A 115343-nucleotide genomic window follows, 5' to 3' on the forward strand; every position below is an offset into this window, starting at 1 on the left:
ACTGCAAGATGGTTAGGGAAGCATCTGGCAAAAGAATTGGGAATTGAGATGAGCGATCGCTACATCAGTATGCTGCTGAAGAAAATGGGACTTTCTACGCGTTCGCGAAGTGAAACAAACGCAACTAATATTTCTGAAATACATGATTCTGTGATTGCGATTCGCGATCTCCCTTCATCAGTTGAACCTTCATCAGGTGAATATTTTGCTTACCGCTCAATATTATCAAAACAAGACAGTCATACCACTTTAAATATATTGGAAATCCATGGTTAAACAGCCATCAGAATTTTCAAGTCAGAATATTGCCCAACACATCGCCCAAATCCTAGGTCAAGCACTTACAGAATCAGAACTGTCAAAATGTTTAGAACAAATTCAATTTTTGGAGCCAGAACCAGGAAAACAATTTTGGCAAGCAGCAAATGCGACAGCAGGAATTTACATCATTCTTGCAGGTAAAGTCAGGTTGTTTGATAGCAACAACAACTTGATTGCTTCACAAGACGCAGGGAAATCATTTGGTGAATTGACGCTGTTTTCAGAAGAGTCTTTTCAGCCTTATGCAGCGAGAGCTGCTTTCAAGCTGAAGCTTTGTTATCTTCCCGATCGATGCTTGCAAACCCTAATCCGCAACCATCCTAATATTCGAGAACACCTTTATCACCAAGCAGCACTTTGGGATTTGCTACTGTTATGCAAACAGACAGATCCCTTGCGGGATGCAGCTCCAGAGAAGTTGGGACAAGTCTTATTACTCTTAGAATCGCACCATCTTAAACCTGGGAAACTGCCAGCATCCTTGCTCAACAATCAGAAGTTGTGGTTGATCCGTCAGGGAGAGATCTTACATCCATCGGGTCGAAGGCTTACGGTTGGAAGCGTTTATACTCCCTTGCAGTCTACTGGGGAACGTGCTTGGCAAGTCACTCAACCCACAGAACTTTATAGCCTCAGCTATTCTAATTGGGAAACAGCGCTGCATAACTTGCCACAACTGAGCGAATCACAACTAAGCGAACAGAGTTTATCAAATACTCAGCCATCAGGAGCAAACAGCAGGGAGCGATCTGTGGTCGTGCAGCAGACAATTCGCCCCTCCCCTCCCTCTGGTGAGCCAAAAACTTGGAAAAAGATCGACAAAGCTTACTTCCCCAATCCGAGTGTAGAAGCCGGACAATGGTGGCAGCGATTGACTCTGCGCTACCCAGTTTTTCTCCAGCAAAGTGCCTCTGACTGCGGTGTTGCTTGCCTGGTAATGATTGGACAATATTGGGGTAAGCGCTTTAGCGTCAATCGCGTGCGAGACATTGCCAACGTTGACCGCAATGGGGCTTCACTTCGAGGTTTAGCCGCCGCCGCAGAAAGTATTGGGTTTTCTACTCGTCCCGTCAGAGCAACCCTTGACAAGCTAGCACAACAAAATTTGCCTGCGATCGCCCATTGGCAGGGCAAACACTACATTGTTGTTTATCAAGTGACTCGCAATCGGGCGATCGTTGCCGATCCTGCTATGGGGCTACGTAAACTCAGCCATGCCGAATTTAAAGAGCATTGGACTGGTTTTGCGTTGTTATTGCAGCCTACATCTGTGCTGAAAGAAGTGAAGGAGTTTAATGAACCCTTCTGGCGTTTCTTTGAGTTAGTGAAACCTCACTGGGTCGTGCTCATAGAAGTGTTGGTTGCGTCCATCCTGATCCAACTGTTTGGACTGGTCGTACCACTGTTTACTCAGTTGCTTTTGGACAGGGTAGTCGTGCAGCGCAGTGCTCTGACCTTAAACGCTGTGGGGTTAGGATTGCTCATCTTTAGCCTCTTTCGAGTTGCAATGACCGGACTGCGGCAATACCTGCTCGATCATACGGCTAACCGAATCGATTTAGCACTGATTGTTGGTTTTGTTACCCATACCTTCCGGCTGCCCCTAAGGTTCTTTGAGTTTCGCTACGTTGGAGACATTATTTCCCGCGTACAGGAAAATCGCAAGATTCAGAGCTTTCTTACAGGTGAAGCACTGTCAATTTTTCTCGATTTACTGACAGTATTTGTCTATGTGGGATTGATGTTCTGGTACAGTTGGAAACTGGCTCTGCTTGTGTTAGTCGCCGTGCCTCCATTTGTGTTAATGGCGTTAATTGCTACGCCCTTGTTGCAAAGGGTTTCACGCCAGATCTTTCACGCTTTTGCCGCTGAAAGTAGTTACTTGATAGAAGCGCTTACAGGAATTCGCACAATCAAGTCAATGGCGATCGAGCAGACTGTACGCTGGCATTGGGAAGATCTGCATAATAAATCCATTAAAACACTCTTTTCCGGTCGGGTCATTAATAATGTCCTTTCAACGTTCAGCTCTACGGTTGAAGCTGTAGCAACAACAGCCCTGTTGTGGTACGGAGCTTGGCTGGTGATTCAAAATCAGCTAACCATTGGGCAATTAGTCGCGTTTAATATGTTGCTCGGTAACGTCATTCGTCCATTCCAACGACTGATTGTCCTGTGGAATCAATTGCAGGAAACGATCGTTGCTGTTGAGCGCATCGAGGATGTCATTGAAGCTGAACCTGAAGAAGATCTGGAATACCAGCCTCGTCAATCGTTACCGCAAATTCGCGGTCACATTAGCTTTGAGCACGTCACATTCCGCTATCACCCGGAGAGTGAGGTCAATACGCTAGAGAACATTAGCTTTGAAGTGCTGCCAGGACAAACTGTAGCTCTGGTGGGTCGCAGTGGTTCTGGAAAAACAACTATTTCTAAGTTAGTATTGGGTCTTTATCCTCCTACAGAGGGGAAAATTCTTATAGATGGCTATGATATCACCAGCATTGCGCTATCATCGCTCCGGCAACAGATCGGTGTAGTCGATCAAGATACATTTTTGTTTGGTGGCACGATTCGCGAAAACATTAGTGTCGGTAACCCAGAAGCCACACTGGAAGATTTGATTGTAGCTGCTCAACTGGCAGGAGCACATCAATTTATTAAAGAATTACCCTTAGGCTACGAAACACAAATTGGGGAAGGTGGAGGAATGCTGTCTGGGGGGCAAAGACAGCGTTTGGCGATCGCCCGTGCTTTATTAGGAAATCCACCAGTGTTGATTCTTGATGAAGCGACAAGTAGCCTTGATGCGGAGTCTGAACGAATTATTCAAACGAATCTCAGCACCATTGTCCTTGGTCGTACTATCCTAGTTATTGCCCATCGACTTTCCACAATTCGCAATGCGGATCTGATTTTGGTGCTCGATCGCGGCATATTGATTGAGCAGGGTACTCATGAGGAACTCATGGCAAAACGAGGGCACTACTTTTACCTCAACCAGCAGCAGTTTGCTACAGCCAACTGAGTTGGTGGGAAAGAGCTGAGAATATTCTACTCAACATTCAAGCGGTTAAATAAAAGAGTACAAAGTAACCTTATGCCAAATTTACCCCGTACCCCCGATAGGCTCGCTCGAAATGGACACTATCGTAATGGCTCTCACTCACCCCAGGATGTTTTGGACTCAACCAACACCAATGGTGTTCGACCTTCGCCTCTGTCAACCTCATTCTCTGCCGGAAACGAGTGGTCTTCGGTAACAAAGGATACGATTGACACTGTACCACGGGTTTGGACACGAGGGTTACTGTACTTTTTAGCTGTATTTACTGGGGTCGTCTTACCCTGGGCAATGCTGTCTAAGGTGGATGAAGTAGGCACCGCCAGGGGGCGTCTGGAACCTAAGGGTAATACGTATAAGATAGATGCACCCGTGGAGGGACAAGTTGCTGAGATTAAAGTCAAGGAAGGTCAAACCCTAAAAGCTGGGCAGGTTCTACTAGAACTAGGATCGGAGTTAATGCTGGCTGAGTTGCGTCAAGCCCAGGCTGAGCTTGAGGGGCATTTGGAGCGCCTATCTCGATTGGAAATGATGAAAAATCAACTCCTTGAGGTAACGGTTCGGACTCAGCAACAGCAGGGTAGAGCGGATGCAGCCGTACAGCTAGCAGGAATTGATGAAATTCAACAACGGCTTGAACACAGCCGAGTTGCGCGTGGACTGGCTAGCGATCGTCTTGCCAGAGATATAAAGGAAGTGAAACGTTATCAAGCTTTAGTGAAACAGGGAGTTATTGCAGAAGTTCAGCTTGTGCAAGCACAACGTGCAGTGGATGAGGAGAAATGGAAATTAAACCAAGCGAATTTAGAGATGCGACAGGCTGAATACCAGCTTAAAGCTCAGCAAAATCAGTATCAAAGTACCCTTCAAACAACGAAGTTAACACTCCTTGAAACAGAAAGACGAACAAAAGAACTTGAAACGCAAATAACAGGCGAGCAAACAGCAATAATTCGCGCCCGAAAGCAGGTTGACAAACTAAAATTTCAATTGCATCGGCGCGACATTCGGACTCCAATTAGTGGTGTTCTATTTCAACTACCGATTGAGCGACCTGGAGCAGTTGTTCACCCCGGTCAAATGATTGCTCGGATTGCACCCAAAGGAGCGCCCTTGGTACTTAAGGCGAATATGAACAGCAGCGAAAGTGGGTTCTTAAAAGTAGGTATGCCAGTCAAGATTAAGTTCGATGCCTATCCTTTCCAAGACTATGGCATTGTTGAAGGTCATGTCATACGAATCTCACCTGACTCTAAAATCACCGAAACTCCTCAAGGTCCTGTAGAAAGTTTTGAATTAGAAATCAGTCTCGCTCAACCCTACATTCAAACAGCAAGTCAACGCATTGTTCTAACTCCAGGTCAAGCCGCGACAGCAGAGGTTATTGTCCGGCAGCGTCGCATTATTGACTTTCTCCTCGATCCATTTAAGAAGTTGCAAGAAGGGGGGCTAGAGCTTTGAGGTCTGGAGTGTTGCACAGCTAACATTGGGCGAGTGATGAAGATAGCAATAGCGATCGCCAGGAAATTCTCAGCATACCAATTGAATAGGTTAACTATAGCTGAGAGCGCAACCGGAGTACAACATTATTTTTACTTATTTGAAACATTTAGTTAAATGACAGAGTATATTAGGTAACTGATACTGGAAATTTATGATGTCAGACGCGATCGCGGTTTCCTTTGAGGAAATCATTTACCAAATCAAACTTACTTGCCAAATTCCCTCTAAAATTGAGGATGTTGTTCAGCGCAAAATTATCATATCTAAAGCCGAGGAGATAGGCATTCAACTAGAGACTAAAGAACTGCAACAAGCAGCAGATGATTTCCGGCAAATGAACAAGCTCTGGAACGCCAACGATACATGGTTGTGGTTGCAAAAACATTGTCTATCTCTAGATGAATTTGAAGAATTAGTTCGCATCCGTCTCCTCTCCTCAAAGTTAGCCCAACATCTGTTTGCGAATCAAGTCGAGTCCTTCTTTATTGGACATCTACTTGATTATGCTCAAGTTATAATGTACGAAGTCGTCTTAGATGATGAAGACCTGGCAATGGAACTTTTCTATGCCATTCAAGAAGGAGACATGAATTTTCACGAGGTTGCTCATCAATATATCCAAGACCCAGAACTTCGTCGTTGTGGGGGTTATCAAGGGCGATTGTCCCGTCAAGATTTGAAACCAGAGATTTCTGCTGCTGTTTTTGCAGCCACTCCGCCCCAACTCCTCCAGCCTATTGTAACTTCTAAAGGAATACACCTGATTTTGGTTGAGGAACTTATTCAACCAGAGTTAACTGAATCGCTGCGTCAAAAGATTCTATCAAGTTTGTTTTTTGAATGGCTGAACAAACAAGTAAAGCAGGCTAACATCGTGACACAATTTCATCCGCAAGTGTCAGGACTGGCAGTTTAAGCTTGTCGTCATTTCTGAAAGTTACAGCATTTTCTTGTGGAACGGGCGTCCTCGCCTGTTTGTATCGGAGAGGGCGGGCGAGGACGCCCACCCCACGAGCAGCGATTGCCATCCGCTATAAATGAAAGAAACACTCCTTTCCCTACTCCCCACTCCCCACTCCCCATGTTTCTGCAGAGATTTTAACAAAAACACCGTAATTCCCCATCTTCGCGTCTGTGGGGATATAAGGTGGAGAAAATATTAACGTTCCCCCTATGGGAACAGTTGATATTTTCCCAATTATCTTTTTGGCTTATCTTGAGATTGAATGTATTGCTTGACTATCTCCAGCGGAGTACCTCCACAAGAAACAGCACAGTAGGAATCGCTCCAAAATTTATCTTGACAGTAATATTTATCGATTATTTCTTTGAACTCACTCCTGACAATACGACTCGAAGCGGATTTCATAGAACCGATGAGAGAGGAGAGATTGTTGTCAGGGTGAAAGTCTAACAGCAAATGAACGTGGTCTGATTCACCATTAAATTCTTTGAGCATACACTTATTTTTTTCACAAACTCTGGTCAGTGTGTTGCGGATTGATGCGAGCATTGCTTCATTAATAATTTTGTTTCGATACTTAGTAACAAAAATTATGTGTAACTGAATGTTAAAAATAGCGTGTGAACCTTTACGCATAAAGATTAAGCCGTGGTAGACTGACTGTAGTTTAACCTAAATATAGGAGTTCGGCGCTTGCCTAGAGAATATGGATCGCAAAAAGTAAGATTGTCTCTACCCTTAATGGAAAAGCAACTTCTTTTATTCTTATTGGAGCAAGCTAATAAATTAGCGAATTGTGCAATTTACGCTTTACGTCAGTCGGTTATTTGGTTTGGTCGGTCAAACTTTAACTTAGAGATGGTTAAAAACGAGCTACAAACCGAACTCAAAGAAAACGTGCATTACACTATTTTGTACTCGCAAGCAGGTCAGAGCGTATTGCATAAAATGGCGGAAAACTTTAATGCTTATCAAGAAAGTCTACAAGCTTTTTACGTAGGGGAGAATCCTTTACGTCCATCGCTTCCTGGTTACAGAAAAAAAGGAGGAATGCACGAAATAACCTATCCCGAACAAGCTCTCAAGAAAAAATATGACGAAAATGGATGTCCGTTATTAGGATTCCCCAAGGGAAATGGATATCAAGAAATTGTACGCTGAGGATATGCATCAACTTGATTATATTTGGCTACCATATCCGACCAACATCAAAAATTCTCAAGACATAGTTGAAGTTACTATTTCACCACAAAACGGAGACTTGTATGCGATTTTTGTGTATAAAGTTTCTACTAGCACTAAACTAGAACTCAATAAGGAATTGGCGCTAGGTATTGACCACGGTGTAAATAATTGGCTGACTTGCCTGCCGAATACTGGCGAAAAAGGATTTATCATTGATGGCAAACAACTCAAAAGTTTGAATCAATTTTATCACAAACAAGTTGCTAACTATAAGGAAGGGAAATCAGAGGGATTTTGGAACGGTCACTTAGATAGATTAACTGGTAAGCGCAATCGGCAAATGCACGATGCTACCAATAAAGCAGCTAAATACATAATTAACTATTGCCTATCGAGAGGCATTGGCAACATCGTATTTGGTTGGAATAAAGGACAGTCTCAAAATATGTCCATGGGACGCAAAAATAATCAAAGTTTTGCTAGCATCCCTACAGGTAAACTTAAAGAACGACTCAAACAATTATGCGATTTTTACGGGATTGTTTTCCATGAAACTGAGGAAAGTTACACCTCAGTGAGTTCATTTTTTGATAACGACGACCTTCACGTATTTGGTGAAAGACCCGAAAGTTGGAAGGCTAGTGGTAAAAGAATAACTAGGGGGACATACATCACTGCTAAAAAGCATTTTATCTCAGCTGACGCAAATGGAGCTTGTAATATTCTCAAAAAAATTGCTTTAAAAATTGAAATTAGCCTAGATAAAATTACCATAAACTGCTGTCAGTTTTTGGACAGAGTTTATTTGTGGAAACGTTCCAAAGAACAAAAACATAACGTAAAGGTACAGCAGCTCGCTGCCAAGGCAATAGGAGCGCATTGAACACGCTCACTAATACAGAATCCCTGTCTTCAGTCGAAGGTAAGACAGGGTTGTTCAAGCAGCCCGGTCAAAAAACGGATAATCCGTGTAACCTACTTCAGGTTGATGACTACCTTGACCGTAAAACGTTTTAGAATTGGGTGAGTTCAACGGAGCATCTAACTCAAAACGTTTGGGCAAATCTGGATTTGCTAGAAAGGATTTGCCAAAAGAGACAAGATCTGCATTACCTTCTGCTAAAATTTTATTTCCCGATTCTTTGGTAAAACCACCATTAGCAATCAATGTACCATTATAAATGGGGCGGAAAATTGAAGCAACAGGATGCAAAACTTCACGGGTTGCCAAATCCTTTGCTTCAGGTTCCATCAGATGAATATAGGCTAAATCAAATCGGTTAAGTGCATCAATAGTGTAGCTAAATGTGGTTTTAGGGTCGGAGTCAACCATGCTGTAATACGTGTTGCTGGGTGAAAACTTAATTCCCACTCGATTTCCTCCCCAAACACTTGCAACAGCCTCAACAACTTCTAAAAGAAATTTGGCACGATTCTCAATTGAGCCACCATACTCATCAGTGCGATGGTTACTACCATCTTGGAGAAACTGGTCAATGAGATAGCCAAAAGCGCCATGTAACTCCACACCATCAAATTCGGCAGTACGAGCATTCTCTGCAGCTTTATGGAAATCTTGAATAATTTCTTGGATTTCTTTGATTTCTAAAGCATGGGGTGCAATCATTGATTGTTTGCCATTGGGAGTATGCAGTTGTCCTTCAGCTGGTATTGCACTTGGACTAACAGGTAATTCTCCATGAGCTTGCAATGCAGGATGGGAAATACGCCCGCAGTGCCAAAGTTGTAAGAATATCCGTCCTCCCTTTTCGTGTACAGCATTTGTGACCACTCGCCATCCTTCTACCTGTTGTGGAGAATAAATACCCGGACAGTTCAGATACCCTTGACTCTGGGGCGAAATCATGGTGCATTCGGTAATGATTAATCCCGCAGATGCTCGCTGGCTGTAATAGGTGGCGTTTGCTGAAATTGGAACTCCCCCATCTCCAGCACGCAAGCGAGTCATGGGTGCCATTACAATGCGATTGGGCAGTGTTAAAGATCCTAGTTGAAAGGATGAAAAGAGATTGGTATCAGAACTCACAAAAAAAATCTCCTGTTAGAGCAATGTTACTCGGAATACCTGGTTGCAGTCACACGATGGGCAAGTGCTTGTGTCGCAAAAAACAGCCCATATTATTTTAAACAACTTCCCTGTATGAGTCTTTCCTGTTTTTGCGACAAATAACCTAATTTTGCAACTTTTTTACAAGAACTATTTTCTTAACAGTCAATCATGAGCCAATACTTGTACGTTCGCTGATTTTGAGAGTCGAAGAGGAATCAATACTACTCGGTTAAGAGTTGTTCTCATTGTGAGAAGAGAAACCGGGTTTCTGTTCGGAATTACTCCCTTTCCGCCATAAGATTACCGATCTTCTTCTCCTCTTTCTTCGTGCTCTTTGCGTCTTTGCGGTTCATTTAATTAAGTAATCTTCAAGCGGTTGGGGAGTAATGCCTTGAGGGGAAAGGAATAGGGGTTCACTAGATATGTCAAGGACACGCAAATTTACGACGAGCGATCGCGTTCGCGAAGCGTATACTTGCTCACAACGCTCTTTATAAAAATCCCTCTTCCCTACTCTCTACTCCCTACTCCCAATTTTCAGCTTTGGCTTACGAGTAATGCTACAGGGAAATGTTTTAGCGTTTCGCCAACAAGTACTGTATCATGAGCTTGAACTGTTTGACCTGTAATCGCATCTTTCCATACTGATGGCGTTCCTGAAGGTAATTTTAGCGAAGTATCTTGCCAAACTTGTTGCCCAAGTGGATGCTCTCCTGGTTGAATTAAGCTGGTGAAGAAGCGGGGCGCAATGGTGATAATTGTTTTGTTACCGTGACTTCTTGCAAAAGCAACTATATGCTCTTGGAATTGACCGCTCACTTCTAAAGGTAAATAATTACCTGCATTGAAAACTTCTATATTCTCTGTTCTTGCTTTTAAAGCTTGAACAATCAAGAATAGCTTGATTCTGGCATCTTCTTTTGTTGATAGTAGTTGTTCTATTAATTTCAGAATATCTGTCTTGGTTTGTTCCTGAATTGTTTTGAGATAAGATTGTCGAGTTTCAAAGTCCACTGGACGGCGGTTATCAGGATCGACAAGACTAAAATCCCATAGTTCAGTTCCTTGATAAAAGTCTGGGATTCCGGGAGAAGTGATTTTTAACAAGACTTGAGAGAGTGAGTTGAAAATGCCATAGAAAGCAACTCGCTGTTGAAAAGAAAGAAACTCTTTTAAGAAAGGATTATTTTCAGATAGTTCTAAAACAGATTTGACGAAATCAACGAATGCATCTTCATAAGTGCTATTTTGTCGCAACCATGCCGTGTAAACTTTTGCTTCTCTAATGGCTTTGAGTACATAATCTTTTACTCGCTCAACAAAGTCTCCATATTCATTCTCTAAAAATGGAAAAGCCCCTACAAGTGTTTGATAGAAAAGGTATTCATCGTTCTTATCTGGCATAGCAAAACGCTTGATAGTTTTTTTATGCGAACGATTGATTTCACTCCAAGTTTGAACTTGCTTTTGCCATTCTTCTGGAATTTCTGAGAGGACATTTAATCTGGCTCTCACATCTTCACCTCGCTTGGTATCGTGAGTTGAGGTAGTACTCATTGCAAGAGGCCAACGAGTTTGTCGGTGCTGATTAAATTCATTGAATTCTGAAAGAGTAATGCCAAATTTACCTGGTTCGCCACCAACTTCATTGAGGGATAAGAAGCGATTGTAGACGTATAAAGCTGTATCCTCTACACCTTTTGCCATTAAAGGTCCTGTATATTGTTGCACTCTCATCACAAAGTAAAGCCATTGGTCTTTCTCTTCTTGAGTGAGAAAATCGTCGTATTCCAGTAACAGTAATTTCTGAATAAAGTTTAATTCATTGTGCAAGAATGGTGTATGTGGTTTGGCAGCTTCAATGACTTCTTGGATATAAGAGCGATCGATGTCAGAAATCCCTTCCTGAGTGATATAAGTCCGATAGACGGGAAAGCGAGATAAAACTTCTGCAAGTGCTCGTTTTAAACCGTTGATTGTAAAGTCACTGCCATAGCGATAGTTACCTGCTATTGTTTTTAAAAGAAAAGCCAGGTTATCAATATCACCCGCTAAATTTCTATCTATAATTAGGTGTTTTTTCTCTGGGATAAGTTGCTCGTATTCGATTTTAACTCCTGTAAATTCCCAATAGATTTGAGTAAACTTATCTTCGTTTTCACTTTGGCAGAAAATACCATTGAGGTAATTTAAGTAATCATAGCCAGATGTACCTTGCACTGACCAGTTACTGGGCAAATCTTCTCCCGGTTGTAAGATTTTTTCAACATTAATGTATGTATCGCCTGTTTTTTCCCTTAATCGCTCTAAATATTGCGCTGGATCGTACAGACCATCAATATGGTCTATTCGCAAACCAGTAAACTTTCCTTCATAAACTAACTTGCAAATCAAATCATGAGTATTTTTAAATACTTTTAAATCTTCAACCCTGATTGATATCAATTCATTGACTGTGAAAAACCTTCTGTAGTTCATTTCTTCAGCCCCTACTTTCCAATAAGAGAGGCGGAAGAACTGCTCAGAAAGCAAACTTTCTAAAAGGTTAAAACTTTCTGGTTTTCCTGGTTCACCGTTAAAAAGTTGTAAATTTTCGTCAATAAATGTTTTAACTTCTTCATTATCTGTATAAAGTTCCCAAAGAAGCCCTTTAATAAAAGCTGACTGATCTCGTCTTTGTGCTGCTGTGACTTCAGAAGTAATATTTTTGACCATGTAGAGGATACCAAGCAATCTTACAAAGATTGGATGATTTCTACCTAAATTTTTCGCTAATTTTCCTAAGTTTTGAGTTAAAAAACTGGCATAAGATTCAAGTTTTAGAGGTAGTTTTAAGCTATAGTAGTTAACATTTAATCCGCGCTCCTCATATTTCAACTGAATTTCGCCATTTTCTAAGCTAGTTGCAAAAAAGTTACCTAACAATGGAGCTAAGATAGGTTCGTTACTACTAGCAAAAGGAGAATTCCAAGCAATATCAAAGTAATCAACGTAAGTTGAATCAGGACCGTTTTCCAGAATATTCATCAAATACTGATTTTGGCTATCATAAGCCATGTGATTGGGGACAATATCCTGTAACCAACCCATGTTGTGTTGTTGTAATTCCTTGACTAAGGCTTCAAAAGCTTCCTCTGTTCCTAACTCTGGATTTAGTTGAGTTGGATCGACGACATCATATCCGTGGCTACTTCCTGCTCTTGCTTTGAAAACGGGAGAAGCATAAAGATCGGAGATTCCCAAGTTTGATATATAGTTGGTAATCGTTTTTGCTGAGTCAAAACCAAAGGCAGAATTAAATTGGATTCGATAAGTTACTGTTGGAATTTTCATATCAGTTGTTAGTTGTTAGTGGTTGGTAGGGGTGCAATGCCTTGCGCCCGTACATGGTTAGTGGTTGTTAGGGGTGCAATGCCTTGCGCTCGTAAATGGTTAGCGGTTGGTAGGGGTGCAATGCCTTGCGCCCGTACATGGTTAGTGGTTGTTAGGGGTGCAATGCCTTGCGCCCGTACATGGTTAGTGGTTGTTAGGGGTGCAATGCCTTGCGCCACATGGTTAGTGATTAGTGGTGAAAACTACCAACCACTGACAATGACAGGCGAGACGCCTGTCCTACGCCACTAACAACTAACCATTACTTTGATAAACTGCAAAACTTTGCGGGCGCAAAATCAATTTTTTTCCATTACTAAGTTCTTCTGGTAGTTGAGAGCCAGAACCGTGCCATTTTTCATCAGCAGAATCTAAAATCTTACTCCAACCATCTCCTAGCATGGCAGAGCCAAGATTAACATCACTTTGATTAAAGTTCATTAAGCAAAGTATTTGATTATTTTGACTCCATCTCCGCCACCAAAGAACTTTTTTATCTTCCAGAAAGTCAACTTCCATATTTTGACGTTCTCGCTCTACTAAAGCTGGAACTGTATTTCGCAATTGAATGAGGTACTGGTATAATGACCACAGAGCTTGATGTTTTCCCTCTTTGCGTTTTTCCCAATTCAGCTTGCATTTGAGAAATGTTTCTGCCGATTCTGGATCGGGTGGTTCGCCTTCAGCGTGAAAGGCGGCAAACTCTTGTTTTCGCCCTTGTCTGACTGCTCTAATTAAATCTGGATCTGAGTGGCTGACAAAGTAGAGGAAAGGTGCTTCTTCTCCATACTCTTCTCCCATAAATAAAAGGGGAATGTTTGGCGAGAGTAAAAGAGCACCAGCCGCTAATTTCAAAGCTTCAAATGACACAAGATGGGAAAGTCGCTCACCTAACATTCTATTCCCGACTTGGTCGTGATTTTGAATGCAAACGACAAATTGATTGGGAGAGCGATCGCGTACAGAGTTACCATGAAAGCGTTTCCGATGGGGCGAGTACTTCCAGTCATACACGAAAGTGTCTCGGTAAGCTTTTGCTAAGTGTTCGCACTTGCCAAAGTCTTCGTAATATCCAGTTTGTTCTCCTGTCAGTAAAGCATGTAAGGCATGATGGAAGTCATCGCTCCATTGCGCGTCCAGTCCGTATCCGCCATTTTCCACGGGACGAACAACTCGAGGATCGTTTAAATCGCTTTCTGCAATCAGATAAAGTTTTCGATTCTGTTGTTTTGAAAGAGCAGCAACATTTTCTGCCAGTTCTTCTAAAAAATGTTTAGCACCTAAATCGTAGATAGCATGAACGGCATCTAGACGCAGTATATCAATGTGATAGTCTCGCAACCAGTACAAAGCATTTTGAATAAAATAGTTACGCACGTTATGGCTGTGACCATCATCAAAATTCATTGCATCGCCCCAAGGGGTGCGGTAGGCGTGTGTAAAGTAAGGACCGAAGTGGCTCATGTAATTGCCTTCTGGTCCGAAGTGGTTGTAAACTACATCAAGCACTACTGCCATTCCCTGTTGATGGCAAGCGTCCACCAACCGCTTCAATGCTTCCGGACTCCCATAAGAGTTTTGCACAGCAAATGGATAAACGCCATCATAGCCCCAGTTTCGATACGCACAACTACCATCTGTAGGTTTGTCACCAGGAAATTGTGCGATCGGCATGATTTCAATTGCGTTGACCCCTAGCTCTTTTAAATCTTTGAGTCGGGGAATCATTGCCTCAAAGGTTCCTTCTTGGGTAAAAGTTCCAACATGCAACTCGTAAATAATCAAATTTTCTAAAGGAATGCCCGACCATTTGGTGTCATTCCAAGTAAAGTTGTGGTCAATGACCTCTGAAGCTGCATGTACACCCAACGGTTGGTAATTTGATGCCGGATCGGGTCTGCTTTCGCCGTTATTTAGTTGATAAAAGTATTGTGTACCTGGGTGAACGTCTGTAGCAGTCAACTGCCAATAGCCTCCTTCCTCTTGTTGCATAGGAAGTATGCGTTCTTGAGGTGAAACTATTTTTACGGTTACAGCTTCCGCATTCGGTGACCAAACTCTAAATTCACAATGACCGTTACCTAAGTAATGAGCGCCAATTTTCATAGTTAAGTGGGGAATGGGGAACTCGGGGCCCCCTCTGGGGAAGGGGTAATGGGGAATGGGGAACTCGGGGCCCCCTCTGGGGATAAGGGGCAATGGGGAGGTGGAGAGTGAGTAAGAAATAAAAATTTTCCATTCCCTACTCCCTACTCCCTAACCTAAACGACGTAGTACAACCATTGACCGCGCTACAACAGGAATATCTTGGTTACCCGTGTAACGCCTTTCGTCTTGGACAAAACGAGGTTCTTTCGTATCAATGACAACAAGCCACTCTCTATGCTCCATTGCAGTCGGTAAGGAGAATTCAATGGTTTCATAGTGAGCATTAAAGAACAGGAGAAAACTATCATCGCTGATGCGTTCACCTTTGGGACCAACACTAGGCAATTGGTTTCCATCTAAGTACACTCCAATTGACTTGGCATAACCAACATCCCACTGTTCTTGAGTCATCTCACTGCCATCAGGGTTAAACCACTCGATATCACTGATACCTTTTCCGTAAATTGGTCTACCCTGAAACCACTTACGCCGTCTAAAAACTGGATGCTGTTTGCGGAAGTAGACAAGTTCGCGGGCAAAATTTACCAAATCTTCATTGCCTTGAGGTAAGTCCCAATCAAACCAGGAAATTTCATTGTCTTGGCAATAAGCGTTGTTGTTGCCTTTTTGAGTTCGTCCCATTTCATCTCCCCCTAGCAACATTGGAATACCTTGAGACAGCATCAAAGTCGCCAAGAAGTTCCGTCTAAGACGTTCTCGCAATTGCAACACTTCTAAATCTTCTGTTTCACCCTCATACCCACAGTTCCAAGAACGGTTGTGGCTTTCCCCGTCATAGTTGCCTTCTCCATTCTCCTCGTTATGTTTGTCGTTGTAGCTAACAAGGTCGTTTAGAGTAAAACCATCATGTGCCGTGATGAAGTTAACGCTTGCATTGGGTCGCCGTCCGTTCAGTGCATATAGGTCAGGGCTACCTGTAAAACAGTAAGCAAATTGCCCTAAGCTTTCATCAATTCCGCGCCAAAAGTCTCGTACTGTATCGCGATATCTGCCATTCCATTCAGACCAAAGAACTGGGAATTGACCAACTTGGTAACCACCAGTTCCCAAATCCCAAGGTTCAGCTATCAGTTTCACACCCGCAAGTACGGGGTCTTGATGAATGATGTCAAAGAAAGCTGCCAGACTGTTGACTTCGTATAGCTCTCGTGCTAAGGCTGAAGCCAAGTCAAAGCGGAAGCCATCTACGTGCATTTCCAAAACCCAATACCGCAAGCTATCCATAATTAGTTTTAGGACTTGCGGTTGCCGCACGTATAAAGAATTACCGCAGCCCGTATAGTCCATGTAGTAGCGCGGGTCGTTCTCTACCAGTCGATAGTAAATAGCATTGTCAATACCTCGTAGCGTTAGTGTGGGACCTAAGTGGTTGCCTTCCCCTGTATGGTTGTAGACGACATCTAGAATCACTTCTATTCCAGCACGATGCAGTGCTTTAACCATCTCCTTGAACTCAGTGACTTGTTCTCCTAAAGTTCCGCTAGAACTGTAGCCTGCATAAGGAGCAAAATAGTTCACGGAGTCGTAACCCCAGTAATTCTTTAGCCCTTTACCCACCAAATGTCCGGGATGTGAAAGAAAGTGATGCACGGGCATAAGCTCAACTGCTGTGATTCCAAGCTTGAGAAGATGCTCGATCGCGGCTGAATGACCCAGACCAGCATAAGTACCGCGCATTTCTTCCGGGATATCTGGATGTCGCTTGGTAAAACCCTTAACATGGGTTTCATAAATTACAGTTTCGTGCCAAGGGGTTCGCAATAGTTGATCGCCTTCCCAGTCAAAAGATTGATCTATAACGACTGATTTCGGCATGAAAGAGGCGCTATCCAAATCGGAGAAAGAGAGGTCTTCTTCTGCGGACTCCCAAGAATAGCCAAAGATTTCTGGCCCATTGCCAACATCACTATCTAAAGCCTTTGTATAGGGATCGATCAGCAGTTTGTTGGGATTGAAGCGATGTCCTTCATGTGGCGCGTAGGGACCGTGTACTCTATACCCGTATCGTTGTCCCGGTCCAATTCCAGGCACATAACCATGCCAAACGAAGTTACTGACTTCTGTTAAAGTCAGACGGGTCTCGCGATCATCTCTATCAAATAGACAAAGCTCAACACCTGTTGCGTTTTCTGAAAATAAGGCGAAATTTGTACCTTTTCCATCCCAGGTTGCTCCTAAGGGGTAAACGTTTCCGGGCCAAAGCGCTAAGTACATACGATGAACCGCAGATATAAATTTATGTGTAAAATGACTTTTGATCTCAACTTTTGTTAATTATTTGCTACGGATGGTTTTTTTCGAGCCTATCTATAGGAGGATGTTTGTGATAAGTAAAGATGGAAATCGCACAATCTCAAGATTCAATATGTCATTTGAGATAGTTCTTCTTGCTATAACTTTCGTTACTGGTGACTAAAATATTTCTTTAGGTGAGTGACTGGTTAGACAAGCTTGTGCAATAAGCGACTTTACTTAGGGTTTTAAGGATGGAAGTAAAACGCTATTCCTAATACGGCATAGGCGATAAGCAACAAAACTCCTTCTAACCAGTTGGTGCGTCCGTCATTGCTAATGGAATTGGTAATAACTACAGCCATAGCTACTGCCACAAGTTCAAAAGGATTAAAGCTTAAATTCATGGGTTGACCCAGTACCCAACCTGCTAAAACTAACACAGGAGCTACAAACAGTGCTATCTGTAGACTTGACCCTATGGCTACAGCAACGGCTAACTCCATTTTGTTCTTAACGGCAAAAGAGATGCAAGTAATATACTCTACAAAACCTCCAAAGAGGGGAATAAGAATGACACCTGTAAAGAGACTGGTCAACCCTAGAGTAGAAATAGCTTTTTCAAGACTTTCAACCAAAATATCAGAAACAAAAACAAGAACTACGGTACAAGTTAAAAGTATAACTACTTGTAATCCTATATTGACTTTGTGTTCGCTAGATTCTAAAGGTTCATCATTTGATCCCTCTACCATATATAAATATTTGTGAGTTTTTATTGAGAACAAGAGCATTAAACAGTAGAAAGTCAGTAGCAATATGGATGCTGCGTAGGAAAAATTATTTAGCGTTGAGGGTTGCAAACCATCTGACGTAAATTGAATGGCTGCTGGTGTCAGTACAACAATGACAGCTAGTGTTAAAGAAGACGAGTTGATGCGAGCAACAGCAGGCTGAAATGTTTGTTCGTTATAACGTAAACCGCCAAAAAGAATCGCTAGCCCTAGTGCTAGGAGCAAATTTGCAACTATGGCCCCAGTTAAACTGGCTTTCACCACATCAACTAAACCAGCCCGGAGCGCGACTATTGCGATAATCATCTCAGTGGCATTGCCAAAGGTAGCATTGAGTAGACCCCCTAAAGCCGAGCCAATGACAGTTGCGATCGCTTCCGTGGAATTGGCTATTAATGCTGCTAAAGGAATAATTGCTAAACCAGAAGTCGCAAAAATAATTAATGGATTTAAATGTAGCTCCTGTGCTGCTATTGAAATTGGCACAAAAACCAGCATCAATAACAGAATGATATTTTTATTGTTCATGACCAGTGCTTGGCTGTCAGTAGGCAACTATAAAATCTTACTGCTTATCGATTTCTTGCGGGTCAATGCCTCAAACCAATATATATAATATAGTCAGGTTGAAAGCGAAAAGTAAAAGCTTTGAAAGCGTTATGCGTTCTGGCTTTGAAGTCATTTTGCAAGAAAGTTTCAAAAAAAGTTAGAGAAAACCCTTGACAAACACAAAACGGGTTGTTACCTTAGATAAAGTGTGAAGCGAGAGGAAACGCCGCTCACACAACCGAACCACGATAAATCAATAGTTTGAAAGCCAAGCAATTTAAAACCTCGTCAAGAAATTAAGTTGCGGGTAAAAACCCAAAACAAAACAAAAATAAGAAGCCAAGATGTCAAGACATACGTGAGTATGGTTTGACCGAAAAGAACACTTCAAAACGGAGAGTTTGATCCTGGCTCAGGATGAACGCTGGCGGTATGCTTAACACATGCAAGTCGAACGGAACCCTTAGGGGTTTAGTGGCGGACGGGTGAGTAACGCGTGAGAATCTGGCTTCAGGTCTGGGACAACAGTTGGAAACGGCTGCTAATACCGGATGTGCCCATGGGTGAAAGGTTAACTGCCTGAAGATGAGCTCGCGTCCGATTAGTTAGTTGGTGTGGTAAGAGCGCACCAAGACGGCGATCGGTAGCTGGTCTGAGAGGACGATCAGCCACACTGGAACTGAGACACGGTCCAGACTCCTACGGGAGGCAGCAGTGGGGAATTTTCCGCAATGGGCGAAAGCCTGACGGAGCAATACCGCGTGAGGGAGGAAGGCTCTTGGGTTGTAAACCTCTTTTCTCAGGGAATAAAAAAATGAAGGTACTTGAGGAATAAGCATCGGCTAACTCCGTGCCAGCAGCCGCGGTAATACGGAGGATGCAAGCGTTATCCGGAATGATTGGGCGTAAAGCGTCCGCAGGTGGTTTATCAAGTCGGCTGTCAAAGCGTCTGGCTCAACTAGATAAGGGCAGTGGAAACTGAGAGACTAGAGTAAGGTAGGGGTAGAGGGAATTCCTGGTGTAGCGGTGAAATGCGTAGAGATCAGGAAGAACACCGGTGGCGAAAGCGCTCTGCTGGACTATTACTGACACTGAGGGACGAAAGCTAGGGGAGCGAATGGGATTAGATACCCCAGTAGTCCTAGCCGTAAACGATGGATACTAGGCGTTACGCGTATCGACCCGCGTAGTGCCGGAGCCAACGCGTTAAGTATCCCGCCTGGGGAGTACGCCGGCAACGGTGAAACTCAAAGGAATTGACGGGGGCCCGCACAAGCGGTGGAGTATGTGGTTTAATTCGATGCAACGCGAAGAACCTTACCAGGGCTTGACATGTCGCGAATCCCGATGAAAGTTGGGAGTGCCTTAGGGAGCGCGAACACAGGTGGTGCATGGCTGTCGTCAGCTCGTGTCGTGAGATGTTGGGTTAAGTCCCGCAACGAGCGCAACCCTCGTACTTAGTTGCCATCATTAAGTTGGGAACTCTAAGGAGACTGCCGGTGACAAACCGGAGGAAGGTGGGGATGACGTCAAGTCAGCATGCCCCTTACGTCCTGGGCTACACACGTACTACAATGCTATGGACAGAGGGCAGCAAGCATGTGAATGCAAGCAAATCTCACAAACCATGGCTCAGTTCAGATCGCAGGCTGCAACTCGCCTGCGTGAAGGTGGAATCGCTAGTAATTGCAGGTCAGCATACTGCAGTGAATTCGTTCCCGGGCCTTGTACACACCGCCCGTCACACCATGGAAGCTGGTAGTGCCCGAAGTCGTTACTCTAACCATTCGTGGAGGAGGATGCCGAAGGCAGGACTGGTGACTGGGGTGAAGTCGTAACAAGGTAGCCGTACCGGAAGGTGTGGCTGGATCACCTCCTTTTAGGGAGACCAACTTTTCAGTGACCAGTGAGCAGTGACCAGTGACCAGAAGAAAAAGGTTGTTGGGAGCGAGTCGAGAGTGAAACTGAAGGGACATCCCAGGTCGTGCGAGGAAAAAAATTGGCTTTCAAACTAGAGATCGGTTCGTTCAGTGACTCCTGACCAGTGACTCCTGACCAGTGACCAGTGAAAAGAACTGGAGCCAGATCACTCAAAAAAACAGGCCTCGCAATCCATGCGATGGTTTGTCAAAGCTAAATCATTAATTCATCCGAGCAAAGTGGAAGATTCAGCAACTTGTCTCCTCAAAGAGCAAGACTGCTGGGTAGAAAACCAGCCAGAACCTTGAAAACTGCATAGAGACGCGAAGAGTCAGTGACCAGTAACCAGTGACCAGTGAGAGATTCTTCTCAAACTGAGAACTGAGAATTGGTCAGTGAACTAGAGAAAGCCAAAAAGTGGTCAAGAGAATCAGGGCTAATGGTGGATACCTAGGCACACAGAGGCGAAGAAGGACGTGGTTACCAACGAAAAGCTCCGGGGAGCTGGAAGCAAGCATCGAGCCGGAGATGTCCGAATGGGGCAACCCAATAAACGAAAGTAGCGAACCCAGTGAATTGAAACATCTTAGTAGCTGGAGGAAAAGAAATCAATAGAGATTCCCTGAGTAGTGGTGAGCGAAAGGGGAAGAGCCTAAACCAAATTGCATGCAGTTTGGGGTCGTGGGAAAGCGATATCGAATCTAGCGGTTAGACGAAGCAGCGAAATACTGCACCAGAGAAGGTGAAAGTCCTGTAGTCAAAAACTCAAGGATAGTAGCTTCATCCCGAGTAGCATGGGGCACGAGGAATCCCATGTGAATCAGCGAGGACCATCTCGTAAGGCTAAATACTACTGTGTGACCGATAGTGAACAAGTACCGCGAGGGAAAGGTGAAAAGAACCCCGTCGAGGGGAGTGAAATAGAACATGAAACCGTTAGCCTACAAGCAGTGGGAGTCCGATTCAACGGATGACCGCGTGCCTGTTGAAGAATGAGCCGGCGAGTTATAGGTACTGGTAGGTTAAGTTGTATGACGTAGCCAAAGCGAAAGCGAGTCTGAACAGGGCGAGATATCAGTATTTATAGACCCGAACCCGGGTGATCTAACCATGTCCAGGATGAAGCTTGGGTAAAACCAAGTGGAGGTCCGAACCGACCGATGTTGAAAAATCGGCGGATGAGGTGTGGTTAGGGGTGAAATGCCAATCGAACTCGGAGCTAGCTGGTTCTCCCCGAAATGTGTTGAGGCGCAGCGGTAACAGAAAAACTGAGGGGTAAAGCACTATTTCGGTGCGGGCTGGGAGACCGGTACCAAATCGAGATAAACTCTGAATACTCAGTGGTAAAGTTACCAGTGAGACGGTGGGGGATAAGCTTCATCGTCAAGAGGGAAACAGCCCAGACCACCAGCTAAGGTCCCAAAATCATCTCTAAGTGGTAAAGGAGGTGGGAGTGCATAGACAACCAGGAGGTTTGCCTAGAAGCAGCCATCCTTGAAAGAGTGCGTAATAGCTCACTGGTCAAGCGCTCCTGCGCCGAAAATGAATGGGACTAAGAGATGTACCGAAGCTGTGGATTTCAGTGACCAGTAACCAGTGAACAGTGACCAGAAAGAAAAAAATGGTCACTGCTCACTGGTCACTGTTGAACTGAACTGGTAGGGGAGCGTTCCGTCTTCGGTAGAAGCAGTAGCGGCAAGCAGCTGTGGACGAGACGGAAGTGAGAATGTCGGCTTGAGTAGCGCAAACTAGGGTAAGAATCCCTAGCCCCGAAACCCCAAGGGTTCCAGAGGCAGGTTCGTCCACTCTGGGTTAGTCGGGACCTAAGGCGAGGCTGAAAAGCGTAGTCGATGGACAGAGGGTGAACAATCCCTCACTTTGAAGTGGGAGTCGGCAGAAGACGCATGAAAGAAAGCAACGCCCTGAATGGATTGGGAGGTGTCTAAGGATGCCGAGTTGTGAAGGATAGTGCCAAGAAAAGCTCTGTCGATGATGAAAGCATCAAACCCGTACTCGAAACCGACACAGGTGGGGAAGTTGAGAAAACTCAGGGGCGCGAGATAACTCTCTCTAAGGAACTCGGCAAAATGGCCCCGTAACTTCGGAAGAAGGGGTGCCAGCGAGAGCTGGCCGCAGTGAAGAGATCCAGGCGACTGTTTACCAAAAACACAGGTCTCCGCAAACAAGCAATTGGAAGTATGGGGGCTGACGCCTGCCCAGTGCCGGAAGGTTAAGGAAGTTGGTCAGGAGGAAACTTTGAAGCTGACGACTGAAGCCCCGGTGAACGGCGGCCGTAACTATAACGGTCCTAAGGTAGCGAAATTCCTTGTCGGGTAAGTTCCGACCCGCACGAAAGGCGTAACGATCTGGATGGTGTCTCAGAGAGAGACTCGGCGAAATAGGAATGTCTGTGAAGATACGGACTACCTGCACCAGGACAGAAAGACCCTATGAAGCTTTACTGTAGTCTGGAATTGGGTCCGGGCTTGGCTTGCGCAGCATAGGTGGGAGGCGTAGAAGTATTCCTTGTGGGGAGTATGGAGCCAACGGTGAGATACCACTCTAGCGAAGCTAGGATTCTAACCCACGATTGTGAATCCAATCGGGAGACAGTTTCAGATGGGCAGTTTGACTGGGGCGGTCGCCTCCTAAAAGGTAACGGAGGCGCACAAAGGTTCCCTCAGCACGCTTGGAAACCGTGCGTTGAGTGTAAAGGCAATAAGGGAGCTTGACTGTAAGAGTTACAACTCGAACAGGGTGGAAACACGGTCTTAGTGATCCGACGGCGCAGAATGGAATGGCCGTCGCTCAACGGATAAAAGTTACTCTAGGGATAACAGGCTGATCTCCCCCAAGAGTCCACATCGACGGGGAGGTTTGGCACCTCGATGTCGGCTCATCGCAACCTGGGGCGGAAGTACGTCCCAAGGGTTGGGCTGTTCGCCCATTAAAGCGGTACGTGAGCTGGGTTCAGAACGTCGTGAGACAGTTCGGTCCATATCCGGTGCAGGCGTTAGAGCATTGAGAGGAGTCCTCCTTAGTACGAGAGGACCGGGAGGAACGCACCGCTGGTGTACCAGTTATCATGCCCATGGTAGACGCTGGGTAGCCATGTGCGGAGCGGATAACCGCTGAAAGCATCTAAGTGGGAAGCCCACCTCAAGATGAGTGCTCTCACTACTATAAGTAGTTAAGGTCACAGGTAGAACACCTGTTCATAGGCAGTCGGTGTACATACAGTAATGTATTTAGCCAAGCTGTCCTAACAGACCGAGGTCTTGACCTCTGTTCAGTGACCAGTGACCAGTGACCAGTGACCAGTGAAGAACTGAGTTATGGTTAATGTTCGCTGTCATGGCTTCAATTCGCGTTTCTGTGCAGTCTTCAGGGTTTTGATTGAGCGATCAGTGATGCGAAATCTTCACAGCGATCTGAGTAAACTTTCTTTACTGGTCACTGCTCACTGGTCACTGCTCACTGTCTTACCTGGTGCCTATGGCTCGGTGGACCCACTCTGACCCCATCCCGAACTCAGTTGTGAAACATTGATGCGGCGACGATAGTTGGCGGGTTGCTGCCCGCGAAAATAGCTCGGTGCCAGGTTTATCAATACAACAAAGCCCTCTCCTTAGAAAAAATTCAGGAGAGGGCTTTGTTATGATCGTTTAGAGCGCCGGTCCAGTAATCCCAAAAACCCGGTTTCTTCGAGTTGAGCATACAAGATATCAAGCTTTGCACTCCTAGAGAAACCGGGTTTTTTGCCCCCATTTTGACTACTGGACTGGTGCTCTAGAGCATCGGGATATCACTCCCTTTCCGCCAGAAAATTACCTATTAAAAAACCGCCAAGACGCCAAGGAAAAGAAAGAATAGGAGCGGTAATCTTACACCGGGAAGGGAGTAATCTCAAAAACCAGGGTAAGAGCATCTCAATTAAGCTTGACACAAGGAATCAGAAGAATCTAAATGTATTGCTTGAGTAAATGTTTTTTTGGTTCGCTCTACTCTTGGGTCTTTAAGCTCTACAAAGTGCTCCAGTAAACTCTGTTGGATCTCCCTAATTTCTGCCACAAATTTTGGTTGTTTCTGATTCAAAGCATTTTTCTTGGCATCGGCAGATTCTCGAACAAAACCCACCAGACATAAAGCTTATTCCTGGAAATTTTCACAGCACCATAGCTTTCATCTCACTTCTCCTGCTTCTAAGTCAAGTAAGACTTATAACCTGGTTAAAATTCTTAGTTTGTCTTAATTGTCAAGTTTTTTTAATACCAAATTAGATGAGCTTACCCGGCTACTTAAGAGAGCCACTGCAACCCCTTACCCTGTAATTTCTGCTCGATGTGCTGCATTTCTTCGATAGTTTCTCCAGTAACGAGCGCATAAATTTCGGTGTAGATTCTTCCGTATTTGGCCTTCTCTAACGCCGACAGAATGATAAAGTCCTTGCGATCAAGTTCTGGTTTTAGAGACACTAGAATTGATTCCAATGTCCCCTCCATTCGGTAGCCACTAGAATATTTAGCCACCTCCTTTCCTATTTCCAGTAGAGTATGGCGCTGCAAGCATAGTGGAGTTGATCCATTAACTCGGAAATTGGCATCGATCGCATACATCTGTCCGTCTTGGTCTTCCAGCACATCGAAGCCAATCACGCCGAAATAACCTTGTTTGTGAGCATACTGACCAATAGCAGCAATCATCTCAAAGAACTTGCTCATGTCAGTGTTGCGGTAGTCAATCAGTCCCCCTAAATAATTACCCTCGGTCGTGACAAGTTGGCTGGTGGTGCCAATGAGCGTTATCTCTCCCGCCTTGTTGACATAGAACTGTACGCAGTAGTTCTGCACCTCATTCTTGACAAACTCCGAGACAATAATCGTAGAGAGCAACTTAATATCGAGATATTTCCTGATTTCTTCAAGGCAGTAGTTTAAATCACTGGTGCTGTTAATGATATAAGTGCCTTCTCCTGAGAGTCCGTGGGAAGTTTTGATTAGGTATGGGAATTGTGGTAACTGAATGTCTTCCAGACTACAGGCGTACAGATTGTAGCTCTCGTATTTTGGACATGACACTCCCAGTTCAGCCAGCATTACTTTGCTGAGTAAGCGGTAATGGGTGTCTGAATCAATAGCGTGTTTCTCAGGTTTTAGACTATCAAAGGGAAATAGAGCGATCAGTTTGTCAAAATTTTCGCTCTGGCTGAGGTCATCCAGATAAGTTGAGCAATCCATGATCGACCTATTGGAGTAGCTGAAGCCGAAATGCTCTTGCCAGTAGTCAATTAGCAACTTTGGCGGCGGAATAATTACAATTCCTGGAATGCGATCGCCTAATACAGCCAAATTTTTCCAAGGTTCTTTTTGGCAAATCTTATCAAAGGAGGTTTTAGTGGCTTCACTACTGCCATCTTGAATAAAATATTTTTTCCGGTTGGGATAAGCAGCCCAACTAGCCGTTGCAGGGTAATTTAAGATAAACCCATAAGATGCATCTGTGATATCTTGAGCAAACAGATCGGAAAGAGAACTCCCTTGAAAGTATTGAAAGTTGTAAGTTGACTTCATTCAGTCCTCCGATAAACCCTACCCCTTGTGGATGCGGTTGTTGACACAAAAATTCCAACTTAAAAACTCAGATAAAATGGGACTTAAGGAGCCTTCCATGATCGCCGCGTCTAGTTCCACCTCTCCGTCGCTGTTGAGAGTTGCACCCAGACTGGCGTTAAACGTCGGGTTAGCTTCCAGAACTCGGATGGCTGCTTCAACCGCTTCTGAGGCAGTACCGGAGCTAATCAGCACTGCCCAACCAGCTTCTGCTGCTGCTGTGCAGCCTGCATGGTTGGCTGCAACTTTGTCTTCTGTGATGGTTTTTGCTCCACCGTGAACAATAATAGTCGGTATCATAGAATTTCCTTTAGTTAGTATGAATTTTGCGGGACTCCAATTGCCTCAACGGGTTTGTCTATTAGTTGAAGCGATCGCATTTTTAATGTCTCTCAACCCAAGCGCTCAGTTGCTGAAATAAAAAGTTGGTTATTAACTGTCTGTTTTATATTTTCCCTTCTTTGATTTTGATTTAATCTCCCAAAAGAAATAAGCACATTAGCTTTTCCATATTGCACCATAAAAGGCGGTAAAATAAGCAGCATGAAAAAATTATATCCACCTATAGAACCTTACAAAGAAAGCACTCTAAGGGTTTCCGACCTGCACACTATCCATTTTGAGGAGTCAGGAAACTCGCAAGGTAAGCCTATTGTTTTGTTGCACGGAGGACCGGGTGGTGGATCACCGCCCTTCTACCGACAATATTTTAATCCAGAAAAATGGCGACTTGTTATGTTTGACCAACGGGGTTGCGGTCAAAGCACACCGCATGCAGAACTACAGGAAAACACAACATGGGATTTGGTCAGTGATATTGAAAAACTACGATCGCATTTGAATATAGAAAAGTGGGTTGTCTTTGGTGGTAGTTGGGGGAGTTCCTTAGCATTAGCCTACTGTCAAACCCATCCCTCTCAGTGCGCGGGGCTGATTCTGCGTGGCATATTTATGCTCAGGCAAAAAGAATTGCAATGGTTCTATCAAGAGGGAGCTAGCTATATTTTTCCTGATGCTTGGGAAGAATATTTAAAACCAATTCCACTAGATGAACGTGATGATTTACTCAAAGCTTATTACAAACGCTTGACCAGCCCAGATTCTAATATTCGATTGGAGGCTGCACGTGCTTGGTCAATTTGGGAAGCCAGTACCAGCCGATTGTTCCCAGACACAGAACTGATGGCAAAGTTTGGTGAGAATGTTTTCGCAGAGGCATTTGCACGAATTGAGTGTCATTACTTTATTAATAAAGGATTTTTTGAAACAGACGATCGCTTGCTTGCAAATGTCCATCACATACGTCATATTCCTGCAGTCATAGTTCAAGGGCGATATGATGTTGTATGTCCAATAGTATCAGCTTGGGAATTACATCGCGCATGGCCGGAAGCAGAATTTATTGTTGTTCCTGATGCTGGACATTCCATGACCGAACCGGGAATTCTCAGTGCTTTGATCGAAGCAACAGATAATTTCGTAGATTTATAGGAGCATGGCGCATAGCGGATGAGGCATGGTAAAAAATCATCTCCTATTTTCTTTTCCCAATGCCCAATGCCCAACTCTTACACTACCCCGTAGCCTATTGCGGAACAAGTTTGCTACACTTTGTGTCATAACAGTCTAGGACGCATTGTACTTATTGAAACAATGTGTTCTTTTAGTACTAGGTGTCCTATGTAAATGTTACAATCCTCTGTTAGGGAAGTTGGGATACCTCAATGCGAGTTACAACTAACTCAATCAAGTTTGGGACGGATGGTTGGCGTGGCGTCATTGCCGATGAGTTCACCTTTGAACGCTTAGCTCTAGTTGCGCCGATAGCCGCAAAAGTTTTATTTGATACATACGGGAAAAAAGTAGGTAGCCGTAAAATCGTTGTGGGGCATGACCGACGTTTTATGGCAGAAGACTTTGCTCGTAAAGTTGCTGAGGTTGTCTCAGTAGCTGGGTATGATGTTCTACTTACAGATACTTATGCTCCAACCCCAGCTTTTAGTTGGGCGGCAAAGCAACAAAATGCTTTAGGGGCATTGGTGATTACTGCAAGTCACAATCCGGGAAAGTATTCGGGCTTAAAAGTCAAAAGCGCCTTTGGTGGCTCTGTACCGCCTGAAGTGACAAAACAAATAGAAGCACTGTTAACTCAAGAATTACCACCAGCATCAACCCCAGGCAAGATAGAACAGTTTAATCCCTGGCAAAGTTACTGTGAAGCATTATTCGGCAAAGTTAATATTACTAAAATTCGTGATGCTCTCTCTTCAGGTAAACTCACAGTATTTGGTGACGTTATGCATGGTGCCGCCGCAGGTGGGTTGGCAATGCTACTTGGCAATGAGGTAAAAGAGATTCACAGTAATCGCGATCCTCTCTTTGGTGGAGGTGCGCCAGAACCCCTGCCTAAATACCTTTCACAGTTGTTTGAGGTGATGCGCCATCATCGAGAAACCACTCCCTCTAGTTTAACAGTCGGTTTGGTATTTGACGGAGACAGCGATCGCATTGCCGCAGTAGATGAATTTGGGAATTTCCTAAGTTCACAAGTATTAGTCCCTATACTAATTGACCATTTGACTTTAAGACGCGGCTTTAAAGGTGAAATCGTCAAAACCGTGAGTGGATCTGATTTGATTCCTCGCTTAGCCGCACTGCATAATTTGTCAGTATTTGAAACACCAGTAGGTTACAAGTACATTGCTGATAGAATGCTAGAAGCAGAGGTGCTGTTGGGTGGAGAAGAGTCGGGAGGAATTGGCTACGGCAGTCACATTCCCGAACGAGATGCACTGCTTTCAGCATTGTATGTACTAGAAGCCATTGTTGAATCCGGACTAGATTTGGGTGACTATTACCGTCACCTACAGGAACAAACTGGTTTTACTTCCGCATACGATCGCATTGATTTACCATTGTCTAGTATGTTCGTGCGATCGCGTCTTTTGCAACAACTACAAACCCAACCTTTGACAGAAATCGCCGGAAAATCAGTTATTGATTGCCAAACCATCGATGGTTACAAATTCCGCTTAGCCGATAACAGTTGGTTAATGATTCGTTTTAGCGGAACCGAACCAGTTTTACGCCTGTACTGCGAAGCCCCTACCCTAGAACAAGTGCATCAAACTCTTGCGTGGGCAAAAGATTGGGCAGAATAAATTATGTTAATAGTTAGTGGTTAGTGGTTAGTGGTTGGTAGTTAATAGTTATTAGTAACAACTAACAACTAACAACTAACAACTAACGACTAACCAATGACATTACTTGTTGTAGCTACAGGCAATCCAGGAAAATTGCGTGAAATGCAAGCTTACCTGGCTCATGCTAATTGGGAATTAACGCTTAAACCCAAAGAAATAGAAGTAGAAGAAACGGGAGAAACATTTGCCGCCAATGCCTGTTTAAAAGCATCCCAAGTTGCACAAGCTACAGGAAACTGGGCAATTGCCGATGATTCTGGCTTGCAAGTGGATGCTCTCAACGGTTCGCCTGGAGTGTATTCTGCTCGTTATGGTACAAGCGATGGCGATCGCATTGCCAGATTATTGAGAGAATTGGGCGATACACCAAATCGGCAAGCCCAATTCGTTTGTGCTGTTGCGATCGCCCGTCCGGATGGTACTATTGCTTTACAAACAGAAGGCATATGTCGCGGCGAAATTCTTCATGAACCTCGTGGTAATGGTGGCTTTGGCTACGATCCAGTTTTTTATGTCCACCAGACGCAATTGACTTATGCAGAGATGACGCCAGAAATGAAGCGTTCAATTAGTCATCGAGGTAAAGCTTTTGATACTTTATTTCAAAAGTTAGAGACAATTGTTCTTTGTTAGTTGTTAGTTGTTAGTTGTTAGTTGAATTTCTTACTCACTACTAACCACTAACCACTAACCACTAACCACTAACTAACTAAACTGCCTCTGTATTCTTTTCGCCAGTACGAATTCGTACCACTTGTTCGACTGGTGAAATAAAGATTTTACCATCACCGATTTCGCCAGTACGAGCAGCAGCAATAATTTTATCGACAACCATGTCAACCTGGTTATCTTCAACAACAATTTCCACTTTAAGTTTTTGCAAAAACTCTACAGTGTACTCAGAACCGCGATATCGTTCAGTTTGACCCTTCTGCCGTCCAAAACCTCGTACTTCGGAAACTGTCATGCCAACTATACCAGCATTGACCAAAGCAATTTTTACCTCATCAAGCTTAAAGGGACGAATAATAGCCTCAACTTTCTTCATTTTTGTCTCCTAACTTGTACGTATTCTATCTAAGCAGATTCTCTGACTTTGACGCTCAATTTTTATTTGTTTGTAGCTTATACCATTTTGGATTTTAGATTTTGGATTGAGAAAGCCTTATCGGGATTAATCTCACCCAACTATCTATGCATTCTGTTTTCAATCTGGTATTATTTAACACAACATAAACATTAGTTAGCGTTATGAAAGCATTCTTAACGAGTATGTTGTACCAGTAAGGGGCGTACAATTAAATAACCAGCACCAAAACCCATAACAATAATGAACAAGATAGCTACTATAAACCACCAGCTATTAAGTTGTGAAGGTTCTGGTTCATCCTGAAGATAATAACTTGGCAACTGCTCTTCTACATAAACGGATTGTGGATTAGGAATATCACTTTCCACTTCATTGGTGACGACGAGAGGGCGCGGGCGGAAAACTTGCTTCTTGGCAGAAGGTTCCGTCATCGGTCTTTTCGCTTGAGGTTGAGAATTATGAGAAGATGGAGGAGGCGCTTGATAATAACTAACTTTAGGCTGAGAATCAATCAGTTTTTGCAAATGCAAGATGGACTCGACAGCTTTAGAAACTTCCTGTCGAAGTAACTCATTCTCTTGCACAAGTTGTTGATTCTGGGTAACAAGAGAATTTAGATTTGCCCGCACAGTTTGCAACTCAGAAGCCAAATCTCGGTACACGGAAAGGGGTACAGAGGGGGAGTAGCTTGGAGTGGTTGTACTTGATGTGGTGTTGTTGAAGGAACCTGTGGTTGCACGCATTAGTGGATTCTTATCACAATTTAATGTAATTGAACAATAAGAGACTGCGATCGAAGATACTCAGCCTCGGAAACTAAGCTTAAGAGTAATGGAAAAATACCCCCAAGGAGAAGAATCTTAATGTACAATTTTGTGACTAAATACACAAGGAGATTGGGCAATGGGCAATGGGCAATGGGCAATGGGCAATTACGTATTGAATTGCTTGTAACAATGCCTAATTCCCAATGACAACAATGCCCCATGCCCAATCCCCAATCCCCTACTTATTTAATAACGGGAAAAAGTGTCCGACAGGACCTTGTCCTTTGCCAATAGCTAGAGAGTATGACAGTGCATTGGTAACATACTCCTTTGCTTGCTTGACTGCTGTTATCAAGTCCGATCCTCGCGCCAAATTTGCGGCGATCGCTGCTGAAAGGGTACAACCAGTACCGTGAGTATTTTTTGTATCAACGTGTTTAGTCGTCAAAGTTTCCGTATGATGCCCATCAAACCAAATGTCTACCCCACGCAGACTCCCTTGCATACCTCCACCCTTCACCAAAACCACCTTTACTCCTGTATTGCGGTGAATGATTTGAGAGGCTGCTCTCATGTCATCTAGGGAATTAATCGGTAAACCACTTAAAATTTGGGCTTCATAGCGATTTGGTGTCACAAGTGCTGCTTTGGGAATTAAAAGATTGCGGAGATTCTTGACTGCATCATCATCTAGTAATTGAAACCCCGTGCGGGATACCATAACTGGATCGACTACCAAGTTAGGAATTTGCAAAGCTTCCACTTGTTCAGCAACAGCAGCAATGATTTCCTTATTCAACAACATTCCCGTTTTTGCCGATTGCACCCCGATATCGTCACATACCGCATTGATTTGCGCGACAACAACCTCTGGCGGTATTGCCTCCACCCCCACGACACCCAAAGTATTTTGTGCTGTAACACAGGTAATAGCACTTGTACCGTGAACGCAATGAAAAGCAAAAGTACGTAAATCAGCTTGAATACCTGCACCTCCACCGCTATCAGAACCAGCGATCGTTAAAACAACAGGTATTTTGGGTGATGTGTCGGTGTTCATGATGAGGGTTAGTGGATAGTAGTTAGTAGTAAAAAGTTACCACTAACCACTAACCACTAACCACTAACCATTGATTGTAAATATTTCCCCCATTCTGCGGCCAGGGGAATTTCTGTAAAGGGAACACGTACCGATTGAGCGGGGTCAGAAAAAATAAATTCCAACTCAATAGTACGACCTTTGTCTGGTGGAGTTGCTGAGTCCACTGGTTTATCATCTACTAAAAGGCGGACTTGCTGGACATCAAGCAAAGAAAATGTTTCTAGTTTAATCGGACCCTTTGGAGTGGGTTTGCCCCAAGTTATTTGGGAACCTTTTTGACCTAAAACTGAATAAATATCGTACTTAGCCTTTTCAAATTGCTGTGCCCAAGTACGGTAGGCTTCAATTTTCTGATACTCTTGCGAGCCTTGCCAAGCCAACCAAAAGAATGCGACTAATAGGGGTAACCACAGAAGACCGCGTTCCATTTTTAAAAAATTCCTGAGGTTTGCTTTAAGGATTTTAATTTTAATACAAAATTCACCAACAACGGTCTTGTTTGAGTTATGTTAGTGAGCAACCTGGCAAGAAGCGGTATGGGTTGAGATGAGAAAGCTTATAATATTTGGCTTGTTTATCATCGGTTTGGTTGCTGCCCTGTTTAGTTTTCAGGGATTGGCAGCCAACGGTGAATTCGATACAATTTTGTTAAATTTTCGCGAAGATATTCCTCAGGAAGTCTTGCAACAGGATTTGCAAGCACTAGCCCAAGAGTACCACGTTACACCCCAACTAGATAACAAATTTTCCGCCAAGGAGAATGTGTATATCATTAAGGGCGATAAACAGCGACTGCAACAACTCCGAAAGTCGCAACTCGCCAAAGCGGTGGAATTTATTGAGCCTAATTATATCTATAGAATTCCACAACCTGGGAAAGCTGATTTGGCTGAAGATTTATCGCTGCTCCAAACTCCAACTGAGAAGACTGCGATCGGACCTAACGATCCAATGTACGGCAAGCAGTGGAATCTTCACAATATCAATATAGAAGGTGCGTGGAGTCAAAATAAAGGTAACGGCGTTACAGTCGCAGTGATTGACAGCGGTGTGAGTCGCGTGCGTGACTTGGAGGAAACAAAATTTGTCCCTGGGTACGATTTTGTTAATGACAAAGCAGAAGCTGATGACGATCACGGACACGGTACCCATGTTGCTGGTACGATCGCTCAAGCGACTAATAATGGTTATGGAGTCGCAGGAATTGCTTATGAAGCAAAACTGATGCCTTTAAAGGTTCTGAGTGCCTATGGTGGTGGAACCGTAGCTGATATAGCTGAAGCGATTAAGTTTGCTGCTGATAACGGTGCAGACGTTATTAACATGAGTTTGGGCGGTGGCGGTGAAAGCCAGTTGATGAAAGATGCAATTGATTACGCCTACAGTAAAGGTGTGGCGATCGTTGCGGCGGCTGGTAATGAAAACGAGAATTCTGCTGCTTATCCAGCACGTTATCTCCATGTAATTGGTGTTTCTGCTCTCGGTCCAGATGGAGAGAAAGCCCCATACTCTAACTACGGTGCTGGAGTAGATATTTCGGCTCCTGGTGGTAGCGATGCTGGTAAGATTGTGCAAGAAACAATCGATCCAGACAATGAAGGCGCACCAGTGTTTAGGGGATATCAAGGAACAAGTATGGCATCCCCTCACGTTGCTGGTGTTGCTGCATTAATTAAAGCAGCTGGAGTGAAAGAACCAGACCAAGTTGCAGAAGTTCTCCAGCAGTCAGTTAGAACTATTGAAGATGACAATTTGAACTACTATGGTGCTGGGCAACTGAATGCAGAAGCAGCAGTGAAACTTGCTACCCACGGACAAATTAGTTTCCAAGATTTCTTCCGTTGGTTGCGCGATAACGGCTATCTCAACCCCCGCTTCTGGATTGATGGCGGTGCGGTAGCGCTGTTACCTAAGGTTTTGATGGTTCTTGGTTCCTATCTCTTGGCTTGGTTTTTACGGGTTTACTTCCCATTCAATTGGGGCTGGAGTCTTTCATTCGGTTTAATTGCTGGTAGTTCTGGGTTGTTCCCCTTTAAGGGATTTTATATCTTTGACCTTCCTCAATGGCCTTTCCGTTTATTGGGAAGTTCTATCCCTGAGTTAGGCAATACCCTCCAAGGAACAAATGCTCTTAACCCGTTGTTTGCCAGTGTATTGATTCCCCTGATTCTAATTGCTTTACTACTAGGACACCGGGACTGGAAGTGGTTTGCCATTGGTTCATCAATTGGTGTCGCTGCTTGCTTGGCAGTGAGTGCAGCATTAGATCCAACAGTTTGGGGAATGGGTAGCGGTGTTGTTGCGCGTCTTTTCCTCACCGTTAACGCCTTGCTATGTTTTGGTTTAGCACGTTTAGCAGTGAAAACTACCTAACTAAGGTTAGTGGTTAGTGGTTAGTCGATAGTAGATAGTAGATAGTGGTTAGTCGATACTAGATACTAACCACCAACAACTAACCACCAACAACTAACAACTAACCAATGAGCATTACAGTTACAGGGACTATTCAACGTCGCGAGATTGGGACTGGCGCTTGGGCGTTAGTTACTAATGAAGGAACCACCTATGAAATCCTCAGAGGTGCTGACAAAAGTTTACTTAAATCAGGACAACAGGCAAAAGTTAAGGGGGAAATTCGCGAAGATGTGATGACTACTGCTATGATTGGCCCTGTTCTTGAGGTTGAATCTTTTGAGCTGATTGACTCCTAATTAGAGTGGCTCGAATCTAGAACTGCTTGCAAACGATTTCTAAATTCTCCTTTGGGATGACCTCCTTTGACTTCTCCAATAATCTGAAATTCCCCTTCCGGTGAATCACAGACAATGTAGGTAGGCCATCCCATTTCTGATTTATCGGGATACTGAGTGAGCAAAATTTTTCGATACTTGCGGTAAGTCGCTGTATCTTGCATTTTCACGCTAATGAACTCGAAACCTAATTCTTCAGCAACTTTTTGGTCGTAAAAAGACATCTTGTGACAAATGCCGCAGTCTTCTGATGAAAACTTGATAACAGCTAAACTCATAAGCCCGCAACTCTATAAATAATTACTGGTATAGACAAACTTTTTGTACTAAAGAGTACCATACCAGCATAAAAAGTCAAGAATTTCAGAAAAATATTAAAAATTGTAAAAGCACACTGGGAATGCAGTCAAGTTTTCTACCACATAAAAACTTTAAAATTTTTGGTTCTTCAGTACTTGTTATGCTAAAATAACAAGTACTGAAGAGGGAACAGGGAACAGGGAACAGGGAACAGTGAAGAAAGGAAAAAGGAAAAAGGAAAAAAGGGAAGAGAGCGTTATTCTAGCTTCTTAATGAGGGCAATAATCATTCGACTCTCTTCTCGTAGCAAAGAAATAATTGGTTCTATATCTTCTTGTTTAGATAGACCTACCCGATGCGATAGAATAACGTGTGTTTCTAATTCATTAACCGAGCCTTGAGCAATATTCAGAAATCTAATGTATTCAAGTGTCGATCTTCTTCCATATCCCTCGGCTATATTGGCTGGAATAGAGACAGCGGATTTCCTAATTTGTTGTACCATGCCATATAACTCGTCTTTGGGAAAAGGTTTAGTCAAAAAATAGCACTTTTCGGCTATATCCATACCTTTTTGCCAGATTTTTAAGTCTTTAAAATCATTAATCTCTGCCATGAAAACCCTCAAGATTATCAAAATTCATCAATGTTTAGTTAGCAATTGAAATGCCAAGTTAATAGGCACCGAATTCGAAAGTTGTCAAAATTTCTAAAACCATAAGCAGCGCGTTTGATGAGCTTGAGTTTGTTATTAATACCTTCTACAACTCCGCTTGTTGTCCTATTATCAAAGTAAGCAACGATCTCATCTAGCCAACGAAGTATTGTGTTATAGCTCTTAGGAAAATGTTTTTTCGCTTTAAATAACCATGTTCCTAGTTTAAATAATCCGGCTTCCCAATTACTTATTGTTTCAAAAATTTGTCGAATTTCCTCTTTTAATTCATGCATGATTTTTAGACTAGGAGAAACTTGTTTGACTTCAATTAATTTCTCTTGTTGGACTTGATTTAGATCTTCTTCATTCTTAAGTAAAATATATTTACTTTTTGTAAGTCCTTGTAAAATTTTTTCACTGTCTGCTTTATCTTGAGGAGATTCCGCTTTTTTTATAACTGATTCTATTTGACTTTTTTCTCTCTTTCTTTGTGTATCTAGTTCCTTGTTTATCTGTACCATTACATGAAATCTGTCAGCCACTACTTGTGCATGAGGCATTAATTCTTTCACTAAACTTTTATAACCTTGCCATAAATCTATACTCACTTCTTCTATTTTATCTAAAACATCATTCCCCCATTCAATTAAGATTTCTCTTATGACTTCTTGTGTGCGCCCATGTAAAATTGTAATTGGTTTAGATGTATCCAAATCTGTTAAGACTGCACAGTAATTTCCATGACCTTTCACCAAAGCTATTTCGTCAATTCCCAGTCTTTTTAATCCGTCATGTTTTGATGAAGATAATCCTGTAGATGCATCTTTTAACATTCTTTCTATTTCTTCTGTCGTCACAATTCCTTTGGATGCAACACTGTGAATATCGTTTTCTAAAACGTCTTGTATTATTTTTTGAGCTAATCTTTTTGTATATGTCCTTTTTCGGCTTACGAAATCTAATTCTTCACTAAAAGGTTTTTTACACACCTCACATTTGAATTGTATAAAAGTTTATTTCTAAAAAAACTGGTTTTTCTCCAAATGGTAAGTCTTTTACTATGTATCGATGATTTTGATGTAATCTATGACTTACGGTTCCACAACGTAGGCAAATACTATAATCAGAAATTGATTCGGTTTGTAGTATAAGTCCAATTCCAGCATGAAGCCGATGGGATATGACTTTTACCCCTTCTATATCCAGAATTTCCGTTAAAGCTTTAATACCTTTTTTCCTTACCATAACTGTTAGATTTACAAAAATGTTATCAGGCAAGGCAAACAGAAAACTTCGTTTCTTTCTTCACTGTTCCCCGTTCCCTGTTCCCTGTTCCCTCTTCAGTACTTGTTATTTTAGCATAACAAGTACTGAAGAGCCAAATTTTTATGCTATTTGTCAGAAATTTGAGAAATTGAGTTATTATGATGAATCTAACCAAGATACTATCTTCTGAGCTTAACCAGAAGATTCCGGAAAATTTACAAAAAATTTTTGTAATTTTGCTGGTTTTTGTGTCAAAAATAATATGTGTCTCCACAAGCTGATAGCAAACCAGGGGAGTCAGAGATCGGGGTTAAAAGGCAGTTCGTCAAAAAGCGTTTCTAGAACTAGGTGAAAAACCTAGCAATAGTATACTGAGGAGTACGTGAACTGGAGTAATCCAGAGTAATTCGGAACAATTCGGTTACTGGCTCCACCATGACTCAACTTGAACTTGTTTCAAGTCGTCCACTTAAGGGTCATGACTTAATGAGATTAGCCAGTCTCAAGCGTCGGGGAAGGAACATGACTGCGTCACACAGTGCAACACCAAAACCTATTAACAAGCTCTTAAGCAGTGTCGAGGCAAACAATACCCCGCAAGGGAGCGCTCAAATGAGCAACAACGTAAATTTGGGGTTCGGTTAAGTCCGATTTACCCCAAATTACTCAAAATAATCCTCATTTTTGGCTACTTAGTTACAAGACGGAACGGGGCTGTCCCTTGTGCCAATTTGAGATATGTTTTAATGAACAGTACATCTACCATTTACTCTGTTCTTGGCTTAACCAGGGTTATCCGGATAAGTTAGAAAAAATTTGGGTATTTTTGCATCTCCAAAAAAATCCCTAGTAGCCGAAAGTCCACTAGGGAGTCAGTTATCAGGGTGCATCTACCACTACTCTGTTCTTAGAATAACCAGGGCATCCGGATAAGTTAGGAAAAATCGAAGTGTTATTTGTCTCCTTAAAAAAAAGACCCCTAGTAGCTAAAAAGCTATCCAGGGGAGTCAGTTATCAGGGTGCATCTACCACTACTCTGTTCTTAGAATAACCAGGGCATCCGGATAAGTTAGGAAAAATCGAAGTGTTATTTGTCTCCTTAAAAAAAAGACCCCTAGTAGCTAAAAAGCTATCCAGGGGAGTCAGTTATCAGGGTGCATCTACCACTACTCTGTTCTTAGAATAACCAGGGCATCCGGATAAGTTAGGAAAAATCGAAGTGTTATTTGTCTCCTTAAAAAAAGAACCCCTAGTAGCTAAAAAGCTATCCAGGGGAGTCAGTTATCAGGGTGCATCTACCACTACTCTGTTCTTAGAATAACCAGGGCATCCGGACAAGTCGCCGAAAATAAAGTGTTATTTGTCTCCTTAAAAAAAAGACCCCTAGTAGCTAAAAAGCTATCCAGGGGAGTCAGTTATCAGGGTGCATCTACCACTACTCTGTTCTTAGAATAACCAGGGCATCCGGATAAGTTAGGAAAATCAAGGTAGTTATTTGTCTCCTTAAAAAAAAGACCCCTAGTAGCTAAAAAGCTATCCAGGGGAGTCAGTTATCAGGGTGCATCTACCACTACTCTGTTCTATTGGTAACCACCCGATCCGGAACCTTTTTTCCAAAATAGGTAAAAATTGTTGACTGGCGTGGAATTAAGCGAAATTAGAATTTCATGCTAGTCATCTATTACCAATACGGTATTTTCATGTACCGTTAAAGAACAGCCTTAAAAAGCGTTGCAGGTCGCTACCACTCTTGTAAGAGAAACAGCAGTCATTTTCATGCACTGCATCAACTACATCTATAAATTTGGAGAATAATACGGTATGCAAAGCACAAAAGAACCCGATGAGGATGTTGGTTTTAGTAAGGGGAGTTAATTATTAGGGTAAACCAATTGTTAGGATGTCTACGGAAAGCTATCCGTAGATTGTAACCTTGCCTTCATCAAATCTCTAAGTTGCATCAACCATCGCATCAACCACTAAACTCTTTGGGCAAGGTAGAGGGCAGAGGGCAGAGGGTAATAAAAAGTTTTAAGGTATTCCCTTCTGTTTTACCTAAAGGGCATCTTTAAATTGGGTAGGGTTTGAATCCCCGCCCAAATGCCTTCTTAACTTCTGCCTTCTTCAACAAAACACAGAAAAACTCCCAAAAGGCTTTGATTACCTTCATGGGAGCTCGCGATCAAGGTGCATCTACCACTATGAATGTTCTGGGCGGAACTCATAAAATCCGGATAAAGTTAAAAAAGGAGGTAGAATTCTGAATTCAAGAGCCAAAACTACTTAGCCTATAGAAATGTAGTCTTGGTCTCGAAGGAAGAATTTTCTCTCCCTGTTACCTTAGATAACATTGCACTTACTCCAAACCCATTTCCTAGTTGCACGGAATACAGTATGAATTCTGCTCTATGAGATATGAGTTTTCGTGGGTTAGATTATGTTAAGCAGAACAACCTGAATCAGAAACATTCAGTGGCGGGATGCATCTAAGGTAACAGAAAGAGCGAAACATCGACTTGAAACTTTCGCGTTCCAAACCAGATTTAGGAGGCAAGCAGGAGAAGTTGTGACCCAGGAATTTCACATTTCCGTAACCCCAGTAGGGCAAAATGACTACTTGGTGCGGACGGAACAAGTCGCGCCTGGGGTGCCATTGGCAGAGGAACTGGTGACTTGGCCTGTAGCTGATTGGTTGACGGCTGCAGGTCATTTGATGAACGACCCATTAAAATTAGTGCTCCAAGGAGATGCGATCGCAAGAAATTCCATTAACTTGGTAGCATTGGGTCAACAACTATACAACGCACTGTTTCAAGGCACTCTCAGAGATAGCTGGATTACCGCCCAAGGAATTGCCCAGAACCACCAACAGGTACTGCGATTGCGCTTGGGATTAAAAGATACCAGGTTAGCTCGCCTGCCATGGGAAGTCATGCATGCAGGCGATCGCCCCATAGCTACTGGTTTATACATAGCATTTTCTCGCTACCAAAATGCGTCTGGCGGTACTTCTCGTCTGCCTACGACAAGTATGCCAGTACCACCATACGAAGAGCGCGGTATCAAAGTGTTGATGGTGATTGCTTCACCTACAGACTTAGTTCGCTTAGATTTACTCAAGCAAGAAGCTATCAAACTGCAAGCAGAACTGCACCGCAGTGCTAATGGAGACATTCCGCGTATTCGAATGAACTTGCTCGAGCAACCGGGGCGAGAGGAGTTAACACAAGCCCTAGAACAAGGAAGATACCACGTTCTACACTACTCCGGTCATAGCAACCCAGGTCCGAATGGTGGAGAAATTTACTTAGTCAGTGGTAGAACTGGCTTAAAAGAAACCCTAAGTGGCGATGACCTAGCAGGCTTACTCGTTAACAATCACATACAAATGGCAGTGTTTAACTCCTGCCTGGGAACATACGCAGCTACCACCGACCCTTCAGGAGATACGGGCGAACGAAATCTTACAGAAAGCTTAGTCAAGCGAGGTATAAAAAGTGTTTTGGCAATGTCAGAACGCATACCTGACGACGTAGCGCTGACACTAACACAATTGTTCTACCGCAATCTCTTACTGGGATATCCCGTAGATTTGTGCGTCAGTCGGATGCGCCAAGGGCTGATTGCAGCCTACAGTTCCCATCAAATGTACTGGGCATTACCAATTCTGTATCTTCAGCCACAATTTAACGGCTATCTCAGTCCGGGAATGCATCCAATTCACAACGATGAGTTAATTGACGAGTACAATTCCACCGCTTTAACGACGACGACAACCTCAATTTACCCAGATCCGGCAACTGATGCCGATATGCCATTACCAATTGAGGAAATCATGCCTCCCCTAGCAAGGGAACCCTCAGAATTGGACTGGCTGGACGATCTTGCCGATGAGATTGAGTATGATGAGCCAAGCTATGAAGAAGACTCTGCCATAGTTTCCGACTTATTCCGCCAAATCGATCGCCAAAGGGCTGAGTCCGAAGACTCGATGACAGCCGAACTCGTGCAAGACTTTGGCGAAGAACGTTTTGATGATACTGAAGTTTCAGGAGAGATAGCATCCTTAGAAAGCGATCTTGGGATGTGGGAAGAAGTAAGAGCCGCCGCCGCATATGGCAGACAACCAGGTGCAGGACGTCGCGAATTACCCCCCTCTAATGAAGCGTCCTCAGAAACACCCCTAAGATTGGAAGGCAATTGGGATCATTTACAACTTCCCCCATCAACTGAAACAACCGTTCCATCACAACAAAATCAGCTAAAACGGCAGAAAAAACGTAACCCGTTGGGTATAGTTGGTATCGCTGCTACCAGTGCGCTTGTAGCGGTTGTGGGTTTTAATTTGTTGTCAAAAACTCCATTGCTCTCACCATTTGCTTCCCAACCTTCACTTCCCCCTGATATTAAAACGGAATCTGTCGAGGTTGTAACTACCTATGCAACCGAGAGGTTAAGCAAAAGTGACTTAGACGAGGGGCTTAAAGCTGTGGAAGAACTCCTCAATCGTAACGAACTTTCTAATGCTGAAAACGCTCTCAGTCTTATTCCCCAAAACAAAGCTAATGACTCATTTGTTAACTTCCTTAAAGGGCGATTGGCATGGCAGTCGCTCCGACGGGGAGACAGCAAGTATAGTTTAGATAATGCTCGGCGTTTCTGGGAAAGTGCCGTTAAAGATGACCCTAATTCGCTAACTTATAAAAACGCTTTAGGATTTGCTTACTATGCTGAAGGTAATCTTATTCGAGCTAATGATGCTTGGTTTAAGGCGTTAGATGTCGCAGTTAAAGAGCAAAAAACGTCTGCGACTCCTCTTGCAGACAACGATAAGAACGTAAAACCAATCCCTAAAGATGCTTTAACAGCTTATGCTGGGTTAGCGCTTGGATTGTATAAAACAGCATACAAGGAAGCGCCTGCAAAACGACAGCAGTATCTCAGTGAAGCTATTAAACTGCGCCAAAAAGTTCTGAGAGACGATTCAGCCCATTTCCAGCCTAAGGAATTGAGTCAAGATTGGATGTGGACTGACAAAGCCATTCAAGATTGGCAAAAACTGCTTCGGCTGAAACTGAAGCGTCCTCCTGTTAGAAGAAGTAGTTAACAACGTCTGACAAAAATGATTTATTCATCTCAATTGCTTCAAGGTAATTACCTTGAAGCAAATTGGTTTTTATGTTGAGTATACTAGTAGTCCACAGCATTTTCGTGTTTGTGGTACGGGCGAGGACGCCCGTACCACAAGAAATCTTCACTACTGAGATTTAAGCAATTCTTCACCACGGCGATAAAGTTCGCCAGCATAGTCAGTCCAAGTGCCTTGTCCCCAGTAACGAAAACAACTTGTCTGTAACAATAAGTTGTACAGCAATGCTCTTTGATACTCAGAACTTTGAGTCAATGAAGGATTTTGTTGTACGAGGGAGTCGTATTTTTCATGAAACAAAATACTCAGCTTCTTCATCGGATCTAAAACATTCTCGTAGCCTTGAATCCAACTTAAATGATTCGTCCAAGATGCACCATCCATATGGAACTGATGGTCTGTTTCTTTAACTAGTGCGATCGCATTTTCTACTGCTTCTGGCGTCACATTATCTGGATTGACACGCTGCCAAATTTTGTGTTGTTGCACGGCTTGACAAGTTGGATAATCATCTGGATTAGCACCATTCGCTTCAATCAATTCTAAATACTCAGTTCCGTTGAGTGCAACTATCCCTGAGTGATTTCCTCCCGAATCGCGAATTTCGTGATACACCCTCAAGAAGTCGCGGGGATATTCATTCATCATGACACCTCCATTTTCCCCATCTGCAATTTGAGTCACTAAAGAGGGAAATGTTCTATTTCCAATTGGCTGCTGATTTCTACCTTTTGCTTCAAAATATGGCTGCATCTGCGCCACTAATTTTGTATCCGAACCTTTGGTTTTAATTAATGCAGTGATACCGATCGTCTCGCCATGAGAATTACGAGCAACTAAACGATTGGGAATATATTTATCATCATGGTTTAGCCCCGAACCATCCAAACGCTCTACGGAATGCTCTTGCACCATCAACCAGCGATATCCGCACTCTTTCAACGCTTTAATATACTCAAACAGCGTATCTGGATGGTTTGGCAAGTGCATTTCTGGAGGAGAGAAACCTTTCACTCGTGCTAAGGCATCATAGCCAAAAATGGCTGCAAAGTGATGTTGCCATGCTTGAATGTGAAGTTTAATATCGGGAATAGGCGTAGAAGGAATAACTGCATGGCTCCACATTGTTCCAAGCCACTCCACGTAAGGCTGGTATTGGGGGTCACAGGTGATACGCTTGAGATTGTTGAGAACATCCTCTCTTCCCATTTGTCGCAATCCCCATAACAAATTACCCGAGTAGTCGAGCATAATCCGAGGATTGCAACCTTCAGCAATCAATTGGGGGATAAAATCTCCCATGCGCTTGTAGCACCAAGCAAAAGGTTCTGCATTATGGTTATCTCCTTCTTGAGAGTGTTCAAACATATACTGGAGATTGCTGATAAGTTCGCCATGACCACCCGCAGGGAGAGTAGGTTGGTGCATATGAAGGGCGCAAGCAAATCCAGATGAGATATTTTCCAATCGGATATTTGTAGTCTTTAAAAATACAGGTTCATTCTGTTGAACAACTGAGCTAATTTCCGACTCCCAACCACAAATATTTGGTAATCCTGCTCTTAATTCTTCCAAAATTGGCAAATTGGCAGATGGTGCTGTTGTTGGCATGAGGCTTTCCCGTATACTGTGGTTTTTGTAATGCTTTCTATTGTGCCTCAAAATAGAAATGTTCGCGATTAACTGAAAAAAGATTTAATCATGTTAAGCTTATGAGCCTGTTAGTAGTTAGTTGTTAGTTGTTAGTAGTTAGTTGTTAGTAGTCAAAAAACCACTAACCACTAACCACTAACCACTAACCAATAACCAATAACTACTAACCTATGAGGAGAGAAATGTGACTCAAGATTACTCAACAAAATGGTGGGCAGCGTTTACATGTATTGCTTTTCTTGAAGCCGTCTTGCTCATGATGTTGCTTTCTGGGCAAGCTTCTATACAACTGCTCATAGCGATCGTTATTATCGCGATACTATTATTTTTAATTCCTCGTCTAGATGAAGTTATTTCACTCACTTTTGATCGAGGTAAGATAGATGCAAAACTCAGTACACTTGGTAAGAAAATCACTACGACTAAGTCAAGAACTGATAAGTTTGTTTTGTTATCACTACCTAAATCAATGTACGAAACTCTTAAGAAGATTGATGCAGGTAAATTTGGTCAGTATAAAATGACCGAGCGTTTAGAAAGAGAACTTTATCACCTGCGCGATATAGGTTATGTTGAGGTAGAAAGAATCCGCGATATTCCCTATGAAGGTAATAATCTTTCAGAGTTTGTGATGATTACAGATTCTGGAAAGCAATTTCTCGATCTGCGTGAAAGCATTGAGAAAGACGGGAATAAAGATTAATTAGGTTGGCAAGAAAAAAATCAAACGCGAGCATCTCAATTGAGTATCTAAATACCTGGCGAATAGAATTCGCGGCTATACAAACGAAGTCCGCCTACGCGGACTACACTTTTGACAATCTAAAATTACCAATTTTTGTAGGGTGGGGAGTGCCCACCCTAATTTTTTCTATGAAGAATTTTGGACAAGTTTTTATCCTTTATCCTTCATCTTTTTCTGGTCAATTCCTTACTCGGCTGTTGTTGAGCTAGTGTTTAATGTTTTACTCTCACCAGAGGCAGACAATTCTCCCAAGTTAATCTTGACAACACGATTGCGGACTGATTCAACTTTGGGCAAGGTAAGAGTTAGAATACCATCACGATAATCAGCTTGAACTTTTTCATTCTGTACGGGAAATGGCAAATTAAGAACTCTTTGAAATTTGCCATAGCGGAATTCAGAGTGCAAAGAATTGACATTATTGCTATCGTGCAAGTACTTACGTTCTCCACTCAGAGAAATAGCATCACGCGTTACCTGTACATCCAAATCTTGTGTGGAAATACCGGGAAGTTGTGCTCTGAAAATCAGATTATCACCTGCATCAATCAATTCAACAGCCGGACTCCAAGCAGTGGTGGAGGGATCGCCAGTTTGTGCGCTTAACTCGTCAAACACTTGATCCATTTGACGGCGAAGAGTGTCCAGTTCTTTGAATGGTTGCCAGTAGCAAAATCAAAGCACTATTACTTGAAGCGGCAGATTACCAAATTACATCTCAGGAAAACACCCCTCTGGCAAAAACAGTTCGCACCTGTCGTCAACTACTTAAGGTTGAATCTGCGATGTGGCTTTTTCTAACGACAGACGGAGTGGAACCGACTAATAATGCGGCTGAGAGAGCAATTCGTCCGGCGGTCATATGGCGACGTACCAGTTTTGGTTCCCAAACACAGGCGGGTAGTACTTTTTTTGCGCGAATGATGACTGTGGTTACTACCCTCAAGTCTCAACGTCGTAATGTTTTGGAGTTTATGACACAAGCTGTTGCCTCTGCACGCGAACTCAAAGATACTCCTTGTTTACTTCCACAAGTCATCTGTTGTGACGAGGAGCCAGATTTTCTCAACCGAGTTACCTAAAGTAACTTCCTTGGCAAGGATAAGCACTCAAGGGATGTTGACCATAACCAATTAGATGAACCGTGTAGACAGTGCGGACGTAGTCCCTGTGTCAGCCACATTCTGTTGATTAGACCAACGTATTCAGCGTGGTAGGCAACGTCCCAAATCATCCCAATTTTCCTTGCCCGAGCACTCACGCTTTTAGCGTTGGTGTTCCTGATGGGAGCCATTCACACAATTAGGGTTAGTCCTTTCCCACGCGCTTCCTGACCCCTCATACCTCTGTCCAACTGCTCCCAATTCTCCCCAAGTTGGCGTTCGCAAACAGAACCGTTCGTTCTTTCTCACTCAATTCCTTGCCCTCATACCTCTGTCCAACTGCTCCCAATTCTCCCCAAGTTGGCGATCGCAAACAGAACCGTTCGTTCTTTCCCACTCAATTCCTTGCCCTCATACCTCTGCCCAACTGCTCCCAATTCTCCCCAAGTTGGCGTTCGCAAACAGAACCGTTCGTTCTTTCTCACTCAATTCCTTGCCCTCATACCTCTGCCCAACTGCTCCCAATTCTCCCCAAGTTGGCGTTCGCGAAGCGTGCCGGAGGCAATCGCCCTTCTACCCCCTGAACGCTTACCTAAATTTTAATTAAAAATTAATCTTTGAATCTATACGAAGCCTGGTTGTTGAAGTAACTGGTGCTAAGGATGAAAAGCTTTTGCTAATTTTCTCAATTTGATTGCGGATATTTCAGGAGATAATATGCGGAGCGTCCAACTTGCTCCATTGTGGGAAAGAGTACCGCCTCCATGGTGGTACCGAGTTAGTTTAGATGGAAAAACAGGCTTTTTATGCAATAGTGTTGAAGATTTTATAAATGCGATCGCACGTTTGGGAAATATCAATCGCCGTGATTGTTGCGCTCATGTCGATCAAAACTTTAGTGTTAAAAGCATGGTAGACGGCTAGGAAGCAGTTTATCAGCAAATTTTGGCAGAGAAATTTGATCAAACGGTTATTCTCACACGTCAACAAGGTAAATGATTAACATCTGAAAAAACAATTAATCTCAGACAGCTATATTAGCAAGGCGTAGGGTGGGCAATGCTCACCAATATATATTTGATACCGCAATAGCTCCTCTTAGCCCAGGCGATTGAAATCGCGGCTATACAAACGAAGTCCGCCTGCTCGGACTAAATTATTAAGGGGGTACAAGACGGAGATTTAGTATGACGTGTTGTGCTTTTCTCGCTTGTATAATTACAATTAGATTGTCTTAAAAAAAGAAAATGAAGCGAGATCGAGTTTTAGAAATTATTGCCGCACATCGAGAGCAGTTGCAGGCAATGGGTGTAAAATCGCTGGATTTATTTGGTTCAGTAGCACGGGATGAAGCTAAGTCTGGCAGTGATATTGATTTTTTGGTTGAATTTAATTGTCCTATAGGATTATTTGAGTTTATTGAAGTGCGACTTTATTTAGAAGATTTATTAGGCTATCCTGTAGATCTGGGTACATTAGATGGTCTGCGAGAAAACTTTAGAGAACCAGTCCTTGAGGATGTAATTCGTGCCTTCTAGAAAGTGGCAATTTCGGATTCTAGATATTGTGCAAGCGATCGCGGCTATTCAGCAACGTGTCGATGGAATGTCTTTGGAAGATTTTCGAGGGAATGAGACTGCCATCATAAATGCTTACAAAGAAAGGCAGAAGGCAGAAGGCATTCTGTCTCCTGCCCTCTAAAAAAAACTTTAGTTGTGGGTTTAAAGTCTACTAAAAAAAAGATGTTTTTCGAGATCGCGTAGCGCGAGGAAAAACGGCGTCCTTGCTTCAATCCCACACTTTTAAGTGTGGGATCATAGCTGCCCTCTGCCCTCTGCCTTCTGCCTTCTGAAAAATCTGGTAGGGATGTCAGCACAATCGCCGAAATCACTACTGGGAAACACGTAAGATTTAAAGTGCAATCAGGAGGGAAAGTACGCAACAATAAAAACCGCAACTAAGGCATATGCCTCTTAAAGAGTTAAGCCATAACTGCCTGAAAGCCCTAATTTTAAAGACAAGCCCTAAATTTTAGTTTATTTTAGTTGAAAGTTCAGCATAACACCTACGGAAGAGCCAGTATTTCTGGCAAAACTGGATGCTCCTGATATTTAACGTTAGGATATGGAAACAAATTTCCGAAATTTATTATCAATCTAGTGTAGATTTGTAAAGAAGTAAAAATAAAGCAAATAACTAACAAATTCATAGCTAGAAGTTATACCAAGTCATATTGGAGAAAGATATGAGCGGTGAAAAGCGACGGTATGTTAGCGTTGAAGAACAAGAATGGCGACGGTTGCGAGAGCAAGACAGCCGCTTGCGTTCTTTGCAGCAGGATTTGCCAGAGCGATTGAATGCTGTGAGAGAGCGAGCACGACGAGAATTTCAGCAGCGCCTCGCACCTCTGGAGCAACGGGATCAACAACAGGAACAACAAACTCAAAGATTGCAAAGTAGCCTTAGGGATTTAGAAATAAATACTCAAAAACGCTTGCAGCAACAGCGGCAAGAATTTCAAACAGGGTTGCGGGAAGTGGAGTATCGTCAGCAACAAGCGCTACAAGACGAAACAACTCGCTTAGAATCTGCCATACGGCAAGGACTTGAGCAGCAACGCACAGAGCATTTGCGAATTACCCAACAGCAACGCCAGGAGTACACCCGGTTAATTGCTCAGCAAGATCAAAAATTTACACAGATCATTGTGGAAGAACGACAAGCTCGTGAGCAAGGGCAGAAAATTCTACAACAACAAATCAATCAAGTTGTCACGGACATCAAGCAGGAAAGACAGCGAAAAGCCAAAATTGCTCGAGATTTACTCTCTGACGTAGAAGAAATTTGGAAACAAATTAATCAAAATTACCAACATCAGCGGTTTGCACCAGGGCGTCTTGACGATCTGCGGCGTGGACTGGAGTTGGCTCTTAGTAATATAGAAGCGGGTGTGACTGAGGCGGCAATTGCTACCACCCAACAAACCTACTTAGAGTTGGCAGACTTGCGCTTAGAATTGGAACAAAAAGAGCAAGAATGGCTATTACTCTACAACGCGGCTTTGGAAGATTTAAGAAGCTTAATTACAGAAGTACAAGCTAACCGAGAATGTGAAGTCGAAATTGGTCAAGGTGATGAAGCTCAAAAGTTTAAATTAGAAGTAGATTACTGGGTGAATGGTCGTTTGACTAGGTACGAGCAGCAACTGCATCAGTTAGAGTCACAATTAACAATCGGAGAATCTACCCTTACCACTGAACAGGTAAAGGAAATCGGCGAAAAAATAACTGCTTTACAACCCTCTTTGGGAGACATTGTAGAACAGGCAAAGTTGGCGATATTAAGTTCGCAATTACGCGCAGAAATCGCTGACAAAGTGGTGGAAGTGCTTTCTTCTATGGGGTATACTCTAGTCAATGCAAACACAGACGCCGTTTACGAAGGCGATGACCAGCGCAACGCTTATGTAGTGAAAGTAAAAAATATTGCTGGGGATGAGGTGGTAACAGTTATTAGTCCAGAGAAAGAGTTTAGAGACAACTCGATTTCTATTAATACTTTCAGTTCCACAATAGTCGATGAGCCGGCTACCCAACAAAATGCCAAAGCTATCTTTGACGCTTTGCAACAGGAGGGAGTCCAAGGAAGTGGCTCAATAGAGTGCAATGAGCAACCAAGGGCTGAATATCAAATTATGGAGGAAGTCAAACAGCGTCAAATTAAACAGGAACAAGGGCGATCGCAATCTGGTCATTAATCCTCAACTTTTAGGCTAGGGCTAAACACAATTTTGGGGATATACGTTTGTTCTTCAACAAATGCGAGTATGTGTCCACAGAACATAACTGAGCAAGGAACATAAGGTTTTTAGAAGGCAAAATCAAACTCAGAAATTTATTAGTGTATAAAGGAGTTAGATGTGGTTAAGTGTCCAGTTTGCCAAACTGAATACGTTGAAAAAAAAAATTATTTCTGCTCTATCTGTGGATGGGATCTCAAGCCGTACCCACAAACATTTCAAATACCAGAAGAGTTTCGACAGAAGGAGCAGACTAAATTGACTTGGGCTCAAGGCGTGTGGTGGAAGTTCCTATCAAAAATCTTAGAAATGGAAACCCAGTTGCGTTTGGAGACTCAAGAGCGCTCTTACATCCAACATCAGCTTCGTGAATTATCTTCTGAGGTAAAACAGATACGCCAGTCGCAGGTTTCGTCGATACCATACCTATCAACTGCACAATCACCAGAACTGCAGGCATTGCAGCAATCACGAGAAAAGCAAGAGCAATTGCAGGTTCAGTTAGCTGAATCTCAGGAACAAGTTCAACAATTAAAAGACCAACTTGAAGAAGTCAAAAAACAGCTTGAGGCATCAGAAGCTAGTGGTGATGGTTTTGATTTGTTAATTCAAGGGTTATCAAATTCATCCGATCAGGTGAAGCGAGTCGCTTATACATTGTTAAAGCAAAGTTCTGTAGCTAAAGCACAACGGGCTATCAATGAACAAAAGCCGTATCAACTGTTTTCTTGTCTACACACGGTTCCCAATGCAAGCCAGGTTCTCTCTGTTTGTATAAGTTTTGACGATAAAATTCTTGCGAGTGGTGATGGAGTCGGTGCAATCAAAATTTGGAATCTGCATGATGAAAGGAAGTTGATTCACACTCTCATCGGACATTCAGGTTCCGTTAGAGCAATCACTATAAGCGCAGATGGTCAAATACTTGTCAGTGCTGCTGATGATAGGCAAATTAAAATTTGGGATTTGAACAGTGGACGATTGCATAGTACCCTTACTGGGCATTCAGGCATAGTTTGGTCTGTAGCAATTAGCTCAGATAATGAAACCATTGTTAGTGGTGGTGCTGACAACATGGTTAAAGTTTGGAATCGGCGAACTGAAGAAAAACTTCGTGAATTTACTGGGCACTCAGCCCAAGTTCGCTGTGTTGCCATTAGCCCAAATGGTCAAACTCTCGCTAGTGGTAGTGATGATAAAACGATTAAAATTCGGAATTTGGAAACTGGAGAAGTCATAAAAACTCTTGAAGGGCATTCAAATGCTGTTAAGTCTGTCGCCTTCAGTCCGGATGGTCAAACTATTGTCAGTGGGAGTGATGACAAAACGATTAAAATCTGGAATCTGAATGCTGGAGAAGTGATTCATAATCTCACAGAAAATTCTGGTACTGTTTGTTCCGTTGCTATTAGCCAAGATGGTCAAACTATTGTTAGCGGGAGTACCAATAACACCATTAAAATCTGGCATTTGAAGACAGGAGAATTACTTCATACCTTAACTGGACATAGTAGACCAATCAATAGCGTTGATGTTAGTCGCGATGGTTGGACTATAGCTAGTGGCTCTGAGGATCAGACTATCAAGATTTGGGAATTATCTATCTAAAAAACTATAACCTATATTTTAAATGACTATTGAAAGAGTGACATCAGGATTAAATTTACAATCAGGCGATCGCTTCCTTGTCCTCTACGGAGCGAACACTAGCGACACTTTTTGCACTGCAGATTTACTGCTGCAAAATATTGAACAAGTTTTACACACCTATCTACAGAACTCAGGCTATCAAAGAATTTTATTTTACTCTGGTGTCCAAAAGCTGTATTTTCTAGATGAGCGATCGCGCGATGGCTGTCTTCTGCAACCCAAAACTTCCCCTCCTTCCACACCAACAGAACAGATGCAGGTAACGCCTGGTCCTTTAGGACGTGGGCGTCGGTTGCTGGGTAAAAAATCACCTCAGACAACAATCCCACCAGCACCAGCACCCACAGCACCAACTTTCCCCGCAAGACGATTGCAAGATATTCAAATCCTGCCGATCTTAGAAACCGTCATGCAGGATATCACCCAAAAATCTGCCATCATTTTCTCTAACGCTGAAGACTTGGCGAATTTTGATAATCGTCGAGAATTATTTGGGCGCATGGTAGACTGGTCACGCTTACCCCCTAATAATAACTTGTGTATTTTGGTTTTTCACCATGAAAATAGTACTCAATTGCAAGAGTTTTGTGAACGGGTTGGGTTCACTTTTTTGGCAAATCTAGCGATAAACCGGGATCGCTCGACTCATCGCGGGTTTAACTTTCATCGCCTAAGTTCTCCAGATGCTAGGGAAATAAGAGCATTCATCGACTATTCGCGACTAAAATACCGCAAAGCTGTAGAATGGGCAACAGTAGAGAAATTGTCTGTTTGGATAGCAGCAGAAAATTGTTCGCTCAAGCACTGGTACGATCGCTTTCAAGAAGCCCGCGAGATATCCCAAACAGAAGCGCGAAGGTTAGGTTGGCTTTCTGGAAATATTAGCACTCAATCTGCTTTGGAACGCCTAGAGCAGATGATTGGTCTTGACTCGGTAAAACAGACGATTCGGCGACGAATGCGATCGCTCGAAGTTGAGCGAGAACGGGCGCGTCAGGGATTAACGACCGAACCTCCTCGTTTGCACATGGTATTTAAAGGCAATTCTGGTACTGGTAAAACTACTGTTTCTAGACTAATAGGTGAAATCTACCGAGATTTAGGATTATTACGCCGAGGTCACGTGCTAGAGGTGGCGGGACGAGACTTAGTAGCCGGGTATGTAGGACAAACAGCTATCCGCACCAATGAAATTATTGATGAAGCTCTTGACGGAGTGTTATTCATTGATGAAGCATACACCTTAAATCAAGGTGGAGACAATGATTTTGGTCAAGAAGCCATCAACACCCTACTGAAGCGCATGGAAGATGAGCGCCATCGGCTTGCGGTGATTGTAGCAGGATATCCAGAGCGAATGAAGGAATTTATCAATTCTAATCCGGGTTTGGAAAGGCGCTTTCCCACGGAAATTTTCTTTGATGATTATACTCCAGAAGAGTTACTAAAAATTTTCCGGCAAAAAGTTTCGCAGGTGCAGTGTTCAATGACACCTGAGTTGGAAGAAGCTTTAAGAAATTTGTTTACTGCTTTGTATCAAAGGCGCGACGAGAACTTTGGAAATGCAGGGTTGGTCGAGAATATTTTTAACACGATGAATGAATTACGAAGTCCGCGAGTCATTGAGCAAAAACTTGACCTTGTACGCGAACCATTCCAGATTATAGATTTACCTCTGGAGTATCAGCAACAAGGCAAAAAAGATGAAGAGACTCTAAAGCAGCTAATGCAGGAATTAGACAGCATGGTAGGTTTGTACTCCGTCAAACAGGCGATCCGGGAAATTATCGATAGTCAGTTAGCCAATCAACGCCTGAGAGAAGCTGGAATGCTCCCGGATAAAACGGAAACGCGACATATGCTATTTACTGGAAATCCCGGTACTGGTAAAACGACTGTAGCACGGTTAGTAGGGCAAATTTTCAAAGCGTTGGGGTTGTTACGGAAGGGGCAATTTATAGAAGTAGCTCGCAGGAAGCTAGTAGCAGGATATGTAGGACAAACAGCACTGAAAACAGGTAAGGCGATCGAATCAGCTTTAGATGGAGTGTTATTTATTGATGAAGCATACGCACTCTCTCGCAGTGAGTCTAATAACGATTTTGGACGGGAAGCAATTGATACTTTAGTTCCCATGATGGAGAATTACCGCGATCGCTTGGTCGTCATCCTCGCTGGTTATTCCCGAGAAATGGAACAATTTATTGAGGCTAACTCTGGAATCGCTTCGCGTGTTGCCTACAATATAGAATTTCTTGACTATAACGGACATGAACTCTATCAAATTTTCCTGAATATGTCTCAGAGGGATGGGTGGATTTGCCCTAATGATGTTCAAGTTCGCTTAGAAGCTATTTTTAATAGTATGTATCGTAATAGAGGGCGGAATTTTGGCAATGGTCGTGATGTGCGGAATTTTTACGAAACAATGCTAAAGCGACTGAAAACCCGGATAATAAGAGAAAATCTGAGCGGACAGGCGATGAGGACGTTTGGTGTAGACGATATTCCTACAGGAAGTGAGGTTTATGAGCTATGACTCATTGTCCAGTTTGCCAGACAGAATTATCTGAGGAACAAGTAGATTCTTGTCCTACCTGCGGTTGGGATTTAATACCTTATCCAATAACATTTCAACTACCAGATGAATTCCTGCGAAAAGAACAAGCCAAACTGACTTGGGCAAAACAAGTATGGAGGCAAGCTATTCCGGAAGCAGCGCTAACACAATCCTTAGAAAAGCGTCAACAAGAGCGATTTCAACTCCAACTTCAGATATTACAACTTCAATCCCAACTGCAGTCCATTCACAAACAAGTCTCAACACTTGAATCACAATTAGAACAAGTCAAATCAGAAAAAGAGCAATTTCAATCAGTGCGATCGCAATTGCAAGCGCAGCTGGACTTTGTGTTATCAAAACTCCAACAGTTAGCAAAAGAAGGTTCTTCATCGGATGTCAATATTTTATTCTCTAACGTAGAAGAAAGATTAGAGAATATGGAAACACGTTGGAAACAGATGTCTAGAAAAGTGTTAACTAGCTGGATTCCTAACCTAATTTTAGAATTAGCTCAAGGGCTAGCTTTCACACCTGATAAGTCTACTGCAAAAGCCGAGATTAGTGATGTGCTTCAATACAGAAAACTGTCAGTTCACACATTCTCTTTTCTAAAGTCTATACAGTCAGCATTAGATAACCAAAATATTGAGATAGAAAATCTCAAAGATTATCTAGCAGAGCGTGTGGCAGAAATTGGGGAATATAATCTTATAACTCAGGTTGATGCTCTTTTAGAAGTCCGCCGTGAATTAAAATTCAAAGGCATTATAAGTGATGGAGGCCCCTCATTATATGACGCTTGATAATCAATCTATTAATGTAGTTATTGGAATCGACTTTGGTACCTCGCGTTCTGGTTATGCTTATGCTTTTACTGGAGATACAAAAATTTTTGGAAAAAATGATTGGTCAGGCGCACCTGCACCTTGTCCTAAAACCCTAACTCATCTTTTATATTCGCCGGATGACAAAGTAGAGGCTTGGGGTTTTAATGCTAAGAAAAGACTAGCACAACTACGAAGAGACAAAGCTGCTGATAAATACAACTTTTTTCAAAACTTTAAAATGCAGTTGCGAGAGGGGGGAGAAAGAACAGCAAATGGACCTGTGTTAACCACAAATAATGGAAAAAAATTTGCTGTAATTGATTTAATCACAGATTACCTCACACAACTAAAAGACCTTGCTCTAAAAGAAATTAAAGCTGCAACCTCTGGAATCTTACACGAGAATGAAATTCGATGGTGCTTAACCATACCAGCCATCTGGACAGATGCGGACAAACAATTGATGCGGTATGCCGCACAAAAAGCTGAATTAATTGGTTATTCAGAGGCGGAAGCGGAACGTTTGTTGCTGGTTTTAGAGCCAGAAGCTGCTGCTATTTATTTACAAGAACGAGAAAAATTGCAGCTAGAGCCTGGAACTCGTTTTATGGTAGTTGACTGTGGGGGTGGTACAGTTGATATCACAGCGCATGAAGTTTTACCAGGGAAGGGGCTGCAAGAAGTTGCTGAAGGAACGGGTGGTGCCTATGGTTCAATGTATGTAGACCGCAGTTTTCAAGACTATTTAGAAAAAAAACTGACTGCTGAAGTTATTGAACGTTTCCATGATGAAGAACCTGTAGATTATCTAGAAATGATGGCAGATTGGGAACGGACTAAGTGTGATTTTGACCCAGAGAAAAGTGGTGATATTTATTTTCCCATTAGACCGAAACTTTTTAAAAAATTAGATAAAGACTACCCCAATGTTCTGAAAAGTTTATCTGATGAACAAGATGGAGAAGATAGTTACATTCTTCTTGACCGTAAGAAGATGAATGCTATCTTCATCCCTACACTGAATGGTTTAGTTCAAAAAGTAGAAGAAGAGTTCGCAAAACTGGGTAGTCGAGGATGCGATTTAATTTACCTTGTAGGAGGATTTTCCAAATCTCCTGTACTACGAGAGAAAATTCAGGAAAAATTTAGTAAAAAAGTTCACAAAATCGTTATGCCTTCAGAACCAGGTGAGGCTATTGTACAAGGATCTGTATTTTGTGGACTAAATCCTGAGATAATTCGCACTAGGTGCAGCCGCCTAACATATGGTTGTAAATCCAGAGCATTATTTAATCCTGAGAAAGATCCAAAAAATAAAAAATTTTATTCAATGGATGTTAATGGTGGAGGTTGGTATTGTAAAGATCGTTTCAGCATTTTTGTATTAGCTGGAGATAGTGTAGGAGTCAATAAAATAGTTACGCACAAATTCTTACCTACGCAACAAAATCAAACAAAATTCCAGCTTGAGTTTTATGCAACCAAAAAGCGGGAAGTTCGCTATGTAGATGAAGATGGAGTTGAAAAAATTGGAGATTTGAATCTTGAAATACAAGATATTACAGGAGGTTTTAATCGAGAAGTTGAAGTAACAATGTATTTTGGCAAGACGGAAATACAAGTGGAAGCAAAAGATAAAACATCAGGAAAAAAGTATGATACTACACTGCGATTTTCATCAACTTATTCCCCAGAAATATTAGGAGTTTAATGTGGAAAACCAACAGACTCCGGAAGAACCTATACAACAGAAGACAGTATTAAACTTGCCAATCGGAGATATTGACAGGATTGAAACCGAGACAGAAGAAATTTTTCCGAATGTGGAAAGTGAAGTAAGTGAATCACCTCAACACAAATCTGATTTATTACTACAACAATCTGAACATTTGTTATCTGAATTATTAGTAAATAGTAAAGTTGAAAAAATATTTCAATCAATTCAAGATAGATTTAACTCAATTCAAGAAAACTTTAAACATTTACAAATTCAAATTGGACTTGGGAATCAATTACAAATGGAAAATACAAGAATTTTAAATCTACGTTCATACATTAAAAATGTTCTAAGATGGCTAGAAGATCTGAAATATGGCAGACCTATATTGTCAGATATTGAAACTGTAGCCAATTTTCTCAATAAGATAGATTCTTCATTAGAAAATTACTCTTGCCTTATTCAAGCAAACAAAAGCCTGAAAGAGAAAGCAGTTTATTTAGAAAATGATGCTCAAAAATTCCAAGAAAAAGCTAAATTTTATCAGGAACAATATAAGCAACAGTGCCAATACAACTCTCAAATTTTACAGGAGAATACAAATTTATGTAGAGATAAGGAGCGTTTAATTCAGGAAAATGAAATTCTCAAAAGACATAATACTGCAATTCAAAATGAAATTTTGTCTCTCAAGCAAGAACGAGATACTCTTAAAAACGAGCGGGAGCAAATGTTAAGCGAAAGAAGCCGAATGCTGAGCGACATGGCAGCAAAAAACAGAGACAAAAACACTACATATAGTATTTCCATAAATGGAGATGATAGCCCTCAACATCATATATTATATCAGAAATTTAGACAAATAAGAGACCAAGAATTTAATGCATTTAGCAACGAAATATTTCGGTATTGCTGCGAACAAGACCCGGCTTTAAAAGCAAATCGCAAACTGGAAATTGCCACAATTAAGTCAATTCTATCAAAGCAAATTATCATCAATGGGCTGAAACTGTTTATAGTAACTAGCGATTTTCCAGATGAAACAGTGAAAAATGTTTTGAAAGTTGTTAGCAAATCATTTCGCAGTATTTCAGGAATAGCAGAAAATGCCGATATTCCCGAAGAAATTAACAATGAACTTGAAAACTTAATCAAGCAAGGTATGAAATTGCTTAGGGAAGGTAGCAGTGCTGGTACTAGCAAGCGTTCTTGGAATCAGGAGGAGTTTACGACAGCTGTGAAAGAGATCAGCCAATCTGTGTATAATGAATTGAAAATGCCAGAAGAAACGGACATTCCAGAACAAATTCGCATTGACACTGAGAATTTAGTCAGACAAGGTCTTGAGTTGGTGAAGAAAATTGCTAGCGTCGACCCTCCTGGTGTCCTTTGGATAGAGAAAGAAAGTACCCTATTTAAATCCGACAGGCATGAGGCTATGTTAGGTTGTGAAGAAGGTGGAAAGATTTTGTTGACGATTTATCCAGGATATCTTGTGGGCGATCGCGTTTTTGAAAAAGCTCTTGTCTTCACAGTACCAGAATAATCAGTTTAGTCCGAAATCATCACAGATGCAAGAGTTGATGAACCCAGCGCTCCCAACAAATCTGGTAGTTACTAAAAATTGCACAAGCACAACAAATGCCTTGCTGAATTAAGGAGAATTTGCAATGATACAGTGTCCAGTTTGTCATACTAAATACATTGAAGAAGTAGAAATATCGTGTTCTACCTGCGGCTGGGATTTGACTCCGTACCCTCTGACGTTCTCTGGACAATTGCCAGAAGAGTTCTTAGAGAAAGAACAAGCGAAATTAGCTTGGGCAAGGCAGATATGGGCGCAATCACAGCAGCAAATACAACAGTTACAAAAAGAAAATTCCCAACTGCAATTCTTGCTCGAACGAGCACAATCACAGATTGAGAAATATAAGAAACAACTGGAGCGAATGCTCCATGATTTTCAGCTTTTAGAAACTAACTTACCAAAACTTCTCTCACCCCTCCTCTTACCCCTCAAGAAAAGATGGGATATAGATACTTGAAATTCCCTCTTTGTAACAGAATTAAGGGAGAGCTAAAAACCACCAGATGGCGTTATGAGTAGTTTGAAAACAGGCTCTTGAAATTTGTGTTTCCTAGAATATAACCTTATTTATATAGGTTCAGTATAAGACTATCATCAAAATCAATTACTTCACAATATTTCATTATGCCTAGCGACAAAATCGGTTTAGATTTCGGTACGACTAACTCCATCATCTCCTATCTGACCCCCAATGGAGAACTGGAAGCGTTTCCCTATCCCGCACCAGATGGACCTAAGTACATCGCCTCCTTCATTGCCTACCATTCAGACGGTTATACTGAAATAGGCAGTTCAGCTCGCACTAGTGCTGCTCATGACAAGTCTGTTGAAACCTATGGTAATTTTAAGATGCGGTTACCGCTGCCAGAATCTGAGTTTTCCCAACACTTTTCACTCAAGCGGACTCCTATCAGTGTGACTATTGATTACTTGCGCGAACTGCTGATCTCTCATGAAAACCCCTTCAGTTTTAGCCGTGAAAAAGGCGGGATTACTAGTCTTGTCGTCTCGGTTCCAGAAATTTGGCAGCGCGATATTTATAATTTAGGTCGGCAGCGCCTGCAACAATTAATTCAAAAAAATTTAGAACTAGAAAAACAACTCATCCAGCTAGTCAGCGAACCTGTTGCTGCCGCCGCTTATTATGCTTGGGAAATGCAACGGCGTGCAAAGGAAGATAATACCGAATCTTTTAGTGGTAACTTGCTCGTTTGTGATATGGGAGGTGGTACATTTGATGTAAGCCTATGCCGTATTTACGGAGACAATAAAGTTGAAGTGCTCTACTTTGATGGGCAAGGTGATAAAGGACTAGAATCAGCTGGTGTCGCTTTCGATCGCCGTATTGTTCAGCAAGCTTACACTAAAAAGCATGATACACCATTAGATGAAAATAGCCAAGAATTTATTAGCTTATTGAAGGAATTTGAAAGCGTCAAAATTAGCAGTCATAGCAAAGCTACTAGAAATCTAACTAATTATCTAAATGCCCCAGATGACAAAGCAGGCGATGAAATTTATAAATTCAATGGATACGCAGTTACTTTAGCAGAAGTCAATGAAGCATTTACCCCGATTGCTCAGGGTATTGAAAAAGTTATAACAGAAGTAAAAGCCTATATAGAGACAATTGATTTAGATATCGATCGCGTTTTTATGGTAGGGGGATTTTGTCAATTTCTTCTTGTACAAAAAGCCATTACAGATACTATAGGAATGAATAAAAACGATCCCCGCATAGATAAAACATTTAATATTACTAACAGTGCTTATGCCATCTCCTATGGCGCTTGTCTTATTGCTAACGGTTTAGTAGACCCTATAGAGAAATATATCCACACTATTGGTATTGTTTTAGAAACAATCAAGATTCACACCGGAGAACGGGAAAAACTCGAAATTACTCTCATTCAGGGAGGTTCTAGTCTAGATAGTCTAGTAGAATCGAATTTTTATTCTGAAGAAGTTACACCCGTTGAGAAACGCATTGCTATTACTCTGTGGGTACAGCTGCGATCTAAAGGTAAAAAACATCAAAACTCTCTGCAAGACATGATTGATTTACCCAATTACTCCCCTAACGCAAAATATCGTGTTGGGATGAGAGTTGACCGCTCTCACATTGCTTATTTAAGTATTGAGGAGACACGCTCTGGAAAAATTGTTGAATATACACTAGGGGATATCATTGCCAAAATGTTTCCAGGTTTGGTCTTAGATGAAAAAGAAGAATAACTTCTAAATTTTTTTCTGATTTATATGAACAACTAAATTGAGGAGACATATGCAGCAAAATCTACAACATGATATTGATAAAATCAATAAATTATTGCAACAAATACACCAGCAGAAAAATTTTTTAGACTTTGAAACAATTCAACTTCCTTTTGAATTAGTACAGGCAGAAATTAGTCTTTGGGAATCAATCTTTAATCCAGAAACACTACGACAACTTGCTACTACAGATACAGAGACTATAGAAGCTTGGGCGATCGCTCTTTCTCAAACCCTCAACAACCTGTTAGCAGTTCTAAAGACCTGGTTACCTCATCTAACGACTTTGCCTATCCCAACCACACTCAAGCAGAAAATAAGCGAACGGTCTCAAGAAATAGAACAAATTGCTAACGAAAAATCAAAACTTTTGCAATCTGCAAACGAGCTACTGCAAGAGGAACAACAACTGCGTAAACAAGCGGATGAATTCAAAAGCTTAAAGGAGAAAGCCAGCCAGCTACAAAAAATTAAAGCCGAAGTGCAAGCAACTAACTTGGAAACTTTTAGACAAGAGATATCAGCCCAAGAGGCCGCTTTAGAACCGCAACGCCAACTTCTTGAAACCCTCCAGCAACAAAAAGCTGACTTGGATGAACAAATCGCTGCACTGCAAAGACAGCAAACCGCCCTTAAAGAAGAGATTCTTTATTGGCAATCTCGACAGAATCGAATAGAAACCAACATTCAGAGCGCAGTTTCAGAACTGATGACCCTAACACAACAACAACGAGAGCGTTTATCAGAAGTTTTATCCCAAGAGCTAGCCATACTCGAACAACAACGAGATCGACTGGCACACCAAGAACAAGAGTATCATCAAGCTCAGCAACAATTACAAAAAGCAACAGAGGATTTTCAGAAATACCAATCTGCAACTCAGGAAATTTTGACAGCTATAAAAAATCATTATCAATCGGATCGAGACTTGGGACGGTTGCTACCTGTTGACCATCAAAAAGTAGATAGTCTTATCAGAAATGCCCAAGAAGTCCTAGAAACAATTGACCAAGAATTAGCTGTAGCCCGCAGCAAACACGAACAAACTCAACCAAAAAATCGTTTCTTTTTTTAGTTATGACTGTACTAAATGTTGCTGAAATTTGTCTTGGGACTCACGCTCTTGGTCCTGGTCAACGTTTTGTCATTTGGGTACAAGGTTGCTGCTTTAACTGTCGCGGTTGCATTTCTCCAGATTGGATTCCTCAAACGCAAGCCACTTTAGTCGATCCCCTACAACTTGCTGATTATATCTTATCAGTTCCCAGAACAGACGGACTGACAGTTTCTGGTGGGGAACCAATGCTACAAGCAGACGCCTTAAGCGAACTTTTCTCCTATCTGCGACAAAAGCGAGACTTTTCTATTATCTGCTTTTCTGGGTTTACCTTAGAGCAGTTGCAAGCCAAGTCTGACCCTGCTATCAATAAAGTTCTTTCTTTAATTGATGTTCTTATAGATGGACAATATATACCAGAACTAAATGACAATCAAGGTTGGCGTGGTTCTTCTAATCAAGTCTTTCACTTTCTGACTCCGCGCCATTTGTCAGAAGTCACTTTATTTACAGAACGCAAACGGGATGTAGAAATTCATATGCGCGATGATTCAGTCTTAATGGTGGGAGTCCCACCTTACAACTTCTCGACTCACTTCCAACAAGCAGTCAATATGGTTTCAAAATCTACTGAAATTTAACTTAAGTATTATCAGAAATAAAGCAGTTTTAACAGGAGTCAAAACTATGAGCGGTTTAAAATTGTGGCCAGCAGTAGCAACAGCAGCGATGGGGATAGGGTCAGTTATTCTACCCATCGCAGCCATTGGCGCTGTAGGTTGGGGGTTAAACAAATGGCTGTCGTCACGACAAGAGCGAGCGCAACGACAAATTCAAGAAGCTGAGAGATTAAGAACCTCAATTAGAGATTTAGAAGTAGAAACTAATAGGCGATTGCAGGATCAACAGCAAGAGTTTGAAACTGCGGTGTTAGAGTCCGAAAAGCGTCAACAACAAATCCTAGAGCGCGAGAGCGAACGTCTCAACTCAGCACTCAAGAGCGGATTGTCTCAGCAACGCAATGAGTACATGGATATTACGAACAGCCAACGGCAAGAGTATACTCAGCTGATTGCAGACCAGGAACGTAAATTTGATAACCTGATTGCAGCAGAACGTCAGGAACGAGAGCGAGTGCAACAGCTTTTACAGGAGCAAATGATTGCTCTTGAGAAGAATATACGGCACGATAAGCAGCAGCAAGAAAAGTTGGCTCAAGATTTGCTCGCAGATGTCGAATCAGTATGGGCAAGTATTAACCAAAACTATCAACATCAGCGCTTTGCTCCAGGTCGTTTGGAGCACTTAAAGCAGGGTTTAGATATGGCACGTCATAACATCCAATCAGGGGTAAGCCAAGCAGCGATCGCACTAACACAGGAGACTTATCTTGAACTTTTTGACTTACGAAATGAATTGACAAGAAAGGAACAAGAGTGGCTGCTTTTATACAATCAAGTACAGACAAACCTAAGTACCATACTAGCACAGGTGCAACAGGCAAAACAGGAGTCTCAAGTGCAAATTGGAGAAGACACCCCACCTGAACGCTTAGATGTAGACTACTGGACTCATGGCAAACTAAGCGAGTACGAACAGGAACTCAGAAATTTAGAAACTCAATTACAGCAAGGGGAATCAACGTTAACTATCGACCAGGTTCAAGCCATCAGTACGCAAATTATTAGCTTAGAGCCGCAGTTAGGAGAAATTCTGGAGCAGGCAAAGCAAGGGATTATAGCATCTCAGTTGCGAGCCGAGATCGCCTACCAAATCATCACCGAACTAGAGAGAATGGGTTATCGTCTGGAGAACCCTGAGCAAGACACAGCATATGAAGGCGACGATCCACGTGCAGCTTATGTAGCCAAGATGAAAAATATAGCTGGTGATGAGGTTGTGACAGTCATCAGTCCCGAACAAAACCTTAGCAGCAATTCAATTTCAATTAACACCTTTTCTAAAACGTTTGTAGATGAAAAGGCAGTGATGGAAAACGTAAAAGCAATTGTTGCTGCGCTCAAAGAGGAAGGAATTGAGCAAAATGGAGAGATAGAAAGTCGCCAAGAACCAAATCAAAAATATCAAGATTTGAATGATGTGAGGCGTCGAAGTCCAATAAGGTAGGCAATATCGAGATTATATTGCGTTGCAGATTGGTGAACTCGAACAAAAATATTGAGATCCGTCCCCACCCATAATTTTAATTTAGGTGGGGTATACCTAAAGTATTCACTTTCACCCAAAAAAAAGCCAGAGCCAATTTTTCCAAAATAATAGAAAAACTATAAGATGCTCTAACCCCTTGAATCTATGTGTATCAATTGTGCTTTTTAGTAATTCTATGCTTTTAATTGCATCTAGAGAAGAATTTAAAGCATTTAAATGATGCCGTTTTTGGAGCACTTCCTCGGCTACAGGTGGAATGGGAAAAATAATTAATGATTCAACAGTTTTTTCATATTTATCAAGAGACATTAGAGCATCTTTACTAAATTTAGATAAATATTTATACACAGCATTTTTATAAGCTTCCCACTTTTTGATTTGATATTCTTCATTAAGTCGTTTTCGATTTGCACCACCATTGAAAATGTCACCAATCCACTGTCGAGCATTTCTATCTTGAGGCTGAGGTAAGACAACATTAGGATAACTAGGCAATGATATATTAATGGTATTAATTTGGTTTATGTTTAACTCATCGCATGACTGATTAACCCATTTTTCAATTGCTTGAGTATAAGTAAGAATAGTTGATTTTAATTTGCTATCTTGCCAAGTATGAAATCGATTTGTTTCTAAAGATTCTGCTGCATCTCTTTGGTAAGTTCCTACAAGTGAATTTAATGATAACCAATTTCTATAAGTTTCTAGTCTTCTTTTAAATTCTTTTTTTAGGAATAATTCTCTTTCTTTTCCTTGTTTAATAGCAACATTTCTTATTTCTTCAGCATTTCTAATTTCTGCAGTTAAATCATTGACTTTTTTTTGTAGAATTTGCTTTATTTGAGTTGCTATAGTAATCACTCGTAGCAATCTAGTTTGATTTGTTCTTTTTTTTTGGAGGAAGGTGACAGTTAACAAGGTAGCTTTAAAAGTAATGATACCACTTATAAATCTTTTCCAAATGTTTCTTTCTTGCTTCGCTTTGACGGCAGGGAGTGCGTCAACACGATACAAGGTTTTCAAACCTTGGGGTAAATCAGATTTAAAAATAGCAGTTGTTGAATAAACATCATCATATATTTCATTCTTATCATCTTCACTTTCTATTTCATTCATCCGATTGAGGACAAAAATAACTGACTTAATTCCTCGGTTAATTAACCAGGTACTAAGTGTTTCTTGTTCTCCTAGTGTAAAAGGTTGTTGAGCATTTAATACTTGAATAACTAAATCTACCTGTAATAATTGATTTCTCACCAAAACATTTTGTTCTTCTTTATCGTTAGTTCCAGGTAAATCAAAGAGTTCTATTCCATTTTTTAGCAAGTCACTAGGATAAGCAACTTCTACGGACATTACATCTTCTCTACGTTGTCTTTTGTGATTCAATACAGCAAATTCTTTAAGAACTTCTGTATCGTTACTCCTAATTACTTCACCAGATTTTAAAGTAATAAGAGTTTGTAAAGTTTCTCCATATTTAATTTTAATTACTGTCCCAGTGGTTCTGACCATTTTAGTTGGCATTATTTCTCTACCTAATAAGGCATTAATTAGAGTAGACTTACCGAAGTTAAAAGGTGCTAGTACAGCTATCCCAAAGTGGGGATTAACTAACTGTTGGCAAACTAATTCCACGTCTTTTACAAGCTGCTGCTGTTCTTCAGCATCGATAAATTGACATACAGCTTTGAGGGATTGTGAAATTGTTAGATAGGATTTCATATTTATCAATAATTGGACAAAGACAAAATTAGCAAAAAAACAAGAAAAAAATATTAAATATTTCGTTTGAAGTAACAACCGAGGTATGTATTCTAGGTAAAATTAACTAATTATAATTACAGACAAACGTAGTCTACTAAAAAACAAAAATTTTAGTAAACTACGCTTACAAAAAGATAAAGAAAAGGATTAACTTAATTAAGTTGTAGCTATAACTAGCTCGTTATATTCCGCCTGGATTATTTGTAACTGAGCAGATATATCAGCGATAAAGGTTTGTAAACGTTTAACCTCTTCATTATAGTTAACTTCAGTTGTCTTTTTTGATTCCAATAGATTATTGAGAGATGTTTCCAAAGATATGACATCTTTGCTCATCTGTTCAGCTAAGTTACCAAAGGGGTCAAATGAATTCCCCACTTGCTCTTTAAGAGCCAAAACTCTATCAGGGTCAAGTAATTTTTCAAACTCTCGCTTGACTCTTTCCTGCATTTGTTTCTGAAACTTATGGATTTCTGCGTGCCTTTGCCACAAAGTTGCTATCCCCCCGACAGCAGCACTAGCTGCGAATAAACCCCATCCTATAGGAGTTAAAGCTAGACCAGCACCAACTGTTCCTAGGAGTATATGTGCACCTGCAAGATTTGCTATTGTCGCTCCACCTATTCCTGCTGCTACTGTACCTACAGTCCCACCAGTTGCTCCCAAAATCATTCTTCCTACTGCATTAGCATTAGCAGTATTTAACCTAGTTTCTTCCGATGAACTACTTTGATGAGTGATTAACTGTGTCCGGTTTTGAACACTAAAATCTTGTTGATTGAGAATTTCTCGGATTTCGTTCCTTTTATTACTGTATTCTTTAATTTCTTGATCAAAAGAATCTTTTAATTCATTAAGACTCTTCAACAATATTCCTTTACTTATCGTATGCCATTCGTCAAGTTTTTCTTGCCGATAATGAGCTAATTTACTCTTTAAATCCTCAGTATATTTTTCACGCTGATTATCTCGAAGCCCAGATACTGAAGGCATTTCAAATTCTCTTTCAAAGTTTAGGACTAAATTAGAAAAATATGTGTTATATTTTTCTCCAATTTCAAAAATGCAAGCATCCTTCTCTCTTCTAACTTCCTTTTCTAAACCTTGGACAATCTTTTTCATAAACTCAAAGCAAGGCTTGGTTTTTTCAATTTTTTCTTCCAATGTTTTTACATCATTTTCAAGCACAAGTAATCTATCGTCAACATTTGACTCTACCTTAGACGTAACTAATTCGGCTATATAGACGGCTTGCATTAATTCTGTCATTAATCGCTCACGAATCAGAAAGTTGCTAAGTCTTTTTTGAAATTCTTTAATTCCAGTACCTTCAAGCGACTTTCCTTCTTTTATCTTCTCTAAAGCTGTTTTAGCATAAACATTAAATATCTTGTCTCCCCACATTTTTTCAGCTTCTTCTTTTTTTATATCTAAACATTCACAGAAGCTTTCAACAAAATAATCGTGTATTTCTTTTTTGGCATCATCTTCAACTATTTCCCACTTGTTAATTAAATAAAAGATAGGTCTAATTTGCTTTTTAATTGATTTCCCTGCAGAAATCATTTCTTTTTGAGCTTCGTTATTCTCAATTTCTTCCTTGACTCCAAGTAATCTTTTTAGATACTCTTCTTCTTGCTGAGTAAATTGCTGATCTGCCGCTAAAACGAAAAGAATAGCGTGGCTTTCCTGAATATAGGAAAATGTTTTTTGATTTTCTTCTTCTGTATGATTTAATCCTGCCGTATCAATAAATTCTACCCCTCTCGACAACACTTCAATTGGACAATAAAATTCAGCATAGTTTAGAGGATTTAGCCATTCACCTATTGACTGAGATAGACGCTTCATTTGACTTCTCACATCTTTCGAGTTGAGCGTATATTTCTTTTTATATTGTTCAAAACTTAATTCTTCCCTTGCACCATCTTTTTTGTAAACTAATACTTTTTCCTGTTTACCATATTTTACAAAAGTAGGAATTGCAGTAGTGGGAGTTGCTCCTGTTGGAAGCAAATTTTGTTCAAAAAAAGCATTGAGTATTGTACTCTTACCACGATTAAAATCTCCAATAATCAAGAAACGGAATTTACCATTTTCTAGTCTCTTGATTTCTTCATTTAAGTTATTTATGAAAGCAGATAAGGCTAACGCTCCTGATGCTCCTTGTTCTGTTGCTTGATGTTCAGATTGAGTAATTATTTTAGCCATTTCTCGTAGTTTTTCAGCAAACCAAGGATAGACTTTTGTTGCTTCTAAGTTGAATGCAGTGTTTTGATTCGACATGGAAGTTACCTCATGTTTATTTTCATTAAAATTCAATTTAACCTTTTCTCGGTCTGCATCTTTCCACCTGCCATCTTTCAGAAAAGCTTCCTGTGTTCTAAATTTTTGCAATCTTGACAAGCCTTCTGGTGCTGGAGGCTGGTGGTTAATTCCTGCTTGAATAACTTGCCCTTGACACACCTGTAAACTTTCCCAAACCTTTTTAGCCCAAGCCAGTTTTGCTTGCTCTTTTTGCAAAAATACCTCTGGTATTTGACCAGAAAAGGTAGATGGGTAGGGAGTTAAATCCCATCCGCATCTTGAGCAGCAGTTAATCGTGCCTTCAATATATTCATTTTGGCAAATTGGACAACCAGTCATCTTAGCCCTCGGTGTCAATTCACTGAATACTACATTAAACTACAATTGTTGCAACTTTAGTTACCTCATGAGGTATACTTCTGTTTATCACTTTCTGATATATTGTTCTGTATCCGGATTTCCCACAAAGTTTTCAGAAACAAGAGTCAAAAACTGTGAAAGTCTATATTGGAAAAGACTTTCGGCAGTTCTCAGTATGACCCCGTCTAGAACAGATTGTATACCGGAACAATTTAAATTGGAACAAGCAAACTCATATCCAGTCATAGTTAATTTTCAGGAATTCAATGTAACATATGATACTGGATTTACCTTAATTGCGGAGCGAAACTGAAAAAAAGAAATAAACCTTAAACCACCATCCGTTTTATTGCAAATAAACTTAGTACTATCTAAGTTGTAGTTTGTTCTTTGGCTCATCTGACCACCTAATTCATCGCGTTTATTGCCACTAGCATCAAACACGATCGGGTAATACTGCAATGAAGTTTCGGTTACTTTTTCAATTGGGCATAACAATAAACAGGTTGCTATTACAAGGATTCATGCAGAGATTAGCCGTTTTCGGAATAGACTCAAGATTTGCTTTAAGTTAAGTTTTTGGGTGTTCTGGGCAATAAACTTTGAGTAGCCGTGTAAAATAAACTATTTAGTTATACCGAAAATTTTCTGGAAAAACCTCAACAGCGTGTGAAGTAAAACTAAAATACCATTATTTATCTAAAAATTGGTTTGGTGCAAACAAACACTTGGGGTTAGCGCTAGGAAAAGGAGTTTATCTGGATGCTGAGTGAATTTTTAACTATTTTAATACGTAAGATAACTGAGAAGCTCAGTTTGTTTGATCGCTCATTCCGAGGCAAATCTTCAGCAACGTCCACTCCAGACAACTATGAGAATTTTCTTTTAGAGGTATTGCAAGTCACTTCAAAGAGTGGGAGCGATAAGCAAGCGGTTTACCCGTTGCTGGAAGCAAACCTTGATAAATTGGATGATAACTTTACTGTTTTATTACAGCGCTGGGCAACCAATACTCTATCTAACCTAGAGGAAAATGAAGCGGAAAGCATTGCCAAGTCTATTTTTGATTTCAGCTACTGCATTCAACAATATCCTCATGGTAGTAAGGCAGTCAACCAAGATGTGGCAATAGCAGGTTATGAGATAGCCTTGAGTGTCTACACCCGCGATGCCTTTCCACTAGAGTGGGCAAATACACAAAACAATCTTGCCAACGCCTACTTATATAGAATCGAAGGGGAAAGAGCAGAAAATCTCGAACTCGCGATTGTAGCTTGCAACCAAGCATTAGAAATTTACAAGCGCGATGCCTTTCCACTAGAGTGGGCAAATACACAAAACAATCTTGCCAACGCCTACTTTGATAGAATTGAAGGGGAAAGAGTAGAAAATCTCGAACTCGCGATTGCAGCTTGCAACCAAGCACTAGAAATTTACAAGCGCGATGCCTTTCCACTAGAGTGGGCAAATACACAAAGCAATCTTGCCAACGCCTACTTTGATAGAATCGAAGGGGAAAGAGCAGAAAATCTCGAACTCGCGATTGCAGCTTGCAACCAAGCACTAGAAATTTACAAGCGCGATGCCTTTCCACTAGAGTGGGCACGTACACAAAGCAATTTTGGACTTATCTACTCTAATAGAATTAAAGGGGAAAGAGCAGAAAATCTCGAACTCGCGATTGCAGCTTACAAGCAAGTACTAGAAATTTACAAGCGCGATGCCTTTCCACTAAATTGGGCACGTACACAAAGCAATTTTGGACTTACCTACTCTAATAGAATCAAAGGGGAAAGAGCAGAAAATCTCGAACTCGCGATTACAGCTTACAACCAAGCACTAGAAATTTACAAGCGCGATGCCTTTCCACTAGATTGGGCAAATACACAAAGCAATCTTGGACTTATCTACTTTAATAGAATCAAAGGAGAAAGAGCAGAAAATCTCGAACAAGCGATTGCAGTTTGCAACCAAGCATTAGAAATTTACAAGCGCGAGGCCTTTCCACTAGATTGGGCACGTACACAAAACAATCTTGCCAACGCCTACTGCAATAGAATCAAAGGAGAAAGGGCAGAAAATCTCGAACAAGCGATTGCAGCTTACAACCAAGCACTAGAAATTTACAAGCGCGAGGCCTTTCCACTAGATTGGGCACGTACACAAAGCAATCTTGGCAACGCCTACTTTGATAGAATTGAAGGGGAAAGAGCAGAAAATCTCGAACAAGCGATTGCAGTTTGCAACCAAGCATTAGAAATTTACAAGCGCGATGCCTTTCCACTAGATTGGGCACGTACACAAAACAATCTTGCCAACGCCCACTTGTATAGAATCAAAGGGGAAAGAGCAGAAAATCTCGAACTCGCGATTACAGCTTACAACCAAGCACTAGAAATTTACAAGCGCGATGCTTTTCCACTAGAGTGGGCACGTACACAAAACAATCTTGCCAACGCCTACTTATATAGAATCAAAGGGGAAAGAGTAGAAAATCTCGAACTTGCGATTGCAGCTTGCAACCAAGCACTAGAAATTTACAACCGCGATGCCTTTCCAATAGAGTGGGCACGTACACAAAACAATCTTGCCAACGCCCACTTGTATAGAATCGAAGGGGAAAGGGCAGAAAATATTGAACTCGCGATTGCAGCTTACAACCAAGTACTAGAAATTTACAACCGCGATGCTTTTCCACTAGAGTGGGCATTTACACAAAACAATCTTGCCAACACCCACTTGTATAGAATCAAAGGGGAAAGAGCAGAAAATATTGAACTCGCGATTGCAGCTTACAACCAAGTACTAGAAATTTACAAGCGCGATGTCTTTCCACTAGAGTGGGCATTCACACAAAACAATCTTGGCAACACCCACTGGTATAGAATCAAAGGGGAAAGAGCAGACAATCTCGAACTTGCGATTGCAGCTTACAACCAAGTACTAGAAATTTACACTCGCAATGTCTTTCCACTAGATTGGGCAAATACACAAAGCAATCTTGGACTTATCTACTCCAATAGAATCAAAGGGGAAAGAGCAGAAAATCTCGAACTTGCGATTGCAGCTTGCAACCAAGCACTAGAAATTTACAACCGCGATGCCTTCCCACTAGATTGGGCACGTACACAAAACAATCTTGGACTTGCCTACTCTAATAGAATCAAAGGGGAAAGAGCAGAAAATCTCGAACTCGCGATTGCAACTTACGACCAAGCATTAGACATTTATACTCGCGATGCTTTTCCACTAGAGTGGGCAAATACACAAAACAATCTTGCCAACGCCCACTTGTATAGAATCGAAGGGGAAAGAGCAGACAATCCCGAACTCGCGATTGCAGCTTACAGCCAAGTACTAGAAATTTACACCCGCGATGCCTTTCCACTAGAGTGGGCACGTACACAAAGCAATCTTGGACTTGCCTACTCTAATAGAATCAAAGGGGAAAGAGCAAAAAATCTCGAACTCGCGATTGCAGCTTGCAACCAAGCGCTAGAAATTTACACCCGCGATGCCTTTCCAGAAGATTGGGCACGTACACAAAACAATCTTGGACTTGCCTACTCTAATAGAATCAAAGGGGAAAGAGCAGAAAATATCGAACTCGCGATTGCAGCTTGCAACCAAGCACTAGAAATTTACACCCGCCATGCCTTTCCACTAGAGTGGGCAAATACACAAAACAATCTTGCCAACGTCCACTTGTATAGAATCGAAGGGGAAAGGGCAGAAAATATCGAACTCGCGATTGCAGCTTACAGCCAAGTACTAGAAATTTACACCCGCGATGCCTTTCCACTAGAGTGGGCACGTACACGAAGCAATCTTGGACTTGCCTACTCTAATAGAATCAAAGGGGAAACAGCAGAAAATATCGAACTCGCGATCGCAGCTTGCAACCAAGCACTAGAAATTTACAAGCGCGATGCTTTTCCACTAGATTGGGCAAATACACAAAACAATCTTGCCAACGCCCACTTGTATAGAATCGAAGGGGAAACAGCAGAAAATCTCGAACTCGCGATTGCAGCTTACAACCAAGTACTAGAAATTTACATCCGCGATGCCTTTCCAGAATATTGGGCACGTACACAAAGCAATCTTGGACTTGCCTATCGGAATAGAATCAAAGGAGAAAGGGCAGAAAATCTCGAACTCGCGATTGCAGCTTGCAACCAAGCGCTAGAAATTTACACCCGCGAGGCCTTTCCACTAGATTGGGCACGTACACAAAACAATCTTGGACTTGCCTATCGGAATAGAATCAAAGGAGAAACAGCAGAAAATATCGAGCTCGCGATTGCAGCTTGCAACCAAGCACTAGAAATTTACACCCGCGATGCCTTTCCAGAAGATTATGCACATACACAGAACAATCTTGGACGTGCCTATCGGAATAGAATCAAAGGAGAAACAGCAGAAAATATCGAACTCGCGATCGCAGCTTACAACCAAGCACTAGAAATTTACACCCGCGATGCCTTTCCACTAGATTGGGCAAATACACAAAGCAATCTTGGACTTATCTACTCTAATAGAATCAAAGGGGAAAGAGCAGAAAATCTCGAACTCGCGATTGCGGCTTACAACCAAGCATTAGAAATTTACACCCGCGATGCCTTTCCAGAAGATTATGCATTCACACAAAACAATCTTGGCAACGCCCTCTTATTAAAAGGGGAAAAAGTAGAAAATCTCGAACTCGCGATTGCAGCTTACAACCAAGCACTAGCAATTTATAAGCGCGATGCCTTTCCAGAAGATTATGCACGTACACAAAACAATCTTGGCAATGCCCACTTATATAGAATCAAAGGGGAAAAAGCAGAAAATCTCGAACTCGCGATTGCAGCTTACAACCAAGCACTAGCAATTTATAAGCGCGATGCTTTTCCAATAGAGTGGGCATTCACACAAAACAACCTTGCCAACGCCCACTTGTATAGAATCGAAGGGGAAAAAGCAGAAAATCTCGAACTCGCGATTGCAGCTTACAACCAAGCACTAGAAATTTACACCCGCGATGCCTTTCCATTAGATTGGGCATTCACACAAAATAATCTTGGCAACGCCTACTGGAATAGAATCAAAGGAGAAAGGGCAGAAAATCTCGAACAAGCGATTGCAACTTACAACCAAGCACTAGCAATTTATAAGCGCGATGCCTTTCCACTAGATTGGGCACGTACACAAAACAATCTTGGCACCGCCTACTGGAATAGAATCAAAGGAGAAAGGGCAGAAAATCTCGAACTCGCGATTGCAGCTTGCAACCAAGCGCTAGAAATTTACACCCGCGATGCCTTTCCAGAAGATTATGCACGTACACAGAACAATCTTGGACTTGCTTACTGGAATAGAATCAAAGGAGAAAGAGCAGAAAATCTCGAACTCGCGATCGCAGCTTACAACCAAGCGCTAAAAATTTACACCCGCCATGCCTTTCCAGAAGATTGGGCACGTACACAAAACAATCTTGGACTTGCCTATTGGAATAGAATCAAAGGAGAAAGAGCAGAAAATCTCGAACTCGCGATCGCAGCTTACAACCAAGCGCTAAAAATTTACACCCGCTATGCCTTTCCAGAATATTGGGCACGTACACAAAACAATCTTGGCACCGCCTACTATGATTTAAAGCAATTTGACAAAGCCATTGAGTGTCTCAAATTAGCTTTAGAAATCGGTACACCTACCGCCAACCCTATAGAATGCCTTCAATCAGGGCGTAACCTGGGTAAGACAGCTTCTATGATTGGCAGATGGTGTGAAGCCATCTTTGGTTATGATAAAGCAATTCAAGCTGTTGAGCAAAGCTCCTTTTGGGCTAGTCGTGAGAAGACTCGTCAAGAACTGCGAGCAGATGCGATAGATGTTTATAATCAAATTGTTCAAGCTTGTATCAAGAACAATCAGATAGAAAAAGCGATAGAATATGTTGAGCGCAGTAAAGCTCGTACTTTAGTTGAATTCTTGGCTTCCCGCAACTTTTATCCAAAAGGCGATATTCCTCAACAACTTCTTGAGAAACTCCAACGTCTTAAACGCGAGATTGCACCCAAACAGCAATTGCTCGAATCTCTGAACGACAGCGATGAGAATCAAGCAATAGACACAAAAAGCCAGGTTGCACAGAAAGGATTATCCCTCTCTTTAGATTATGTCAAGCGATTGCGGCTTGAATTAGATGAATTACAGATTGAGCTTGAACAAGTCTTAAACCAAATCAAACGATTCGATCCAAGTTACCAACTCACTCAAAAGGTTCAACCTATTTCTTTTTCAGAAATTCGCGCTACAATAGATGACCGCATTGCTACCATCGCATGGTATATTACACATGATTGCTTCTTCACCTTTATCATAACAAGCAATAATCAACCATTATTCTGGAAATCATCCAGCGATGACTTAAAGGAATTAGAAAAATGGCGGGATGAGTATCTTAATGACTACAAAACTTTGAAAGGTAAACAGACACAAGCTTGGAAAACTGATTTCATCAAACTCCAAAAGCTTTCCTCAATCTTGGATTTGGATGAAATTCTCTCTCACCTTCCCAATCACTGTAATCAACTAATTCTCATTCCCCATCGTTACCTTCACCTATTTCCTCTCCACGCATTACCATTACAAACTCATGAATGCCTCCTCGACAGATTCTCCTCTGGTGTGGGATATGCTCCCAGTCACCAGCTATTACAATTGAGTCAAAACATTGCATCTCAACAAACTTCCTCTGTCAATAGCTTCTTTGCCATCCAAAATCCTACTCTAGATTTAGACTACACTGAAATTGAAGTGGAAGCGATTCAGCATCGCTTTGATACCAAGGTGATTTTAACTCAACACCAAGCAACCAAAAATGCCGTTTATCAATCTCCTGATTTTCTCAATGCCGAATACCTTCACTTTTCTTGTCATGGCTCTTTTCATGCACCCACCCCTCTTCTTTCTCACCTATCCTTAGCAGAATCTGTAGTTGCTTCCAACTCTTCTACCAAGCAAACAGCAGAAAATACCCGATATCTACCTTGGCGAGACAGTAAATTTGTTGACTTAGAAAAATGCCTCACCTTGAGCGACATTTTTGCCCTTCATCTTAAGCAATGCCGTCTCGTCACTCTCTCTGCCTGCGAAACTGGTTTGACTGATTGGCACACTCTCACTGATGAATATACTGGTTTAGCAAGCGGTTTCTTGGTGGCAGGTAGCCCCAGCATAGTCAGCAGTCTTTGGGCGGTTAGTGACATCTCCACTTGTTTTTTGATGATTAAATTTTACCAAAATCTGCAAACAGAATCAACTATCGCTAAAGCTCTCAACAACGCGCAGCGCTGGTTACGAGATGTCACAAAAGAGGAATTACAACAGTGGGCACTGGGATTGAATTTGAGCGCCCCTTTTCGACTAACAATTGAAAGCTTGTGGTACACTGACTTCTTTAGGGATAATGAAGCTAGTTGTAAACCTTTTCACTCACCAGAGTATTGGGCAGCGTTTTGTGCTATTGGGCATGATGGTTCTATACACAACTAAGTAAGGTAAGAGGTTATTTATGTTACTTGATGAACAGAAGATAAAAGCGTTTGCTCAACTGATTCAATCCCAACCCTCTTTATTTTCAGAGCAACAACAAGCACAGTTATGGGAATTATTTCCTGGTTTACCAAATGATGCCAATAAAGTCGCAAATGCGATTGCTGAATGGTCTCAAGATTATCAAGAAGTATGGAACGAGCTTCTGCCTCTTATCGCTCAAAACTCAGATAGTATAACAAGAGGTCCATTGGAAAACCCTGAGCCAGTTAACCCGAAAGACTATAAAGAACAAATTGTCAACGCTATGCGTGAGAGTTTTCCTTCGCCCAAACAACAACCATCTCCTCCACCCCAATCTCCTTTGGATTCTCAACAATGAACCAAAACTCAAGGGCGCTGCAAATTCGCAATCCTAGCCTCACTCTTTTTGCCTTCCATTTACGTCATACCCTGAACGAAGATTCTAATCAAGTCAAAGAAAATGCTGAGCATTTATGGGAGCAATGTGTTGAACTCGGACAACAACTCAATCTTGATCCAATAGCGTCCCTTAAGTCAAAACTTGTTTGCTACGAGGGGAATCCAGGCGTTTATAATCCTACTCTAGAACAAAAAGCTTTAGAACAGAAGCATTACAATAAGCACTCTAGTCTACCATTAAATTTATTAGAACAAACACCAATTCTGAAATTTCAAGTTCCTACTTCACTAAACAGCCCAGAATGTTGGGGAGAAATTTATCCACTTCGCATTCACGATACTTACGCAGTTGACTTTACTCTGCGCTACAAGGAATTGGTAGATATTAAGCTACTCAATCAGCTTAATCCCAACGGCTACTTCTTGTCTAGTTGGATGCGTCCAAGTTTGGGTGAAACACTGTTGCTGTTTGCCGAATCGCTCAATGATAGCGATGACTATCAAACCTTAGCAAATGATTGCGTTGAGGCTCTGTTATCTGAAACAATTGCAAGCCAAGTCAGTTGTGTTGCTCAAGGAAAACTTTTTGGGAATCCAATTTTTGAGTATGAAAACAAGCAGGAAGCACCTACCCAACATATTCATCTTTGGGTATGGTTAAAACCTCCTAGTAATTCCATAGACTTGCCAAAAGAAACAAATTTTCTGTTAAATCTCCTGATGTGCCGTAGTAAAATCCTTTTCGCCTATCATCAGGCAAGACAGTGTTATTCGGTTGCACGGCAACTCTATAGTCAATTGGAAGAAAAAGCCCAGATTTTTAATAACTTGCCTACAGATTCAGCACGCCGACTAGAAAAGCTCAAAGAATTGCTCTCCACTCTCTCATCCCTTGGGTTTAAATACGCTCGTACTCTCAGAGATATGGTTGATAGTGACTCTTCTATCCTCACTAACAGAACAAACTACAACACATGGTTGTCGAAAATTGACCAAAAAAGTCAAGAAAAATTTGACGATGATGATTTAAAGTTTTTAAAGAATTTTTACAATCGCACTTGTTTGCGCTTGCATAAACAGATTCAGACAGACTTGAAATACTTATCCCCAGGGCAAAATATGTTTCAACAAGCGATCGCTCTGAGTCGAGGTATAGTAGAATTAGACCAAGCTGAACGCGATGATCAACAAGAGAAACTCGAAAAAGAACGCGAGCGGAACTTTCAAACTACAGTCTTTGCAGTAGGCGCTGGGTTATCCGTGGGAGGGATTGTCATTTCTGCTTCTAGCCAAGTGACAAAAGAGAACCCGATTCGACTTCCCTTATCTCCCACTTTCTCTGTTCCTCCCCATCCTTTTATTCTCTGGGTTTTCGGAAGTATCATTTCCGGGTTAGTGGCAGCATGGATAACTTGGTATGTTACGAAATATTGGCAAAAACATAGCGCTAATGGCTAATCGTCAAAATGAGTTGTCAGGGCGAGAGTCATGCCGTAACTTCTGCACCTCTTGAACTTGCTAGCTATTTTATGCCACAAGCATCTAGTTTAGACGAAATTGCAACAATTCTCTCTAAACCAAACCCCCCCAACCACCCAGCCACTCTAACAGCCAATGCAATATCCCCTATCCGTCCTAATGGTAGATGTCCTTGGGGTGCTTTCTTCACATCAAATATTAAGAGATCTCCATACCATAATCCGTTTTTGCCTCGCCAACCAACCATTTCCCCAAACTTTTCATAGGTTTTTTGATCTGGATTAGAATCTCCTGCTATCTTTTTCCAAATCCGATTTTGAACGCTAAAACCAAAGCGTCCATGACTGTATTGCACCCATAGTTTATCAATGATATGTAGAACTTCACACGGAAATTTGCGAAGGCTTTCAATGTTCATGTAACCTTGCTTTTCTCGCTTAGCTGTTTTCAGCATCAATATAACCGTTTCTCGGTCTGCATCTTTCCACCTGCCATCTTCCAAAAAAGCTTCCAGTATTCTAAATTCTTGCAATCTTGACAAACCTTCTGGTGCTGGAGATTGGCAATTCATTCCCGCTTGAACAAGTTGCCCTTGACACACCTGTAAACTTTCCCAAACCTTTCTAGCCCAAGCCAGTTTTGCTTGCTCTTTTTGCAAAAATGCCTCTGGTATTTGACCAGAAAAGGTTGATGGGTAGGGAGTTACATCCCAGCCGCATCTTGAGCAGCAATTAATTCTGCCTTCAATATATTCAGTCTGGCAAACTGGACAACCAGTCATCTTAGCCCTCACTGTCAATTCACTGAATACTACGCTAAGCTACAACTGTGTAACTCTACTTACCTCATGGATTATACATTGTTCTGTAGTGGTTTAGGATCGCCTTGGCAAATAAAAACACCCCAGTAAAGTGGATTAGGATACTTTTTCTTCATTTCTAATTGAGTCTCACGCAAAGCATCTGTACGCGATCGCCCCTCCAACACTCGATGGTAAAACTCCTCTATACTGCTGTCGCTTATTCCATCTACTGTCCCCAAACCGGACTGCTCTTTTGGAGATTGGGAGTGATGGTTTGTATGTTCGTCAGCGTGCAGTCAGTATCATTTTAACATTTTTATCCCATAGTCACTTTTGAGATTGACGTATCAGGGTATCCTACAGATCTGGGTACATTGGACGCTCTGCGAGAAAACTTTAGAGAACCCGTCCTTGAGGTTGTTAACTAGTTAGTCCTTTGTTAATATTTGCTCACTTTTATTTAAGTATGCTAAGATAAGTGTATGGCATACATACCACTCAGAAAAGCGGTCGAATTTCTGGGATTGCACCCAAATACTTTGAGGAAATATGCAGATGAAGGCAAAATCAAAAGCATCAAAAACTCGGCAGGACAAAGACTCTACGACGTTGAATCATATACCAAAGGCGATTCAACTGGAATTACCACTATTTGTTACTGTCGAGTCAGCTCCTCAAAACAACGTGACGACCTTGATAGACAAGTCGCTTATATGCAATCCCTCTACCCCAACGCCGAGTTTATTAGAGACGTTGGTTCAGGAATCAACTTCAAGCGTAAAGGACTGCAAGCCCTACTGGACAGACTTTTGCGCGGGGATAAGTTCACACTTATTGTTGCCTGTCGTGACAGACTCGCACGGTTTGGATTCGAGCTTATACAGTACATGGTCGAGCAAAACGGTGGACAAATCGTGGTTCTTGACAAAGCTGTATACTGCCCGGAATCAGAACTCACCCAAGATTTACTCTCAATCCTTCACGTATGCCGTTGCCGAATGCACGGACTCAGAAAGTACTCCAAGAAAATCAAGGAAGATTTATCTAAGACTGACTCATGTGCAGAAGATACTGATTAATCAATGGTTTGGTGTATCACGATTTGTGTTTAATCAAACTATTGAGTTATTAAAAGATGGAGTAGTCAAAGCTAACTGGAAAGCCATCAAGGGTGGCATCCTTAGTGGCTTACCCGATTGGTGCAAAGACACTCCTTATCAAATCAAGTCTATTGCTATCAAGGATGCGTGCAAGGCAGTAAGTAATGCCAAATCAAAGTACAAAAATGGTGGTGGTATTAGTCGAGTGAACTTTAGGTCAAGAAAAGATCCGAAACAATCTTGCTATATTCCCAAATCGGCTGTGTCAGAGAAAGGAATTTATCACACCATTTTAGGTGAGGTTTGCTATAGGGAATTTCTCCCGAAAAACTTTGGGGATTGTCGATTAGTACTCGCTTATGGTGATTACTATTTAACAATTCCCGTTGAAAGTCCACAACTTGAAACCGAGAACCAAGGACGCGTTGTGGCTTTAGATCCAGGCATTAGAACGTTTTTCACATTTCTTTCAGAATCTTCTTTTGGTTGGTTGGGTAAGAATGCTAATGTAAAAATTCAAAAACTTTGTTTTAAGTTAGATGAATTGTGTAGTGGCATCTCTAAAACCAGAGGACAGTTAAAACGAAGATTAAAGAAAGCAGCCAACCGTCTGCGTGGCAAAATCAAAAACCTTGTAGATGAACTGCAGAAAAAATCGATTCGTTTTTTGGTAGATAATTTTGACATAATATTGCTTCCAACTTTTGAGACTTCTCAGATGTCAAAGAAAGCCAGACGCAGAATTCGGTCAAAATCTGTACGTCAGATGTTAACTTTATCCCACTACAAATTTAAGCAATTTATTAAGCACAAAGCTTTTGAGCACAACAAAGTAGTGCTAGATGTTAACGAAGCTTACACTTCAAAAACAGTTAGCTGGTCTGGAGAAATTGTGAAAAACTTAGGTGGAGCTAAAATCATTAAATCCTCATCCACAGGTCAAACAATGGATAGAGATTTAAATGGTGCGCGAGGGATTTTCCTTCGTGCAATGGTTGATACGCCCTGGCTAAGAGAGAATCTTAGCTTGAGTATTTGTTAACGTGTGTTGGGAATCGTTAACGAAAATGTATCGGATATAATCCTTGTCTTCGAGAAAGTGGCAATTTCGGGTTCGAGATCTTGTGGAAGCGATCGCACATGATGGGCTTAATTCCCATGGTATGGTACAGACTTGCAAATCTTTAATTAACCCACTACCTATATCTAGCACCCAAGCATGAACGAGTGGTGCTTTTTGTTCGTGGAGTGTCTTACGCATGATTGAAGTCTGGTACAAATTTTTTACCTGCGCCATCACATTGATTTCCGCTAAACGATTTAGCCGTTCTTCTGTTGTGGATAAAGCATCAATTTCGTCTTGTTTTTGCAAATAGAGTTCTCGTATTGGATTCACCCAGTTATCAAGAATTCCTATTGTTCTTCCTTCCAAGGCTGCTTTGATTCCACCACAACCGTAATGACCGCAAACAATAATGTGTTCGACCTCAAGATGGTTTATTGCGTATTCAAGAACAGCTAAAAAGTTAATATCCGTGAGAGATACTTGATTGGCAATATTACGGTGAACAAATAATTCTCCAGGTTCTGTACGTGTAAAATTAGTTAAAGGCAAACGACTGTCAGAACAACCAATGTAGAGATAGGGTGGTTTTTGTCCCCGTGCTAAATCTTCAAAATAAGTAGAGTTTAGAGCTAGCTTTTCAGCAACCCAAGCCTGATTGTTCTTGAGAAGCTCATCAATGCTGTGATACTTCATTAATGTTTAGTACAAGAGGTGAACTTAAGAACTAACGTGGAAATAAGCTACCAGTTTGTAAAGACGCGGCGAACTTGTACCCCTCCGATTGTTTTAGTAACTGAATAATACATTATTGAAATGCAATTCCCTTACTACATAGTTTGAAACCAAAAAAAGATTAAAGCCATCTTCAATCATAAAAATTTGTATTTAGATAAATATAGAGATAATAAACTTAATTAATCTCTACCTTTCATCAGTGAGCAGTGACCAGTAACCAGTGACAAATGACAAATGACATCAAACTAACATTCCAGCAATACAAGCAGTCATAAAACCTGCAAGCAAACCCCCAATCATCGATCTAACACCCATACGAGCTAAATCGTGTTGGCGAGTTGGTGCCATTCCGGTAATCCCACCAATGGTAATGGCGATAGATCCAACATTAGCAAAATTGCATAAAGCGTAAGTAGCAATAACGATCGCACGTTGAGAAATTTGACCTTTCTCAATTAAAGTCTTCAGATCTAAATAAGCAATAAACTCATTAAGAATAGTCTTTTTACCTAACAATACCCCCACTTGACCGCAATCAGCCAAAGGCACACCCATAAACAAAGCCACAGGAGCCATAATAAAAGATAAGATCCATTCTAATGAAAGTTGCGGCAATCCAAAGAGTGTCCCCAACCATCCAAGCAATGCATTGACTACAGCTAACAAACCCAAGAAAGCAATAATCATCACTCCCACATTAACCGCTAACCTGGCACCATCAAGCGCCCCTGAAGCCGCAGCATCAATGACGTTAACAAAATTTGTTTTGACTTTTACCCTCACTTGTCCTGCAGTGTCGGATACTTCGGTTTCTGGGTAAAGTAATTTAGCAACCACCAAAGATGTCGGAGCAGTCATAAAAAAAGCAGCTATGAGATGTTCTGTTGGTAAACCGAATGATAAATATGCTCCTAAAGTCCCACCAGCAACCGTGGCAAAACCACCTGTCATCACTGCAAACAGTTCTGATTGTGTCATTGTTGGTACATAAGGCTTAACTATCAGTGGTGATTCAGTCGGTCCCAAAAAGATGTTACCCGCACAAGATAAAGACTCAGATCCTGAAGTTTTCATAGTCTTCATCATCACCCAAGCTATACCAGTCACTGTCCACTGCAGAATCCCGTAATGATACAGAACGCTAATGAAGGCGGAAAAAAAGATGATTGTGGGCAAAACTTGAAATGCAAACAAGTGATCTTTATAACTCTCGCCAAAAACAAACTTTGCCCCCACGTCCGAAAATCCTAAAAAACTGGTGACAACATCGCCTAAAGACTTGAATGCTGTTAACCCACTAGGAGTTTTCAAAATCAAGAGTGCAAATAAAAACTCTAACCCTAGTCCCCATGCCACTGTTCTCCAGCGTACAGCACGGCGATTTACAGAAAAGATGTATGATATTCCAATAAAAACAAATAGTCCCAAGGCTGAAATTGTGCGTTCCATTATTTCTCCCAAAAATACACCACTATTAACCTTGGTCACAGAGTATACACAAAATAGATGGTAGAAAAATGCTAGAAATTAATAAAAATTATGTAATGGATGAAAATCAGCAACCAATAGCTGTACAAATACCCATAGCTGATTTTGAAAAAATTGAAGAAATATTAGAAAACTATGGATTGGCAAAACTTATGGAAGAATCAGAAGATAATGAACGTCTTTCTAAAGATAAAGCTCTGAGATATTATCAATCATTGAAGAAGAATGTGGAAGATTGAATTTACTAAAAGGTTTTTAAAAGATTTAGCTGATTTACCAGAAGAAATACAAGCCCGGATCGAACCGATTATTTTTCAAGAACTTGAGTCAGAAAATCCTTTTGAACTAGGGTATTTGGAAAAAATGAAGGGGTACGCTGACAAGTATAAAATTCGCGTGGGTGACTATAGAATAGGTATCAGTATTGAAAAAGATACACAAACCTTAATTTGTCAGCGAGTCGCACACCGTAAAGATATTTATAGAATATTCCCTTGACAGCGTTGTGCATCTCTGTTCTGTGTATTTTACAAATTGTTACTTAGATGTATAGATCTACGCCTAAACGCCGATTTATCCTGAAGAACTGTTCATGCCAAGGTAAATCTAAGTAGGGCTTGCTGAAAAAACACAACTATAGTAACGAAATGTAAAATATTGCTACTTCCGTTAGTAGTTGCGCTGAGCACGCTAAAGCGCAACTACTAACCAGTGATGATTATTTGTGCCGACTTACTTGTAACAGAAATCAGAGAAAAAAGAATAAAATGTAACAAAATATGCTTGATTTATGGTCAAACTATTTCAATTTATGGACAAAAAGATATTTTTATGAAAAATCTTTAACAATAGGAGCATATCATAAACATTCTATAAATTTTTCTGTTATATAATATTGTTAAAAAACTATATATTCCGAGGATATTAAAACTGTGCTTGATGATTTACTAGGATTAGAGATTAGTCGAAAAGAATTACAGAAATTGACTAACTTGCCTGTAAACGATGAACTAATAATTATTAGCCATCCTCTTCAAGGAATAGTCAAGAGATTTATAGAAAAGGTCAAAGGTTCTGAAGGTGCTACTGTAATTTTTATAGGACTGAGTGTATTGGTTGGTAGTTATGTTGCCATTGACCTTATTATCCGATTCTTTGCGACTTGGGTAGCAATACCATCCTGGCTATTATTAATTATATTAGGCTTTTTAACTGGTTCTAGCGCACAAATTTTCTTGTACTTTTTTTGGAAGCAAAGGCTGAAGCTGGTTGAAAAAAAAATTACACATTCCCTGAAAATTTTATTGAATGATGTAGAAAGATATAATTCTGTTATTAAAGCAATAGATATTAACGACCAAATAGAAGCGGCGGGAAATCCGGGAGTCAGTTTAAAAGAAAGACAAAAAGTTCTTGAAGCACTTGAGCTTACAAGAAGCGATCTTGTTCGTGCCTTAAAAACCGAAAAAATTTTAAGAGAGAATAAAAAGTTTATTATTAGTAGATCGGAGTTATTTGCCAATAACTTAGCAACATTAACAGCAATGCAAGTCAGCGAACAAGCTAGCGAGCACGGACGATTGTTAAATGAAGCATTGCAAATTGCTTTAGACGTGCAACATGAGATGAAAAGTTTACAAAGTCAAGGTTAAACAGATGATTTTGGTCACTGGTCACTGGTCACTGGTTATTCTTTATCTAGCGATCGCTAAACATTCGTTTTGAACCAGGGTAAGCATATCATTGAAAGCAGGAGTATAACGACCATCTTCATCCACAACTCTACGAAGTGTATATTCGCCAATCCGTGGAATTCCCCCAAACCATACGTTCTTTCGCTGCCAGATATCTCCATTGTTAGAGTCTTTGTCTTGGATCATTGTGAGATCGACGATCCACTTTGGAATCGGTAGCCCGAACGCAAAGGGTGTAATTTGCGCTCGCTGTAGGGTTTCATCATCGAATTGAAATTTGTACTGAAATTGAGTCAATTGGGCAGAACGAAGTAATATCCATCCAAGAATCGAGTTATGAAAAGTCCATTGCACTGGGGCAAAGACGGGTAGAACGAAGGAACGGGTTTCTGTATCCCATTCTAAGTTGTACATTGTGATGCAATCATCTGGAAGTGGATTGCCATCCATAAAGAATACACCCTTTAGGACGGTTGGTAAGTTAGTTTGTTTGACGGGGATCATCCAAGTTGCAATGTTGTCGAGTTGCTTTTTTTCGATCGCTCCAATCATTACCTTTTTCCTCGTTTACAAGTCATCTACAAAATACTTTCCAGCATTTATCGTTGAGTAAATCCTTGCAGCACTAAATCATTAGGAGTAACAGCAGTCACTTTTTCAAAATCCCACTTGACTTGTGTAAAGGAGTTCCATTCATATTTTTTGAACAGATACAGACAAAACATCTTGATTATGCCAATGGATAAGGATCTACCGGGACACGCACGCTCATGCCCTTCTCCGTTCCAAGATACGATATCTGAAAAATCTCGCGTAACGTCAAAACTATCAGGATTGTTGTACCTGTTGGTATCCCGATTCGCCGTGAAGATAGATCCAAGCAAACGCGTCCCCCGTTGGAATGGACATCTCTGCCCTCCAATCTCAACTTCACCCCCTTCGGTGGTAAGTTGGCTGACAAATCGCACGGGTGGATACATACGAGCGGTTTCCAGAATAACTTTTTGGATAAGTGTTGACTGTTCTAGCGCATATCCGTTTGGAGTTTCCGTTCCATCCCAAAGAGCATTTACTTCAGACACTACACCATTTCTTAAGGTTTCATCCAGGCAGAGAACACCAATAACAGATCCCAAAAGAGCGCTTGTACCTGCAGTTCCAGCAATATGAATCATATCGAAAATGCTGTTGGCAATCTGGTGTTCGTTCAACTGATACCGAGCACCTGTTTCCAAGTACGATCGCCATTTTGGAGATTGTTTGTATCGCTCAATTAAACGCTTTCGATGTTGGATGTTAGGGTAAGTTTTAAATGCAAGCAAGTACTGGCTAATGAAATTTGGCAAGGATGCGAGTACCAGCCCTTTAATGTAATTACGGGATGCAGCAATTTCTGTTTCAGATAATGAAATCTCGAAAACAAGTTGATGCAAAATCTCAAGCAACATCCCTTGCAAATCGTTGCCGATATGTAATTGTCCTTGTATGGCAGCCTTTGCTAGGGAGCGATCCACTAAATACCCCAAAACTTCTGCCTGTTCTGATGGTTCTGGTAAGGCTTGTAAGAACACGGCGCGAGCTCCTGTATGCTCGTTACCGTTCATTCCCAAGCTGAGTGGATTGTTTAGCTGGTAGCTAGGAGCTAATATTCTAATGATGCCTAAATCATTTCCCCTCACTTGAGGTTCGATTTGCATCAGTTCCTTCACCTTAGAGTGAGAGGTATGCATAATCGCGTTGTCTACCGCAAAAAATTTCTCTCCAATATTGTCCTTACGGATGTAAAGAAAGTCCCTCCATGCACCTAGGATGGAAATGCCATCCATGTAATAGGCAACTAAGCGGAGAAACTTGCCAATGGGAGTGTTGTAACCAACTTTGGCTAGAATACGTGAAAGCCAGATTTGGCGCTCGTGAGCTTGGAGAATTTGATCTTTATTTGCCATAATGTTCCCTTTGATGCCCTTATATTTTCAATCACCTGGTCACTGGTCACTGGTCACTGGTCACTGATTCTCTAAATATTAATGCTCTGAGGAATTTTGGAAGGTAACAGATAGTCATAGGTTGGGCGTTTCAAATTGCGCTGATTGATAGTCGCTTCAACCTGCTTGAGATTGTTCTGAAATTCCTGTAATAAAGGTTTTACTTGTGGATTTGTAAAGTATCCTTGTGGATACTCACCAAGTCTGTTGTAATATATAGACCCCAGCAAAGCCAGCAGGTTATATTGCCTTTGTGCCTGATCTAGGGGTGCGAGCAATTTGAGATAATCTTCCTCGCCAACTTCTTTTGTGAGAGTTGAGGCTGGTGCATATCCAGCCAGTGGTAAAGCTGCTGCATAACCCATTAGATCTTTCTGGGGAAAGTTAACGGCAGCATGTTGAGCGCTGGCTGTGAAAATAATCAACGTTACGGCATCAACCAAGTAGTCTCGCGTCTTGATACCTCCATCTTCACCAAAATCAAACACGCGTCCGCCATTGTAAGATTGGGCTTCGGCTGCCCATGCTTGAAGGGCTGCGTCTTTTTGAATGTCCTCATCTTTAGCATAGTAAAGGTTTAGGTAACTTGAAACCCATTGATGAATGGCATCCCAAACCAACAGTGCATCATCTCGGTAAGGATACACAGGCAACAGGTTAGGATCGTCCACGCCGCGCTGCTTAAATTGCTTTGGTAACATGGCATTATTGAAGCTATAGCTTTGCAACCCGTACACTGCTAAAACCCGAGAGTTATCGATGGTTGCTGAAAGCAATCTATCGACTCCACCACCACGAGCAATTAAAACTCGTTGGGCTGCATCGTTAATCGCTAAAGTTCCCTCAAAATGAGGGCGCAGCAGTACGCTTAGGGGATGGCTGCGGAGAAGTTGCCGATGGGTTGCAAGTACAAAGGCACCAACGAACAAGTGGGTTCGCCCTAAGTGAGTAACGGGTTCGTGGACATTGGCGTCGGCTATCTGGACAACGGTTTTGGCAAACAGCCAAGCATACTTACCGGAATGAGGGGTCACGATGGGGTAATCCGGACCTGGGGTTTGACCGCATTGAATGGCTACCGGGCGCAGTAAACGAGTGGGATCGGAGCCTTTGGGTAATGCAAAGAGTGCTAAGGGAGCGTAGAGATATTTTTGATAGTATGGAAATGTACCGTCGATAGCACCATTCAAAATTCTATAGTCTGTTAAGTAGAGCCTTCCTTCCTCTCCGGCGGCTGCTAAGGAATCGTCGGTTCCCATCACCGCCTGGTAATGTTCATCTTTGACTGGAAAGCGATCGCTCAGACTGCTTACTCGTTCAATCGTAACAGGATTGTACCCAGCGACTCGCATATAGGCAAACACTTCATCTTCTTGGAACGTTGCTGCGATCGCAGGCACTCCAAGCACTGGAAACAACTTTTCGTAATCCTGTAGACTGGTGGCGCGTCCTGTAGGTTGTCCTTCATACAAAAGCTCAATGACTTTATGCAGAGAATCTCTCAGAATTGTGACTCCGCTTTCCTTCAAGATAGAAAATAACAGATCGTCAAGTTCTCTGAAATCTCGAGATATGCCTTGAGCTAGAATTTGAGGAACAATTTGTAAAAATTTAACAATAATATTCGTTTGGAACGGTATTGCTCCTTTCAGCAATACTTCGAGGATAAACAATCTTACATCATCACGAATCGACTCGGAACCGCGATTGCCTCGGTTAGTAATCAGAGTATTAACAAAAATAGCCCTTAATTGCTGAGCCAACAAAAAATACCAACCATTGGTGAAATCCTCCGCCGGAGATAGCCGGTCTAGCATAGCCAGAGGTGGAATATGGGTGTAGTTATATTGGTATTCTTGCCTAGCTATGTCCAGACTATCAACATTTGGGACATTTATCGAATTAGCTTGTGATGAATCTGTCATGGAGACTCCCCGCGTGTGGATTGAAGAGAACTTCAAAACTCAACTTAAAAAAAGACCTCCTTTACTTTTTTTAATTGATTACGTGGACTAGAAAGCTTCACAACTTCACAGTCTTTAAACTCATTTTTTAGCTATAAATTTTCACCCATTTACTTATACACCACTTGGTTGTTAAATGGAAGATAAGTTTGTTAAATTCTTATTTATTTTAAATATAGCAATCCTATTTGATGAGGACTTACGCAACCTCAACGGTAGTTTGGGGATTTAACGCATTGCAGATCCCCCCAACCCACGCCAGATGCTTCAAGCCGGGGGAATCATCCAATGCACTGGCTCCCCTTAAAAGTAAGTCAAGATTGATTTGTGAGAATGTACTGAGCCTCACCAAACCACGGTATCTCCCAGATACCGGGTTTCTTTATCTTCTAAATACCAGACTTGTAATCTGGATTTAGCCGTTAGTGCTAGTATAAACGTTGACAGCGATTTCACTTGTGTTTGTTAATTGCGATCGCCCAAAGGGCGGGGGCTTCTCCATCACACCCAAGCGTGTTGTCTCAAAAGGCTATAAAATCGTTGGAGTGAGCAGTCTGACCGATCTTCGCGAGCAGTACCCTTCTAAGATATTGGTGCAAGACATGAGGTATCAAAAAAATAGATATGAATATTTTCACATACATAACCTCAGTTAATTCATCAATTCGCACAAAACTATTTGTCTGGGATACGAAGATTCAAGAATATTTAGAATTTTACTATAACAATCAAATTGAAAGGATAAGAGGTACAGAATTTGGAGATTGTATTTCTAAAGTCAGATATCTAATTGAAAGAGTTGTTACAGAACCCGAATATTTTCGGGGAGTACAAGACATCAACGGTAGACTGCAAGCTGGTGCAATGGTTGAAGAATATTTTGACTGTTTGTATATTGATACCCTAACTAATGCTCCTTGGAATGTCATTAAAAACCAGCCAGAAACAGTTAAAGGTGCTGCCACATCAATGGTAGAAAGATTGGCAAGAGAAAGTATTGAGCTAGGTTATAATGGGAGACTGAGAGTCATATCAATTGCTCGCTCTAAATCATTTTACACTAAGATTGGATTTATTGAGGATGAAGAAAGTTCATCTAGTATGGAGCTAACACCTATTCAAGCAGAGTTTTTTCTTTTACAACAACGTATTAGAAGACAAGAGTCTCACGATTAAAGAAGGTGCCGAAAATATGTCAGAACTAATCAATAATCAGGAAGATATTGCCAAGCTCGTTAAATGGGGAGAAGAACTAGATGAATTAGACAGCAGTGCTTTTGCAGGTAAGCCAGTAACTGATGAAGAATTGACAGAAATAGCAAAATCATATATTCACGGTACTTACCTGCAAAATTATTTAGAAAAACTTAGAACTAAAAAACAAGATTTTTTAGCAAAAATAGATGAATTAGAGACTATAGAAAAAGAAATACAAGAACAAATTCTTAAATTATCATCAAAAATAAATTTTGAATGATAATGGTGGGTAATTGTTAAAGTGATTAACACAATTCAATTGTCAACCGCAAGCTCAAACCTCTTATTAAAAAAGGAAATTCAAGCACCTATTGGTGGTGTAGTCAAAGAAATTCAGATTATACTCTAGCTCATTTTTAATCATGGCTCCCACCTTAACAATAGAAATGGTAACGTATTAACCTATGATTTAAGCGCTCGCCATGTACGCAGCAATCATCAAGCCACTAACTTTTGAAGAATTCCTTACCTGGGATGATGGTTCAGGTAGGGACTTTGAGTTAATTGATGGAGTTCCCGTGCCATTATCAGAACCAAATGCGAATCATGAGGATTTGATAGAGCGACTTTGCTCTTACCTTGAAACTCACTGTCTGGAGTTAGATTTACCCTATGTTTGCCGACAATCCAAGCAGGTTCGGCTCAAGATAGGACCAGGAGAGAAGGAAAAAAGCCGCAAAGCCGATATTGTGATTTTTGCAAAAGCTGAATGGCAACGAATGAAAGGTAGCTCTAGTTCTGCGGCTGCTTACATTCCGCCTCCAGGAATCATTGAGGTAGTCAGCAATAATTGGAAAGACGACTATCTCACAAAACTTGCTGAATACGAGGATTTGGGTGTTTCAGAGTACTGGATTGTGGATTACGCCGCCTACGGGGGAATTCGGTATATCGGCTCGCCCAAGCAACCTACAATTACAATTTATCAACTCGACAATAGTGAATATCTACCAAGTAAAATATTTAGAGAGCAGGCTCGGATTGAATCCAAGCTGTTTCTCAATTTACCTCTCACTGCTGAGCAAATATTTGCCATGAGTAGGTAATAGATAATAACTATAAGCTAATTGGGTAATAATATATCACTCATGGCTTTTTAAGCCTTGCTCAAATTTGTCGATACATTCAAGTAAATTTGTAATTAAAGCGCATTGAGAGAGCAGTGAGATATCTAGCTCTGGCAAAAACTCACTCTTTTGGATGCGCTCGTACCCATAAGAATCTACAAATTTCTTAGGTGTTTCTTCCCGCAAATGGTACAAGTTAAGCCCATTGTTTTTCCACACCCAAACTTCTTTGACGTCCAGTCGCCGATAAGTCTCTAACTTATCAATATTACCGCTTGTTATATTGACTTCTATAGCAATATCTGGGATGCTTTTTTCTTCTCCTATACAGTAACACTCATCAGGCTCCGCACCAGCTTTTTTAGCTTTATTTCTAAAAGTAGTGCTTCCCATAGGTATACAGTTAATGCGTTTTCTGTAAAGAAAATGCTCTAGCAATATAGCCAGATTTTTTTTGACTTTTTCATGTCTAATTGACGGTGACACAATTTCTAATACTCCATCCAAGTACGTAACGCGGTAATGGGAGTTATCCTCCAATTTAACTAGCAACGCCTCATAAATTTCCCAACTTACACCGCTAGTAGTAAATCTTTCCTCTGGGTCTTCTACGTGTACCAGTTCTGATTCTTCTATGAATTCTTTTAAACTGCTTACCATATCATGTGCTGCTTGCGGTATATCATTACCGTAACATAATGAAGCATTACAGAACAAAAGCAAGTGGTCTAGCAAGAACCCCGACTTTTGAGAAAAGTCGGGGTTCCGATCGACGGACTATTTATACCAATTTGAACAAAGAATGCGACGGATAATTGGTTGAAATCAAGTCTAGGCATGACTCTCTCAATCCAAAATCCAAGACCCAAAATTTTATCGCCTAATATGGTGGATAAGCAAAATCATCTTCATCAGGATAGACGTAGGAATTTGAAACTCCTGCCATCGCCATTTTAGGTGTTTCTACTTTTGCCGTATCCTTGCCAAAATCTTTATACTCTTCAAAAGTCTTGCAGATACTTTGAGATTCTTCAGCATCAGAAGCAATGAGATATTCTGTCAGTGTAGAAGCTGTGGGATGTTTGTAATCCACCGTTGAAGCCACCAAAACTGTATTTGGTTCAATTCCTCTTTCTTCACAGTTAAGAATTGGGCAAAAAATCCCATGGGCGTGAAAGAGGGGACCTTTGGGTGTCACAGGTAGCCGACGGAATCCAGCATAAGCTTTTTCTAATTCAGCCAGAAATCCACTTGCTATCCTACCTTGTTGATACTCGCAATAGCTTTTACTGAAACTTGCTCCAGCCGCACCATTAAGAGTTAATTGTAGCGGTGTCTCATGTAAAAACTTTTTATCTTCCCCTACTAAATAAATTAAATAGCGAGTAAATGTTTTAAATTTAAGTTTGTCTGCTAAAAAAGCATCGTAATGATCTCTTAGTGTGCCTAATTTTATCCCAGTCTCTCGGTCTTTGACAGATAAAGGTCCTCGCCTGACTATGACTAAGCGTGGAGTTGTGGTCATAAACACCGTTTCAACTCCCGAACTAAATTCATGCTCTATCTGCTGCCAGGTGCGATCGCTTTGAAAGCCAACTGCACGAGCATTATCTAGCTTAACCGCTAACCCGTAGGGTTGTAAGCCCTCTGTGCCATACCGAGGATTGATCATCTGACACCAAGGGATGACTTGAGAAGTTGGTGCGCTATACTTCTCGTCCTCAAAGTCGAATTTTGCAGATGTTTTCATCGTCCTCTCAGAGCAGTTCTCAGTGTTTTGAATATCAAGTTTACACGGTTTAGCAAGGCTTGGAGTTTAAGTACCTGTGGCTGTTTCTACAAGCACAACCATGAGTTGCTATTTTGTGACAACAAGTCAAAAAGTAATACTTTTGTATCATTATATCTTGATGATACACACAACAACACAGCAGATCTTAACAAGCTGCTGTCCAACCTTGGGTCAAGAAACCCGGTTTCTTTAAGAAACCGGGTTTCTATGCCCGTAGCTATATATCAATTTAAATCGCCATAAGGCATAATTAAAGATAAGCGCTCGGATAAAAACAGTGGAAATACTGCGATCGCTAAGACAACTGTTGCTGGTAGAATTCAACAATTGTTTCAATCACTTGAGCCACACTCATACCGTCAGTATTAATCTCAAAAGCATCTGCCGCTTTCTTTAGGGGAGAAACTTTGCGCGTGCTATCTTTCCAGTCCCTTTCGGCAATATCGCGTTCTAATTGCTCTAAACTAACTTCAGGTTGACCAAGTCTTTTGTAATCTTCCTGACGTCGGCGAGCACGCTCACTCACAGAAGCAGTTAAGAAAATTTTTACCTCGGCATCAGGAAAAACTTGAGTTCCAATATCCCTGCCCTCAGCAACTAAACCTCCTTTTTTACCCCAACTTTGTTGTATCTTCACCAAAGCTTGACGTACAGAACTCTGTGCTGCTACTGTGGAAACCTTGGATGTCACCTCCATGGTACGAACTACCTGGGTAACATCAGTCCCGTTAATCCAAACCCTCACCGGAGTCTGTAAGTCCTCGTTAGGGGTAAGTTTTATAAAACTTTGGTTTGCGACTTCTGCTATGGCGCACTCATCCTCAAGGGGAATTCCCTTTTGCAGCACCAACCAAGTCACAGCACGATACATTGCCCCTGAATCTAAATAAACTAGACCAAGTTTCCCCGCCACCTGACGGGCGACAGTGGATTTTCCCGCGCCCGCAGGTCCATCTATTGCGATGATGGGTTTGCGATCGCGCAGGATAATATTATCAATCAAGCGTGTAGAACCAAGACGAGCTGCGATCGCCAGCATCCCTTCCTCCTCTATTGTTTCTATAGGCATCAATGTATTTGGTTCAACCAATTCAATATATTCCACTAAAACAGAACTCGCCATTGCTATTTCTTGCTGGACTACTGATAAAAGAGTTTGACTATTGCGAACACCTCTGTGAAACACTGCCTGAGCTTGTTGCAAGCTGCGATACAGCACTGCTGCTTGCTGATGAAGTTCTGCACTCAAATATTGGTTGCGAGAACTCAAAGCAATACCCGATGCTTCCCGTACCGTTGGACAAGCAACAATCTCTATCGGAAAATTCAAATCGGCAACCAACCGTCTAATAACGGCAAGTTGCTGACCATCTTTTTGACCAAAATAGGCGCGATCTGGTTGTACCAAGTTAAAAAGCTTGGTTACAATAGTCGTTACACCCTGAAAATGACCCACTCGAGAACGACCACATAAGCCAGATATCATAGCAGATGGTGGGGTAACTTGTGTATCAATAGATTCTTGTATATTCTTCTCGATAACTCCCATTTCTTCCGGAGAAGGAGAGAAAATTGCATCTACCCCAAACTGTTCGCACAATTGCAGATCGCGGTCTAAAGTGCGGGGGTAGCGTTGATAATCTTCGTTAGGACCAAATTGCAGTGGATTGACAAAGATACTCACAATCACCGTGGTATTTTCTTGTCGCGCACGTTCAATTAAACTAATATGACCCTGATGCAAAGCCCCCATAGTGGGAACCAAACCAACTGCTGTTTTAGACCTTGCGGTTATCTCGTACTGCAGTAGTTTTTCTGTGTTTGAAGGTTGAATTTCAAAACGGCGTTTAGCTAAATAGCAGCGTAAAGCAGCAACAGTTGACAGCAATCGCACAAAAATACCCCTAGTTTTTCTAGCTTCTCTCCCCCGTTAGTGTATATCTGAACTGGGGAGAGATCGGCAACTAGGGGGAATGGGGAACTCGGGGCCCCCTCTGGGGATAAGGGGCAATGGGGAATGGGGAACTCGGGGCCCCCTCTGGGGATAAGGGGCAATGGGGAATGGGGAATGGTTCTTTTCCCCTACTCCCTACTCCCTAGAATTACCTTCCTAAGACTTCAACACGCACGGGAGCAATACCTGTGCTCATTACACCTAAAATTCGGGCGGCTCCAGCAGAAAGGTCAATAATTCGACCCCGAATAAATGGGCCCCGGTCATTAATTCGCACCACAACAGATCGACCATTGCGGGTGTTAGTAACACGGACTCTTGTGCCAAAGGGTAAGCTGCGATGGGCTGCTGTTAGTCCTTCTGGATTGTACCTTTCGCCAGTGGCAGTACGATTGCCAGAACCGTCATAACCATACCAAGATGCCATACCTTGAAGAGTACCGCGCACTCTGTTGGCAATCTGAGTCGGCAACTTTGGTAGCGAGATTTTTGGGATTTGCAGGGGCGACGATCGCACGGGTAAATTCGCAATTTCATTCAGCGGTTCTGCATTACCAATCAGTCTTCGCATGCGATTGGTTGCTTGCAATGCATCCTTTGCTGGGTTGTTGGTTGTATTTGCGAATCGTGTATCGCCGTTAATTTCCACAAGTTCTTTGTCGTCAACTTTGATGATATAGCGCCCGTTTTGTGTTGGCTGATTCTCATGAGTTGGCATTTCTTTGACAGACACCCAACTGACTGCGATCTTGTTAGGGTCTACTTTGTCCAAAACTAGCTGATTGATTCTTGCAGCCACCACTGTTGCTCTTTGAACTGGGTCATCAGCAGCAGCTACGGGCTGATTTTTGATGTCCGCGCTTGGTCCCGTTGTAGCAACCTTTTTTTGGCTCAATCCATTGGTGTTTAGATATTGTGTACTACTAACCTTGGTACTAGCATCACCAATGGCACCAATCTTAATTCCTGAAGTTGATACAGGCTGTTTACCAACAAAGGTAAGAACAGGGATCTTACGAAGATAGAGGGTTGCTGCCTGACGTCCTGCTAAGTTATGCGTGTGAATTACTGCGATCGCAGATGCATTTTTAGCAAGGTTTTCTGTCTTTGGTTGATACTCCCCTACTTTCACCACATCTGATAAAGCTACAGTTGGCGAAGTTGAAGCCGTTTTCTCGATTGCTTGAGAGCGACCAATTGACGGTGTGCCAAAAACAGTAGTAAACAGAGCCACAACAGCCCACAAAAGTTTATGATTCATGCGTCCGATATTAAAGCGACTGAAGAACAGAAGTTTCGTTAAATTAGCGGGGTTTTTGATTGTAGAAACGTTAAATAGAGCGTTTCGACACATTCCCAAAATTCAAACTCGTTCCGCTTTCACTTTTTGCTTTTAACTGCATCACATTAACACGAACGAACGGTGTTGGGGATCGGGGTTTTAGCGTAAGTCTTGGTAAACTTATAAAATTTTCACTCCCTTTTTTGCGGCGAAACCTTACTCAAACGAGGATTTTCGCCATGTATCGCTTTTTTTCTTAAATAAAAAAATTGATTACTAAATCTTAACATGATTTATTAATTAAATTAATAAATGTGGTATACACGGTTGTTTTTCAAGTGGATTAATGCTAGGGTACAAAGTCAAAAAAACAAATACCGTAATTTTTCGGAGATGCTTAAATCGGCATTTTGTAAAAAATTTCTAGCCTAATACCCGCAGACATAAGTTTTAATACCTAACTAACAGCCCTAATGGCAAAGCAAGAAGAATTAAAAATAACCGCATCGTCTATAGAATCTTTTCTTAGCGAATTGCATTCCAAGTACAAGTCATTGCAAGAAGGTGCAGTCGCTAACTATATTCCAGAACTTTCCAAAGTAAATCCAGAGCTATTCAGCATTTGCATCGCCACTGTTAAAGGAGAAGTTTATCAAGTTGGAAACTACAATGAATTATTTACAATTCAATCGATTTCTAAAGTTTTTGTCTACGGACTTGCTCTCGAAGATCGCGGACGAGATTACCTTTTGACAAAAGTTGGCGTGGAACCAACAGGAGATGCATTTAACGCCATTGTTCTTGATGAGGTATCGAAACGCCCTTATAACCCAATGGTGAATGCAGGAGCGATTGCCACCACAAGCTTGATTAAAGGTACAGGCGCAACCGAACGTCTCAATCGAATGCTAGATATGTTCCGTCGATATACGGGTCATAATGTCTTTGTTGATATCTCAGTATTTACCTCAGAGCGCGTTACAGGACACCGCAACCGTGCAATGGCACATCTAATGTTAAATTTTGGTACCATCGACCAAAGCCTTGATGAAACACTAGATCTTTACTTTCAACAGTGTGCAGTCATGGTAAATTGTCGCGATTTGGCAGTTATGGCAGCTACCCTTGCCAACAAAGGCATTAACCCCATAACAGGAGAACAATCCGTAGATAACCGTTATATTAAAGACATTTTAAGTGTTATGTATACCTGTGGTATGTATAATTTTGCTGGTGAATGGGCTTATAAAGTTGGTATTCCAGCAAAAAGCGGTATTTCTGGCGGGATTATTGCAGTTATTCCCAATGTTATGGGTATTGGAGTCTTTTCACCTCTGTTAGATTCGCGCGGTAACAGTGTTCGTGGCGTTAAAGTATGCGAAGAACTTTCACAGAAGTTTGGTTTACATTTATTCGATTGTTCGCGCCAAGGATTACAGTTTTGCCAGTGATACCAATTCTATATGAGGCTGCATAGAATAGTAAAATAGAAAACGCTGAAAAATTTAGCTTATAGAAGTGTTGAAATTGTACCTAATTTATGGTATTCGTTGAAAATTAACAAGAAGGATTAATTTTTAGAAAGGTGTCTAAATCATGATAAGAGAACTACTAAAGAAAAAGTTGATAGCTCATTTCCAAGGTATAGATGTCGCTCAAAACGGATTTGTAGAGCGAGAAGACATTGATAGAATTACTAGTAATTTTGCGCGGATACGTGGTTGGAAACCTGGTTCATCCGATTATGAAAAACTGCACAATCATCTGATATTTTTATGGGAAAACTATTGGCTTAATACCGATCTTAATAAAGACAACAAAGTTTCATTAAATGAATTCCTTGAAAGTTGCAATCAGCAATTTGTTGTAGATAATGACACTTCAGCAGCTTGGGAGCAGTCGATGGCGGCTTTGTTCGACGTAATAGACATGAATGGTGATGAGAAAATTGCTTTAGAAGAATATAAGCAGTTTCTCACGGCATATGGTTTTAATACAAGTGGGTACGAGGAAATTTTTCACAAACTCGATATCAACGGTGACGGTTATATTTCCAAACAAGAATATTTACAGCTTATAAAAGAATACTGTGGAGAAAACCCAGAAGCTACTGGAAACTTATTTTTTGGTTATTACTAATATTGTTGAGAGCTTTTTTTAAGATGGCTATAGAGATATTATACTAAGTATATGGTATCGTTGAAATGAAAAACAAGAATTAATTTGTATGAGGTGTTTAAATCATGGTATCTGAACTACTAAAGAAAAAATTGACAGTTCTTTTCCGAGGCTTAGATGTCGATAAAAACGGCTTTGTAGAGCGAGAAGATTTTGCTCGGATTGCTAGTAATTTTGCACGGATACGTGGTTGGGAAACCGGTTCATCCGATTATGAAAATCTGCATAATCAGGTAATCTCTATGTGGGAAGATTACTGGATTGATGCCGATCTTAATAAAGACAACAAAGTCTCTTTAGATGAATTCATTGAAAGTTACAGCAAGCAATACGTTGTAGATAATGACTCTTCAGCAGCAGCTTGGCAAGAACCGATGGCGACTTTGTTTGAGGTAATAGACATTAATGGTGATAAGAAAATTGCTTTAGAAGAATACAAGCAGTTGCTCACGGCATTTGGTTTTAATGCCAGTGGATATGAAGAAATTTTTCAACATCTCGATACCAACGGTGATGGTTATATTTCCAAACAAGAGTATTTACAGCTTATAAAAGAATACTGTGGGGAGAACCCAGAAGCTACTGGGAACTTGTTTTATGGTTATTACTGATATAGCAAAGTGCTGAGTGCTGAGTAGAAACCAAGTTACTTATTGGCTTTGAGCAATCAGCAGGAGTGAAGCAGCTATTAAACGGTTAAGAACTGAAAACATTCCTTATATTTTCGGTGATGCAGATTCAGAGTTAGTGTTAGAAAAGGCATCGGTCAAGAAAGTAACCAGTTGCTCGATACAAGTACATCAATTATTTTTTCTCCTTATATTCTTCAAAATAAAACATATTTTCAAAATCTTTTGCTAGAACTTACAACTTATCAAAATTTTTAAAGGAGTTAAAGAACTTAACAGAAGACTTAATGATTGAAGACAAGAACCAATCACTCATAGGTCGGTTTTGTTACGCAATTCAGAGAAACTAAAAGTTAGTGTGTCAGCTTTACTACTTCCAGAGCCACTCATCGATCGCTAGCTAAAACACATTTAACTTGCATATTTTTAAGATTTGATAACAAGCACCAAACGCTTCTCTCTCTTACTCTGCGCCTCTGCGGTTCAAAAAGCAAATATAGATATTGAACAGCTGAGTCACTGTAAAACAGGAATTGCCAACTTAAGTATTGTACAAATTGACCATTATATGTATCAACGAATAATAGTCATTTCAGACTTGTAGGCGCGCAAGGCCTTGCGCCCCGTAGGTATGTTAGTTCTCATTCGTTAAAAAATCAAACGTTGAGGCGCTAAAAATGCTTGTTCATATTTGACGTTTTCTGTCAATGCTAAATTATATTCTTCTTAAGAAAGTTATCTTTGGTAAATTTCTCTATCTTTGGAAAGTTGTGCATGACTAAGGTAAAGTTTTTAAATTTAATATTCTTTGTGTCTTCACAAGCAAGTTTGCAAGTAAACAGCAAATTTTGTTTAGATTAAATCTTTTTCTGTGCTAGCAGTTAATGACTGATTGATTCATAATGTTGTACCGCAAACCACTTAATAAACTGCGAAACTTCTTACAAAAACAAGGTTTTTTGCGTACAGGAGTTTTTTTTACACTGTTATTTAGCATCATATTATACAGTTGGGTAGCGTTTTCGCAGCAACCAGTCGTCTTAACTATGTTGCTTGCGGCTCCTGATTCTCCGCCTTGGAAACAGTTCTTAATTAAAAACTTTGAAGCCAAACACCCAGGTATTCGCATCAACCTGGTTGAAGGGCCAAATGCTACCAATTTGTTGGAAGACTTGTATACTTCTGCTTTTATCCTGGGTGAATCTCCGTATGATTTGATTTATATGGATACTATCTGGGCTCCTAAGTTTGCAGCAGGTAACTGGCTGCTACCCTTAGACGATCGCATTTCCAAGAATGAGTTGAAAGCATTTTCGGCTAAGGATGTGGAGGCGGGACGTTATCAAGATAAGTTGTACCGAATCCCCATGCGTTCTGATGTAGGAATGCTCTACTACCGAGAGGACTTGCTCAAAGAAGCAGGATTTAAACCACCCGAAACCTTTGAGGACTTAATGCGAATTTCCCAAGCCTTGCAGAAAAAAGACAAGGTGAAATGGGGTTATGTTTGGCAAGGTCGCCAGTATGAAGGATTGGTGGCGATGTTTGTGGAAGTTCTTGAAGGTTCTGGTGGCTTCTGGATTAATTCTGATACGGGTGAGGTGGGACTGGATCGACCTCAAACCTTGAAAGCGATCGAGTTTTTGCGTAGCACTGTGAGGGAGGGTGTTTCCCCTCCTGGAGTTACAACTTATATTGAAGAAGACACCAGGCGGATGTTTCAGAGCGGTCAAGTGGCATTTTTACGAAGTTGGCCCTATGTTTGGACTCTAGCCAATCAAGAGAGTTCGCCAATCCGGGGTAAATTTGGCATTAAGACGATGGTTCACGCACCTGGGAGCACTGGGGGGGCTTGTCTTGGGGGCTGGGGTGTGGGAATTGCCAAATCTTCCAGACATAAAGAAGAAGCTTGGAAAGCAATTCTATATTTTACAAGTGAAGAAGCACAGCGTCAATTTACTTTGAGTGAAAGCTACGTCCCAAGCCGACGCGCATTATTTACAGATCCAGAGATTGTAGCTAAATTTCCTCACTTTCCCCAGTTGTTGAAAGTCGTAGACAATGCGGTCTTACGCCCACCAGTTGCTCAATACGCTCAAGCATCCGATATTTTGCAGCGCTACTTAAGTGCAACCCTCAGTGGTCGGATGACTCCGGAACGAGCAATGCAGGCTGCTGCTAGTGAAACGCGCCAGCTGCTAAGAATTGGAAAATCGTAAAGGTTATATGAACTTGCACACACTCCAAAGTCGGCAACAAAGAACAGCGTGGATTTTACTAACACCAGCATTGCTGCTACTGTTGTTTGTATTTGCCTATCCGATCGCACGAGCATTTTGGTTAAGTGTATTTACTAGGAATTTGGGAACGGAGTTACAACCCGTATTCTCTGGTTTGGATAATTATGTACGGATGATAGGAGATGGTCGTTTTTGGCAGAGTCTTTGGACGACTACCGTATTTACAACAGCATCCGTGGTTTCCGAATTATTACTGGGATTAGGAATTGCCTTAGTTCTCAATCAGGCGTTTTTTGGACGGGGAGTCGTGCGTACCATCGCAATTCTACCTTGGGCTTTGCCTACGGCTCTGATTGGTTTAGCTTGGGCTTGGATTTTTAACGACCAGTTTGGAGTTGTGAACGATATTTTGCGGCGATTGGGATTGGTAGAGACTGGGATTAACTGGTTGGGAGATCCAACGCTGGCAATGATAGCAGTGATATTTGCTGATATTTGGAAAACTACACCTTTTATTAGTATTCTGCTACTAGCTGGCTTACAGTCAATTTCACAGGATCTTTATGAAGCTCATTCAGTTGATGGAGCATCGCCCTGGCAAAACTTCTACAAAATTACTCTGCCATTGCTGCTACCGCAAATCCTAATTGCAGTTTTATTTCGGTTTGCTCAAGCTTTCGGGATTTTCGACTTGATTGCTGTGATGACTGGGGGCGGACCTGGTGGTGCAACGGAAGTGGTATCGCTGTATATCTATTCTACTGTGATGCGCTACTTGGATTTTGGATATGGGGCTGCTCTTGTGGTTGTCACATTTTTAATACTTGTTGCAGCTGTGGCGATCGCCAGTTTCTTGCTTAACAAATCTCGTGCTAGTAGTTTGTCACTTTGAATTTGAGGGATGATTTAAAAAACCGCAAAGACGCAAAGAGCGCGTTCGCGAAGCGTCTCGAAGAGAAGGAAGAGAAAGAGAGGATAAATTTAATCATTGGTTTACCCATGAGAATTTATGTGGCGAACTACTAGGTATAAGGAGTTATAAACCTATGACTGCAATTCGAGAAACAATTCCACCAAGAACTTCAAAGCCACCCAAAAAGGCAATTCCTTGGAAAAAAATCTTGCTACCAATAGCAATTGCGTTAGTGGTTTTGTTCAGCTTAGCACCTGCCTTCTGGCAATTGCTGACCTCCTTGAAGGTAAATGAAGATATTGCTGCGATTCCTACCGTCTATTTTCCTACGCGATACACTCTCGCTCACTACGTTGAGTTATTCGTCCGCCGTCCATTTTGGCGCTACATCTTCAACAGTGCTTTCGTTTCTGTGACATCCACAGCTCTTTCCTTAGCGATTGGAGCACCTGCGGCTTATGCTCTTGCAAGGTTACGTCCTTGGGGTGAACGATTTATTCTTGCTGGTGTGCTAATTGTGACTTTATTTCCTGGAATTCTTCTATTTATAGGATTGTTAGAAATTATTCAAGCACTCAGGTGGGGTAACAATTATTTGGCGTTGATTATACCTTACACTGCAATCAATTTGCCTCTGACAATTTTAGTTCTAAGAAGCTTTTTCCAACAATTGCCTAAAGACTTAGAAGATTCAGCTAGAGTCGATGGCTACAACACCTTTCAATTACTGTGGCAAATTGTACTTCCTATGACCCTTCCCGCCTTGGTAACGACTGGGATTCTCACCTTTATTTTTGCCTGGAATGAGTTTATTTTTGCTCTCACGTTTATGACTCGTGAAGAGTTGAAGACAATTCCTGTGGCTGCAGCACAGTTAGGGGGTGCTTCAGTTTATGAAATTCCTTATGGTCCAATTGCGGCTGCAACTGTTGTGGGAACTGTGCCTTTAGTTCTACTAGTTTTGTTCTTCCAGCGCAGGATTGTTCAAGGTCTGACTGCTGGTGCTGTTAAAGGATAGATGGATTTTAGATTTTGGATTTTGGATTTTGGATTGAATAATGCCATACAGCCAATTTACTCTTAAAAAACTGGTTAAAGACTTCAATTTGAAAATTGAGGAAAACGTTGTGCTTTTCCCAGAAATTACACCAGTATCCCCGTCAGATTTTCTCGTTCAGTTACTAGAAAAAACAGTGCCTTTGGCTTTGGCTACAGATACGGAAAAATCTAGGTCAGAGATGATAATTTTTCCGGTTCTATTGGAGGTGAAGGAGCAAAAGCGCAATGAAGTAGCACTGTTTAGTGGCAATGACTTCACAGTCGATCCGAATGTTGGACTTAATGGTAATCCAGACTTTTTGATTAGTCTTGATAAAGAGCAATATTTTATCGCAGCCCCGGTAATGACGATTGTTGAAGCGAAAAACAACAACCTTAACAGTGGATTGGGTCAGTGTGGTGCAGAAATGCTAGCCGCTAAAATTTTCAATGAAAATGAAGGTAAGGATGTACCTGCTATTCACGGTTGTGTTACATCGGGAACTGCTTGGAAGTTTTTGCGTCTGACTGGCGATATTTTGTATATCGATAAATTAGAGGTGTCGCTATTTCCATGCGCTCGCTTGCTAGGAATTTTTTTATCGATTCTGAAATAAACTTTAAAATAGGCAATTAGAGGTCACTCATAAAGTAAATCTTAAATTCTCGAATGTCATTGTGTGGGTTGAGTAAAACAAGGTGATACCCAAGAATTCGATGAAATGTTGGGTTTCGTTCCTCAACCCAACCTACTAATATCCAAAATCCTTAATCAATCCAAAATCTAAAATCTAAAATCCAAAATCGAACAATGGCTAAACTCGTACTCAAAAATTTAAATAAAACCTACACCTCCAAAGTCATTCCGGTGAAAGATATTAGCTTAACTGTAAACGATGGAGAGTTTCTTACTTTACTAGGTCCTTCTGGATGTGGAAAGTCTACCACATTGCGAATGATTGCAGGGCTTGAAGAACCGACTCGCGGTCAAATTACAATCGGAGACGTGGATGTCACCTACAAGCGACCAGCCGATCGCAACATTGCAATGGTGTTTCAAAGTTACGCACTTTATCCCCACATGACGGTGTATGGCAACCTTGCTTCTGGTCTCAAACTGCACCGCACTCCACCTGCAGAGATTAAAAGCCGAATAGCAGATGTTGCCCATATTTTAGGATTGGAAGAGTTATTGAACCGCAAGCCCGGTCAACTGTCTGGGGGACAACGGCAGCGAGTTGCGGTAGGGCGAGCGCTTGTACGTCGTGCCAATGTATACTTGTTAGATGAACCGTTAAGTAACCTAGATGCGTTGTTGCGCGAACGAGTGCGTGCAGATATCAAGCAACTATTCGCGGCTCAAAATGTTCCGGTTGTCTATGTTACCCACGACCAAACAGAAGCGATGACACTTTCCACTAAAGTGGCTTTGCTAAATGATGGTTATGTCCAGCAACTTGACCCGCCCGATCTCATCTACAACCATCCAGCCAATTTATTTGTCGCTGGATTTGTTGGCAGTCCCCAAATGAATTTACTGTCTCTACCTTGTCAAGAAAGACACGCAATGCTGGGGAAGTTCCAGATACCTCTTCCAGATTTACCAACTGTACCACCTGAAATTGTATTGGGAATTCGTCCGGAAAATGTTCGGATTCCAGAAGTAAATGATACACAAACTATTAGAGGGCGAGTGTATCTCGTGGAAAACTTGGGTATGCACTATTTGGTCAGTGTGAGGATTGAAGATTCGCAGACGACAGTACGTGCGTTGCTACCAACAGACCAAAGTTGGAGTGGTGAGGATATTACCTTGGTGTTGGCTCCTCAAAATATTCACTGGTTTGATGTTCGATCTGGGGATGCTCTTGTGAGGAGACAAATGTCGAGTGTTGGGGCGTAGATTTGCAGGTGTCATTCATATTTCTTGACACTGGAAGTGTCGGCTATACAAACAAAGTCCGCCTACGCGGACTAAATCAGGACTGACGCAAAAATTGCTAGAAACCCGGATTTATCGAACTGCCAAGACGCCAAGAGCGCCAAGAATTCGTAGAGCGTGCGTAAGTTTTATAAATTAAACTTAACACCAATTTTAGATATCAAACGTTAAACGTAGGCTGGTAAGGTTTTAGTCTGCATAACCGTATAACTATTTTTTGCGTACTTACCGTACACCTACTTATACCAATTCTTTGTGAACTTGCACAGAATCTTGTCTACAACCCTTATGTGGCAGGAGTTTTGAATCTAGCTTTCTGTGCATCTTTATATAAAATTGGTATTAGTCTTGAATTAAGTAGAGACTACTGGTTGATAAGCTTGCTGTAGATATAAACGTGTTCATGAAGTAGGGTGAATTTATAGAGTGTACCCTCCCGATAAGATTGCGATATCGAATTTTTCTGAAGGCTGAACTATGAACTACGGAGATTGATTATGGTAGCAACAGCAGTACCCGCAGAAACTAGAACCGTACTTGAAAACATTAGTTGGCAAACGTTTAAAGCCATGTTGGCTGAGATGAGCAATCAACGCAACACTAGACTCGCTTACGACAATGGGATACTAGAAATCATGTCTCCACTCATGCCACATGAAAACTCCAACCGCTTAATTGAAGTTTTTATTGGGGTGTTGTGTGAGGAACTGGGGCTGGAAATTAAACGTGCTGGTTCGCTGACTTTAACACGGGATGACTTGGAACGAGGTGGTGAGCCGGATAGTAGCTACTACATTCAGAATGAGTCTTTGGTTCGAGACAAAGAAAATATAGACTTAGCAACCGATCCACCACCAGATTTAGTACTGGAAGTCGAATATTCCAGACCAAAAGTAGATAAGCTAAAACTTTATGCCGCGATGGGTATACCTGAATTCTGGAGATACAACGGAACTGTACTTCGATTCTACGTACTTGGCTCTGGAGAGTACTCAGAAGTACAGCTAAGTCCGTCCTTTGTGTCTGTACCAGTGAAAGAGATTCCTCGCTTTATCCGAGAAAGCAGAACAAATGGAGAAATGTCAACAACTCGTGCTTTTCGCAAATGGGTGAGGCGGGAAATTGAAAATCGTTGAGTACAAGAACCAATTTATATGAACTACTCCATGGGCGAGTGGGGAATTCCGTGAAATTAGTTAACGACTGAACTCTGCTTCTGGAAGATCGGCAAAAGCTTCACCAACTGTTACATATGGCAACAGACCAAATAATTCAGGTTCGGGCGTATGAGTCGGTAAAGGTAAGCTAACACTGCCAATTTCTTTTAAGCAACCAACAAAGAACAATCGTCTCCGTGACTGAGGCGTACCAAAATCAGCAGCAAGAAGTATCCCAACCGAAACTTGATAGCCTAAATTCGCCATCTTCTGCAAAATTTCCTGATATAGTTTACTTCCTGCAATTCCTTTGAGATTAGATACATTTTCCATTACAAAAAAGGGTGGATGTAAATGTTTTACAAAGCGTAAAAACTCGTAAATCATTCTACCTCGGTCATCCTCCAACCCTTTTTGTTTACCTGCTTGACTGAATGCTTGACAAGGGGGACCTCCAAAAATAAGGTCAGGCTTATCAACTTCACCTGAGGTATTTTGCCACAGATTTAATGGATCTTGTAGGGTGGAAATATCTTTTTCTAAAACAAAAATATCTTTACCAAAAAAACCACGTAGCGTTGCACAAGCATCTGACCAATTGTCGAGTGTTACACAAATGTCTATGCAATTTGTAAGATGAGCACCAATATCCATACCTCCTGCACCACTAAATAAACTGAAGGCTTTTAAAGAACGATTAAATCCAAGCATATGCGCTTGGTGAGCTAAATGTTCAAACACAGCCTTTGCAAGTGGTACGGGGACTGCATTACCTACCTGAAGCTGAGTACTGGTTAGGGTTCCTTCAAATTTCATGCGATCGGGAAAACCTTGTAAACGTGCTGCCTCACGTACAGTAATGAACCTGTTTTCGTAGGGATGAACAAATTTGTTAAAAATATAACCTGTCACTGTTAAGGAAGGTTTATTCGGATCGAGTCTAATCATTCTCAGGTTTGGTCCACCCTGTCGATTTGGGTCATGCTTGACATAGTATTTAAAGCTATCATGCCAAAGCTCTTCCGGTAAATCCTGCATTTTTTGCCCTATTTTTAGGGCGTTAATACGTTTTTGAACATCGGAACCTACTCTTCTAGCAATATGATTTTCAATAATCTTATAAGAACTGCTAGAATTGGAAATTTTGTTGAATCCATTCATCTCTTATATGACTTTGTGTAAAAGTAATAATACCATCAAATAAATTGTATACTTCTTTATCTAGTGGTAAATCACCAACTTTTTTAGCTTTTCCTGTTTTATCTAAAATCCACACAATATCCTGAAGCTCAAGCAAGTAATCCTTGTAATGACGTACAGCATGAATATTAGATAGCAAAGCCGTTTTGAATGCGAAATGACTGGCTTTGGGCTTACCAGATGCAGCAATTTTTAAAACTTGATAAATCCCTTTTTTGATATCATCAGTTCTATCCATTCCCACACTTGATTTACTATCAGAAATAGATTCGTATCCCTCACCCTTTCTTCTCATAGGCCAAGTTTCGGGTTTGGGAATAGGTTGTCCGCAGGCATTTGTTAACCAATAAACAGGTTCTGGTAAAGTTCCTCTTCCTCGTACAGCTTTGTTATAGGCAGAGTAAGCAATATTCCAGAACTGAAAATATCGATAAAACAGTTCGTCTTCCTCTCCAAAAACTTTTCCAATTTGCTCGTATGCCCATTTTGTAGAACTACCACTTCCTTTAACACCTAAAGGTACAAGTTCATAATTCCAGCGATCGTCTTCCAACTTAGGAAGCATAATATTCATTTTAGATGACGTAAGAAATGAATTATCCGTAGCAGAGTGTGAACGAGGTACAGGTTCTCCGTCATCATCTACCTCAGTTTGCACCTCGACTTTTACTGCTAAGGGAAGTGTTGTCAGTGGAGCGGCTTTTACTTCCGCTAGTAGAACTACATCCTGTGTTTCATCATGAATGATTACGTCAATAGGTTCTGCACCGTAATAAATTTTTAAATATCGTGAATTAATAGTGAATAAATGCTTGAGAAATACACAGAGCAAACGCCTTGTTGTTCCGCCAATAGTTCCAGAAGGAGGTTTGTTCGCTTGATGAAAACAAAAATTACCTTGCAAAACACATCTTGGACAGGTGTTAGTGTATGGATAAATTAAAAGAGGAAAATCATTTACTGGACAATAAAGCCATCCCGTGTTTGCTACTTTTGTATAGTACTCAGCAGCTACAATGAGGTCAAAAGCAGCTGCAAGTGAAATACCGGGAGCGGTAGCAGTTCTTTCAGCATTTTTAAGGGCTTGTTCAACAAGAACCCTGGCTAATGCTTCTTCATAAGTATTTGCTTCAAAAGCTTTAGCTTCTGAAAGAAGCTTTTCTATCCAATCGACCTGAGCTACCTCTGGTTGATTACTGTCACTCGTATTCAAACAATCTCCCACAAGAAGTTTGTATCAATATAGCCTAATAATACTTAGGTTTATAGCCATTTGTAGCTGAATATAGCGGTTCTCACCTAAGTGAACTACATAATTTATCTGCGTGCATCTGCGTGCATCTGCGGTTCCTTAATTTTTGGTGTATTGCATCTACTTAAAAACCGCTATAAATACGATGCCTGTAAATTCAACATCATAACCCACCCTCTTATTGAAAAGAGGGTCAGGTATTACGACGATTGGATAAACTATTTTTCTTCCTGCTCTAGCAGCTTGGAAAGCCTGTTCCTGATATCTTGCACTTGCCGATCGCACTTTGGCAGTGTTAACAAACGAACTTCTATTTCCGCAATATTATCAATTCGAGTGGTTTTCTCCCACATTCTCTTCTCTGTATCAGATTCGTGCTCGTAACGAAATGTTACAGTATCAGTACTGACATCCATGATTTCTACATTCTTTAACCAGCCATTACTACTCTTGACAAAAAGCCAAACGTTAGGCAAGCCGATAAGTTCTTTGAGTTTAGTCTCCATACCCATACATTTAGAATTTCGATTGTAAAGATATTAACATACTCTGTCAATATAGCTTAAGACATATTCTTGCACGCGTTCTAAATATAAAGAAGGATATTTTCACGGATAGACAGTACTTATCCAGTCACTAGGTAATTTTGTTCCTAATGAATAGGTAACTTACTTGCCAAGAGATACATTTTTTCTGTAATTATGGAAAACATAATATAAGGTAAAATTTTATTAAGCGAGGATAGACATGTACATCGTTCACCTTGCCTCAGAATGCGCTCCTGTTATTAAAGCTGGAGGCTTAGGCGATGTCGTTTATGGACTCAGCAGAGAATTGGAAATCCGGGGACATTGCGTCGAAATTATTCTCCCGAAGTACGACTGTATGCGCTACGACCACATATGGGGGTTGCATGACGCTTACATGAACCTGTGGGTACCCTGGTATGGCGGTGCGATTCACTGTTCTGTCTACTGTGGGTGGGTACACGGGCGAGTGTGTTTCTTTATTGAACCTCACTCACAGGATAATTTCTTTAATCGGGGCTGCTATTACGGTTGTAACGATGACAATATGCGATTTGCGTTCTTTAGCAAAGCCGCTTTGCAATTTTTGCAACAGAGCAACAAGCGACCTGATGTCATCCATTGCCATGACTGGCAAACGGGCTTAGTTCCAGTGATACTTTATGAGACTTACCAATATCACGGAATGGGTCATCAACGGGTTTGCTACACCATCCACAACTTCAAGCATCAGGGCTTTGGTGGTGTTGAGATTCTACGAGCCACGGGTTTAAACCGACCAGAACACTACTTCCATCACGATCGCCTGCAAGACAACTTCAACCCCTTTGCCATCAACTTTATGAAAGGAGGGATTGTTTACTCCAATGCAGTCACAACAGTTTCACCCCATCATGCCTGGGAAGCTCGTTATACTAACATTGGTTACGGGCTAGGTCACACTTTACACCTATACCAAGATAAATTTACTGGAGTTTTGAACGGTATTGATTACGATTTCTGGAATTCAGAAACAGATCGTTACATACCCCATCACTTTAGTAAAGACAATTTTGAAGAGAAAGCGAAGAACAAAAAAGCGTTACGAGAACGGCTGTTGCTACAGGATGTCGATAAACCCCTCATTGCTTATATTGGTCGTTTGGACGATCAAAAAGGTGTGCATCTTGTCCATCACGCAATGTACCACGCCATCCACAACGGAGCACAATTTGTGCTGTTAGGTTCGGCAACAGAGTCCGGGATCAATGCTCACTTCCAGCACGAAAAACGTTTCTTAAACGATAACCCCGATATTCATCTGGAACTTGGCTTTAACGAAGAATTATCCCACTTAATTTATGCAGGGGCAGATATGATTGTTGTCCCCAGCAATTACGAACCCTGTGGGTTAACTCAGATGATTGGTTTGAAGTACGGGACTGTACCGATAGTTCGGGGAGTTGGTGGACTCGTTAATACGGTGTTTGACCGAGATTACGAAGAAAACAAACCCTCAGAAGAACGAAACGGTTACGTGTTCTACCAGTCGGATTACCATGCTATTGAGTCGGCAATGGATCGCGCTCTGAAGTTGTGGTACAACGAGCCAGAGGAATTCCGCAAGCTTGCCCTTCAAGGGATGGAGTATGACTACTCTTGGAACAACCCAGGAGAAGAATACGTGAAGATTTACGACCAGATTCGATATCAGTGGTAAGCTGTTGCGCTTTAAATTTGCACGGCAGAACGGGCGAGGACGCCCGTCCCACAAGAGTTAGGCTAACTGAGGCTGTGCAAGTTAAAGAATTATTAGCTTAGTAGATTGGTTCATCTTTGCTACCTGTAGATTCCTCCCTTGCTCTCTTATACGGGCAAGGGATTCATTTTTTCCCGTGTTTGAGGATAGTCAAGAGGTAGATAAGGCGATCGCATCTGAGCAGACTTCACCCATAAACTTCAGGATTGACACAATCAGGTAAGCGATCGCCTTTCAACCCAGCAATTAGGTTTGCGATCGCCATATTTGCCATTTTTTCCCGTGTTTGCCGACTGGCACTCCCAATGTGAGGAGCAATAATCAGATTATCGAGGGTGAGTAACGGGTGATCGATGGGAATTGGTTCTGGCTCGGTAACATCTATAGCAGCACCTGCAATTTGACCTTGTAAAAGTGCTTGGTACAGAGCATCTTGGTTTACAACTCCTCCTCGTGCTGTGTTAATGAGAATAGCAGACTGCTTCATCAGTTCAAACTGGTGATAACTAAAGAGATGGTAAGTATCGTCAGATAACGGAGTATGAATCGTCACAAAGTCTGATTCTTGCAGCAAACTTTCAAAACTCACAAACTCCACACCCAAAGATTGCTCTAGTTCCGCCTGACATCGGTGTTTGCTAGTATACAAGACCCGCATCTCAAACCCCTTGGCACGACGCGCAACTGCTTGACCGATACGCCCTAAGCCAACAATACCCAAGGTAGCACCTGTAATATTTGGTCCTAGCAACAAGTCTGGTTCCCACGTTCGCCACAAACCAGCACGAGTAAACCTATCTGCTTCCACCACTCGCCGTGCAGCAGCCATCAGTAATACCCACGTAAAATCAGCAGTTGCATCTGTCAGTACACCTGGAGTGTGACCGATTGGAATTTTTTTTGCAGTGGCAGTTGGGATGTCAATATTATCGTACCCAACTGCCATTTGGCTAATTACCTTAAGACAAGTTCCGGCTTCTATCAGTTGTTTGTCAATCCTGTCAGTCAGCAAGCAAAGCAAGCCATCTACTGTCTTCACCTTTTCCAGTAAAACTTCATCAGGAGGTGGTTGGCGTTCTTCCCAAACTTCGATAGTCGCAACTTGTCGCAGTCGAGCTAAATCGGTGGGAAGACGGCGAGTGATAAAGACTTTGGCTTGGTGCATGGGTCGAGGTTTACAAGGTTTTCGGATTTGGGATGTGCGCGATCGCTCCGTATATCTCCGGAGGGTCTGCTGTCAGAATAAGGCTAACGATCTGCCAGATCCCCGACTTCTTAAAGAAGTCGGGGATCTAAGTACTCATACTTACTGATATTACCTCTTTTTTACTATGACAACAGGAATTTCACAAGTAAAGGCAAGATTTTTTCAATCATTAGCTTTTGATAGAAATACTTGTACCTTTCTTGTTTTAAGAAAAATTCAAAAACTGACTCTGTAGAACTACGAATTTACAAAAGATGGCAAAAGAAATAAAAAAATAAAAGAACAAATAAACCGCAAGTGATTTTATCTTCTCCTTTGAAGATAAGAACGACCAAAAGTACGTTAAAACCAGTTCTATTTTTGAGTTAAGCACACCATCAGTATCAGGAAGAAGCACAGAATGAACTTAATTGTGAAATCAACATCATTTACACTCAAGGCTAGTTTTGCTTTCCTCGGTTTACTAGGAATAACAACACTTTTAGCAGACCCTGTAGCTGCTCAGACTGCTAATGCTAGTGGAAGCTTTGTGTTAGTTAGACCTTCTGGTGGTTCACAAAGTATCAGTGGAGAAATTAGTTTACCAGCAGGGTTTTATTTTCAAGGACCTTTGAATGTGAAACCAACAGTGACAGCAGGAAAAACTCCAGGCGGAAATGACGAAAGTATTAGTAATTTACTTGTCGATCCTGGTGCAGTTACCGCAGTCACTAATTCAGTCAGTGCTAATCCCTTTCTCCAAGAAGCAGCCGCAGCTTTAAAAGCCGCGACAACAGCCAATGATGTTGCTGCTCAATCAGCAATTATTAAATCAGGCGCTGGGGTTAATGGTTTAAGCGGTCTTGAATAAGAAGAAAGTTGCGTAGGTTGGGTTGAGGAACGAAACCCAACATTCTTAAGTTGGGTTGAGGAACGAAACCCAACATTCTTAAGTTGTGTTGAGGAACGAAACCCAACATTCTTAAGTTGTGTTGAGGAACGAAACCCAACATTCTTAAGTTGTGTTGAGAAACGAAACCCAACACAAACATATATTTGTTGGGTAACGCTCGTGCTCAACCCAACCTACATCTCTTAAAATTTTTCCAGAATGATTGAGGATTTCCATAGTCTGATTTCTACAAGATTTGAGTAGATATATTTTGTATAAAACTACTCAAATTCTTTTTCTTGCGTTTAATTCAATGAAAAATTTCATCCCAATCAAAAATCTCAGTATATTTTTTATTTCTATAATAGCTTATAATTTTTACACAATCAAATTAGTACAAGCTATTGACAAAAATACCATAAATGGCTTTAGAACTGCCCAAGCACATATATCTCCAAGTCATCTAGAAACCATTGATAAAACTCAATCTTCTCCCCTTACTCAGTTAGAACCCAATCCTAAAGAACAAAAGGAAAACAATCAAAATCAACAAAAAACTCTTCTAGACGCTTTAACAGTCAGTGCTAGTAAATATCCTTGGCTGGTTAATCCAACTGATAATTTAACCTTTTATCCTCAATCCTTCAAACCTAATACAGATAATAGCTATTTTGATTTTGATATAAAATTTGCTAAAGAAAATCCCATTATTCATAAATTTACATTTGCTCTTTTTCCTAAAGAAGACCAATTCTACTGGGTACTTCCTGGTAATAGAGTTGTGTTCGAGACTCAAGGATGGCAAGGAGGAATTCTTTATCAAGGTAAATCAACTGACACCGAAATAACCCAAAGCATCACACTAGAGCAAGCTTTTGGAGGTTTTCAAGCAGTTTCGCTCATTCCCAATAATTTTGATAACTTAACCGGAGACGTTGAAAATCAAAACTTTTCCATCATCACCATTGGAGGGCAAATCACAAATCCACCAGGAATTCCAGCTGATAAAGTTCTGATTCACAGTGGAATTGATTCGAGAACTTCCACTGTAACAATTTTGAAAAATACTGTTCCCAATCTTGGTAGTGGTTCGACTTACAGTTTAAATGGCGGTGGTTCTTTATTCCAAACCTTAAATGTTTCTAATTCTCCCAGAATTTTGCAAGGCTTTCCTACTGTTGATTTAAAACCTCTGCTCGATGATGGTAACGTGAGATTGGCAGAACGAGAGATTATTCCCAAACGGGTTTTAGAAGCTACTGGAATTTTCTGGGGAGATCCTATTACAGGAAAACCATCTCAGTTTACTTCCTCAATAACTTCTTTGCCAGGTATTAAAGTTGCACAGCTAGGAAAGTTTGATAATACAGATTTATTAAACACTTTAGTCAATCCCTTTCAAACAGATATCGAAAGAGATTTACACTATCTCAATTCGTTATATTGGGTGTCTTATGGTCAAAGAAAACCCAAGTTTAACGTTAGTACACAACGTCAAGCTGAGAACGATTGGTACAGGGTGTATTTTAGCCGTGTTCGCAACAATACCATGATTGAGTACAACCCTGTGAATGTTAGTGCTTCTTATACTAATGTTTTCGCTAATCCTGGTATATCACTCACCCTCAATTTAGAAAATGGCAAGATTAATGAGACTCAAAGCGTCAATTCTACTATCGGAATGGCACTTGGTTTAATTTTTGAAAATATTGATATTAATAACCTCAAGAATCATCTCGAAGATGCTAAAGTCCACTTTAAGAATAGAGAGAAGTTTGCCAGCTTGACAACGAAAGCAACGGCTCTTCAAAGAAGGCAAATCAATTATAGACTCGATCGCACATTATCTTATGCTAATTTGGTCAGTGGTTTAAAGCAGGTTTCTGGAACCATGACTTTTAAGAGCAAAATTACACCAGTCAATTCCAACATTCTTCAAGTGAGAACAGGGTTGTACAGACGGGGATTGCAGTTTTTCAACAAGGAGAGTAGCCCAGTTATAGAAGGAAATACTTCTTTTTCTAAACTGAGACTTTCCAATGAAGATTTCGGTATGCTTACCTTGATCGGCACACAAATTTCTTCTGTGAAAACTACTGTTACTCCTATAAACGAATCTGCATCTGCTGAGATTATCTTACAACATTCAAACGGGAAAAGTTTTGTCCAACAATTTAATTTAGCAGATACTGAGACAGTACCCATTGGGATTAAATCATCAGATTTAGCCTTCGATCGCATTGAACTAACCAAAACAGATCGTCAAAATATTCAGTTCCGAAGTTTTAACGGCTATTTATATTTACCAGCAGTGGAAGTTGTGTATGCTGGTTCTTCCGGTCATTTTAACTACAGTACGACAGCAGGTTTTTGGTTTAATACTAATTCTAACACTGCGCCTGGCGTATTTCACAACAACATGGGTTTGCAAGAAGTTGCTTTAGGAATATATAGCAATATTTTGCTGAGCTTTCAGAAGATAGATGTGCAAAGAGATGCTAAAAATCAACCAAAATCAATTATAACTAACGCTTCATTCTTAAATGCAAATTGGAATAGTGCAAGTAATAGAAATAATCCCTTTTCCGCTACCCTCAGTTATTCCTACTCCTATCAAAATCAGAACTTTGGATTCTCACTGACTCCAGGTATCGCTTTCACTGAAAGTAGCGATCGCAGTGAGTGGACAAAATTTATCACCACACAATTTAGTCTAAAAACTGGCTTAGAATGTAAGACAACACTAGAACTAGGCAAAGAACTTTTTTTTGATTTACATGCCTTGCAAAAAGTCAATCAAGACATATCTATTGGAGCCTATCTCAAAAATTTTAGTCAAATTAACCTTGGTCTTGACAGTCGAGCTTCCAACCTTAACTACGGCATTATCGTAAAACAAAATTTTAGCAATAACAATAGATATTTAGAAGCTCAAATTGGTATGGGAGAAAAGGGATTTGACGCTCGATTACAAGGAGGATTGCAATTTTGACATTAAACCTCTTGCACATTCAAAACTTCGGAAAAATTCTCCTTTTGACGTCATTTTACTCTCTATATGTTCTAAAATTATCTAACTTTTATCTCTGTGTCCTCTGCACCTAGTGAAAAGGATGCTAGTTGTGTCACCAAAACGGAATAGCTGAATTATTAAGGCATCGTTCTACAAAACTAGGCTGATATTTTTTCTACTGGGGCATGGTG

At 41.4% G+C, this 115343-nt stretch carries 89 protein-coding genes, 3 rRNA genes and 2 pseudogenes (2 of these 94 cut by a window edge); 56 read left to right on the top strand and 38 right to left on the bottom strand.

The genetic code is table 11. From position 1 onward, the window contains the following. The 4 genes from WA1_RS37445 to WA1_RS37460 all read left to right on the top strand — a co-directional run. Nucleotides 1-276 carry the final stretch of a helix-turn-helix domain-containing protein gene (locus WA1_RS37445; RefSeq protein WP_017749328.1) on the top strand. Its footprint begins 330 nt before the window's first position, so the window shows 276 of its 606 coding nt (coding positions 331-606); its start codon lies off the left edge, out of view; its stop codon occupies nucleotides 274-276. Beyond that, nucleotides 269-3349, top strand: a complete 3081-nt coding sequence (locus WA1_RS37450) for a peptidase domain-containing ABC transporter (protein ID WP_017749329.1) — start codon at nucleotides 269-271, stop codon at nucleotides 3347-3349. The genes WA1_RS37445 and WA1_RS37450 overlap by 8 nt, the downstream gene beginning before the upstream one ends. 72 nt (nucleotides 3350-3421) lie before the next feature. Further along, a complete protein-coding gene (locus WA1_RS37455) occupies nucleotides 3422-4846 on the top strand; it encodes a beta-barrel domain-containing protein (protein ID WP_017749330.1) in 1425 nt (474 codons plus the stop codon). 196 nt (nucleotides 4847-5042) lie between these two features. Further along, nucleotides 5043-5804: a peptidylprolyl isomerase gene (locus WA1_RS37460; RefSeq protein ID WP_017749331.1), complete on the top strand. Its 762-nt coding sequence runs from the start codon at nucleotides 5043-5045 to the stop codon at nucleotides 5802-5804. 282 nt (nucleotides 5805-6086) lie between these two features. Here the strand turns inward: WA1_RS37460 and tnpA are convergent, their stop codons facing one another. After that, complete coding sequence (gene tnpA / locus WA1_RS37465; RefSeq protein ID WP_017749332.1) at nucleotides 6087-6488, bottom strand: IS200/IS605 family transposase; 402 nt, start codon at nucleotides 6486-6488, stop codon at nucleotides 6087-6089. A gap of 57 nt (nucleotides 6489-6545) precedes the next feature. On the opposite strand from tnpA, the gene WA1_RS37470 reads away from it, so the two are divergent. After that, nucleotides 6546-7013: a hypothetical protein gene (locus WA1_RS37470; protein ID WP_148662852.1), complete on the top strand. Its 468-nt coding sequence runs from the start codon at nucleotides 6546-6548 to the stop codon at nucleotides 7011-7013. Then, nucleotides 6988-7920, top strand: coding sequence for an RNA-guided endonuclease InsQ/TnpB family protein (locus WA1_RS37475; protein WP_051077145.1), 933 nt, complete (start codon nucleotides 6988-6990; stop codon nucleotides 7918-7920). Before WA1_RS37470 ends, WA1_RS37475 begins: the two co-directional genes overlap by 26 nt. 54 nt (nucleotides 7921-7974) lie before the next feature. Here WA1_RS37475 and WA1_RS37480 read toward each other — a convergent pair whose 3' ends face one another. Both WA1_RS37480 and treY read right to left on the bottom strand, forming a co-directional pair. Continuing rightward, complete coding sequence (locus tag WA1_RS37480) at nucleotides 7975-9084, bottom strand: alkene reductase (protein ID WP_017749333.1); 1110 nt, start codon at nucleotides 9082-9084, stop codon at nucleotides 7975-7977. A 561-nt stretch (nucleotides 9085-9645) separates the two neighbouring features. Beyond that, nucleotides 9646-12441: a malto-oligosyltrehalose synthase gene (treY, locus tag WA1_RS37485; RefSeq protein ID WP_017749334.1), complete on the bottom strand. Its 2796-nt coding sequence runs from the start codon at nucleotides 12439-12441 to the stop codon at nucleotides 9646-9648. A gap of 36 nt (nucleotides 12442-12477) precedes the next feature. Between treY and WA1_RS55925 the strand changes: the two genes are divergently transcribed. Next, nucleotides 12478-12732: a hypothetical protein gene (locus WA1_RS55925; RefSeq protein ID WP_148662854.1), complete on the top strand. Its 255-nt coding sequence runs from the start codon at nucleotides 12478-12480 to the stop codon at nucleotides 12730-12732. Nucleotides 12733-12735: 3 nt separating this feature from the next. Here the strand turns inward: WA1_RS55925 and treZ are convergent, their stop codons facing one another. From treZ to cax, 3 genes are all read right to left on the bottom strand, one after another. Next, entirely contained in the window at nucleotides 12736-14586 is a 1851-nt protein-coding gene (treZ, locus tag WA1_RS37495) for a malto-oligosyltrehalose trehalohydrolase (RefSeq protein ID WP_017749336.1), read from the bottom strand. Nucleotides 14587-14736: 150 nt separating this feature from the next. Next, nucleotides 14737-16863, bottom strand: a complete 2127-nt coding sequence (gene glgX / locus WA1_RS37500; RefSeq protein ID WP_017749338.1) for a glycogen debranching protein GlgX — start codon at nucleotides 16861-16863, stop codon at nucleotides 14737-14739. A 266-nt stretch (nucleotides 16864-17129) separates the two neighbouring features. Then, nucleotides 17130-18203: a calcium/proton exchanger gene (gene cax / locus WA1_RS37505; protein WP_017749339.1), complete on the bottom strand. Its 1074-nt coding sequence runs from the start codon at nucleotides 18201-18203 to the stop codon at nucleotides 17130-17132. 410 nt (nucleotides 18204-18613) lie between these two features. Here cax and WA1_RS37510 point away from each other — a divergent pair. Continuing rightward, a 16S ribosomal RNA gene (locus WA1_RS37510) occupies nucleotides 18614-20104 on the top strand. Nucleotides 20105-20120: 16 nt separating this feature from the next. On the opposite strand, the gene WA1_RS60670 is transcribed toward WA1_RS37510, so the two are convergent. After that, a complete protein-coding gene (locus tag WA1_RS60670; protein ID WP_158516743.1) occupies nucleotides 20121-20318 on the bottom strand; it encodes a hypothetical protein in 198 nt (65 codons plus the stop codon). A 245-nt stretch (nucleotides 20319-20563) separates the two neighbouring features. Here WA1_RS60670 and WA1_RS37515 point away from each other — a divergent pair. Beyond that, a 23S ribosomal RNA gene (locus WA1_RS37515) occupies nucleotides 20564-23430 on the top strand. A 199-nt stretch (nucleotides 23431-23629) separates the two neighbouring features. Further along, nucleotides 23630-23747: ribosomal RNA gene (gene rrf, locus WA1_RS37520) — 5S ribosomal RNA — on the top strand. Together the 16S, 23S and 5S rRNA genes form the textbook arrangement of a ribosomal RNA operon. A 330-nt stretch (nucleotides 23748-24077) precedes the next feature. Here the strand turns inward: rrf and WA1_RS37525 are convergent. The 3 genes from WA1_RS37525 to WA1_RS37535 form a co-directional block, all read right to left on the bottom strand. Then, nucleotides 24078-24281: a hypothetical protein gene (locus tag WA1_RS37525; protein WP_017749859.1), complete on the bottom strand. Its 204-nt coding sequence runs from the start codon at nucleotides 24279-24281 to the stop codon at nucleotides 24078-24080. 161 nt (nucleotides 24282-24442) lie between these two features. Next, a complete protein-coding gene (locus WA1_RS37530) occupies nucleotides 24443-25714 on the bottom strand; it encodes an ATP-grasp domain-containing protein (protein ID WP_017749858.1) in 1272 nt (423 codons plus the stop codon). Nucleotides 25715-25732: 18 nt separating this feature from the next. After that, a complete protein-coding gene (locus tag WA1_RS37535) occupies nucleotides 25733-26053 on the bottom strand; it encodes an isoaspartyl peptidase/L-asparaginase (protein WP_017749857.1) in 321 nt (106 codons plus the stop codon). Between the two features lie 243 nt (nucleotides 26054-26296). Between WA1_RS37535 and pip the strand changes: the two genes are divergently transcribed. The 3 genes from pip to rdgB all read left to right on the top strand — a co-directional run bounded on the left by pip (nucleotide 26297) and on the right by rdgB (nucleotide 29589). Then, nucleotides 26297-27244 (top strand): prolyl aminopeptidase, encoded by a 948-nt coding sequence (gene pip / locus WA1_RS37540; RefSeq protein ID WP_017749855.1) that lies wholly within the window; start codon nucleotides 26297-26299, stop codon nucleotides 27242-27244. 233 nt (nucleotides 27245-27477) lie between these two features. Beyond that, entirely contained in the window at nucleotides 27478-28914 is a 1437-nt protein-coding gene (locus WA1_RS37545; protein ID WP_017749854.1) for a phosphoglucomutase/phosphomannomutase family protein, read from the top strand. Nucleotides 28915-29010: 96 nt separating this feature from the next. Further along, nucleotides 29011-29589 carry an RdgB/HAM1 family non-canonical purine NTP pyrophosphatase gene (gene rdgB / locus WA1_RS37550; protein WP_017749853.1) on the top strand — a complete coding sequence of 193 codons (579 nt, stop codon included), beginning with the start codon at nucleotides 29011-29013 and terminating at the stop codon, nucleotides 29587-29589. A 76-nt stretch (nucleotides 29590-29665) separates the two neighbouring features. Here rdgB and WA1_RS37555 read toward each other — a convergent pair whose 3' ends face one another. The 4 genes from WA1_RS37555 to WA1_RS37570 form a co-directional block, all read right to left on the bottom strand. Continuing rightward, nucleotides 29666-30004: a P-II family nitrogen regulator gene (locus WA1_RS37555; protein WP_017749852.1), complete on the bottom strand. Its 339-nt coding sequence runs from the start codon at nucleotides 30002-30004 to the stop codon at nucleotides 29666-29668. A 215-nt stretch (nucleotides 30005-30219) separates the two neighbouring features. After that, a complete protein-coding gene (locus WA1_RS37560; protein ID WP_017749851.1) occupies nucleotides 30220-30789 on the bottom strand; it encodes a hypothetical protein in 570 nt (189 codons plus the stop codon). A 262-nt stretch (nucleotides 30790-31051) separates the two neighbouring features. Continuing rightward, nucleotides 31052-31873, bottom strand: a complete 822-nt coding sequence (gene thiD, locus WA1_RS37565) for a bifunctional hydroxymethylpyrimidine kinase/phosphomethylpyrimidine kinase (RefSeq protein ID WP_017749850.1) — start codon at nucleotides 31871-31873, stop codon at nucleotides 31052-31054. Between the two features lie 56 nt (nucleotides 31874-31929). After that, complete coding sequence (locus tag WA1_RS37570; RefSeq protein ID WP_017749849.1) at nucleotides 31930-32343, bottom strand: hypothetical protein; 414 nt, start codon at nucleotides 32341-32343, stop codon at nucleotides 31930-31932. Between the two features lie 118 nt (nucleotides 32344-32461). Between WA1_RS37570 and WA1_RS37575 the strand changes: the two genes are divergently transcribed. Beyond that, on the top strand, nucleotides 32462-34288 hold the full coding sequence (locus WA1_RS37575) for a DUF5942 domain-containing protein (protein WP_017749848.1): 1827 nt from the start codon (nucleotides 32462-32464) through the stop codon (nucleotides 34286-34288). A gap of 107 nt (nucleotides 34289-34395) precedes the next feature. Beyond that, on the top strand, nucleotides 34396-34626 hold the full coding sequence (locus WA1_RS37580; protein WP_017749847.1) for a hypothetical protein: 231 nt from the start codon (nucleotides 34396-34398) through the stop codon (nucleotides 34624-34626). Here WA1_RS37580 and WA1_RS37585 read toward each other — a convergent pair. The 3 genes and pseudogenes from WA1_RS37585 to WA1_RS37595 all read right to left on the bottom strand — a co-directional run bounded on the left by WA1_RS37585 (nucleotide 34623) and on the right by WA1_RS37595 (nucleotide 36868). Continuing rightward, nucleotides 34623-34943, bottom strand: coding sequence for a thioredoxin domain-containing protein (locus tag WA1_RS37585; RefSeq protein WP_017749846.1), 321 nt, complete (start codon nucleotides 34941-34943; stop codon nucleotides 34623-34625). The two genes, WA1_RS37580 and WA1_RS37585, sit on opposite strands and share 4 nt — an antisense overlap. 278 nt (nucleotides 34944-35221) lie before the next feature. Then, on the bottom strand, nucleotides 35222-35581 hold the full coding sequence (locus tag WA1_RS37590; protein ID WP_017750197.1) for a four helix bundle protein: 360 nt from the start codon (nucleotides 35579-35581) through the stop codon (nucleotides 35222-35224). Between the two features lie 38 nt (nucleotides 35582-35619). Beyond that, nucleotides 35620-36868, bottom strand: a pseudogene (locus WA1_RS37595) (ISL3 family transposase). Nucleotides 36869-39455: 2587 nt separating this feature from the next. Between WA1_RS37595 and hetF the strand changes: the two are divergent. Beyond that, entirely contained in the window at nucleotides 39456-41996 is a 2541-nt protein-coding gene (gene hetF, locus WA1_RS37600) for a cell division protein HetF (protein ID WP_017749845.1), read from the top strand. A 150-nt stretch (nucleotides 41997-42146) separates the two neighbouring features. On the opposite strand, the gene WA1_RS37605 is transcribed toward hetF, so the two are convergent. Then, the gene (locus WA1_RS37605; RefSeq protein WP_017749844.1) at nucleotides 42147-43649 is read right to left on the bottom strand and encodes a hypothetical protein; all 1503 of its coding nucleotides are present in this window, start codon (nucleotides 43647-43649) and stop codon (nucleotides 42147-42149) included. Nucleotides 43650-43875: 226 nt separating this feature from the next. Between WA1_RS37605 and WA1_RS37610 the strand changes: the two genes are divergently transcribed. Then, nucleotides 43876-44394 carry a hypothetical protein gene (locus WA1_RS37610; protein ID WP_017749843.1) on the top strand — a complete coding sequence of 173 codons (519 nt, stop codon included), beginning with the start codon at nucleotides 43876-43878 and terminating at the stop codon, nucleotides 44392-44394. 228 nt (nucleotides 44395-44622) lie between these two features. Here WA1_RS37610 and WA1_RS37615 read toward each other — a convergent pair whose 3' ends face one another. Continuing rightward, nucleotides 44623-45063: an Hsp20/alpha crystallin family protein gene (locus WA1_RS37615; protein ID WP_017749842.1), complete on the bottom strand. Its 441-nt coding sequence runs from the start codon at nucleotides 45061-45063 to the stop codon at nucleotides 44623-44625. A gap of 44 nt (nucleotides 45064-45107) precedes the next feature. Between WA1_RS37615 and WA1_RS37620 the strand changes: the two are divergent. Continuing rightward, a pseudogene (locus tag WA1_RS37620) lies at nucleotides 45108-45518 on the top strand (IS66 family transposase); the annotation flags it as partial. A gap of 344 nt (nucleotides 45519-45862) precedes the next feature. On the opposite strand, the gene WA1_RS57575 reads toward WA1_RS37620, so the two are convergent. Continuing rightward, on the bottom strand, nucleotides 45863-46024 hold the full coding sequence (locus WA1_RS57575) for a hypothetical protein (RefSeq protein ID WP_158516744.1): 162 nt from the start codon (nucleotides 46022-46024) through the stop codon (nucleotides 45863-45865). 232 nt (nucleotides 46025-46256) lie between these two features. On the opposite strand from WA1_RS57575, the gene WA1_RS37625 reads away from it, so the two are divergent. From WA1_RS37625 to WA1_RS37685, 14 genes are all read left to right on the top strand, one after another. Further along, on the top strand, nucleotides 46257-46463 hold the full coding sequence (locus WA1_RS37625) for a hypothetical protein (protein WP_017749840.1): 207 nt from the start codon (nucleotides 46257-46259) through the stop codon (nucleotides 46461-46463). 323 nt (nucleotides 46464-46786) lie between these two features. Further along, nucleotides 46787-47077, top strand: coding sequence for a nucleotidyltransferase family protein (locus WA1_RS37630; protein WP_017749839.1), 291 nt, complete (start codon nucleotides 46787-46789; stop codon nucleotides 47075-47077). Beyond that, on the top strand, nucleotides 47067-47240 hold the full coding sequence (locus WA1_RS57580) for a ribonuclease HepT family protein (protein WP_017749838.1): 174 nt from the start codon (nucleotides 47067-47069) through the stop codon (nucleotides 47238-47240). Before WA1_RS37630 ends, WA1_RS57580 begins: the two co-directional genes overlap by 11 nt. 544 nt (nucleotides 47241-47784) lie before the next feature. Continuing rightward, entirely contained in the window at nucleotides 47785-49296 is a 1512-nt protein-coding gene (locus WA1_RS37635; RefSeq protein WP_017749837.1) for a coiled-coil domain-containing protein, read from the top strand. 300 nt (nucleotides 49297-49596) lie between these two features. Beyond that, nucleotides 49597-50946 (top strand): WD40 repeat domain-containing protein, encoded by a 1350-nt coding sequence (locus WA1_RS37640; RefSeq protein ID WP_148662855.1) that lies wholly within the window; start codon nucleotides 49597-49599, stop codon nucleotides 50944-50946. A gap of 22 nt (nucleotides 50947-50968) precedes the next feature. Beyond that, on the top strand, nucleotides 50969-53527 hold the full coding sequence (locus WA1_RS37645) for an AAA family ATPase (RefSeq protein ID WP_017749835.1): 2559 nt from the start codon (nucleotides 50969-50971) through the stop codon (nucleotides 53525-53527). After that, nucleotides 53524-54354: a TFIIB-type zinc ribbon-containing protein gene (locus WA1_RS37650; protein WP_017749834.1), complete on the top strand. Its 831-nt coding sequence runs from the start codon at nucleotides 53524-53526 to the stop codon at nucleotides 54352-54354. Before WA1_RS37645 ends, WA1_RS37650 begins: the two co-directional genes overlap by 4 nt. Beyond that, a complete protein-coding gene (locus WA1_RS37655) occupies nucleotides 54344-56089 on the top strand; it encodes an Hsp70 family protein (protein WP_017749833.1) in 1746 nt (581 codons plus the stop codon). The genes WA1_RS37650 and WA1_RS37655 overlap by 11 nt, the downstream gene beginning before the upstream one ends. A gap of 1 nt (nucleotide 56090) precedes the next feature. Further along, entirely contained in the window at nucleotides 56091-57641 is a 1551-nt protein-coding gene (locus tag WA1_RS37660; RefSeq protein ID WP_017749832.1) for a hypothetical protein, read from the top strand. A 124-nt stretch (nucleotides 57642-57765) separates the two neighbouring features. After that, a complete protein-coding gene (locus WA1_RS37665) occupies nucleotides 57766-58140 on the top strand; it encodes a hypothetical protein (protein ID WP_017749831.1) in 375 nt (124 codons plus the stop codon). 167 nt (nucleotides 58141-58307) lie between these two features. After that, entirely contained in the window at nucleotides 58308-59918 is a 1611-nt protein-coding gene (locus WA1_RS37670) for an Hsp70 family protein (RefSeq protein WP_017749830.1), read from the top strand. A 49-nt stretch (nucleotides 59919-59967) separates the two neighbouring features. Then, nucleotides 59968-61032 carry a coiled-coil domain-containing protein gene (locus WA1_RS37675; RefSeq protein ID WP_017749829.1) on the top strand — a complete coding sequence of 355 codons (1065 nt, stop codon included), beginning with the start codon at nucleotides 59968-59970 and terminating at the stop codon, nucleotides 61030-61032. 2 nt (nucleotides 61033-61034) lie between these two features. Beyond that, nucleotides 61035-61655, top strand: coding sequence for a 4Fe-4S single cluster domain-containing protein (locus WA1_RS37680; protein WP_017749828.1), 621 nt, complete (start codon nucleotides 61035-61037; stop codon nucleotides 61653-61655). A gap of 46 nt (nucleotides 61656-61701) precedes the next feature. Beyond that, nucleotides 61702-63141: a coiled-coil domain-containing protein gene (locus WA1_RS37685; RefSeq protein ID WP_017749827.1), complete on the top strand. Its 1440-nt coding sequence runs from the start codon at nucleotides 61702-61704 to the stop codon at nucleotides 63139-63141. Nucleotides 63142-63252: 111 nt separating this feature from the next. Here WA1_RS37685 and WA1_RS37690 read toward each other — a convergent pair whose 3' ends face one another. Together WA1_RS37690 and WA1_RS37695 are read right to left on the bottom strand one after the other, a co-directional pair. Continuing rightward, a complete protein-coding gene (locus tag WA1_RS37690; RefSeq protein WP_017749826.1) occupies nucleotides 63253-64908 on the bottom strand; it encodes a dynamin family protein in 1656 nt (551 codons plus the stop codon). A gap of 198 nt (nucleotides 64909-65106) precedes the next feature. Next, nucleotides 65107-67596 (bottom strand): dynamin family protein, encoded by a 2490-nt coding sequence (locus WA1_RS37695; protein WP_017749825.1) that lies wholly within the window; start codon nucleotides 67594-67596, stop codon nucleotides 65107-65109. A 783-nt stretch (nucleotides 67597-68379) separates the two neighbouring features. Here WA1_RS37695 and WA1_RS58910 point away from each other — a divergent pair. From WA1_RS58910 to WA1_RS37715, 3 genes are read left to right on the top strand one after another with little or no spacing between them, the layout of a single operon-like run. Continuing rightward, a complete protein-coding gene (locus WA1_RS58910) occupies nucleotides 68380-75159 on the top strand; it encodes a CHAT domain-containing tetratricopeptide repeat protein (RefSeq protein WP_066613150.1) in 6780 nt (2259 codons plus the stop codon). 19 nt (nucleotides 75160-75178) lie between these two features. Beyond that, on the top strand, nucleotides 75179-75541 hold the full coding sequence (locus tag WA1_RS37710; RefSeq protein ID WP_017747942.1) for a hypothetical protein: 363 nt from the start codon (nucleotides 75179-75181) through the stop codon (nucleotides 75539-75541). Next, complete coding sequence (locus WA1_RS37715; protein ID WP_017747943.1) at nucleotides 75538-77040, top strand: hypothetical protein; 1503 nt, start codon at nucleotides 75538-75540, stop codon at nucleotides 77038-77040. The genes WA1_RS37710 and WA1_RS37715 overlap by 4 nt, the downstream gene beginning before the upstream one ends. A gap of 64 nt (nucleotides 77041-77104) precedes the next feature. Here the strand turns inward: WA1_RS37715 and WA1_RS58915 are convergent, their stop codons facing one another. Next, nucleotides 77105-77842, bottom strand: coding sequence for a GUN4 domain-containing protein (locus tag WA1_RS58915; protein ID WP_017747944.1), 738 nt, complete (start codon nucleotides 77840-77842; stop codon nucleotides 77105-77107). A 71-nt stretch (nucleotides 77843-77913) separates the two neighbouring features. Continuing rightward, entirely contained in the window at nucleotides 77914-78102 is a 189-nt protein-coding gene (locus WA1_RS55955; RefSeq protein WP_017747945.1) for a CHAT domain-containing protein, read from the bottom strand. 243 nt (nucleotides 78103-78345) lie between these two features. On the opposite strand from WA1_RS55955, the gene WA1_RS53910 reads away from it, so the two are divergent. Both WA1_RS53910 and WA1_RS37725 read left to right on the top strand, forming a co-directional pair. Next, a complete protein-coding gene (locus WA1_RS53910; RefSeq protein ID WP_017747946.1) occupies nucleotides 78346-78942 on the top strand; it encodes an IS607 family transposase in 597 nt (198 codons plus the stop codon). Further along, a complete protein-coding gene (locus tag WA1_RS37725) occupies nucleotides 78923-80005 on the top strand; it encodes an RNA-guided endonuclease InsQ/TnpB family protein (RefSeq protein WP_017747947.1) in 1083 nt (360 codons plus the stop codon). The genes WA1_RS53910 and WA1_RS37725 overlap by 20 nt, the downstream gene beginning before the upstream one ends. Here WA1_RS37725 and WA1_RS37730 read toward each other — a convergent pair. Continuing rightward, nucleotides 79973-80722 (bottom strand): carbonic anhydrase, encoded by a 750-nt coding sequence (locus WA1_RS37730; protein WP_017747948.1) that lies wholly within the window; start codon nucleotides 80720-80722, stop codon nucleotides 79973-79975. The genes WA1_RS37725 and WA1_RS37730 overlap by 33 nt on opposite strands. A gap of 282 nt (nucleotides 80723-81004) precedes the next feature. Beyond that, nucleotides 81005-82213 (bottom strand): NupC/NupG family nucleoside CNT transporter, encoded by a 1209-nt coding sequence (locus tag WA1_RS37735; protein ID WP_066613156.1) that lies wholly within the window; start codon nucleotides 82211-82213, stop codon nucleotides 81005-81007. Nucleotides 82214-82281: 68 nt separating this feature from the next. On the opposite strand from WA1_RS37735, the gene WA1_RS37740 reads away from it, so the two are divergent. The 3 genes from WA1_RS37740 (at nucleotide 82282) to WA1_RS37750 (ending at nucleotide 83904) form a co-directional block, all read left to right on the top strand. Beyond that, the gene (locus tag WA1_RS37740; protein WP_017747950.1) at nucleotides 82282-82491 is read left to right on the top strand and encodes a hypothetical protein; all 210 of its coding nucleotides are present in this window, start codon (nucleotides 82282-82284) and stop codon (nucleotides 82489-82491) included. Then, nucleotides 82478-82750, top strand: coding sequence for a type II toxin-antitoxin system RelE family toxin (locus WA1_RS37745; RefSeq protein WP_017747951.1), 273 nt, complete (start codon nucleotides 82478-82480; stop codon nucleotides 82748-82750). Before WA1_RS37740 ends, WA1_RS37745 begins: the two co-directional genes overlap by 14 nt. 434 nt (nucleotides 82751-83184) lie before the next feature. Continuing rightward, the gene (locus WA1_RS37750) at nucleotides 83185-83904 is read left to right on the top strand and encodes a hypothetical protein (RefSeq protein ID WP_017747952.1); all 720 of its coding nucleotides are present in this window, start codon (nucleotides 83185-83187) and stop codon (nucleotides 83902-83904) included. Between the two features lie 42 nt (nucleotides 83905-83946). Here WA1_RS37750 and WA1_RS37755 read toward each other — a convergent pair whose 3' ends face one another. The 3 genes from WA1_RS37755 to WA1_RS37765 form a co-directional block, all read right to left on the bottom strand. Further along, on the bottom strand, nucleotides 83947-84498 hold the full coding sequence (locus WA1_RS37755; protein WP_017747953.1) for a hypothetical protein: 552 nt from the start codon (nucleotides 84496-84498) through the stop codon (nucleotides 83947-83949). A gap of 47 nt (nucleotides 84499-84545) precedes the next feature. Further along, complete coding sequence (locus tag WA1_RS37760; RefSeq protein WP_017747954.1) at nucleotides 84546-85892, bottom strand: cytochrome P450; 1347 nt, start codon at nucleotides 85890-85892, stop codon at nucleotides 84546-84548. A 71-nt stretch (nucleotides 85893-85963) separates the two neighbouring features. Continuing rightward, entirely contained in the window at nucleotides 85964-87856 is a 1893-nt protein-coding gene (locus WA1_RS37765) for a lipoxygenase family protein (protein WP_017747955.1), read from the bottom strand. Between the two features lie 663 nt (nucleotides 87857-88519). Between WA1_RS37765 and WA1_RS37770 the strand changes: the two genes are divergently transcribed. The 3 genes from WA1_RS37770 (at nucleotide 88520) to WA1_RS37780 (ending at nucleotide 90198) form a co-directional block, all read left to right on the top strand. Further along, complete coding sequence (locus WA1_RS37770) at nucleotides 88520-89071, top strand: hypothetical protein (RefSeq protein WP_017747957.1); 552 nt, start codon at nucleotides 88520-88522, stop codon at nucleotides 89069-89071. A gap of 16 nt (nucleotides 89072-89087) precedes the next feature. Next, complete coding sequence (locus WA1_RS37775) at nucleotides 89088-89372, top strand: hypothetical protein (protein WP_017747958.1); 285 nt, start codon at nucleotides 89088-89090, stop codon at nucleotides 89370-89372. A 202-nt stretch (nucleotides 89373-89574) separates the two neighbouring features. Next, the gene (locus WA1_RS37780; RefSeq protein WP_017747959.1) at nucleotides 89575-90198 is read left to right on the top strand and encodes a Uma2 family endonuclease; all 624 of its coding nucleotides are present in this window, start codon (nucleotides 89575-89577) and stop codon (nucleotides 90196-90198) included. A 36-nt stretch (nucleotides 90199-90234) separates the two neighbouring features. On the opposite strand, the gene WA1_RS37785 is transcribed toward WA1_RS37780, so the two are convergent. The 4 genes from WA1_RS37785 to WA1_RS37800 all read right to left on the bottom strand — a co-directional run bounded on the left by WA1_RS37785 (nucleotide 90235) and on the right by WA1_RS37800 (nucleotide 95226). After that, complete coding sequence (locus tag WA1_RS37785; RefSeq protein WP_017747960.1) at nucleotides 90235-90879, bottom strand: Uma2 family endonuclease; 645 nt, start codon at nucleotides 90877-90879, stop codon at nucleotides 90235-90237. Between the two features lie 220 nt (nucleotides 90880-91099). Next, nucleotides 91100-91969: a DUF5895 domain-containing protein gene (locus WA1_RS37790; protein ID WP_017747961.1), complete on the bottom strand. Its 870-nt coding sequence runs from the start codon at nucleotides 91967-91969 to the stop codon at nucleotides 91100-91102. 337 nt (nucleotides 91970-92306) lie between these two features. Then, nucleotides 92307-93905 (bottom strand): bifunctional pantoate--beta-alanine ligase/(d)CMP kinase, encoded by a 1599-nt coding sequence (locus WA1_RS37795; protein ID WP_017747962.1) that lies wholly within the window; start codon nucleotides 93903-93905, stop codon nucleotides 92307-92309. Between the two features lie 208 nt (nucleotides 93906-94113). After that, nucleotides 94114-95226, bottom strand: coding sequence for a septal ring lytic transglycosylase RlpA family protein (locus WA1_RS37800; RefSeq protein WP_017747963.1), 1113 nt, complete (start codon nucleotides 95224-95226; stop codon nucleotides 94114-94116). Nucleotides 95227-95720: 494 nt separating this feature from the next. Between WA1_RS37800 and glsA the strand changes: the two genes are divergently transcribed. The 9 genes from glsA to WA1_RS37845 all read left to right on the top strand — a co-directional run bounded on the left by glsA (nucleotide 95721) and on the right by WA1_RS37845 (nucleotide 105323). Continuing rightward, complete coding sequence (gene glsA / locus WA1_RS37805; RefSeq protein ID WP_017747964.1) at nucleotides 95721-96698, top strand: glutaminase A; 978 nt, start codon at nucleotides 95721-95723, stop codon at nucleotides 96696-96698. Between the two features lie 145 nt (nucleotides 96699-96843). Then, nucleotides 96844-97386 (top strand): EF-hand domain-containing protein, encoded by a 543-nt coding sequence (locus WA1_RS37810; protein WP_017747965.1) that lies wholly within the window; start codon nucleotides 96844-96846, stop codon nucleotides 97384-97386. Nucleotides 97387-97490: 104 nt separating this feature from the next. Continuing rightward, nucleotides 97491-98036 carry an EF-hand domain-containing protein gene (locus WA1_RS37815; protein WP_017747966.1) on the top strand — a complete coding sequence of 182 codons (546 nt, stop codon included), beginning with the start codon at nucleotides 97491-97493 and terminating at the stop codon, nucleotides 98034-98036. 920 nt (nucleotides 98037-98956) lie between these two features. Further along, entirely contained in the window at nucleotides 98957-100273 is a 1317-nt protein-coding gene (locus tag WA1_RS37820) for an ABC transporter substrate-binding protein (RefSeq protein WP_017747967.1), read from the top strand. 7 nt (nucleotides 100274-100280) lie between these two features. Then, nucleotides 100281-101186 (top strand): carbohydrate ABC transporter permease, encoded by a 906-nt coding sequence (locus WA1_RS37825; protein ID WP_017747968.1) that lies wholly within the window; start codon nucleotides 100281-100283, stop codon nucleotides 101184-101186. 154 nt (nucleotides 101187-101340) lie between these two features. Beyond that, entirely contained in the window at nucleotides 101341-102225 is an 885-nt protein-coding gene (locus WA1_RS37830; RefSeq protein ID WP_017747970.1) for a carbohydrate ABC transporter permease, read from the top strand. A gap of 40 nt (nucleotides 102226-102265) precedes the next feature. Beyond that, nucleotides 102266-102862: a hypothetical protein gene (locus tag WA1_RS37835; protein ID WP_017747971.1), complete on the top strand. Its 597-nt coding sequence runs from the start codon at nucleotides 102266-102268 to the stop codon at nucleotides 102860-102862. Between the two features lie 194 nt (nucleotides 102863-103056). Further along, on the top strand, nucleotides 103057-104148 hold the full coding sequence (locus WA1_RS37840; RefSeq protein WP_017747972.1) for an ABC transporter ATP-binding protein: 1092 nt from the start codon (nucleotides 103057-103059) through the stop codon (nucleotides 104146-104148). Nucleotides 104149-104684: 536 nt separating this feature from the next. After that, on the top strand, nucleotides 104685-105323 hold the full coding sequence (locus tag WA1_RS37845; RefSeq protein WP_017747973.1) for a Uma2 family endonuclease: 639 nt from the start codon (nucleotides 104685-104687) through the stop codon (nucleotides 105321-105323). Nucleotides 105324-105383: 60 nt separating this feature from the next. Here WA1_RS37845 and WA1_RS37850 read toward each other — a convergent pair whose 3' ends face one another. From WA1_RS37850 to WA1_RS37860, 3 genes are all read right to left on the bottom strand, one after another. Continuing rightward, nucleotides 105384-106505 (bottom strand): DNA (cytosine-5-)-methyltransferase, encoded by a 1122-nt coding sequence (locus WA1_RS37850; RefSeq protein ID WP_017747974.1) that lies wholly within the window; start codon nucleotides 106503-106505, stop codon nucleotides 105384-105386. Then, nucleotides 106474-107757, bottom strand: a complete 1284-nt coding sequence (locus WA1_RS37855; RefSeq protein ID WP_148662857.1) for an alpha-amylase family protein — start codon at nucleotides 107755-107757, stop codon at nucleotides 106474-106476. Before WA1_RS37855 ends, WA1_RS37850 begins: the two co-directional genes overlap by 32 nt. A 257-nt stretch (nucleotides 107758-108014) precedes the next feature. Beyond that, nucleotides 108015-108302: a DUF6679 family protein gene (locus tag WA1_RS37860; RefSeq protein ID WP_026135163.1), complete on the bottom strand. Its 288-nt coding sequence runs from the start codon at nucleotides 108300-108302 to the stop codon at nucleotides 108015-108017. Nucleotides 108303-108543: 241 nt separating this feature from the next. Here WA1_RS37860 and glgA point away from each other — a divergent pair, with 241 nt between their 5' ends. Then, nucleotides 108544-110022, top strand: coding sequence for a glycogen synthase GlgA (gene glgA / locus WA1_RS37865; protein WP_026135164.1), 1479 nt, complete (start codon nucleotides 108544-108546; stop codon nucleotides 110020-110022). 226 nt (nucleotides 110023-110248) lie between these two features. Here the strand turns inward: glgA and WA1_RS37870 are convergent, their stop codons facing one another. After that, nucleotides 110249-111226 (bottom strand): 2-hydroxyacid dehydrogenase, encoded by a 978-nt coding sequence (locus tag WA1_RS37870; protein ID WP_017747978.1) that lies wholly within the window; start codon nucleotides 111224-111226, stop codon nucleotides 110249-110251. Here WA1_RS37870 and WA1_RS58920 point away from each other — a divergent pair. From WA1_RS58920 to WA1_RS37880, 3 genes are all read left to right on the top strand, one after another. Continuing rightward, nucleotides 111225-111374, top strand: coding sequence for a hypothetical protein (locus WA1_RS58920; protein ID WP_201789147.1), 150 nt, complete (start codon nucleotides 111225-111227; stop codon nucleotides 111372-111374). The two genes, WA1_RS37870 and WA1_RS58920, sit on opposite strands and share 2 nt — an antisense overlap. 294 nt (nucleotides 111375-111668) lie before the next feature. Further along, nucleotides 111669-112118, top strand: a complete 450-nt coding sequence (locus WA1_RS37875; protein WP_017747979.1) for a hypothetical protein — start codon at nucleotides 111669-111671, stop codon at nucleotides 112116-112118. Nucleotides 112119-112452: 334 nt separating this feature from the next. Next, entirely contained in the window at nucleotides 112453-115131 is a 2679-nt protein-coding gene (locus WA1_RS37880; RefSeq protein WP_017747980.1) for a hypothetical protein, read from the top strand. Between the two features lie 179 nt (nucleotides 115132-115310). On the opposite strand, the gene WA1_RS37885 is transcribed toward WA1_RS37880, so the two are convergent. Next, nucleotides 115311-115343: the end of a hypothetical protein gene (locus tag WA1_RS37885; protein ID WP_017747981.1), read on the bottom strand. It continues 486 nt past the right edge of the window; 33 of the gene's 519 nt are visible here — the last part of the coding sequence; its start codon lies off the right edge, out of view — the gene reads right to left on this strand; the stop codon is at nucleotides 115311-115313.

It is taken from the genome of Scytonema hofmannii PCC 7110 (assembly GCF_000346485.2).
In the GTDB taxonomy this organism is placed as follows: Bacteria; Cyanobacteriota; Cyanobacteriia; order Cyanobacteriales; family Nostocaceae; genus Scytonema; species Scytonema hofmannii.

Excerpts from the sequence above, each read along its gene's own strand:
- WA1_RS37715 (WP_017747943.1), top strand. The coding sequence starts at position 75,538 with ATGAACCAAAACTCAAGGGCGCTGCAAATTCGCAATCCTAGCCTCACT.
- WA1_RS37575 (WP_017749848.1), top strand. The coding sequence starts at position 32,462 with ATGAGAAAGCTTATAATATTTGGCTTGTTTATCATCGGTTTGGTTGCT.
- WA1_RS37860 (WP_026135163.1), bottom strand. The coding sequence starts at position 108,302 with ATGGAGACTAAACTCAAAGAACTTATCGGCTTGCCTAACGTTTGGCTT.
- WA1_RS37665 (WP_017749831.1), top strand. The coding sequence starts at position 57,766 with ATGATACAGTGTCCAGTTTGTCATACTAAATACATTGAAGAAGTAGAA.
- WA1_RS37850 (WP_017747974.1), bottom strand. The coding sequence starts at position 106,505 with ATGAATGGATTCAACAAAATTTCCAATTCTAGCAGTTCTTATAAGATT.
- pip (WP_017749855.1), top strand. The coding sequence starts at position 26,297 with ATGAAAAAATTATATCCACCTATAGAACCTTACAAAGAAAGCACTCTA.
- WA1_RS37785 (WP_017747960.1), bottom strand. The coding sequence starts at position 90,879 with ATGGTAAGCAGTTTAAAAGAATTCATAGAAGAATCAGAACTGGTACAC.
- WA1_RS37635 (WP_017749837.1), top strand. The coding sequence starts at position 47,785 with ATGAGCGGTGAAAAGCGACGGTATGTTAGCGTTGAAGAACAAGAATGG.
- WA1_RS37770 (WP_017747957.1), top strand. The coding sequence starts at position 88,520 with ATGAATATTTTCACATACATAACCTCAGTTAATTCATCAATTCGCACA.
- WA1_RS37845 (WP_017747973.1), top strand. The coding sequence starts at position 104,685 with ATGGTAGCAACAGCAGTACCCGCAGAAACTAGAACCGTACTTGAAAAC.
- WA1_RS37625 (WP_017749840.1), top strand. The coding sequence starts at position 46,257 with ATGCGGAGCGTCCAACTTGCTCCATTGTGGGAAAGAGTACCGCCTCCA.
- thiD (WP_017749850.1), bottom strand. The coding sequence starts at position 31,873 with ATGAACACCGACACATCACCCAAAATACCTGTTGTTTTAACGATCGCT.
- WA1_RS37615 (WP_017749842.1), bottom strand. The coding sequence starts at position 45,063 with ATGGATCAAGTGTTTGACGAGTTAAGCGCACAAACTGGCGATCCCTCC.
- WA1_RS37710 (WP_017747942.1), top strand. The coding sequence starts at position 75,179 with ATGTTACTTGATGAACAGAAGATAAAAGCGTTTGCTCAACTGATTCAA.
- WA1_RS37545 (WP_017749854.1), top strand. The coding sequence starts at position 27,478 with ATGCGAGTTACAACTAACTCAATCAAGTTTGGGACGGATGGTTGGCGT.
- treY (WP_017749334.1), bottom strand. The coding sequence starts at position 12,441 with ATGAAAATTCCAACAGTAACTTATCGAATCCAATTTAATTCTGCCTTT.
- WA1_RS37755 (WP_017747953.1), bottom strand. The coding sequence starts at position 84,498 with ATGATTGGAGCGATCGAAAAAAAGCAACTCGACAACATTGCAACTTGG.
- WA1_RS37655 (WP_017749833.1), top strand. The coding sequence starts at position 54,344 with ATGACGCTTGATAATCAATCTATTAATGTAGTTATTGGAATCGACTTT.
- WA1_RS37690 (WP_017749826.1), bottom strand. The coding sequence starts at position 64,908 with ATGAAATCCTATCTAACAATTTCACAATCCCTCAAAGCTGTATGTCAA.
- WA1_RS37650 (WP_017749834.1), top strand. The coding sequence starts at position 53,524 with ATGACTCATTGTCCAGTTTGCCAGACAGAATTATCTGAGGAACAAGTA.
- WA1_RS37760 (WP_017747954.1), bottom strand. The coding sequence starts at position 85,892 with ATGGCAAATAAAGATCAAATTCTCCAAGCTCACGAGCGCCAAATCTGG.
- WA1_RS37585 (WP_017749846.1), bottom strand. The coding sequence starts at position 34,943 with ATGAGTTTAGCTGTTATCAAGTTTTCATCAGAAGACTGCGGCATTTGT.
- WA1_RS37535 (WP_017749857.1), bottom strand. The coding sequence starts at position 26,053 with ATGATACCGACTATTATTGTTCACGGTGGAGCAAAAACCATCACAGAA.
- WA1_RS37695 (WP_017749825.1), bottom strand. The coding sequence starts at position 67,596 with ATGACTGGTTGTCCAATTTGCCAAAATGAATATATTGAAGGCACGATT.
- WA1_RS37450 (WP_017749329.1), top strand. The coding sequence starts at position 269 with ATGGTTAAACAGCCATCAGAATTTTCAAGTCAGAATATTGCCCAACAC.
- WA1_RS53910 (WP_017747946.1), top strand. The coding sequence starts at position 78,346 with ATGGCATACATACCACTCAGAAAAGCGGTCGAATTTCTGGGATTGCAC.
- cax (WP_017749339.1), bottom strand. The coding sequence starts at position 18,203 with ATGAACAATAAAAATATCATTCTGTTATTGATGCTGGTTTTTGTGCCA.
- WA1_RS58910 (WP_066613150.1), top strand. The coding sequence starts at position 68,380 with ATGCTGAGTGAATTTTTAACTATTTTAATACGTAAGATAACTGAGAAG.
- WA1_RS37580 (WP_017749847.1), top strand. The coding sequence starts at position 34,396 with ATGAGCATTACAGTTACAGGGACTATTCAACGTCGCGAGATTGGGACT.
- WA1_RS37735 (WP_066613156.1), bottom strand. The coding sequence starts at position 82,213 with ATGGAACGCACAATTTCAGCCTTGGGACTATTTGTTTTTATTGGAATA.
- WA1_RS37555 (WP_017749852.1), bottom strand. The coding sequence starts at position 30,004 with ATGAAGAAAGTTGAGGCTATTATTCGTCCCTTTAAGCTTGATGAGGTA.
- rdgB (WP_017749853.1), top strand. The coding sequence starts at position 29,011 with ATGACATTACTTGTTGTAGCTACAGGCAATCCAGGAAAATTGCGTGAA.
- WA1_RS58920 (WP_201789147.1), top strand. The coding sequence starts at position 111,225 with ATGGGTCGAGGTTTACAAGGTTTTCGGATTTGGGATGTGCGCGATCGC.
- WA1_RS37670 (WP_017749830.1), top strand. The coding sequence starts at position 58,308 with ATGCCTAGCGACAAAATCGGTTTAGATTTCGGTACGACTAACTCCATC.
- WA1_RS37560 (WP_017749851.1), bottom strand. The coding sequence starts at position 30,789 with ATGCGTGCAACCACAGGTTCCTTCAACAACACCACATCAAGTACAACC.
- WA1_RS37475 (WP_051077145.1), top strand. The coding sequence starts at position 6,988 with ATGGATATCAAGAAATTGTACGCTGAGGATATGCATCAACTTGATTAT.
- WA1_RS37530 (WP_017749858.1), bottom strand. The coding sequence starts at position 25,714 with ATGAAGTCAACTTACAACTTTCAATACTTTCAAGGGAGTTCTCTTTCC.
- WA1_RS37810 (WP_017747965.1), top strand. The coding sequence starts at position 96,844 with ATGATAAGAGAACTACTAAAGAAAAAGTTGATAGCTCATTTCCAAGGT.
- WA1_RS37775 (WP_017747958.1), top strand. The coding sequence starts at position 89,088 with ATGTCAGAACTAATCAATAATCAGGAAGATATTGCCAAGCTCGTTAAA.
- WA1_RS37870 (WP_017747978.1), bottom strand. The coding sequence starts at position 111,226 with ATGCACCAAGCCAAAGTCTTTATCACTCGCCGTCTTCCCACCGATTTA.
- WA1_RS37780 (WP_017747959.1), top strand. The coding sequence starts at position 89,575 with ATGTACGCAGCAATCATCAAGCCACTAACTTTTGAAGAATTCCTTACC.
- WA1_RS37605 (WP_017749844.1), bottom strand. The coding sequence starts at position 43,649 with ATGCCAACAACAGCACCATCTGCCAATTTGCCAATTTTGGAAGAATTA.
- WA1_RS37820 (WP_017747967.1), top strand. The coding sequence starts at position 98,957 with ATGTTGTACCGCAAACCACTTAATAAACTGCGAAACTTCTTACAAAAA.
- WA1_RS37455 (WP_017749330.1), top strand. The coding sequence starts at position 3,422 with ATGCCAAATTTACCCCGTACCCCCGATAGGCTCGCTCGAAATGGACAC.
- WA1_RS37460 (WP_017749331.1), top strand. The coding sequence starts at position 5,043 with ATGTCAGACGCGATCGCGGTTTCCTTTGAGGAAATCATTTACCAAATC.
- WA1_RS37790 (WP_017747961.1), bottom strand. The coding sequence starts at position 91,969 with ATGAAAACATCTGCAAAATTCGACTTTGAGGACGAGAAGTATAGCGCA.
- WA1_RS37875 (WP_017747979.1), top strand. The coding sequence starts at position 111,669 with ATGAACTTAATTGTGAAATCAACATCATTTACACTCAAGGCTAGTTTT.
- WA1_RS37570 (WP_017749849.1), bottom strand. The coding sequence starts at position 32,343 with ATGGAACGCGGTCTTCTGTGGTTACCCCTATTAGTCGCATTCTTTTGG.
- WA1_RS37745 (WP_017747951.1), top strand. The coding sequence starts at position 82,478 with ATGTGGAAGATTGAATTTACTAAAAGGTTTTTAAAAGATTTAGCTGAT.
- WA1_RS37685 (WP_017749827.1), top strand. The coding sequence starts at position 61,702 with ATGAGCGGTTTAAAATTGTGGCCAGCAGTAGCAACAGCAGCGATGGGG.
- WA1_RS37815 (WP_017747966.1), top strand. The coding sequence starts at position 97,491 with ATGGTATCTGAACTACTAAAGAAAAAATTGACAGTTCTTTTCCGAGGC.
- WA1_RS37830 (WP_017747970.1), top strand. The coding sequence starts at position 101,341 with ATGACTGCAATTCGAGAAACAATTCCACCAAGAACTTCAAAGCCACCC.
- WA1_RS37835 (WP_017747971.1), top strand. The coding sequence starts at position 102,266 with ATGCCATACAGCCAATTTACTCTTAAAAAACTGGTTAAAGACTTCAAT.
- glsA (WP_017747964.1), top strand. The coding sequence starts at position 95,721 with ATGGCAAAGCAAGAAGAATTAAAAATAACCGCATCGTCTATAGAATCT.
- WA1_RS37630 (WP_017749839.1), top strand. The coding sequence starts at position 46,787 with ATGAAGCGAGATCGAGTTTTAGAAATTATTGCCGCACATCGAGAGCAG.
- WA1_RS37825 (WP_017747968.1), top strand. The coding sequence starts at position 100,281 with ATGAACTTGCACACACTCCAAAGTCGGCAACAAAGAACAGCGTGGATT.
- glgX (WP_017749338.1), bottom strand. The coding sequence starts at position 16,863 with ATGTACTTAGCGCTTTGGCCCGGAAACGTTTACCCCTTAGGAGCAACC.
- WA1_RS37740 (WP_017747950.1), top strand. The coding sequence starts at position 82,282 with ATGCTAGAAATTAATAAAAATTATGTAATGGATGAAAATCAGCAACCA.
- WA1_RS58915 (WP_017747944.1), bottom strand. The coding sequence starts at position 77,842 with ATGACTGGTTGTCCAGTTTGCCAGACTGAATATATTGAAGGCAGAATT.
- treZ (WP_017749336.1), bottom strand. The coding sequence starts at position 14,586 with ATGAAAATTGGCGCTCATTACTTAGGTAACGGTCATTGTGAATTTAGA.
- WA1_RS37840 (WP_017747972.1), top strand. The coding sequence starts at position 103,057 with ATGGCTAAACTCGTACTCAAAAATTTAAATAAAACCTACACCTCCAAA.
- WA1_RS37645 (WP_017749835.1), top strand. The coding sequence starts at position 50,969 with ATGACTATTGAAAGAGTGACATCAGGATTAAATTTACAATCAGGCGAT.
- WA1_RS37675 (WP_017749829.1), top strand. The coding sequence starts at position 59,968 with ATGCAGCAAAATCTACAACATGATATTGATAAAATCAATAAATTATTG.
- tnpA (WP_017749332.1), bottom strand. The coding sequence starts at position 6,488 with ATGCGTAAAGGTTCACACGCTATTTTTAACATTCAGTTACACATAATT.
- WA1_RS55925 (WP_148662854.1), top strand. The coding sequence starts at position 12,478 with ATGCCTTGCGCCCGTACATGGTTAGTGGTTGTTAGGGGTGCAATGCCT.
- glgA (WP_026135164.1), top strand. The coding sequence starts at position 108,544 with ATGTACATCGTTCACCTTGCCTCAGAATGCGCTCCTGTTATTAAAGCT.
- WA1_RS37880 (WP_017747980.1), top strand. The coding sequence starts at position 112,453 with ATGAAAAATTTCATCCCAATCAAAAATCTCAGTATATTTTTTATTTCT.
- WA1_RS37765 (WP_017747955.1), bottom strand. The coding sequence starts at position 87,856 with ATGACAGATTCATCACAAGCTAATTCGATAAATGTCCCAAATGTTGAT.
- WA1_RS37800 (WP_017747963.1), bottom strand. The coding sequence starts at position 95,226 with ATGAATCATAAACTTTTGTGGGCTGTTGTGGCTCTGTTTACTACTGTT.
- WA1_RS37680 (WP_017749828.1), top strand. The coding sequence starts at position 61,035 with ATGACTGTACTAAATGTTGCTGAAATTTGTCTTGGGACTCACGCTCTT.
- WA1_RS37590 (WP_017750197.1), bottom strand. The coding sequence starts at position 35,581 with ATGGCAGAGATTAATGATTTTAAAGACTTAAAAATCTGGCAAAAAGGT.
- WA1_RS37730 (WP_017747948.1), bottom strand. The coding sequence starts at position 80,722 with ATGAAGTATCACAGCATTGATGAGCTTCTCAAGAACAATCAGGCTTGG.